The sequence below is a fragment of the Actinotignum sanguinis genome, from assembly GCF_030230305.1.
Taxonomy (GTDB): Bacteria; Actinomycetota; Actinomycetes; order Actinomycetales; family Actinomycetaceae; genus Actinotignum; species Actinotignum sanguinis.
Genome location: NZ_JASPCQ010000001.1, coordinates 115,344 through 230,686 on the forward strand (window position 1 = coordinate 115,344; position 115,343 = coordinate 230,686).

Annotated in this window: 93 protein-coding genes and 4 tRNA genes (2 of these 97 cut by a window edge); 39 read left to right on the forward strand and 58 right to left on the reverse strand. The window is 62.5% G+C overall.

Annotated elements, in window-relative coordinates:
* Positions 1 to 327 carry the 3' end of a pyridoxal phosphate-dependent aminotransferase gene (locus QP828_RS00555; RefSeq protein ID WP_375712910.1) on the forward strand. It extends 882 nt beyond the left edge of the window, so 327 of the gene's 1,209 nt are visible here — the last part of the coding sequence; the start codon falls outside the window, past its left edge; it ends in the stop codon at positions 325 to 327.
* Positions 328 to 417: 90 nt separating this feature from the next.
* On the opposite strand, the gene phoA is transcribed toward QP828_RS00555, so the two are convergent.
* Both phoA and QP828_RS00565 read right to left on the reverse strand, forming a co-directional pair.
* Positions 418 to 4,206 (reverse strand): alkaline phosphatase, encoded by a 3,789-nt coding sequence (phoA, locus tag QP828_RS00560; RefSeq protein ID WP_274732810.1) that lies wholly within the window; start codon positions 4,204 to 4,206, stop codon positions 418 to 420.
* A 208-nt stretch (positions 4,207 to 4,414) separates the two neighbouring features.
* Entirely contained in the window at positions 4,415 to 5,743 is a 1,329-nt protein-coding gene (locus QP828_RS00565; RefSeq protein WP_274732812.1) for a phosphotransferase, read from the reverse strand.
* A gap of 65 nt (positions 5,744 to 5,808) precedes the next feature.
* Here QP828_RS00565 and QP828_RS00570 point away from each other — a divergent pair, with 65 nt between their 5' ends.
* A complete protein-coding gene (locus QP828_RS00570; RefSeq protein ID WP_274732813.1) occupies positions 5,809 to 6,828 on the forward strand; it encodes an adenosine deaminase in 1,020 nt (339 codons plus the stop codon).
* Here QP828_RS00570 and QP828_RS00575 read toward each other — a convergent pair.
* The 13 genes from QP828_RS00575 to QP828_RS00635 all read right to left on the reverse strand — a co-directional run bounded on the left by QP828_RS00575 (position 6,825) and on the right by QP828_RS00635 (position 18,673).
* The gene (locus QP828_RS00575; protein WP_274732815.1) at positions 6,825 to 7,991 is read right to left on the reverse strand and encodes a UDP-N-acetylmuramate dehydrogenase; all 1,167 of its coding nucleotides are present in this window, start codon (positions 7,989 to 7,991) and stop codon (positions 6,825 to 6,827) included. The two genes, QP828_RS00570 and QP828_RS00575, sit on opposite strands and share 4 nt — an antisense overlap.
* A 208-nt stretch (positions 7,992 to 8,199) precedes the next feature.
* Positions 8,200 to 8,370: a 50S ribosomal protein L33 gene (rpmG, locus tag QP828_RS00580; protein WP_016443127.1), complete on the reverse strand. Its 171-nt coding sequence runs from the start codon at positions 8,368 to 8,370 to the stop codon at positions 8,200 to 8,202.
* A 39-nt stretch (positions 8,371 to 8,409) separates the two neighbouring features.
* A tRNA-Met gene (locus tag QP828_RS00585) sits at positions 8,410 to 8,483 on the reverse strand.
* A 27-nt stretch (positions 8,484 to 8,510) separates the two neighbouring features.
* A tRNA-Thr gene (locus QP828_RS00590) sits at positions 8,511 to 8,583 on the reverse strand.
* Positions 8,584 to 8,680: 97 nt separating this feature from the next.
* Positions 8,681 to 8,762 (reverse strand) — tRNA-Tyr (locus QP828_RS00595).
* 147 nt (positions 8,763 to 8,909) lie between these two features.
* Entirely contained in the window at positions 8,910 to 9,959 is a 1,050-nt protein-coding gene (locus QP828_RS00600) for a lipoate--protein ligase family protein (protein ID WP_274732817.1), read from the reverse strand.
* 45 nt (positions 9,960 to 10,004) lie between these two features.
* Positions 10,005 to 11,366, reverse strand: coding sequence for a ferredoxin--NADP reductase domain-containing protein (locus QP828_RS00605; protein ID WP_274732903.1), 1,362 nt, complete (start codon positions 11,364 to 11,366; stop codon positions 10,005 to 10,007).
* Between the two features lie 610 nt (positions 11,367 to 11,976).
* Complete coding sequence (gene hpf, locus QP828_RS00610) at positions 11,977 to 12,630, reverse strand: ribosome hibernation-promoting factor, HPF/YfiA family (protein WP_274732818.1); 654 nt, start codon at positions 12,628 to 12,630, stop codon at positions 11,977 to 11,979.
* Between the two features lie 187 nt (positions 12,631 to 12,817).
* Complete coding sequence (locus QP828_RS00615; RefSeq protein WP_274732820.1) at positions 12,818 to 13,690, reverse strand: ComF family protein; 873 nt, start codon at positions 13,688 to 13,690, stop codon at positions 12,818 to 12,820.
* Between the two features lie 168 nt (positions 13,691 to 13,858).
* Entirely contained in the window at positions 13,859 to 15,580 is a 1,722-nt protein-coding gene (locus QP828_RS00620; RefSeq protein ID WP_284891019.1) for an LpqB family beta-propeller domain-containing protein, read from the reverse strand.
* Complete coding sequence (gene mtrB / locus QP828_RS00625; RefSeq protein WP_274732822.1) at positions 15,577 to 17,469, reverse strand: MtrAB system histidine kinase MtrB; 1,893 nt, start codon at positions 17,467 to 17,469, stop codon at positions 15,577 to 15,579. The genes QP828_RS00620 and mtrB overlap by 4 nt, the downstream gene beginning before the upstream one ends.
* The gene (gene mtrA / locus QP828_RS00630) at positions 17,466 to 18,149 is read right to left on the reverse strand and encodes an MtrAB system response regulator MtrA (protein WP_126135025.1); all 684 of its coding nucleotides are present in this window, start codon (positions 18,147 to 18,149) and stop codon (positions 17,466 to 17,468) included. The genes mtrB and mtrA overlap by 4 nt, the downstream gene beginning before the upstream one ends.
* A 134-nt stretch (positions 18,150 to 18,283) precedes the next feature.
* Positions 18,284 to 18,673 carry a DUF3499 domain-containing protein gene (locus tag QP828_RS00635; RefSeq protein ID WP_126135026.1) on the reverse strand — a complete coding sequence of 130 codons (390 nt, stop codon included), beginning with the start codon at positions 18,671 to 18,673 and terminating at the stop codon, positions 18,284 to 18,286.
* A gap of 36 nt (positions 18,674 to 18,709) precedes the next feature.
* Here QP828_RS00635 and QP828_RS00640 point away from each other — a divergent pair, with 36 nt between their 5' ends.
* Entirely contained in the window at positions 18,710 to 19,147 is a 438-nt protein-coding gene (locus QP828_RS00640; protein ID WP_039898916.1) for a metallopeptidase family protein, read from the forward strand.
* On the opposite strand, the gene QP828_RS00645 is transcribed toward QP828_RS00640, so the two are convergent.
* From QP828_RS00645 to QP828_RS00655, 3 genes are read right to left on the reverse strand one after another with little or no spacing between them, the layout of a single operon-like run.
* Positions 19,144 to 20,523: a DUF5719 family protein gene (locus tag QP828_RS00645; protein ID WP_274732826.1), complete on the reverse strand. Its 1,380-nt coding sequence runs from the start codon at positions 20,521 to 20,523 to the stop codon at positions 19,144 to 19,146. The genes QP828_RS00640 and QP828_RS00645 overlap by 4 nt on opposite strands.
* Positions 20,523 to 23,522, reverse strand: coding sequence for a glycosyltransferase (locus QP828_RS00650; protein WP_284891020.1), 3,000 nt, complete (start codon positions 23,520 to 23,522; stop codon positions 20,523 to 20,525). Before QP828_RS00650 ends, QP828_RS00645 begins: the two co-directional genes overlap by 1 nt.
* 36 nt (positions 23,523 to 23,558) lie before the next feature.
* A complete protein-coding gene (locus QP828_RS00655; RefSeq protein WP_016443139.1) occupies positions 23,559 to 23,909 on the reverse strand; it encodes a WhiB family transcriptional regulator in 351 nt (116 codons plus the stop codon).
* A gap of 220 nt (positions 23,910 to 24,129) precedes the next feature.
* Between QP828_RS00655 and rfbA the strand changes: the two genes are divergently transcribed.
* Positions 24,130 to 25,020: a glucose-1-phosphate thymidylyltransferase RfbA gene (rfbA, locus tag QP828_RS00660; RefSeq protein WP_274732829.1), complete on the forward strand. Its 891-nt coding sequence runs from the start codon at positions 24,130 to 24,132 to the stop codon at positions 25,018 to 25,020.
* A gap of 122 nt (positions 25,021 to 25,142) precedes the next feature.
* On the opposite strand, the gene rfbD is transcribed toward rfbA, so the two are convergent.
* The gene (rfbD, locus tag QP828_RS00665; protein ID WP_274732831.1) at positions 25,143 to 26,000 is read right to left on the reverse strand and encodes a dTDP-4-dehydrorhamnose reductase; all 858 of its coding nucleotides are present in this window, start codon (positions 25,998 to 26,000) and stop codon (positions 25,143 to 25,145) included.
* A gap of 37 nt (positions 26,001 to 26,037) precedes the next feature.
* Positions 26,038 to 27,732: a DUF2142 domain-containing protein gene (locus QP828_RS00670; protein ID WP_274732833.1), complete on the reverse strand. Its 1,695-nt coding sequence runs from the start codon at positions 27,730 to 27,732 to the stop codon at positions 26,038 to 26,040.
* Positions 27,733 to 27,902: 170 nt separating this feature from the next.
* On the opposite strand from QP828_RS00670, the gene QP828_RS00675 reads away from it, so the two are divergent.
* From QP828_RS00675 to QP828_RS00690, 4 genes are read left to right on the forward strand one after another with little or no spacing between them, the layout of a single operon-like run.
* Positions 27,903 to 28,520 (forward strand): dTDP-4-dehydrorhamnose 3,5-epimerase family protein, encoded by a 618-nt coding sequence (locus tag QP828_RS00675; protein WP_126135032.1) that lies wholly within the window; start codon positions 27,903 to 27,905, stop codon positions 28,518 to 28,520.
* 3 nt (positions 28,521 to 28,523) lie between these two features.
* Complete coding sequence (locus tag QP828_RS00680; protein ID WP_274734840.1) at positions 28,524 to 29,456, forward strand: glycosyltransferase family 2 protein; 933 nt, start codon at positions 28,524 to 28,526, stop codon at positions 29,454 to 29,456.
* Entirely contained in the window at positions 29,453 to 30,991 is a 1,539-nt protein-coding gene (locus tag QP828_RS00685) for a DUF2142 domain-containing protein (RefSeq protein ID WP_274734838.1), read from the forward strand. The genes QP828_RS00680 and QP828_RS00685 overlap by 4 nt, the downstream gene beginning before the upstream one ends.
* Before the next feature lie 57 nt (positions 30,992 to 31,048).
* Positions 31,049 to 32,683 carry a glycosyltransferase family protein gene (locus QP828_RS00690; RefSeq protein WP_274734836.1) on the forward strand — a complete coding sequence of 545 codons (1,635 nt, stop codon included), beginning with the start codon at positions 31,049 to 31,051 and terminating at the stop codon, positions 32,681 to 32,683.
* Here QP828_RS00690 and QP828_RS00695 read toward each other — a convergent pair.
* Genes QP828_RS00695 through QP828_RS00705 form a run of 3 tightly spaced genes read right to left on the reverse strand, consistent with a single transcriptional unit; the run spans position 32,597 to position 35,753 of the window.
* The gene (locus QP828_RS00695; protein ID WP_274734834.1) at positions 32,597 to 33,520 is read right to left on the reverse strand and encodes a lysylphosphatidylglycerol synthase domain-containing protein; all 924 of its coding nucleotides are present in this window, start codon (positions 33,518 to 33,520) and stop codon (positions 32,597 to 32,599) included. The two genes, QP828_RS00690 and QP828_RS00695, sit on opposite strands and share 87 nt — an antisense overlap.
* Entirely contained in the window at positions 33,517 to 34,707 is a 1,191-nt protein-coding gene (locus QP828_RS00700) for a glycosyltransferase family 4 protein (protein WP_274734833.1), read from the reverse strand. Before QP828_RS00700 ends, QP828_RS00695 begins: the two co-directional genes overlap by 4 nt.
* Entirely contained in the window at positions 34,704 to 35,753 is a 1,050-nt protein-coding gene (locus QP828_RS00705; protein ID WP_126135037.1) for a glycosyltransferase family 2 protein, read from the reverse strand. Before QP828_RS00705 ends, QP828_RS00700 begins: the two co-directional genes overlap by 4 nt.
* A gap of 216 nt (positions 35,754 to 35,969) precedes the next feature.
* Between QP828_RS00705 and QP828_RS00710 the strand changes: the two genes are divergently transcribed.
* Positions 35,970 to 38,021 (forward strand): glycosyltransferase, encoded by a 2,052-nt coding sequence (locus QP828_RS00710; protein WP_274734830.1) that lies wholly within the window; start codon positions 35,970 to 35,972, stop codon positions 38,019 to 38,021.
* A gap of 110 nt (positions 38,022 to 38,131) precedes the next feature.
* On the opposite strand, the gene QP828_RS00715 is transcribed toward QP828_RS00710, so the two are convergent.
* From QP828_RS00715 to QP828_RS00725, 3 genes are read right to left on the reverse strand one after another with little or no spacing between them, the layout of a single operon-like run.
* Complete coding sequence (locus tag QP828_RS00715) at positions 38,132 to 39,970, reverse strand: glycosyltransferase family protein (RefSeq protein ID WP_279057932.1); 1,839 nt, start codon at positions 39,968 to 39,970, stop codon at positions 38,132 to 38,134.
* A gap of 44 nt (positions 39,971 to 40,014) precedes the next feature.
* The gene (locus QP828_RS00720; RefSeq protein WP_279057931.1) at positions 40,015 to 41,262 is read right to left on the reverse strand and encodes an ABC transporter ATP-binding protein; all 1,248 of its coding nucleotides are present in this window, start codon (positions 41,260 to 41,262) and stop codon (positions 40,015 to 40,017) included.
* A gap of 24 nt (positions 41,263 to 41,286) precedes the next feature.
* On the reverse strand, positions 41,287 to 42,213 hold the full coding sequence (locus QP828_RS00725) for an ABC transporter permease (RefSeq protein WP_279057930.1): 927 nt from the start codon (positions 42,211 to 42,213) through the stop codon (positions 41,287 to 41,289).
* Positions 42,214 to 42,431: 218 nt separating this feature from the next.
* Here QP828_RS00725 and QP828_RS00730 point away from each other — a divergent pair, with 218 nt between their 5' ends.
* Together QP828_RS00730 and QP828_RS00735 are read left to right on the forward strand one after the other, a co-directional pair.
* Positions 42,432 to 43,955: a hypothetical protein gene (locus QP828_RS00730; protein ID WP_284891021.1), complete on the forward strand. Its 1,524-nt coding sequence runs from the start codon at positions 42,432 to 42,434 to the stop codon at positions 43,953 to 43,955.
* A complete protein-coding gene (locus QP828_RS00735) occupies positions 43,952 to 46,399 on the forward strand; it encodes a glycosyltransferase (protein WP_284891022.1) in 2,448 nt (815 codons plus the stop codon). The genes QP828_RS00730 and QP828_RS00735 overlap by 4 nt, the downstream gene beginning before the upstream one ends.
* Before the next feature lie 142 nt (positions 46,400 to 46,541).
* On the opposite strand, the gene QP828_RS00740 is transcribed toward QP828_RS00735, so the two are convergent.
* Positions 46,542 to 47,819: a glycosyltransferase family protein gene (locus tag QP828_RS00740; protein ID WP_279057927.1), complete on the reverse strand. Its 1,278-nt coding sequence runs from the start codon at positions 47,817 to 47,819 to the stop codon at positions 46,542 to 46,544.
* Between the two features lie 267 nt (positions 47,820 to 48,086).
* Between QP828_RS00740 and QP828_RS00745 the strand changes: the two genes are divergently transcribed.
* The 4 genes from QP828_RS00745 to QP828_RS00760 all read left to right on the forward strand — a co-directional run bounded on the left by QP828_RS00745 (position 48,087) and on the right by QP828_RS00760 (position 51,456).
* The gene (locus QP828_RS00745; protein ID WP_126135045.1) at positions 48,087 to 48,842 is read left to right on the forward strand and encodes a glycosyltransferase family 2 protein; all 756 of its coding nucleotides are present in this window, start codon (positions 48,087 to 48,089) and stop codon (positions 48,840 to 48,842) included.
* A 1-nt stretch (position 48,843) separates the two neighbouring features.
* Positions 48,844 to 49,191, forward strand: a complete 348-nt coding sequence (locus tag QP828_RS00750; protein ID WP_126135046.1) for a DUF2304 domain-containing protein — start codon at positions 48,844 to 48,846, stop codon at positions 49,189 to 49,191.
* Between the two features lie 33 nt (positions 49,192 to 49,224).
* Positions 49,225 to 50,292, forward strand: coding sequence for an NAD-dependent epimerase/dehydratase family protein (locus tag QP828_RS00755; RefSeq protein ID WP_274778375.1), 1,068 nt, complete (start codon positions 49,225 to 49,227; stop codon positions 50,290 to 50,292).
* An 84-nt stretch (positions 50,293 to 50,376) separates the two neighbouring features.
* On the forward strand, positions 50,377 to 51,456 hold the full coding sequence (locus QP828_RS00760; protein ID WP_274732858.1) for an acyltransferase family protein: 1,080 nt from the start codon (positions 50,377 to 50,379) through the stop codon (positions 51,454 to 51,456).
* Positions 51,457 to 51,515: 59 nt separating this feature from the next.
* Here the strand turns inward: QP828_RS00760 and QP828_RS00765 are convergent, their stop codons facing one another.
* Positions 51,516 to 52,403: a glycosyltransferase family 2 protein gene (locus QP828_RS00765; RefSeq protein WP_279057924.1), complete on the reverse strand. Its 888-nt coding sequence runs from the start codon at positions 52,401 to 52,403 to the stop codon at positions 51,516 to 51,518.
* 177 nt (positions 52,404 to 52,580) lie between these two features.
* Here QP828_RS00765 and QP828_RS00770 point away from each other — a divergent pair, with 177 nt between their 5' ends.
* On the forward strand, positions 52,581 to 53,867 hold the full coding sequence (locus tag QP828_RS00770) for an MATE family efflux transporter (RefSeq protein ID WP_279057923.1): 1,287 nt from the start codon (positions 52,581 to 52,583) through the stop codon (positions 53,865 to 53,867).
* Between the two features lie 145 nt (positions 53,868 to 54,012).
* Positions 54,013 to 55,002 carry a glycosyltransferase family 2 protein gene (locus tag QP828_RS00775; RefSeq protein WP_279057922.1) on the forward strand — a complete coding sequence of 330 codons (990 nt, stop codon included), beginning with the start codon at positions 54,013 to 54,015 and terminating at the stop codon, positions 55,000 to 55,002.
* Positions 55,003 to 55,011: 9 nt separating this feature from the next.
* Here the strand turns inward: QP828_RS00775 and QP828_RS00780 are convergent, their stop codons facing one another.
* Positions 55,012 to 55,764: a hypothetical protein gene (locus QP828_RS00780; protein WP_274778380.1), complete on the reverse strand. Its 753-nt coding sequence runs from the start codon at positions 55,762 to 55,764 to the stop codon at positions 55,012 to 55,014.
* A gap of 33 nt (positions 55,765 to 55,797) precedes the next feature.
* Positions 55,798 to 57,069 carry a gamma-glutamylcyclotransferase family protein gene (locus QP828_RS00785; RefSeq protein ID WP_279057921.1) on the reverse strand — a complete coding sequence of 424 codons (1,272 nt, stop codon included), beginning with the start codon at positions 57,067 to 57,069 and terminating at the stop codon, positions 55,798 to 55,800.
* 204 nt (positions 57,070 to 57,273) lie between these two features.
* Here QP828_RS00785 and rfbB point away from each other — a divergent pair, with 204 nt between their 5' ends.
* Positions 57,274 to 58,266, forward strand: a complete 993-nt coding sequence (gene rfbB, locus QP828_RS00790; protein ID WP_016443166.1) for a dTDP-glucose 4,6-dehydratase — start codon at positions 57,274 to 57,276, stop codon at positions 58,264 to 58,266.
* 177 nt (positions 58,267 to 58,443) lie between these two features.
* The gene (locus tag QP828_RS00795) at positions 58,444 to 59,610 is read left to right on the forward strand and encodes a nucleotide sugar dehydrogenase (RefSeq protein WP_279057920.1); all 1,167 of its coding nucleotides are present in this window, start codon (positions 58,444 to 58,446) and stop codon (positions 59,608 to 59,610) included.
* Positions 59,611 to 59,724: 114 nt separating this feature from the next.
* Here the strand turns inward: QP828_RS00795 and QP828_RS00800 are convergent, their stop codons facing one another.
* The gene (locus tag QP828_RS00800; protein WP_284891023.1) at positions 59,725 to 62,070 is read right to left on the reverse strand and encodes an N-acetylmuramoyl-L-alanine amidase; all 2,346 of its coding nucleotides are present in this window, start codon (positions 62,068 to 62,070) and stop codon (positions 59,725 to 59,727) included.
* Between the two features lie 216 nt (positions 62,071 to 62,286).
* Positions 62,287 to 63,144, reverse strand: coding sequence for a glycosyltransferase family 2 protein (locus QP828_RS00805; RefSeq protein ID WP_284891024.1), 858 nt, complete (start codon positions 63,142 to 63,144; stop codon positions 62,287 to 62,289).
* Between the two features lie 109 nt (positions 63,145 to 63,253).
* On the opposite strand from QP828_RS00805, the gene QP828_RS00810 reads away from it, so the two are divergent.
* From QP828_RS00810 to QP828_RS00820, 3 genes are read left to right on the forward strand one after another with little or no spacing between them, the layout of a single operon-like run.
* The gene (locus tag QP828_RS00810; RefSeq protein ID WP_284891025.1) at positions 63,254 to 64,615 is read left to right on the forward strand and encodes an LCP family protein; all 1,362 of its coding nucleotides are present in this window, start codon (positions 63,254 to 63,256) and stop codon (positions 64,613 to 64,615) included.
* 2 nt (positions 64,616 to 64,617) lie between these two features.
* Positions 64,618 to 65,955, forward strand: coding sequence for an LCP family protein (locus tag QP828_RS00815; protein WP_284891026.1), 1,338 nt, complete (start codon positions 64,618 to 64,620; stop codon positions 65,953 to 65,955).
* A 20-nt stretch (positions 65,956 to 65,975) separates the two neighbouring features.
* Positions 65,976 to 66,494 carry a GtrA family protein gene (locus QP828_RS00820; protein WP_016443172.1) on the forward strand — a complete coding sequence of 173 codons (519 nt, stop codon included), beginning with the start codon at positions 65,976 to 65,978 and terminating at the stop codon, positions 66,492 to 66,494.
* Positions 66,495 to 66,551: 57 nt separating this feature from the next.
* Here the strand turns inward: QP828_RS00820 and QP828_RS00825 are convergent, their stop codons facing one another.
* From QP828_RS00825 to QP828_RS00835, 3 genes are all read right to left on the reverse strand, one after another.
* Positions 66,552 to 67,625, reverse strand: coding sequence for a sensor histidine kinase (locus QP828_RS00825; RefSeq protein WP_016443173.1), 1,074 nt, complete (start codon positions 67,623 to 67,625; stop codon positions 66,552 to 66,554).
* Positions 67,626 to 67,634: 9 nt separating this feature from the next.
* Positions 67,635 to 68,306 (reverse strand): response regulator transcription factor, encoded by a 672-nt coding sequence (locus QP828_RS00830; protein ID WP_284891027.1) that lies wholly within the window; start codon positions 68,304 to 68,306, stop codon positions 67,635 to 67,637.
* Between the two features lie 113 nt (positions 68,307 to 68,419).
* The gene (locus tag QP828_RS00835; RefSeq protein WP_284891028.1) at positions 68,420 to 69,886 is read right to left on the reverse strand and encodes a hypothetical protein; all 1,467 of its coding nucleotides are present in this window, start codon (positions 69,884 to 69,886) and stop codon (positions 68,420 to 68,422) included.
* Positions 69,887 to 70,084: 198 nt separating this feature from the next.
* On the opposite strand from QP828_RS00835, the gene QP828_RS00840 reads away from it, so the two are divergent.
* Both QP828_RS00840 and QP828_RS00845 read left to right on the forward strand, forming a co-directional pair.
* The gene (locus QP828_RS00840; protein WP_284891029.1) at positions 70,085 to 71,761 is read left to right on the forward strand and encodes a DUF885 domain-containing protein; all 1,677 of its coding nucleotides are present in this window, start codon (positions 70,085 to 70,087) and stop codon (positions 71,759 to 71,761) included.
* 19 nt (positions 71,762 to 71,780) lie between these two features.
* Positions 71,781 to 73,058: a Maf family nucleotide pyrophosphatase gene (locus QP828_RS00845; RefSeq protein WP_284891030.1), complete on the forward strand. Its 1,278-nt coding sequence runs from the start codon at positions 71,781 to 71,783 to the stop codon at positions 73,056 to 73,058.
* Between the two features lie 33 nt (positions 73,059 to 73,091).
* Here the strand turns inward: QP828_RS00845 and fdxA are convergent, their stop codons facing one another.
* The 4 genes from fdxA to typA are packed head-to-tail and all read right to left on the reverse strand — an operon-like array spanning position 73,092 to position 77,709.
* Complete coding sequence (fdxA, locus tag QP828_RS00850) at positions 73,092 to 73,421, reverse strand: ferredoxin (protein ID WP_016443178.1); 330 nt, start codon at positions 73,419 to 73,421, stop codon at positions 73,092 to 73,094.
* Positions 73,422 to 73,472: 51 nt separating this feature from the next.
* Entirely contained in the window at positions 73,473 to 75,287 is a 1,815-nt protein-coding gene (locus QP828_RS00855) for a VanW family protein (RefSeq protein WP_284891031.1), read from the reverse strand.
* On the reverse strand, positions 75,263 to 75,763 hold the full coding sequence (locus QP828_RS00860) for a hypothetical protein (protein WP_284891032.1): 501 nt from the start codon (positions 75,761 to 75,763) through the stop codon (positions 75,263 to 75,265). The genes QP828_RS00855 and QP828_RS00860 overlap by 25 nt, the downstream gene beginning before the upstream one ends.
* A 23-nt stretch (positions 75,764 to 75,786) precedes the next feature.
* Positions 75,787 to 77,709 (reverse strand): translational GTPase TypA, encoded by a 1,923-nt coding sequence (typA, locus tag QP828_RS00865; protein ID WP_284891033.1) that lies wholly within the window; start codon positions 77,707 to 77,709, stop codon positions 75,787 to 75,789.
* 171 nt (positions 77,710 to 77,880) lie between these two features.
* On the opposite strand from typA, the gene QP828_RS00870 reads away from it, so the two are divergent.
* A complete protein-coding gene (locus tag QP828_RS00870; RefSeq protein ID WP_284891034.1) occupies positions 77,881 to 78,459 on the forward strand; it encodes a PH domain-containing protein in 579 nt (192 codons plus the stop codon).
* The gene (locus tag QP828_RS00875; RefSeq protein WP_284891035.1) at positions 78,456 to 79,157 is read left to right on the forward strand and encodes a hypothetical protein; all 702 of its coding nucleotides are present in this window, start codon (positions 78,456 to 78,458) and stop codon (positions 79,155 to 79,157) included. Before QP828_RS00870 ends, QP828_RS00875 begins: the two co-directional genes overlap by 4 nt.
* 19 nt (positions 79,158 to 79,176) lie before the next feature.
* Here the strand turns inward: QP828_RS00875 and QP828_RS00880 are convergent, their stop codons facing one another.
* From QP828_RS00880 to QP828_RS00910, 7 genes are all read right to left on the reverse strand, one after another.
* Entirely contained in the window at positions 79,177 to 80,991 is a 1,815-nt protein-coding gene (locus QP828_RS00880; protein WP_284891036.1) for an ABC transporter ATP-binding protein, read from the reverse strand.
* On the reverse strand, positions 80,992 to 82,143 hold the full coding sequence (locus QP828_RS00885) for an ABC transporter permease (protein WP_284891037.1): 1,152 nt from the start codon (positions 82,141 to 82,143) through the stop codon (positions 80,992 to 80,994). It abuts the gene before it with no gap.
* Between the two features lie 51 nt (positions 82,144 to 82,194).
* On the reverse strand, positions 82,195 to 83,721 hold the full coding sequence (locus QP828_RS00890; protein WP_284891038.1) for an ABC transporter permease: 1,527 nt from the start codon (positions 83,719 to 83,721) through the stop codon (positions 82,195 to 82,197).
* Between the two features lie 208 nt (positions 83,722 to 83,929).
* Positions 83,930 to 85,714 (reverse strand): ABC transporter substrate-binding protein, encoded by a 1,785-nt coding sequence (locus tag QP828_RS00895; RefSeq protein ID WP_284891039.1) that lies wholly within the window; start codon positions 85,712 to 85,714, stop codon positions 83,930 to 83,932.
* A gap of 427 nt (positions 85,715 to 86,141) precedes the next feature.
* Positions 86,142 to 87,827 (reverse strand): class I adenylate-forming enzyme family protein, encoded by a 1,686-nt coding sequence (locus tag QP828_RS00900; protein WP_087070475.1) that lies wholly within the window; start codon positions 87,825 to 87,827, stop codon positions 86,142 to 86,144.
* A complete protein-coding gene (locus QP828_RS00905; protein ID WP_234984469.1) occupies positions 87,820 to 89,328 on the reverse strand; it encodes a M18 family aminopeptidase in 1,509 nt (502 codons plus the stop codon). The genes QP828_RS00900 and QP828_RS00905 overlap by 8 nt, the downstream gene beginning before the upstream one ends.
* 52 nt (positions 89,329 to 89,380) lie before the next feature.
* A complete protein-coding gene (locus tag QP828_RS00910) occupies positions 89,381 to 89,677 on the reverse strand; it encodes a hypothetical protein (RefSeq protein WP_087070473.1) in 297 nt (98 codons plus the stop codon).
* Between the two features lie 123 nt (positions 89,678 to 89,800).
* Here QP828_RS00910 and QP828_RS00915 point away from each other — a divergent pair, with 123 nt between their 5' ends.
* The 3 genes from QP828_RS00915 (at position 89,801) to QP828_RS00925 (ending at position 94,143) form a co-directional block, all read left to right on the forward strand.
* The gene (locus QP828_RS00915) at positions 89,801 to 91,801 is read left to right on the forward strand and encodes a potassium transporter Kup (protein ID WP_087070472.1); all 2,001 of its coding nucleotides are present in this window, start codon (positions 89,801 to 89,803) and stop codon (positions 91,799 to 91,801) included.
* 35 nt (positions 91,802 to 91,836) lie between these two features.
* The gene (locus QP828_RS00920; protein ID WP_087070471.1) at positions 91,837 to 93,090 is read left to right on the forward strand and encodes an alpha/beta fold hydrolase; all 1,254 of its coding nucleotides are present in this window, start codon (positions 91,837 to 91,839) and stop codon (positions 93,088 to 93,090) included.
* A 183-nt stretch (positions 93,091 to 93,273) separates the two neighbouring features.
* Entirely contained in the window at positions 93,274 to 94,143 is an 870-nt protein-coding gene (locus tag QP828_RS00925; RefSeq protein WP_087070470.1) for a DNA-methyltransferase, read from the forward strand.
* A 42-nt stretch (positions 94,144 to 94,185) separates the two neighbouring features.
* On the opposite strand, the gene QP828_RS00930 is transcribed toward QP828_RS00925, so the two are convergent.
* On the reverse strand, positions 94,186 to 95,439 hold the full coding sequence (locus tag QP828_RS00930) for an amidohydrolase (protein ID WP_087070469.1): 1,254 nt from the start codon (positions 95,437 to 95,439) through the stop codon (positions 94,186 to 94,188).
* Positions 95,440 to 95,671: 232 nt separating this feature from the next.
* Between QP828_RS00930 and QP828_RS00935 the strand changes: the two genes are divergently transcribed.
* Positions 95,672 to 96,286, forward strand: coding sequence for an HAD-IA family hydrolase (locus QP828_RS00935; RefSeq protein WP_087070468.1), 615 nt, complete (start codon positions 95,672 to 95,674; stop codon positions 96,284 to 96,286).
* 68 nt (positions 96,287 to 96,354) lie between these two features.
* On the opposite strand, the gene QP828_RS00940 is transcribed toward QP828_RS00935, so the two are convergent.
* The 6 genes from QP828_RS00940 to QP828_RS00965 form a co-directional block, all read right to left on the reverse strand.
* Entirely contained in the window at positions 96,355 to 96,891 is a 537-nt protein-coding gene (locus QP828_RS00940) for a methylated-DNA--[protein]-cysteine S-methyltransferase (protein WP_200807173.1), read from the reverse strand.
* Between the two features lie 11 nt (positions 96,892 to 96,902).
* Positions 96,903 to 97,454: an NADPH-dependent FMN reductase gene (locus tag QP828_RS00945; RefSeq protein ID WP_087070467.1), complete on the reverse strand. Its 552-nt coding sequence runs from the start codon at positions 97,452 to 97,454 to the stop codon at positions 96,903 to 96,905.
* 58 nt (positions 97,455 to 97,512) lie between these two features.
* Positions 97,513 to 98,142 (reverse strand): GNAT family N-acetyltransferase, encoded by a 630-nt coding sequence (locus tag QP828_RS00950; RefSeq protein ID WP_284891040.1) that lies wholly within the window; start codon positions 98,140 to 98,142, stop codon positions 97,513 to 97,515.
* A 52-nt stretch (positions 98,143 to 98,194) separates the two neighbouring features.
* The gene (locus tag QP828_RS00955; protein ID WP_087070465.1) at positions 98,195 to 98,737 is read right to left on the reverse strand and encodes a GNAT family N-acetyltransferase; all 543 of its coding nucleotides are present in this window, start codon (positions 98,735 to 98,737) and stop codon (positions 98,195 to 98,197) included.
* A gap of 19 nt (positions 98,738 to 98,756) precedes the next feature.
* On the reverse strand, positions 98,757 to 99,836 hold the full coding sequence (gene ychF / locus QP828_RS00960) for a redox-regulated ATPase YchF (RefSeq protein ID WP_284891041.1): 1,080 nt from the start codon (positions 99,834 to 99,836) through the stop codon (positions 98,757 to 98,759).
* An 84-nt stretch (positions 99,837 to 99,920) separates the two neighbouring features.
* Complete coding sequence (locus QP828_RS00965; RefSeq protein ID WP_284891042.1) at positions 99,921 to 100,730, reverse strand: SDR family oxidoreductase; 810 nt, start codon at positions 100,728 to 100,730, stop codon at positions 99,921 to 99,923.
* 194 nt (positions 100,731 to 100,924) lie between these two features.
* Between QP828_RS00965 and QP828_RS00970 the strand changes: the two genes are divergently transcribed.
* From QP828_RS00970 to QP828_RS00985, 4 genes are read left to right on the forward strand one after another with little or no spacing between them, the layout of a single operon-like run.
* Positions 100,925 to 102,190: a DNA recombination protein RmuC gene (locus QP828_RS00970; RefSeq protein ID WP_284891043.1), complete on the forward strand. Its 1,266-nt coding sequence runs from the start codon at positions 100,925 to 100,927 to the stop codon at positions 102,188 to 102,190.
* Between the two features lie 33 nt (positions 102,191 to 102,223).
* The gene (gene xseA / locus QP828_RS00975; RefSeq protein WP_284891044.1) at positions 102,224 to 103,477 is read left to right on the forward strand and encodes an exodeoxyribonuclease VII large subunit; all 1,254 of its coding nucleotides are present in this window, start codon (positions 102,224 to 102,226) and stop codon (positions 103,475 to 103,477) included.
* The gene (locus QP828_RS00980; protein ID WP_284891045.1) at positions 103,467 to 104,237 is read left to right on the forward strand and encodes an exodeoxyribonuclease VII small subunit; all 771 of its coding nucleotides are present in this window, start codon (positions 103,467 to 103,469) and stop codon (positions 104,235 to 104,237) included. The genes xseA and QP828_RS00980 overlap by 11 nt, the downstream gene beginning before the upstream one ends.
* Positions 104,234 to 105,238 (forward strand): carbohydrate kinase family protein, encoded by a 1,005-nt coding sequence (locus QP828_RS00985; RefSeq protein WP_284891046.1) that lies wholly within the window; start codon positions 104,234 to 104,236, stop codon positions 105,236 to 105,238. Before QP828_RS00980 ends, QP828_RS00985 begins: the two co-directional genes overlap by 4 nt.
* Before the next feature lie 60 nt (positions 105,239 to 105,298).
* Here the strand turns inward: QP828_RS00985 and QP828_RS00990 are convergent, their stop codons facing one another.
* Positions 105,299 to 106,054 carry an isoprenyl transferase gene (locus tag QP828_RS00990; protein WP_274734778.1) on the reverse strand — a complete coding sequence of 252 codons (756 nt, stop codon included), beginning with the start codon at positions 106,052 to 106,054 and terminating at the stop codon, positions 105,299 to 105,301.
* Between the two features lie 474 nt (positions 106,055 to 106,528).
* Between QP828_RS00990 and trhA the strand changes: the two genes are divergently transcribed.
* Positions 106,529 to 107,152, forward strand: coding sequence for a PAQR family membrane homeostasis protein TrhA (gene trhA / locus QP828_RS00995; RefSeq protein WP_349017789.1), 624 nt, complete (start codon positions 106,529 to 106,531; stop codon positions 107,150 to 107,152).
* A 158-nt stretch (positions 107,153 to 107,310) separates the two neighbouring features.
* Positions 107,311 to 108,345: a PPK2 family polyphosphate kinase gene (locus QP828_RS01000; protein ID WP_284891048.1), complete on the forward strand. Its 1,035-nt coding sequence runs from the start codon at positions 107,311 to 107,313 to the stop codon at positions 108,343 to 108,345.
* Here QP828_RS01000 and mca read toward each other — a convergent pair whose 3' ends face one another.
* Positions 108,346 to 109,248: a mycothiol conjugate amidase Mca gene (gene mca / locus QP828_RS01005; protein ID WP_284891049.1), complete on the reverse strand. Its 903-nt coding sequence runs from the start codon at positions 109,246 to 109,248 to the stop codon at positions 108,346 to 108,348.
* Between the two features lie 465 nt (positions 109,249 to 109,713).
* On the opposite strand from mca, the gene QP828_RS01010 reads away from it, so the two are divergent.
* Complete coding sequence (locus tag QP828_RS01010; RefSeq protein ID WP_016443212.1) at positions 109,714 to 110,199, forward strand: GreA/GreB family elongation factor; 486 nt, start codon at positions 109,714 to 109,716, stop codon at positions 110,197 to 110,199.
* A gap of 87 nt (positions 110,200 to 110,286) precedes the next feature.
* A complete protein-coding gene (msrA, locus tag QP828_RS01015) occupies positions 110,287 to 110,928 on the forward strand; it encodes a peptide-methionine (S)-S-oxide reductase MsrA (RefSeq protein WP_284891051.1) in 642 nt (213 codons plus the stop codon).
* Positions 110,929 to 111,004: 76 nt separating this feature from the next.
* Here the strand turns inward: msrA and QP828_RS01020 are convergent, their stop codons facing one another.
* Positions 111,005 to 111,955, reverse strand: a complete 951-nt coding sequence (locus QP828_RS01020) for a Bax inhibitor-1/YccA family protein (RefSeq protein ID WP_284891053.1) — start codon at positions 111,953 to 111,955, stop codon at positions 111,005 to 111,007.
* 302 nt (positions 111,956 to 112,257) lie between these two features.
* Positions 112,258 to 112,331 (reverse strand) — tRNA-Leu (locus QP828_RS01025).
* A 180-nt stretch (positions 112,332 to 112,511) separates the two neighbouring features.
* On the opposite strand from QP828_RS01025, the gene nhaA reads away from it, so the two are divergent.
* The gene (gene nhaA / locus QP828_RS01030; protein WP_284891054.1) at positions 112,512 to 113,894 is read left to right on the forward strand and encodes a Na+/H+ antiporter NhaA; all 1,383 of its coding nucleotides are present in this window, start codon (positions 112,512 to 112,514) and stop codon (positions 113,892 to 113,894) included.
* On the opposite strand, the gene QP828_RS01035 is transcribed toward nhaA, so the two are convergent.
* Positions 113,891 to 115,343 carry the 3' portion of a DUF501 domain-containing protein gene (locus tag QP828_RS01035; protein ID WP_394532162.1) on the reverse strand. 98 nt of this gene lie beyond the right edge of the window, so the window shows 1,453 of its 1,551 coding nt (coding positions 99-1,551); its start codon lies beyond the right edge, outside the window — the gene reads right to left on this strand; its stop codon occupies positions 113,891 to 113,893. The two genes, nhaA and QP828_RS01035, sit on opposite strands and share 4 nt — an antisense overlap.

Here is a 115,343-nt window from a genome sequence, read left to right on the forward strand (position 1 = left end):
CGCGACCGCATTGAGGAGATGCGCGCGGGCTTCGCGCGGCGCCGCAGCCGCATCGTCAGCGAACTGGCCAGTATCGACGGGGTGAACGTTGCGCCCCCGGATGGCGCTTTCTATGTTTTTGCCGACGTCGCAGGCCTGCTGGGCGGGACGGGCCCCCGCCGCGCCACGAGCTCCCTGGAACTGGCCGATCAGCTTCTCAGCGATATTAATGTGGCCGCGGTGCCCGGGGAGGCTTTCGGGGTAGGCGGCTTCCTGCGCTTCTCCTACGCGCTCTCCGATGTCGAGCTGGCCGAAGGCATGGCGCGACTGCGCGAGTACTTCGCCTAACAGCCTTCTTTTCAATACTGTGGGCCGCGACGTTTCCGCCGCGGCCCACAGTGTTGTTACCCGTTAGTCAGGCAAGTTTAGCGCTGGTATTTAGCGCCGCACCGCCGGAGTGTCGGTGCCGTTACCGTCCCAGTCACCGACGAAGAGTTCGTCAGCAACGCGCCCGTAATGGAGCGTGAGATCGGCCGGTCCTGCATTGAGGGAGTTCTTCACGAGCAGCGCGTTGCCGCGGCGCACCGCGAAGGTGTCCGTGCCATTACCGTCGAAATCTCCGGTGAAGACTTCATCGGCGGCTTTACCGTAGGAGAACTGGGTATCGGCGTTCCCCGAGACAATGGTGTTCTTGACGAAGATAACGTTGCCGCGGTGCACCGCGAAGCTATCCTTGCCATCCCCATCCCAGTCACCGACCAGCGGGGTGTCCCCGTAGCGGCCGTAGCTGATAACTTCATCCGCGTCCCCGCTCTTGAGCGAGTTCGCTACGTAGAAAGTATTGCCGCGCTGGACCGCGAAGGTATCCTTACCGTCGCCATTCCAGTCACCCACGAGCACGGTGTCCCCGGCCTTACCGTAGGAGAATTCAACGGGCGCCTTACCACCCTGGAGAGTATCGGAAACGTAGAAGGTATTGCCGCGGCGTACCGCGAAGCTATCCTTGCCATCCCCGTTCCAGTCACCCACGAATACGTCGTCGCCGGCGCGTCCGAAGCTGAACACAGCTTGGGCCACGGTGGCCGTCCAGTTGTTGGAGACGTAGAAGGTGTTTCCGTTATCGGAAGGCGTTACCGGAGCGCTGGGATCCGGGGTGGGATCCACGGTCGGATCCGGAGTCGGATTGACGGTCGGATCAACACTGGGATCAACGCTCGGCTCCACGCTCGGATCCGGCTTCGCACCTTCCTTAACGAACTGGTTGACAACCGGCTGCGATTCCTTATCCAGGCCGAGCGCATTCGCCACGGTGTAGTGGAGGTCGGTCTGGTCGGTACGCCCGATCACGTTTTCTGCGCCCGGACCCGAGGCCGCGATACGCAGCTGCGCGCCGGTGTGGCCCTGGCCGCCGCGCGCCACCTCATTGGAGGCCGCGGTGTTGTAGGACATCTGCATATAATCGCCATCCACCGTCTTGAGGATGGTGTTCACGCCCGAGGTGGTGCTTCCCACCCCCACGATCTGCGAGGTGTGAGCGTGATCGGCAGTCACGAGGATAAGGGTGGGCTCGCCATTCTCCTTGGCCCAGCGCTGCGCCACCGCAACGGCCTGATCCAAATCATCCAGCTCACCAATCTGACCGCAAGCATCCGCGCCGTGATCAGCCTTATCAATCGAGGCGGCTTCCACCTGGAGGAAGAATCCGGTGTCGTTCTTGAGCAGATCCATGGACTTTTGGGTCATGGCCGCCAGGGTGGGAACATCGGCGGTGCGCTTCGGGTTGATCGTGCAGGTCTCGTAGTTTTCCGGTTTACCCGGAGTCGGGACCGACTCGTTGAACATGCGCGGCATATTACCGGGGGTGAAGAGGCCAAGGACCGGCTTATCCTGGTTGGCTTCGGTCAGGGCAGCCATCTGCTCCGCCGTCGTCACAATCTGGAAATCGTTATCACGCGCGTTTTCCAGCACGGACTTACCGGCCGTCCACCGCGTCGTCTCACCCCAGGTACCGGACACCTGGACTTCGGCGTCGAAGTACTTCGCGCCACCGCCCATCGTCACGTCCGCGCGGGTATCCACGAGCTGTTCGGAAATCGAGCCCATTCCGCCATTTTCACGCAGATCCGAGCCCTTGGCGGGTTTCGCGTTCCCGGAGGGAGCGTAATGCGAGCGACTGGTCACGTGGGCACCCATCACCGCCGGGGTCGCATCCTGCACTTCGGAGGTGGTGATATTACCGGTCTTGAGCCCGGCCCGCTTCGCCTTCTCCAGGAGGTTCTCCTGGGGCTTTTGCGCCAGGTCCACGCCGATAGCGCCGTTGTACGTCTTCGTGCCGGTAGCCCAGGCGGTGCCCGAAGCGGCCGAATCGGTCACGTAGTTAATGGCGCCGTCGCGGTCAATGGAGAAGTGGGTGTAGGAACCGGTGTACTCGAGGTTATCGATACCGGGCAGGCGCCCGTTCGCACCGTAGAGGTAGTTGCGGGCAGAGGTGATTTCCGAATCACCCATCCCGTCACCGATGAAGAGCACCACGTTCTTAGCCTTGGCATCCGAACGCTGCTCGCCGTTCTTCCCGTACTGGGCGAAGTCACCGGGGGCCGGCACGGTCACCTTGCCGTTTTCGTCCACGGCGATGGCCATCTTAGCCCCGCCGGCGACCGGCTTGGCCAGTTCGGCATCGCTGGCAGCGGTGGAGGCTTCGGCGTTGAGCGACAGCGCATTACCGATGGTGTAGAAGAGGTCGGTTTGGTCGGTTTGGCCCAGCACGTTTTCTTCGCCGGGGCCGTAGGCCGCCACGCGCAGCTGCGCACCGGTGTGCTGCTGGGAACCGGCATTAGTGCCGTCCTCACGCACCGGAGTGGTGCCGTAGAGGATGGACATCGGGGAACCATCGGCGGTGGTCAGGCGGGTCACGGGGCCCACGTGGTCGTCGCCGTCGGACACAATCTGCGCGGTATGCGAGTGATCCGCGGTCACGATAACGAGGGTCTGACCGTCCTTCTTCGCGAAGTCCAGGGCGACCTTGGTGGCCTGGTCGAGGCGATCAGTTTCCCCGATCTGCCCGCAAGCATCCGAAGCGTGATCGCGCTTGTCAATGGAGGCGGATTCGACCTGGAGGAAGAAGCCCTTTTCCGCGCTCGGATCATCGAGGAGCTCGATGGCCTTGCGGGTCATATCCACTAGCTCGGGCTGGGTGCCAATATCCTGCTTTTCGCAGGTGAGCGGATCGGCCTTGGCCCCGCCCACCTTCGCCTGGGAGGACTTGTACGCGGTGGTCATATTCGAGGGAGCGAAGAGTCCGAGAACCGGGGACTCCTGGTTTGCCTTGGTGATTCCCGCGAGTTCATCCGCGGTGGTTGCCACCTGGAAACCGTTCGCGCGGGCGTTATCAACAACCGACTTATTGGCTTCCCACTGGGTGTTGTACTTGGCCGCGCCCTCGAGGAAGGGGTTGGTGTTTCCGGAGGCCGTGGTCACCGTGGCATCGAAGTACTTCGCACCGCCACCCAGGGTGACATCGGCGCGGGTGTCCACAATTTGCTCCGAAATGGAGCCGAGCCCGCCGTTTTCCCGCAGATCCGCGCCCTTGGCCGGCTTCGACTTCCCGGAGGGAGCGTAGTAGCTGCGGCTGGTGGAATGCGCACCCATCACGGCCGGGGTGGCATCTTGAATATCGGAGGTGGTCACGTTGCCGGTACGCATTCCGGCATTCTTGGCCTGCTCAATGAGGTTCTGCACCGGTTTGCCGGCCAGATCCACGCCGATAGCTCCGTTGTACGTCTTCGTACCGGTGGCCCAGGCGGTACCCGAGGCGGCCGAATCAGTCACGTAATTGAAAGAACCATCCTTATTGACCGAATGGTGCGTGTACATGCCTTCAGAGGTGAGCTCATCAATACCTTCAAAACGCCCCGAGGCGCCCTTGAGGTAGTTGCGGGCCGCGGTAATTTCCGACTGGCCCATGCCGTCACCAATAATGAGGATAACGTTGCGGGCCTTGGCGTTGGAACGCCCCTGGCCCGCCTTACCGAATTGCGCGCAATCACCGGGTTTGGGCGGAATAACGTTTCCTTGCGAATCGAAAATTACGCAGTTTTCCGGCCCGTTTGCGGTGCGGTAGGTGGTGTTTTCCGCCGAAGCGGCACCTCCCGCGAGCGCCGAGAAGCCGACCGCGGCAACAGCTGCTGCTGCCACCGCGCGCCGGGCAGTGAAATGTGAGGATCCCATTGTCCTTTTATCCCTTCTAACAGAACGTGGGCCCTCCTAGATTCACTTAATTCATTTACCAGAAAGCAATCAGAATGTAACGCGGAGGTTAACAGTGCGTGGGATATGCGGTGGGTGCGCGGTACGCGCGTGAATATTCAGGCACGCACTACGGACGGTCATAGCGACGACGCCGCCCGCCGGCCGGCGAGCGCATCGGGCGCGCATGCTATCCGCGCAAGTAGGCATTCCCCCCATATCCGGCCAGGTAACGAGCCCGGGAAAGCCAATGTTCGGCTTCGCGCAGCCTCCCGAGGGCATCGTGTTCCCAGCGGGTGCCGTCGGTGCGCGCGGCCCCAGCAACAAGGGAGAGGGTCACTCCGGCAGCCCGCGCGTATACGGGGGCGGCAGGTAAACGCTGTTCTAGTAGGGCGCACCACTGCCCCAGGATGGAACGCAGGTGCGGATAGGCGGTCGGAGCCAGGTGAGGCAGCACGCTCATATGCCCGAGCAAGCAGGCCCAGTCATCGGCGCGATACCCCGGGCCAAGGGAATCCACATCAATAACCCCCGCGATCCACCCGGTTGGCGCGGGGGCGGGGGTGGATGCGGGAGCGGGCGCGAATGCTGGAGCGGGCGCGAATGCTGGAGCGGACGGGCCGCGCTGCACGAAAATATTGGCTTCGTAGAAGTCTCCGTGCACGGGCACGATGGGTCCGGGATCGAGGCTAGCCATCATCTGCGTCACCCCGCTGGCTACCGCGTGGGCACGAGCTGCGATACCGGGGAGCGCAACCGCGGCAGCGTGCGCGTAGTGGCCTACCCGGTCCGCCCAAGCCGGCCGGTGGGTGAGGTGGACGGCCGCGGCCGGCAGGCTTTCTTGGAGATTCCAGAGGGTGTCGAAAAGCGCGATGCTGTGCTCCCCCAGCCCGCGTGCCAGCCAATTCGCCAGCGGTTCGCCCGGGAGGGTAGAGATAAGGACGAGGCCGCTCGGGTCTTCGCGCACCACCCGCGGGGCCAGCACCCCGGCTTCCCCGAGCATGCGATGGCGTTTGGCCAGGGATTGCGCGGCGGGCGGGCGCAGCACCTTCGCGAATACGCTTCCGCCACTGCGGGTGGTGACTTTGACGACGGCGCGCCTGGTAGGCCGGTAGCTCTTGAGCTCGACCGCAGCTTTTTCTCCCAAAAATGCCGATATCCGGCTCGGGGTGACGGCCAGCGGCAAGGCGGGTAGCTCTGGATCATTGGGGTATTCCCACACCCAGACGGCGGTGTCCCGGTGGGTGAGGCGAACGAGGGTCGGGGTGAAGGTTTGAGAGAGCTGCGCGGTGGAGGCGCAGAGGTATTTTTCCCGCGGGCTACCGGTGGGACGCCCGCCTTCTCCACGCGCGCGGGCGGTCACGGTGTAGCTGACCGTCACTCCGGCCCCGGGGCGGTGATTGACGCGGTGGACCGCCCAGGAACTGAGCTGCCAAGCGGGAAGCGCGGTGGCGAGCATCGACCCGGCGTCCGGGCCGGTGAGCAGCGCCAAATCAGCACTTTCCGAAGATGCAGCCATAGAACAATAGTGCCGCATCCACCCCGGTGGCACAATGCGGGCGCGCGGCGTGGGAAGATGGAGGGGTGCGTGACCTTGCAGCCCTCCCCAAAGCCCATGTGCATCTGCACTTCACCGGCTCGCTCAGCGTGCCCAGCCTCGTGGATATGGCCCGGAGCGCCGGCGTGCGCCTGCCCGAGAACCTGACCGATAACGTGGCGATGCAGGTGCCCGCGGACCAGCGGGGATGGTTCCGATTCCAACGTGCCTATGATGCTGCGCGCGCCGTCGTACGATCCGAAGAAGCAATGCGGCGTATCGTACGCGAAGCAGCTCGAGCCGACCGGGCGGAAGGATCACGCCGCCTGGAAATTCAAATCGACCCGACCTCCTACGCACCCTACGTTGGCGGTATTACCCCGGCCCTCGAAATTGTCCTAGACGAGGCGAAAGCGGCCACCCGGGATACCGGTGTTGATATCGGGGTCATCGTGGCGGCCTCGCGTACCCGCCATCCCCTTGATGCCCGCACCCTGGCCCGCCTGGCAGCCCGCTACGCCGGGGACGCCCCCGGTGAGGTCGTGGGTTTCGGGCTCTCCAACGATGAGCGGCGCGGGCGCACCGCGGAATTTGAGGCAGCTTTCCGCATCGCTAGGCGAGCCGGCCTGCGTTCGGTTCCCCACGGCGGGGAATTGCTCGGCCCTGAGCATCTGCGCGAAGTCATCACGCACCTGAATCCGGACCGGCTCGGGCACGGGGTACGGGCCGCCGAGGATCGCCGCCTCATTGCCGAAATTGTGGAGCGCGGGATCGCGCTGGAAGTCTGCCCTGCCTCGAATGTGTCGCTCGGAGTGTTCCGGGAAAATGAGGATGTTCCCCTGCGCACCCTCTTCGATGCCGGGGCGCTCATTGCCCTGGGTGCCGATGACCCGCTACTCTTCCTGGCCCGCCTCAACGACCAGTACGATATTGCGCGCCGGCAGGGTTTTTCCGATTCCGAACTGGCCGAATTGGCCCGGCGTTCCATCCGGGCCTCCTTCGCCTCGGCCTCCGCTAAGCGCACCTGGCTCGCGGAGGTTGATGCGTGGCTGGAGGCAGATAACTAAGCCTCGAGGCCGCCGAGCACCACCGGTTCGGGGTGGAGGACCACCCCGAAAGCTTCTTTCACACCCGCCTGGATTTCCCGGGCGAGGGCGCGTAACTGGGAACCGGTAGCTCCCCCGGCATTGGTGAGCGCCAGGGTGTGCTTGGAGGAGAGCCGCGCCGGGCCGTGCCCGTAGCCGCGGGTGAACCCGGCGTGCTCAATCAACCACGCGGCGGACGTTTTGACCAGCCCATCGACCACCGGAACACCGCCGCTCAGGGTTGCGTGCGCGGCGTCGTGCACCTCATACCGCGGGGCATCGTGCGGAAGTCGCTGCGCGTGCGCGGTAGTGAGCACCGGGTTGGTAAAGAAGGAACCGCAGGAGTAGGTATCGCGGTCGGCGTTATTGAGGACCATACCTTTGCCGGCGCGCAAGTCCAGCACCGCCTCGCGCACCCGGTCCGAAGGCACCCGCGCCCCGAGCTCCACCCCGAGGTGGCGAGCCAGCTGGGCGTAGCCGATGGGATCGGACACATTCGAAAGTTTCGTTTGGAAGGTTACCTCGAGGACGATATAGCGCGGGCTAGGCCCGTATTCCCCAATGGTTTCCTTGAGGATCGAGGTGCGATACCCCAGGCGCATATCCGCAAGAAACAGGGTGCGGATGCGTTCTTCGCGCCGGTCATAGACCTTGAGACGCGCGAGCGTAGCCGCTACTTCCTGCCCGTAGGCCCCGATATTCTGCACCGGCGCCGCCCCAACACTCCCGGGGATACCAGAAAGCGCCTCAAAACCGCCCCAGTCCTGGGAGATCGCGTGGACCACGAGGTCATCCCACGGAGTTCCGGGCAGCACGGAGAAATTCGCGCCTTCGCAGCTACCCAGCGAGTCCAGCACAATTCCAGAGCGCATATCGCGCAGCACAATCCCGTCGAAATGGCTATCGGCCGGGAGGATATTCGAGCCGCCCCCGATCATGAGGAGCGGGATGCCGCTCGCGTCCGCGCGGCGCACGGTATCCACCACCTCAGCTTCGGTGGTGGCTTCAACGAGTTCGGTGAACGTACCGCCCACGCCGATGGTGGTGAGTTCAGCGAGGGTGCTTGCGCCGCGGCGGGCTCGGGTGGAGAGAACCGGCGCGCTCACGTGATGCGGTTCGGGAGGTTCGGGAAGAGTACAGCTCATTGTTCTAGCCTACGGCTTTAGCGGCGACGGCGCAGCTGTGGCCCGCGCGCTGCCGGAACGACGGCGCAGCTGTGGCCCGCGCGCTATCGGAACGACGGCGCAGCCCGGGCCACCGGAAAAGCAAAAAGGGAAGCCATTGAGGCTTCCCTTGAGCTGTGCCATCCCAACCGGGCTAAGCCCGGTGAGAGACCATCACACCACCGCGCTTTTAGCGGGTTTCGCGATGGTTCGTGGAGGCATTGCACCGCGAGCAGTACTTCTTGAGCTGCAGACGATCCGGATCGTTGCGGCGGTTCTTCTTCGTGATGTAATTGCGTTCCTTGCACACCTCGCAGGCGAGGGTGATCTTGGGACGCACGTCAGCAGACTTGCTAGCCATTCCTTTTTCTCCTCAAGGTTGTGCCCTACTGGTAGTCAGTAGCGGGGGCGGGGATTGAACCCGCGACCTCACGATTATGAGTCGTGCGCTCTGACCATCTGAGCTACCCCGCCTCATGTCACCGCATGAGGCGGCAACGGAGCCCCGAAAGAGAATCGAACTCTTGACCTTCTCCTTACCATGGAGACGCTCTGCCGACTGAGCTATCGGGGCGATGCCGATTTCGCAACGAGTACCAAGCTTACTCGATTCACGCTGAAAAACCAACAGTGAGAGAAATGTGAAACAGATCAACCATTTCGACATTTCGTGGCGGGTGTAGGATTCGAACCTACGAAGCGTAACGCATCTGATTTACAGTCAGGTCCCTTTGGCCGCTCGGGAAACCCGCCAATATAACTTCCGAAGAAGTATTTATCACCCGCGGAAGAAAGGCTAACTCACCGCCCTTCCGTAAGGCACCAGATGAGATTACCCAGGGAGGAAAGTTACTGTCAACTTTTGAGGCGGGAACGTGGCCACCACCACTCTCCTCGCCTTTAAGGCAGCCGGTGAATCCATTCTGGGGTGGAGAATTTCTTGTCGTAACGCTCCTGGGCCACGCGCAGATCTTCCGCGGTGATCTCCCCCTGGCTCGCCCCGTATTTCTGGGTGAAAACTTCCTTGAACACCTCGATAATGGCATCGCGCGCCATCCCGGTCTGACTCTTCATGGGATCCACGCGCTTATTCGCGGAGCGGTGCCCGCGGTTCTTCTTGCCCGCGCTTCCCATATTGAGCACGTCCATCATCTTGTCCGCGTCGATGTCATATGCGAGGGTGACGTGGTGCACCATGTAGCCGGTCGCGAAGTGTTTCTGGGCCGCTCCGCCGATTTTGCCACGGTCGGAGGCGATGTCGTTGAGGGGGACGTAGTGGGCTTTTACCCCCACCCGCGCAAGGGCCTCAATCACCCAGGAATCGAGGAAAGGATAGGACTCCAGGAAAGACATCCCATCCACAAGCGCGGTGGGTACCACCAGCGAATAGGTGATGCAGTTGCCCGGCTCCATGAACATGGTGCCCCCGCCGGTGATACGCCGCCCCACGGTGATGCCGTGGCGATCCACCCCGTCCTGATTGATTTCATTGGAATAGGACTGGTAGGAGCCCATAACCACGAGCGGGCGATCCCATTCCCAGATGCGTAAGAACGGCTTGTGTTCCCCGCGCGCCACCGCTTCGGGGAGGGTTTCATCCATGGTCATATTGAGAACAGGGTGGATGACCGGGGTGTGAAGAACCTCAAAATCGATATCTTCCCAGGCCAGAGCGTGGCCCACCGCGCGCCGCACCGCTACCGCAACCCCGCGTGAGCTCAGCCCGAAAAGGTTATCGGTGGGCAGCACCGCCGCCTCCACCGCCTGGGTGATGGCCTCCGCGGAAGAATCCGCGTCCAGCCCGTCGATTGCTTCGGTGATGCGCCACAGCGCGCTATCCGGTTCGATGAAGAAATCGCCGGAGAGGCGAACATTCGCAAGTTTGTTATCGACCACATCGAGGTCAACAATCGCCATTTTCTGGCCGAGTTCCTTGTATTCGCCGTGCATGAGCGTTCTTCTTTCTGTCACGGATGGGGAGGGATAAGCGGATAGTTAGACAAGTGCGCCGTCGTGCGACTCCCCGCGAGAAATCGCGGTCATCGTGTCACGGTTGACCACCTTGACCCGGGCGCGCCCCTGCTGGGCTCCGAGGTTTTCTTCGAAAGCTTCCAGGAGCTCCCACCCTTCCCAGGTGGTCCATTTCACACCACGTTCGGTGAGGAGGTCGAGAAGCCCACGCCCGCCCGAGCCATCCCCGGTGGCGCGCGCGATCCCAGCTTGAGCGTCGGCAATAAGGTGGCGAATGGTTTGGCGCGCATCGGATTTCGTGGAGCCGATCAGGCCAACGGGGCCGCGTTTGATCCACCCTGTCACGTAGTAGCCGGGAATGGTCTCCCCCGTTTCGGTGACGATGCGACCCTCCGCATTCGGGATAACCCGATGGATCGGATCCCAGGGCAGCCCGTCCAGCGGCTCGGAAGCGTAGCCGATAGCGCTGTAGACCGCTTCTACCGGGTAGTCCACGGTTTCTCCGGTGCCGACCACGGTACCGTCCCCCCGCAGCTGGGTGCGTTCCATGCGGATCCCGGTCACGTGATCCGTGCCGAGGATTTCCACCGGGGCCTGCATGAGGTGAATATGAATTCGACGCGGGGAGGTCATCTCCTCCGGGTCGTTGAAAACCCAGTCGGTGAGGAGGTCCACCACTTGACGGGTCATCTTTGAGGAATCCAGAGCCTCTTGAGACCCGGCATCGTATTGGAAATCTTCGGGATACACCTGAATATCTACCCCGGCCACTTCGCTCAATTCGCGCAGCTCAAGCGGGGTGAACTTCACCTGGGCCGGGCCGCGCCGCCCAAAGATATGCACGTGTTCGACGGGGTTGGCGCGTAGCCCGCGCTCCACATTCTCGGGAATATCGGTGTGGGCGCGCAGGTCATCCACAGACCGCACGAGGATGCGGGAAATATCGAGGGCCACATTCCCCACTCCGATCACCGCGACATTGCGGGCGTTGAGGGGCCAGGTGCGCGGCACATCCGGGTGGCCGTCATACCAAGAAACGAAATCTGCGGCCCCGTAGACTTCCGGAAGATCGGCGCCCGGAATATCGAGGGGTACGGATTGATCAGCGCCGGTGGCGACGACGACGGCATCGTAAAACTCGTGAATTTCAGACATGTGGACGTCTTCCCCGATTTTTACGTTCCCGAGGAAGCGAATATCGCCACGCTTGAGGATGGCATGGAGGGCTTTGATAATCGAGCCGATGCGCGGGTGGTCCGGGGCAACCCCGTAGCGAACCAGACCGTAAGGGGTGGGGAGCTTATCGAAAAGGTCAATGCTGACCGGGATATCGGATTTACTGAGGATATCCGAGGCGTAAATCCCGGCCGGTCCCGCGCCGATCACCGCTACCCGATAGGGGCGTTCCCGTGTGGCCTGCTCAGGTGTGGCCTGTTTGGTTGCTGCCGGCGAATCCTGCTCCGATGCGGAATGCGAAGTGGCGTGCTCCGGGGCGGGGGATGTATGTGTCACGGCTAACTCTCCTTCTGCGTTCACCTCCCCTATCTTAGCGAGCCGCGCTCACTGCGGGCAGGGTGGTACTGGGGAACATCGAGCCGCCCAGAATGGTACTGCACGACAGAAAACCGGGTGGTGACTGTAGCTCCAGTACCATTTTGTGATCCGATCCGATGATAGGCAGTCAGTTCTGCCGAGGCTCTCAAAAAGCAACACCTCGACATCGCGGCTCGCAGGATGCAACCCGAGAACAGCGAATCCCACAGGATGCAACCTGACGACATGAAATCCTATTAATTATGTAGATAGCGTTGCACTCTGTTGTCGAAGGCGGCTGCGCATGGTCGGGTATGAGCCGGGCATAAGGCGAGGGACCGGGCATGACGCTCGATCCCTCGCCTTAGTGTGTATTCGTGGCTTCAGCCCGCTTATATTCCGCTAGTAGTATCCCGCTCTTCAGTGCGGGAAGCACGGCACGGGCCGCCGCCGGGTGCGGTGTTTAGTGCACCGTGGTGTCGAGACGAATAATCCCGTAGGTCCAGCCGTGGCGCAGGTAAACCGCGCACGGTTGCTTCGTTTCTTCGTCAATGAAGAGGTAGAAGGGATGCCCCACCATTTCCATTTCATAGAGAGCCTGATCCACGGACATGGGATTGGCTTCGTAGAGCTTATCGCGCACCACAACCGGGGAATCCCCCAGCTGGGTTTCTACCGCTTCCCCGGTAGTCTCGGGACGGGTGGGATGCGCTGCTTCCACTTCTACTTCGGGCCTTGACTCCGCCTGGGCTTCCGCCGCGAGATCCTCCGCGGTAAGCGTGAGCGGTTCGCCCACCTTCTCAACCACGCGCCGATGGGACTTGCGGCGATCACGCGAGCGGCGCAGCCGCTCAAAAAGCTTTCCGGATGCAAGATCGAGGGCGCTGTACTGATCAGCAGCTGAGGCCTCAGCCCGAATAACCGGGCCCTTGTCAATAACCGTGATTTCGATAACTTTCGAGTTATCCGCTTGGGCGGGGTTCTTTTCCTTCGACACCTCTACCTCAACGCGCTGAGCACGCGGAGCGAACTGTTCCACCTTCGCGATTTTTTCTTCAATGTGATTGCGGAAACGGTCCGAAACTTCAGTGTTCCTACCCTTGACGATAATCTCCACGGTGTCCTCCTTGGGATGTAGTGGCGGGCGCGCGGCCCGCTGAAAAAAATGCCCGCTTCTCACGCGGATAAGAGAGGCACCACCCCCTATCCTGGGTCACCCGGTGCGCGCCTGGATCAACGTTCGCCATTGCTCGTTTCACCCGCTAACGCGGCCGGCACCGTTATTTCTTGGCATTAAGTGTAGTTCAGTTCACAACATTCGGAAAGGGCTGGAGCAGCGATAACGCTGTGCGCGAGTTCGCTGGACGCGGATCCGGAGCCAGGGCTAGGACCAAGGCCGCGAGCACCTGCCCACCAGCCTGCGCGATGGCACGGGCACAACCAGCCAGGGTAGAACCGGTGGTCAGAACATCATCAACGAGGATAACCCGCCCGGGGATGGTGATACCCGGGCGCAACCGGATTCCGCGGCCTTTTGCGGCCCGCTCGCGCTGCCCGGCAAGGTGACGTTTTCCGGCCCGGGCCCGCTTTTCTTTCGCCGCGTGTAGTGCCCGGTCCCGCAACTGCGCCGGCAGCATGCTCAGCACACCGTTGCCAGCACCAAGCGGCGCACCACCCTGGGTTTCACCGCTCAGGAGCACCGGTGCGGCCCGCGCATCTACTCCCCCGGCACCCAGACCCCGCGCTGCGGCTTGCGCTAAATGCCCGGCGATGAAACGCCCGGACCGGTGGCGCGCCGGCCCGGAGGGCGCGGGAATAACGCTGAGCGCCGTGCCTTCCCACAGCGGGGCGAGTTGCCGGCAGCGCTGCGCGAAAAGAGTGGCGAAGCGGGCGGTGAGTGCGGCGTCGTTCCCGTGTTTCCAAGTGAGGAGTGCCTGCCGGCGTACCCCGATATATTCCCCCAGGGCGAAAACCGGGAAAAGGGCTTCTTCATCACCGTTGGGGAGGATCTGCATGAGGGCCGGGGCGCGGCCTTCCCCGCCGCGCCAGCTGCCGGCTACCTCCCGGGTGCAGACCGGGCACAGGGTGGTATCCCAGGCCCCGCATCCGGCGCACCAGCGCGGAAAGATAAGGTCACCGAGAGCAGTGGCCCAGGAGCGCAGCGTAGCAACAAACATGGCTCCAGCGTGCCGCATGTTTTCCGCGAACGCAGCCACGGGCCCGCGGGCTGTGGATACACGCAGCGTTCGGGAAGATTGTGGATAGCTACCCGATAAACCCGGCTACCCCGGCTACCCCGGCTACCCCGGCTACCCCGGCTACCCCGGCTACCCCGGCTACCCCGGCTACCCCGGCAGCACGATATCCGTGACGCCGGTGGCAACCGGGCGCCAGGCCCCGCCGTCGCGAGTGGCAACAACCTGCTGGTCGGTGAGGACCACGATCGATTGTTCCCCGCGCCCGGCGGTCAGCCGCACCGACCCCGGATAGGGGGTGACGTTGAGGCGTTCCATGGGCCCGCCCACCCGAACTGCGAATATCAGCGGATCGGTACCGGCCGTGGCGCGTCCGAGCACCGCGATATCCGTACTGGAAATCCAGGCCACCGAACTCACATCCGCCAGGCGCTGCCCCACCTCTAGCGGATCTCCGAGCGCCGTCGGCTCGTGGCGGGCATCGCGCTGAATAGGAGCAATAAGCATCTGCACGGTGTCCCCCACCTGCGCCACGATCAGCAGCCGCGCGCCTTCGCGGGAAGCCCGCACTTCCCGAATCCGCGTCCCCTTGAGGAAAGGCGCGGTCAATTCGCGCACTCGGCCGTCATCAGCCGCGGCCAGCACCACGCCCTTGTTATCAACCTCGGAAGTCCACACCCAGCCCCAGTAGTCGTAGGAGGGCTCCACCAAGTTTTCCCCGCGCACCATCGTAAAGGGCTGGAAACCGTCGGTACTTACCCGTACCAGGGCATCGCGCTGGGCGGTGAGCAGGGCGTAGGAGGCCACCGAATCGGAATAATTCCCGGCCATGCGAGCCACGTGAATATCGTCGAACACACCGCTGGTAAAGACCGGGCGGGTTTTGCCTTCTTCCACCTTGTAGGGCCGGTTATTCTCCAGCACCGTAAGGTCATACGCACCGTAAGGGTACGTGGGCAGGTCCGCGATGGCGATGGTATCCAGCGGCTCACCCGAAACCGTGATATTTACCGAATGCACCGGCACCACGCTCTGGCCGGTAAAGGAACGCTGGATTTGCTGCACGGCGCGGGCCTGGGATTCTCGGCTGAGGGTGGAGATTTCGGCCGTGACATCCAAAGTCAACACGCCGCTTTCCAGTTTCGGGCTGGAGGCCATGCGCAAGGTGGTCGGAATTTCCGAGTGCACCGCATCGGCAAGCCAGGGCGAAGGACCGGCCAGCAGCCCGGCAATCGTGGAGGAAATAAAGGTCATACGCGGGTAAAAGCGCAGGTCGGGAACCATGGTATCCGAGCCGGGCCCGATGAAGTAGAGCGGGGTACGCACGTACATCGAGGCGAAGAGGCTATCGGTCATCATGATGCCGTCTTCCAATTCGGCAATGCGCCATTCGCCGCTGGCATTACGATCCAGTTTGAACGTGGTGGAGTGGATGGCGTCCGTGGATGCCTCGGTGTAGCGCCCGCCGGTGTCCACGGTCCCCTGCGCGGTCACCGAAATAACATAGGTGCCGTCCTCCCGTTGGGTGGGGGAAATGTTTTGAGAATTCGGGTACACGCGCACCTGGGAGCGCGGGTTCCAGGTGCGGCCGGCTTCTTTGGTGAGGAATTGGCGGGCGGTGGCGTAATCATCGCCCGCCCCGCTGCTCCCGGCCAGCAGGAAACCGCGGATCACTTCTTCGGGTGAAGCGCCGGTAGCCGGGCCGGCCGGGGTGAGACCGAAAACAGCTTCTTCAGTGGGAGGCACGCTCGCCTCATTAACCGGCCCGGACCGCGGCAGTCGCCCACATCCGGCCAGCGCCAGGATCATCACGCTGAGCAGCGCCGCGAGGGCACGCCCCACCCCGGGTTTCTTCAGCACGTGCGCGTTCATGCCTCCTCCTTTCCCGCTGGCCCGGTGGGCGCTGCTGTTCCGGTAGGCGCCACTGGCCCGGTGGGCGCGCTCGCGCTTGGCGCCGTCGTACCGGACACACCCGTACCCGTTGCAGCGGATTGAGGCGACGACGCCGCAGCGGCCCCGGTGCTTGCGTCCGCGGCCGCTACCGCCCTCGCGCGGATCGCAGGAATCGTGCCGGTAGTTCCCACCGCGGTCAGGGACCCGGTGGTATCCGCACGCACGATTTCAATGGGAATATCCCCGCTATCGTCCCAATCTTCCGCGGCCGCCACCCGCAAAGGCAGCGGCGGGGTGAAGGCTGCTTTCTGGGTACGGGGCACGGTGAGGAGGAACGTCGATCCCACCCCCAGTTCGCCGGTGGCTTGCAGGCGACCCTCGTGGAGCAGAGCATCCTCGCGAGCGATGGTCAGGCCCAGGCCAGTTCCCCCGGATTTTCGCACCCGGGAAGTATCAGCACGCCAGAAACGATCAAAAACATGAGAGGCCTGCTCGGGGCTCAAGCCGATACCGCGGTCGGATACTTCCACCGCCACCGCGGTATCCGAACCCACCACCCGCACTTTGACGGGGCCTCCTTCGGCATGTTCCACCGCGTTGACCACCAGGTTGCGCACGATACGTTCGATACGGCGCGAATCCACGCTCGCCACCGTTTCCCCGCGCGCGGACAGCGTGACGGGCACCCCGTTCGCTTCGATGAGGGGTGCCTGGGAAATAATCACGCGCCGCACAATTTCTACAACGTCGATTTTGCTGGTTTCCAACACCATCGAACCCGCATCGAAACGGGAAATCTCCAGTAGGTCGGAGAGCATGGTGTCCAGGGAAATAAGTTGGGAATGCTGGAGCTCGGCCGAGCGGCGCAGGCTGGAGGGAAGTTCGGAGCGCTTATCGTAGATGAGCTGGCCGGCCATCCGGATGGTGGTAACCGGGGTGCGCAATTCATGGGACACCGCGGATACGAAATTCTGCTGCACCTGGGAGAGCCGCTCGAGGCGCGTGAATTGATCCTGGAGAGATTCTGCCATCTGGTTGAAAGCGGAGCCGAGCTGCGCTAATTCATCTTCCCCGCGATCATCCATCCGCACATCGAAAGCACCCCCGGCCAGCTGGCGGGCATTTTCCGCCGCGGCCCGCACCGGCTTCAAGACCACATTAACGAGCACACCGGTGGCCACCGCCACGATGGTAAGAAGCGCGACAGTGGCGAGCATAAGCACCCGAGACACCTGCGCCACCGTCACCTCTTCGTTTTCTAGAGAATAGAGCGTGTAAAACTCATACATTCCAGCATTGGGAAGGCGCACGGTCGCACCGATAAGAATCCCGGGCAGGGTGGCCTCCTCCCCCTTCGCAATAGCAACCGCCTGCCATTGCGGGCTGGAAGATTCCTGCACCGCCTCCCGTAATTCCGGGGTGAGCACATCCATGACGGTTGCGGGAGTGGGCGCTCCCACATCAGCTACCAGGTAGTTACCGGTATTCTGCCCCGGAGAGCGAATGAGGGCCGTGCCCACCACCCCGCGGATCGGCTCGAATTGGGAGCGCACCTGCGCGTTCGCGATTTCTTGGACCGCCCCGGAAGTTTGGGCATTAGCTGAGTCAAAAACATATTGGGCTTGGGAGCGGGCACCGTAGAATTGCTCGGTGGCAGCGCTGACGGCACGGTCATAAAGTTGCGAACGCGTTTGGTTGGCAACAATAACCGCGGTCACGATGCTCGTGAGCACGCCGATAGCCACAATCGCGGAAACCACCCGCGCGTTGAGGGAGGTGCGCCAGGATTGTGAAAATGAGGTGAGCGCGCCACGCCCCATGCTCCCGAGGCTGCGATGGATATAGCCGCGCCGCGAAAATTGACTCACTCCTGGGTTGCCCCCGCCCGGTACCCCACCCCGCGCACGGTAATAACCACCTCGGGGTTATCAGGATCCTTTTCCACCTTGGAACGCAGGCGCTGAATATGCACGTTCACGAGGCGGGTATCGGTGGACTCGTGGCGGTAGCCCCACACCTGTTCCAGGAGCTCTTCGCGGGAGAACACCTGGTAGGGCTTGCGCGCCAGGGTGGTGAGCAGCTCAAATTCGAGGGGCGTTAGGTGGAGATCTTCCCCGTTGCGCGTGACCTGGTGGGCGCGCGGGTCGATAACCAGATCGGCAACCCGCAGCGTTTCCACTTCCGGTTCGGTGCGCCGCAAGCGCGCCTTAATGCGCGCGAGGAGCACCGAGTTCTCAAAGGGCTTGGTGACGTAATCATCCGCCCCGGCTTCCAGGCCGGCCACCACGTCCACCGAATCGGTGAGCGCGCTCATCATAATGATGGGCACATCGCTTTCTTCGCGCAGCTGGCGGGCCACCTCCACCCCGCTCATTCCGGGCAGCATGACATCCAAAAGCACAATATCCGGTGTTTCTGCCCGGAAAATAGGCAGCGCATTGGTGCCGGTGGCACACACCGTCACGGCGTATCCCTCCGATTCCAGCAGGATCGCCACCATTTCAGAGATACCGGGATCGTCATCGACCACAAGAACGCGCATAGTCATAGCGCCATTTTCTCACGTTCGTGGCAATCGTGCAGAAAAATGCGCGAATAGCGTGCGGAAGGGGCGCGCGGCCGAAGATGCGCCGTCGTGCTCGAGTCTTGCTAGTTGGCAGCCGGCTCCCGTGCACACAACAGCTAGTCGGCTGCCGGCGTTTCCGGCTCCTCACCGCGTACCACGCTCAGGCGCGGGCGCACCGCCACATCGGAGGGGCGGCTCACCCGCCGGGTGGCGCGGGTGGGTTCGGGTGGCTGGCGGGTGGCGGTTTCCCGGATGGCATCCGCGAGGGCCATGAGGTCGGTATCCGAGGGCGGGGCCGGTTCAAATTCGGTGCGCAAGCGGATCATCTGCCAGCCGCGCGGGACCGTTACCGATTCCGCGTGCGCTTCGCACAGGTCAAAGGTGCCCGGGGCGGCCACCGGTGAGAGCGGCCCGATCACGGCGGTTGCTTCCGCGTACTGGTAGGTCAACGTGGCAACAGCCGGCTGCTGGCACGTGGTGCGGGAACACTTTCTCAACGGACTCACGCCTTAGACGTTAGCACGCCCGTGTAACCTTGGGGTATGGACACTTTTCCTTCCACGCCTCGCCCCCGCCGCCGTGATCGGCACGGACGGGGAATTCAAGGACCGGTGCTCCCCTATACCCTGCCCGCCTGGCGCACCCGCGCAGATAAATTCGACGACATCATCGCCTCTGAATTAGCGACGTATCGCGCCCATTTCGGTGAAGAAATGCGCGATCTTGATTTCGCGGTCATGGACGTTCCGGCTTCCGATCCCTCCCCCTGGGAGGATGGGGTGCCCCTCGCGCGTCTCCTTCCCTTCGAGCGCGGCGGCGCGGTGCGGGCCCGCCTGCTGTTTTACCGGATGCCAATGATGCGCACCGCGATGGCCAGCCCTTTCCCCCGTATCGTCATTCACGATATCGTCACCGAACAGCTTGCCGCGGCGATTTCCCGCCACCCCGAGGACATCGATTTTTTGCGGCGCGGTTTTTAGTTCTGGCGCACCGCGACGCGGGCGGAGAGCGCTTCACGCTGGTCCGCGACCGCGCTCACCCAATCAATTCCGCTCGCCCCGCCTGCTTCCCCGTTCGGGGCAAGGACAAGCACGGCGGCACTCACCGGGTTTTCCGCCTCGATGCGGTAGCCGCGCGCAGCTTCGGGTAGTTCCACCGCGGTGTACCCCGAAACTTGGGCATCTACGGGGTCGAGGTCCACGCCGTCGGCTCCCACCGGGGTGATTTCCACGTGGCCGCGCCCGGCAAGGGCCAGGCGGGCCGGGCCGGGCCCGAAACTTCCCGCGGTGCGGGCGGCCGGGGCAACCGGGCTGGCCCAGGCCACATCTCCGCCGCCGCTCAGCGCCACACCCGCGGCGAGGGCCTGCGCCCCGCGCACCTGCACCGCGTAAGTGCCCGGGTCGATACCGGCCAGGGTGAGGTCCATAACCGAATTTGCGGCAATCTCCACGTCCTCCCCACCGGGAAGGGTGCGGGTGGTGCCGTTTTCTCCGGTCAGTTGCACCGTGAACGTAGTGGCTTCGCCCGGGTTGGCAATACGCAGGGTGGAACCCTCCGGGATCCCTGGGATGGTGAGCTCCGTGGCGGCGGGGGCCCCGGTGGTGAAATCAACCCCGGCACCGCTGGTGCCGGAAATACGCTGATTTTGCAGGGTCGCCCCGAAAGTGCCGGCCGGGGTGCTCAGGTGGAGGGCGAGGCGGGAGTCCTCAGCGAGCAGCCCGTCCAGGGTGTGACGTACGGTGGAGCGCCCGGGAACGGCCACCCGCACCGTGCCGAGCGGCCCGGCACCGCCCAGGCCGTCGACCCGCACGGTGATAGGCGCGGCGCCCGGATTGGTGAGCAGAAGCTGGTTGGAGTACCCCACGCTGGTGGCCGAAGCGGTGATCCACAGGTCCCCCGCCCCGCTCACGCAGGGATTAGCGGCCAGGCCGCGCCCGTTACCGCCCTGGGCACTGTAGGCCACCGCGCCGGAGAGGACCTCACCGGGATCGGCACTCAGGATCGTTCCGGTGGGAAGCGCGGCGCGCGCCTCCTTATCCGCGGTGCCGAAAAGCAGCACCTGGGTGGCGATGTTGTCCGCGTTTGCCCCGGGCGTGCCCTCCACGGTCATACCCGCGGAAATGGTTTGTTCAAATCCACCCCCGCACAGCAGCTGGGTGGGGGCTTCTCCCGCGCTGGCCACCTCCGCTTCTACCGCGCGGGGTGCGGCGGTAGGAAGAACGACGGCGACCGCCGCTACCGCGGCGCCGATTCCCACCACCCCGAGTGCGCTACCGGCCCGCACCGTCAAGTGCCGCCAGCGCGCCCCGCGCCCGCTGGCGCGCCCCGCTTCGGCTGCATCACGAATCTGATCCATTACTCGACCACCTTCCGCCGCACGGGGATGGCGACCACGAGCGCTGCGGCCACGGCAAGGATCCGCGCTGCGGCCACCAGCCCGTCCCCGGTGTGGTTATAGGAGATTGTCAGGCGCCCGGAGCTCCCGGGTGGAATCTCGAAAGCCTGGGCCCATCCCGCGTTATAGGTGGGGAGGAGCTGGCCGTCCAGGCGAGCCTCCCAGAGCGGATCATGCCGTTCGGCCAGGCGCACAATCCCGCCGCTGCGCCCCGCCCGCTCGGAGAGTTCGGTATCCGCGCGGTAGCGCCCGGCGGGTAGTGCGCTGCCGTCCAGGGTGAGGCGCGCGGCGTCCACGGCGCTCGCCTCGCTGCGGGTGAGCCGCCAGGAAAGCTGCTGCTCATTGGAGCTGATCATATCGAAACGCCCGGTTGCGCCCAGGGCGCGGGCCAGCTCTCCGGCGCGCGGGGCCTGGGCGGGGATGACCACGTAGGAGATGGCGTGTTCGGCTAGAGTCTCTGCGGCGCGCGGGTTTCCGGCGTTCATATCAGCGACGGCGCTCGCTAAGTCCGCTGCGGCGGCATCATTCGCGAAGCTTCCTTCCAGGGCCGCGAGCGCGCCGACCATGGTGCTATCGGTGAGTTGGCGGCCCGGCCCGCGCCAGATTTCGGCGCGGATGCCATCCTCAGCCGGGTAGAGCGCCAGGACCCGCACCCGGTCCGGGGAGGATGCTTCGAGGGTGGCGGCGGCCGGCACCGGCCGGCCGGTTTCTAGGTGCAGCTCGGTGGTGCCGGTGAGCGCGCGGCTGAGGTAAAGACCCGACCCAGCCAGAGCACTGAGAACGAGGACCGCGACGGATCCGAGCCCCAGGAGCTGGAAAAGCCCGAAGGAGCGTCCGCTCATATCGGTACGCAGGCCGTCCCCGGCACTCACCAGGGCAATCCACAACCCGCCGAAGGCCACGCTCAAGCCGATACCGCTCCAGGCCGGCGCGCTGAGTGCGGTGGCGCCGTCGTACACCCGGGCCACGGAAACGTGAGTGGAGGCAACCGCCCAGGCGAAACCGGCCGCGGCAATAAGCCAGCCGGCGCGGATGCGCTGCCAGTTGCGGGCACGCCCCAGGGCCAGCACCGCGATGACCACGAGGCAAGCCGCGCAGATCATGGCAATCTCCCCGAGCCACGGGAGGGAGTCCGGCTGGGTGAGCGGGAAGAAGGAAAGGAGATCGAGCGGGACCGGGCGGGCGGCGAAGGGCTCTCCCGGAGTGGCGAAAAGCAGCCGCCAGTTTGCCTCCAGCCCGGGAATGACCACAACGGCCGCCGGGATCACCACCCACAGCCAGCGGGCACGCCGCCAGCGCAGTGCCCCCACCAGCGCAATGAGAAGAAGAACGGCGAGCATCACCGGAGCGGCCGCGGCCAGGTAGATACCGGCCAGCGCCGCGGTGCCCAGGCCCGCGGTGGATTCGATACGGTCGCGGGTGCGGGGTAGGCGCCACACGGATAGCACCGAGGCGGCCAGCACCGGCAAGAGAATATGGACGAGCGCTCCGGCCACATGGCCCGCGCTCAGTGCCCCCACCAGGGGCCCGGCTCCGGCCCACACCAGGCCGGCCACCGCGCGCACGTGCGGGGAGAAGGTGAGGGTGCGAGCCGCCCAGAAAGCCGTCATGCCGGCCAGCACGGGCGCGCCGAGGAGCACGAGCACCGCCGCGTCCCCCAGGGTGCCCCCGAAGGGTTGCAGTACCAGGGCCAGCGGGGAAAGGAGGGTCCACAGCGCGTCGATGCGCCCCGGGGTGCCATCCCCTACCGCGAGCCAGCCGGGCAGGCTGGCGCGCAGCAGTTCCGTGCCGCTAAGGGCATCGGGGCGCAGCGCCCCGCCCATCAGGTATCCGCCGCGCAACAGCGGGAAGGCAGCCACACCCGCCACGAGGGCGGTCAGGAGGAGGACGGTGCGCCGGGCGTGTGCGGTGGACCGGCGCCAGCGCCGTCGTTCTGCTTCTTCAAGCGGATTCGGACGCGCCACCAAACGGATTTTCTCCCGTTCGCTGCGTGTCATTTCGCGCCGGGCCGCACGCACATCGCGCCCGCGCGCTTCGAGAGCCGCGAGCCCGGCGCGGCTTTTTTCGGTACGACGGCGCCGCCGGCGCGCCCGCACCAGCGCGGGAAGGCTCGCGATCAGGCGGGCGGCCCCGCGCACTTCACCGTCCGCAAGCCGTGCCTCTTTACCGAGGAGGCGCACCAGCGCCCGCACCGGGGCGAGCAGCACGTAACCGAGGAAAAGGACAGGCGCGAGCAGCGCGGGCGCGGCGAGCAGCGCGTTATAGAGTTGCGCGCCGCGGCGGGCCGCGAAAGAATCACGGCCGTCGTTTCCGAGGGACACACGCGCGTGGCGCACGGTGGCGGCAGGTTCGACGACGACGCGCCAGCCCGCTCCGCGCAAACGCCGCGAAAGTTCGAGTCCGTCCCCGAAAGGCCCCAGCCAGGTATCGAAACCGCCTACGTCGCGCAGGGCGCTGGCGCGCACGAGCATGCCGGCGCTTCCCACCGCGAGAACATCAGAACGCCCATCCAGCTGCCCGCCGTCGCGGTCGTCCAGGGCCACTTCGGGAACCCGCCGCGCGCTGCGGGTGGCGCGGATTCCGACTTCCAGAAGCGCACCCGGATCGGACCAGTCCACCTGTTTGCAGCCCACCGCGCCAATATTCGCGGCGTTTTCCAGGGTGCGGGCGAGATTCGCGAGGGCATCCGGGGCGGGGGCGCTATCGTCGTGGAGGATCCAGTAGGCGTCGTAGCCGGTGGTGGATTCTGCTCTGCTGGATTCTTCGGTATCGCGCGGTTCACCGCCCGTTGCGTTACGACTATCCGCGGCAAGCGCCTCATTGACCGCCAGCCCGAGTTTTCCGGTGAGCACGCTGATGGCATCGGGTTTCCGGGTGGAGGATTCCAGCGCGGCGAGGGTGTCCTCCAGGTAGGCGGAGCCCGGCCGGGTAATAACGAGAGCGCGAATTCTGAACTGCATTGCTGTTGATGCTACGCCAGCGCGGGCGCTGGGCGGTTATGCCTCGCCGACGCGGCGGCGTTGCCGACTCAGGCGCCGGCGGTCATTATCCGACATGCCGCCCCAGATACCGTGACGAATATCATGTTGGAGGGCGTATTCCAGGCATTCCTCCCGCACCGGGCATTCGTGGCAGATCGAGGTGGCGGGGGCGGTGGAGCCGCCTTTTTCCGGGAAGAAAATATCGGGATCGGTTTGGGCACACAGCGCGGATTCACGCCAGTGCAGGGATGCCGAATCGGCCTTCTCATAACCGAGGTCGAAGATATCGAGCATGGCGTCCTGGGCGTCCTGCGGCGTCAATCCGCCGTTCCCCGCGACGCGCAAGCCGGGATTAATCCTCCGCACATGTCCTCCTCTAACCAAGGTGTCTTTATAAATTACAAGCGTGTCATACCCCAAAAGTCAAGCGAAAGCGGTATATTGCCCACCCGAACTTTCGTTCGAGTCCGGCGTGTTGCCGCGTCCGGGCGCGCCTTGTGCCGCTTGGGCGATTTGCTCACAATCACCGCGGGCGTAACCGGCCCGGTCGGTGGCGCCCGGCCTGCAAATAGGCAAAAATGACCCTATGCGTGGAATCATTCTGGCCGGAGGCTCCGGCACTCGACTTCATCCCGTTACGCTGGGCACCTCCAAGCAGCTGGTACCCGTGTATGACAAACCGATGATCTACTATCCGCTGAGCACCCTGATGCTCGCCGGGATTCGTGACGTCATGGTCATTACAACACCCGAAGATGCCCCGGCCTTCCACCGGCTCCTCGGGGACGGCAGCCAATTCGGCATCAGCATTTCTTTCGCGGTGCAGGAAGTGCCCAACGGCCTGGCTACCGCTTTCACCATCGCCGCGGATTTCATCGGTAACGAACCGGCCGGGCTGGTGCTCGGAGATAATGTTTTCTACGGCCCCACGATGGGCCGCCGCTTGGAACGCAATACCAATCCGGATGGTGGCGCTATTTTTGCTTACCATGTCTCGGATGCACGCGCCTACGGCGTCGTCGAATTTGACGAGAATTTCAAGGCGATCTCCATTGAGGAAAAGCCCGCCCACCCGAAATCCAATTTCGCGGTGCCGGGTCTGTACTTCTACGACAACGACGTTATCGAGATCGCCCGCAACCTCGAGCCGTCCGCACGCGGGGAATACGAAATTACCGATGTCAATCGCAAGTACCTGGAAGCTGGCAAACTCAAGGTTGAGGTGCTCGACCGCGGTACCGCGTGGCTAGATACCGGCACCTTCGATTCCCTCGCGGATGCCACCAGCTTCGTGCGCACCATCCAGGCCCGCCAGGGGCTTTCGGTGGGCTGCCCGGAGGAAGTGGCCTGGCGGCGCGGATTCCTCACCGATGCGGAACTGCGAGAACGCGGGGAGAAACTGCGTAAATCCGGTTACGGGGACTACCTGCTCGGGATCCTGGAAGCCCAGCACGATATTCCTTCGGCAAGCTACTAAAGCGCTACTCGAGCGAGCCCGCCGGGCGCGTGACTCGGGTCTGCTCAAGCAATCGGGGCGGCTGACATGGTGTCGGCCGCCCCGTTCGTCTACCGAGCTAGTTCACTAGCCCGGGTACTCGACTAGCCCAGGTACTCCGCGAGCACGCTCGGGGCCGCGGCTTCCCAGCGGTCCTTCCAATCCCCGATCGGCTCGATACCGGCCCGGCGCAGGGCACCGTGCGAGAGCACCGAGAAATGCGGGCGCGGGGCGGGGCGGTTGAAAGCAGCCGCTGTCGTCTCCCCCACCATCGCCGGGTCTTTGCCCAGCGTCGAAACGATCTCGCGGGTGAAATTCCACCAGTTCGTCTTTCCCGAGGATGTTCCGTGGTAGGTCCCGGAGGGAATATTCGCCTCGACCATGCGGTAAATCAGATCCGCGAGGTCCACGGTCCAGGTGGGCTGGCCCACCTCATCGGTCACGACGGACAGCGCATCGCGTTCGGAGGCCAGGCGTGCCATCGTCTTCGGGAAACAATTACCCTGCGCGCCGTAGAGCCACGCGGTCCGCACGATGTAGTAGTCGTCCGTTTCGGCACGCACCGCCCACTCGCCTGCGGCTTTGGTGCGCCCGTAGGCACCCTTGGGGTTCATGACGTCATTTTCTTCGTAAGGGTCCACGGCGTCGCCGGAAAATACATAATCGGTGGACACCTGCACCAGTTTCGCGCCGATGCGGGCGGTGCGCCGGGCCAGGATCTGCGGGCCGGTTGCGTTGATGGTGAAGGCCGCAGCCTCCTCGCTTTCGGCTTTATCTACGGCTGTGTGCGCAGCAACATTAACGACGACGTCGACCTTATCGACCAGGTGCGCTACCGCGGCCGGATCGGTAATATCCAGCTCGCTCTTATCCACGGCGAGCACGTTCTGCCCGCGCTGTGCGAGCAAAGCAACGAGATCCTGGCCGAGCATTCCCCGACTTCCGGTAACCATCCAGCGCATGGGTGTCCTTTCCTTGTCTATACCCGCGTTATTGTACTCATTGGACCGAAGCCGCGGCAGGGTGAGATGAGCTGGCACTCTGATGCGCCGGCCTCACGGGGCGAAACTGGGGCAGCAGCTGGGCGCGGGTAAGCCGATAACACACTACTCCGGCCGCCAGGAGCGCGGCATACCCGAGCGCCGCGGCGCTCACGAGCAACGGTGCCGGCAGTCCAGCCGCACGTGCCCAGCGTTCTACACCTATGCCCAAGAAAGCCCCCGGGTAGCACGAGCGCAACCACAGCAGCATCGCGTACGCGGAGAGGAGCATGCTTCCGGCCACCAGCGCGGGGAGGAGGAAACTGCGCCACCCTGCTTCTTCACGGTAGCGGGGCCGGCTCGCGGTTCCGGGCAGTGGCGGATCCCAGTGGTGCCCGGCTGCGCCCATCGTGATGACCACGAGCAAGCCCACAACTCCGGCAAAAAGATAGCGGCCCTGCACTCCGCCGATAATTCCCAATCCCCGGTACTGGCTATAGGCCTGCACGATAAGCATTCCTAGGACCAGCACAATATTCGAGGTGAAAATGAGGAAGCGCCATAGCTTATCCGGGTGGGTACGGAGGGCGCGAACAAGAAGAATAAGTGCGAGAAGAGTAAGAAGAATGAGGAGGGGCGGGGCAAAAGTGACATCTAGCCACCCGAAGTCCGACCAGAAGGAGTCCACAAAGGACGTGGTCACCCGCTCGGCAAAGAAGCCGATGTCACTGCCCGGCGCTTTGGCTTCGGCCTGGAAACCATCCGGTTGGATAACGCCGTAGCGCAGGATATTGCGCAACCACCAATACCCGCCCGTCACGACACCGATGAGTCCCGCACTCAGTCCCTGGGCCAGGCGCCGCCCCCATGTTCCTACGCGCGGATTGGCAAGGAAGGCGAGAAAGACCACCAAGCCCATGGGAATGAAAATCCCCTTGCTCCACAAGCCGAGCCCCAGGGCAAGCCCCGCCCCGAGTACGGTACGCCACCGCCCGGCTCCAAACATGGCCGCGCTCACCGCTGCCATGGTGAGGGCTCCGGCACCGATGAAGAGCGCGTCATTGGTAACCGAAGCGGAGATAAAGGCGAGCATAGGGATCGCGTACACGGTGCCGGAGGCCAGCAGAGCGCCACGTCGGCTGAGGCCGGCGCGGCGGGCCGCGAAAATAAGGCAGGGCACTAGGGGCGACGTCAGCACAATGGAATAGAGCCGCAGGGTGAGGATCTGGCGATCCCAGGGGGCATCCGTCAGCCCGGTGGCGCGGAGCACCAGTGCCCCGCCGGCGTAATAGAGCGGGGGATGCTGGGTCATCTGATCCAAAATCGGAACTGTCCCCTCGGCCCGTAGGGAACTGCGCTGCTCATGCGGGAGAATTTTCTGGCTGGGATAAGAATCCGGATCCGCACCTATCCAGGCATCTCGCCCCAGGCGAGTGCGGTAATGCAAGGAGTAGCTGGGGGCACCCTCCACGAGCAGACCACTAGCCCGCGACGCCTCAAAAATATCGCGGTAGAGCCAGCTTGTTCCCGGGTCGGGCCACTGCCCCGTCTGCTCGAATCGAATAATGGAATTGAGGTGATGGGGTTCATCCGGGGTACGCAGCGGCGGGCTGCCAAGGGCCCAGAGCATTTGCCACAGAAGGAAGAGAACCGTGAGGAAGCCCGCGCACGTGAAGAAACGGCGTGAGCTCATGGTGGTATCGGTGCTTCTCATACGGTCCTTCGGGGAATTGACAGGGCGCCTGGCGGCCTGCCCTCCTCACCGGCTAAATGAGGCCGGGACCAAGGAAAGGCGCTAGCTCTTCCAGTCTAGCTTCCGCATCACCGGCGCGGAGACGGTATCGTAGTTCCCGTACATCGAGTAGCCGACATAAGGATAACGTCATGGAGATTCGGGAATTAGCGATTGCGGGCGCATGGGAAATCACCACCAAACATTTCCCCGACGAACGCGGTATTTTCTTGGAAGCCTACAAATCCTCCGTTTTTGAAGAAACAATCGGTCATCGTTTGGATGTGCGCCAGGTAAATACCTCCGTGTCGAAGGCCGGCACCGTCCGCGGTATCCACTTCGCTGATGTGCCGCCCAGCCAGGCAAAGTACGTGATGTGCCCGCGCGGTGCGGTTCTCGATTTTGTTATCGATATTCGGGTGGGATCCCCCACCTACGGAAAATGGGATTCCGTTCTTCTCGATGATGACACCCGGAAAGCCATTTATATTTCGGAGGGCCTGGGTCACTGCTTCGTAGCTTTGGAAGATGATTCCACCGTGGTCTACCTGTGCTCGGCGCAATACGCGCCCGGGCGGGAACACGGGGTGAATCCACTGTGCTCGCAGGTGGGGTTGGTCTTCCCGGAAACTGATCGGCAGGGCAAAAAGCTCGAGCTGCTGCTCTCCCCGAAGGATACCGAGGCCCCCGGTCTTGACGAGGCTGAACGCAGCGGGCTCCTCCCCCGCTACGAGGATGTCCAGGCATTCCTTGGCACTCTGCGGAGCTAAATTATGAAGCGGGCTGAGCTATCTGCCCTTGCCAACCAGGTCACCGCGGTCGTTATCACCTATAACCCGGACGGGAATTGCGCCGCTCGTCTCACCGCGCTGGCCATGCAGGTCGGGCACGTGGTGGTTATTGATAACGGTTCGGAAGAATCGCGCCGGGCAGCCGTAGCGGAAAGCGCCCGCGCGGTGGATGCCCAGTTCATTTCACTCACCCAGAATCTCGGGATTGCGGCGGCCACGAATATCGGCATTGAGCAGGCTCGCGCCCGCGGCGCTCGTTTCGTACTGCTCATGGATCAGGATTCCCTGGTCGGCTCGGATATGGTGGCCCGCCTGCTCGAGGTACTGGCCGGTGATCCTCAGATCGGTGCCGCCGGCCCCCTCCCCAGCGAAGAACGCGAAGGGGAGGACCAATTGGTCTACGTTGCCCGCGAGTGGGCCCCCAAGCGCGCCACCGCGGCCGAACTGGAACGCCCGGTCCTCGACGTTGCTTTCCTTATCGCCTCCGGCTGCCTCATTCGGATGGAGACGCTCGATGACGTGGGCGGGATGGGCACCGCCCTCTTTATCGACCACGTGGACCTGGAGTGGGGCGTGCGGGCCCGCAGCCAGGGGTGGCGCCTGGTGTGCGTGACGGCCGCCCGGCTCTACCACTCCCTAGGTGACGCCGTCGTTCTTCTTCCCGGGCGCACGCAACCGGTCCACGTCCATGCCCCGATCCGCAATTACTATCTGGTGCGCAATACCGCCCGGGTGATTGGCAGTTCGCTATTCCCGGGCAAGTGGCGGGTACGCTATGCCTGGTGGCTGGCGAAATACCTGGCTTTTAACGGGCTGCTCCTCGACCGCGGGGCCGAGCGGCGCCAGCTCATGCGCCAGGGATTACGTGATGCGCGGCGGCGGCGCGGCGGACGCATCGGTGATGCGGCAGTATGACACCTCGTCCGCACCGCCCCGCTCCTCCGGCTGCTCCGGCTGCCCCGCCCGCTCCGACCGACCCGCCCGCTCCCACCGCCCGCGGCCTGTGGTCCCCTCGGATTTTCCTTTTTTCTTTTCTCGCTTTTCTCTGCTACACCACAGGCTTGAGCCTGCTCACCCCGCTGCAGGGCTCCCCGGATGAACCCGTGCACGAAATTTACGGGTACCAGGTGGTCACGGGTAATATCCCGCTCGAATCGGAACGGGTACTCGCCCCGCGCTACCTGCGTTCGGGTGCCCCCGATTGCTGGCGCACCACCCGCGCCCAAACGGCGTGGTGTTCACCCCCGCTCAGCTCCGATGCCACCCTGCGGGAAATGGGAACAAGCGCGGTCAATTACCCGCCCCTCTACTACGCCCTCACCCACCAGCCCCTGCGTTTCCTCAGCGGTGCGGCGGCGCTCTGGGCCGTGCGAATATGTTCCGCGCTGCTCTTTTCGTTACTGGCAGCTTTCGGGGTTTCCGCCTTCGTGGCCGGCTTACCCCATCGCCTCGAAGCCTGCATCGCCCTCACCGTCCTCACCCCGGCTTTTTTCACCTTCGCGGGTTTTTCCAATCCCCAAAGTCTGGAAATCGGGGCGGCCCTCGCCATGGCCGGGTGCCTCATCCCGCTTGTTCAGTCCCTTTCCCCGCGGGAAACGGCGAGGCGGTGGATCGCGGGAGGCTGCGCGGCAGTCCTGCTCATTCTGGCACGCCCGGTAGGTCCGTACTGGGCTATTGCCATGTGCCTGCTGCTGGCCGGGGTATTAGGGCGCGAGCGGGTGCGCACCTATATTCGTACCCGCGCTTTCGGGATATTTATGGCACTCTGCGCGGCCGGGTGCCTGGGCTGGCTGACCTGGACCCGCATCTCCACAATCTACGGCCCCACACCCACCGAAGTTATCAACGACGGCTGGGGTGCTCTCACCTTGCGCCTGCTCGGGAACTTCCGCTACTACATGCACGAAACCATCGGAACGGCCGGCTGGCGCTCGGTCACCACCTCGGTACCGGTCACGGTGCTCTACTGGGTGGTCATCTTCGCCGTTGTGGCGGCCGCGTGGCATGGGGGGAAGGCGCGGCACCGGGTGTCTATCGCCCTGGCTTTTATATCGCTACCGCTCAGCGCCGTCCTCATGAATACCCTGGTGCTCAGCCGCACCACCTTCCCTATCTGGCAGGGCCGCTACGGCTTCCCCTTCCTCTTCCCGCTCTTCTGGGTGTGCGTGATGCTCATAGCGACCTCCGGGCGCCGTCGTTCCACGGTGAGCGGGGCACTCGCTCGCGCGACCTCCGCTCTTTTCTTCCTGGCCACCGTTGATATCACGGTGCGGATGGCCTGGCGTTTTTACGCGGGCATCACCACGGCGCCACTGGGGCGGGTCCTCACCGATACCCCGCCGCACGCCCTCATCGGCGCCGCGCTCGCCATCACGGTAGCGGGAACGTACCTGGTGTTCACGTGGCGCTACGCGCGCAGATGTGCCGATTCTCCCGCGCCCGTCATATAATTCCTTGGGCTTACTTGTTATGAGATGTACGTAAATCAATGACTAATCGAGGTGATCATGGGCGGCGATGCTGCTGAGGCGCGTTCCATCGATTTTTCGCGGGACCGCCGGCGGGTAGTGCACGGAAAAGTGTTCCTCCTCGCCTTCGTGGGTTTCTTTATCTATGCGATGGGACTCAGTTTGCTCACCCCGCTCAACGGCGGCCCCGATGAAACCCAGCACGAAATTTACGGCTATGCCGTGGTCACCGGGCAAATCCCCCAAAAGAGTATCCGCGTGGATGCCCCCGCTTTTTTGCGGCGCGGTGCCCCCGATTGCTGGCGCCACGACCCGGCCGCCACCGCTTTCTGCTCCCGTATTTTCACCACAAATGACGAACTCATCTCCCAGGGCACCTCGGCGGTTAACTATCCGCCGCTCTACTACTACCTCACCCACTGGCCCCTGCTGCTGGCCTCCGGGAAATATGTGCTCTGGGGTATCCGGGTGCTCTCCGCCGGGCTTTTCGCCGGGCTGGCCGCGCTCGGCTTCTCTTCTCTTTACGCGGGGCTGCGCAGCGCGGCGCTCCCCTATCTCACCATCGGCCTGCTCGCTCCGGGTTTCTATTCCCTCAGCGGTTTTTCTAATCCGCAATCGATGGAAATCGGGGCGGCCCTGGCCCTCACCGGTTTCCTCCTCCCCCTCCTCAACCACGTTCCCGCCCGCGAAGAGCTGTGGCGCTGGATCGGCGGGGGTCTAGCCGCTATCCCCCTCATTTGCGCGCGCCCGGTGGGTCCCTACTGGGCGATACTGCTGTGTCTACTTTTCGCAATTATTTTTGGGCGCGTGGCGGTACAGCGCTACCTGCGCACCCCCGGATTCTGGATTTTCCTCGCGCTATGTGCCCTGGGGTGCCTCGCCTGGTTCGGATGGAATTACCTGTCCTCCACCTACGGGAAAGCACCCGATCCGGTGGCGAATAAGGGTGCTTTCCGCATGGGTCTACAAATCCTGGGGACCATGCCCTATTACATCCACGAAACAATAGGTACCGCGGGCTGGCGAAACGTGGAGCCGAGCAGCCCGGTCTCCCTGTGCTACGTAATTTTCTTCGCCTGCCTGCTTATCGCGGTCTACCGGGCCGGGGCACGCCACCACCGCCGCGCGGTTATTTTCGGGGTGGTGGTTCTCCCCTTCAGCGCCCTGCTCCTCAATACTGCGGTGGCGGATCGTATCCCGCTGGTTATGTGGCAGGGACGCTATTGGTTCCCCTTCGTTTTCCCGTTCTTGGTGACATGCGCGGCGGCCCTCCTCCAGCATCACGACCTGCGTAAACAGACGGATCCCGCGCGTGCCTCCCGCCTCCTTCCGGTTCTTTCCCTGGCCGGGGCACTGCTCTTCGCCGTCACCACCATTGATTTCACGGTGCGGATGGCCTGGCGTTTTTACGTGGGCTTGCGTACCCCGGTGTTCGCGGTCGCCTGGACGACGCCGCCCCGCGCGCTCCTGGGTCTCCTGTTGTGCGTGGGACTTTCCTGCGCGGTTGCGTACGTTGTTGTGCGCCGCTACCGCCCGCATCTGAGCGCGCTACGTGCCGCGTGGCGCGAGTATCTGCATCCGCAGACTTTAGCGGCGGGCCGCACGGCGCGCGGCGAAACCGGCGAGGAGCCCGAGGCTCACGTCCGCGAGAGTCGTGAAAACGCGCGAGAGTAGTACGACGACGACAACCGGCCCGCTCCCAACCGCGGTAGAAAGTACTGCGGCAAGAGCCAGTTCCCGCACCCCCACCCCGGCCGGGACGAAGAAAACAAGAAAACCGACGGTCCAGCCTAGCGCGTAACCGCCGGTGGCGAGCAGGAAGGTGGGGATCGAGGCGGCCATGCCCTGGTATATGAGCATGAGCCAGAGCTGGGCGCCCATGAGGAGCCATCCGGCCGCGGCCCACAATGCCGCCAGGCCGGTGCCGCGCCAACTCAGCTGTGCTTCCAGTTGCCCGCGCCGCAGAATTTTTAGGCCCAGGCTAATGATTTTATTGAGAACCGGTGGAATCAGGGCCACCACGCCCACCGGGATGGCCAGGGCAAGCCAGCCGTAATCCGCCATGAGGCCGGCCGGGCCGAGGAGCAGCGCGAGGACCGCGAGCACCAGGCCGGTAACGATGGAAACTACCATGGAGACGAGCAACGCCACGAAGGAGCGCCGCCGGGCGATGGAATGCGCCGCGCCCATTTCCGCGGCCGCCACGAAATTCCACACTCCGCCGGGCAGGTATTTCGCCACTTGGGAGCTATAAAAAATACGCCGGGCTACCCGCGCAGGGACGGGCTGGCCCACGTCATTGAGAAGGTAGCGCCAGGAAACCATCGTGCAAGCCACGTAGAGGAGAGATAGCGCGATTCCGGCCAAACTCACCCACCAGGGCAGTGCGGCTAGCGCCTCTCCCACGGCCTCCCGGTTGGCCACGATGGCCCAGATCGCGGCAATGACCGCGAGGATCATAAACCCGGCCCGCATGGGAGGTGCTTGCAGGACGCTAAGAATTTTCTTCACCGGGTGCTCTTTTCGCCGCTCTGGTGGATATTTGCACCAAAATCTGGGACTTTGCTGCGGCTCGTGCCGCGCCGGCCCGGGACTCGGTCGAGGGCGGCGAGGAGGGGGCGCACCACCTGGGCGGGGTGGAAAGCTAGATCCGCGCGCGCGGCGGCGCGGGTGCGTGCCGCGGTAACAACTTCCGGCTCCGCGGCAAGGCGGACGAGCATATCGGCTAGCGCCCTGGCATCCCCCGCGGGAACGTAGCAGGCGGCTTCTTTGAGCATCTCGCGTTGCGGGGCGGTATCCGAGGTGATGAGGGCCAGGCCGGCGGCCATGCCCTGATAGGCCTTATTCGGAACCACACGCTGGGCCTTATCCGAAGTTCCGAAGATTCCCAGGCAGAGGTCATGGGTGGCGATATCGCGCGGCAGCGCGGCGGCGTCGACCCAATCCCGCCACGTCACCCGGACGTGCGCGCCCTCGCCCGCCAGAATCTCGCGCACTTCGGCATAATCTTGACCGGTACCGATGAGGGTAACCTCGAGGTCCACGCCGCGTTCCTCGACGAGGCGCAGGGCACGCGCAATCGTGACAGTGCCCTGCAGCGGCGTGAAGAGGCCGTAAAAAACCACGCGGGGTGGGGTGTGGACCGGATGCGCGCTGCGGGCCGCGAAGAAGCTTTCCGGCGAGCCCACGGGAACAACAACGCCGCGAGCGCGCAGGGCTTCGGGCATATGTGCCAGGTGCGCGGGGGTATCCAGGACCGTGATGGTGGAGGCGCGAATAGCGGCGCTATCCAGGGTGCGCAGCAGGCGGTCTTTGATGCCGGTGTTCAGGCCGCGGTCAGTGGCGGTGGTGGAGGCGAAAATAAGGTGGTCGAGCACAATGGGGGTGCGTGGGAAAAGGAGACGGGCGAGGAGCACATCAAAGTGGCCGAGGTAGCCCACCACGATAACGTCCGGGGCGTGCGGGCCGCGAAAGCGCCGGGCTCCGCGCACCAGGCGCCACCAGTGCCGGGCAATATCCGCACCGAAAGAAAGTGCCCCGCGGGCGCTGGCGAGCGCAGCTACCCGCCCGGCGGTGCCGGTATCGAGGGGGTAGTTGAGTTCACGCACGGTATGCCCGTGGTCAGCCAATCCGCGCAGCAGCACCCCTACCCGGGGGTGGTTCGCGGTGTTGTAGGTACCAAAGCCCAGGATTCTCACGCGCGGGCCTCCCCCGCCTCGCCCACCTGGCGGGATTCCAGCTCATCGGGCACCTCGAGCGCATGGGGGGCTTGCTCGATGCTCGCGGTGGCAGCCAGCGGGCGCGGCGGGCCGAAGCGCAGGGCTTTAATGCCCTCCAGTTGCTGTTCGAGGAGCACGCGATTGGTTTTCAGCAGGTCCGCGATGATGAGGATGGTGATGGAAATAATCGAAGCCACGATCATGGCCGAACCGAAAATAAGAGATTGGATATGGCCTGCGCCCTGCCCCATGAAGTAGAAGATGAGGAAGCGGATAAAAGGAATGGCACCGAGGATCCCGGTAATCGCTGCCGTCCAGCCGAGGGGCACATGGGGTTTAAACATGAGGTAGGAACGCACAATCGCGGTTCCCGATTTGAACATGTGCTGGAAAATATTGGAAAACAGGCGCGATTCGCGAGTTTTCGGGTTGGTGGTAATGGGTACGGAGTCGATACGCAAGCGCTTATTACCGGCCTGAATAATAGTCTCCATGCAGTAGGAGAATTGGGTGACCACATTGAGGCGGTAGAGCGCGCCCTTGGAGTAGGCGCGGAAACCGGAGGCAGCGTCCGGGAGTTTGGTGCCGGCCGCCCGATTGACCACCCGGGAACCCACATTCTGCATGAGCTTCTTGAAACGGGAGAAGTGCGCGATTTTGGAGGTTTGCCGGTCCGCGATCACAATATCGGCCCGCCCGGCCACAATGGGGGCCACCAGTTCCGGGATAGCTTCCTGGGGGTACTGGTTATCACCGTCGGTATTCACCACGATATCCGCGCCGTTCGCGAGCGCGTATTCCACGCCGTCCCGGAAGGAGCGTGCCAGGCCCTGGTTGCGGGCGTGGCGTACAAAGTGTGTGACCCCGTAGGATTTAGCGACCTCCACGGTCGCGTCCGTCGATCCGTCGTCGATAATAAGGATCTCTATGCTATCGATGCCCGGAATTTCCTTGGGAATGGACTCCAGTACCAGGGGCAAGGTTTTTTCCTCGTTCAAACACGGAACCTGCACAAATAGTTTCATATCCCTCTCCGCCATATCAGCGATTATCCAGCACCTAGCCTAACAAGCTACGCGGGCTCGCACGGGGAGATACGCAGGTGCACGCTGGGAGGGCGCCGGCATCCCAACAGTATCCCGCGCCGCGAGGTCCGTGCTTCCCGCGCCGCGGCGCGCCGCTACAGTACAATTCAAAGAACAGAACAGCCGATGCCGCCTCTTCAACCAAAGGATTCCGCCGTGACGAATGTTTCTTCTTCCTCGGCCATGACTGCCCTCCGTTCCGCGCTGCGCCGCGTTCCGGGAGCGGAAACTGCCGGGCGCAAGGTACTCCAGAAGCTTCTCTACCAGGTGCCCTGCTCGGAGCGGCCGCTGGTGTCCATCATTATTCCTGTCTACGGGCACTGGAAGGAAACTTTTGCCTGCCTGAAAGCGGTGGCGGAAACGGCAGGGAATATTCCTTATGAAATCATCGCGGTAGATGATTGTTCCCCGGATTCCACCGGCAAGAAGCTGGATCGCATTATCGGCTTGCGCGTTGTTCATATGCCGAAAAACGGCGGTTTTATTCGGGCCTGCAATACCGGACTCCAGTATGCGCGCGGTGAGATTGTTATCTATCTCAATAATGACACCGAAGTGAATCCCGGCTGGCTCCTGCCCATTGTGGAACGCCTGAAGGATCCCACCATTGGGCTGGTGGGAGCGCGCTTGGTGTACGCAGATGGTACGTTGCAGGAAGCTGGCGGCGTGGTATTTTCTGACGGTAGCGCCTGGAATTACGGGAAGGGAGATAATCCCGAAAATCACTCCTATACCTATTTCCGGGATGTTGATTACTGTTCCGGAGCGTGCTTGGCGGTACGCAAGTCCATTCTTGATGAACTGGGCGGCTTTGATGAACGCTATATTCCCGCCTACTACGAAGATACCGATCTGGCTTTTGAAGTACGGCGCTTGGGCTACCGCACCGTTTATGAACCGCGCTCCCTCGTTATTCACCACGAAGGCGTATCGAACGGGACCGAAACCTCGTCTGGAACGAAACGTTACCAGGTCATCAATCGGGACAAGTTCCGGCAAAAATGGGCGGCTGAGCTGGCCGCGCAGCCGTTAAGTCCAGAAGAGGATCCCGATTTTGAGATCGAAAGAGCCGTTCATACGAAAAATGTTGTTATTGTATGCGACGGCGCTGTTATCACCCCGGATCTGGACTCGGGTTCGGTGCGAATGGAACAGATTTTGCTGGAACTGCTCCGGCTCGGATACCAACCCATCTTCATTCCGCAAAACAAAACCCGCCACGAACCCTATGTCGGCAATTTGACCGCGTACGGGATCCAGGTTGTCTACGATACATATAACGATATGGGCCGCGCGAATATTAGCGGGCAAGCCCTCACCATCCTGCTGCGCGGGAATGTGCGCGGGGTGATACTCTCCCGAGTCGGGGTAGCCGCCGCAAGCCTCTTCCCCATTACCCACGCACTTCCGGGTGTCCCCGTTATTTTTGACACGGTGGATCTGCACGGTACCCGCGAATTACGCGAAGCGAAACTTGCCGATGACGCTGCTCTTATCACCGCCGCGCATCAAACTAAGGAATTGGAGCTCGGGGTTATGCGAGCGAGCACCGCCACCCTGGTTGTGTCCTCCGCAGAGGCCAAGATGCTGCATGCGGACCACCCCGAACTTCCGGTCTTTGTAGTGGGGAATGTGCACGTCCCGGTAGAGCACCCCGCCGGTTTGACGGGCCGGCGCAGCATCAGTTTTATTGGCTCCTTCGCCCATCCCCCGAACGCGGATGGCCTGAAATGGTATTTCACCGAGGTGCACCCGCTGGTGCGTAAAGAGCTCGGTGATGTCGAGGTCAATGTGTACGGGAAGAACCCGCCGGAATCCCTGCGCGTTTTTGAGGGGAACGGTGTGAAGCTACGCGGCTACGCCGCTGATTTAGCCGATGTTTATAATCCGGCCCGGCTCTCCATCGCGCCGCTACGCTACGGTGCTGGCGTGAAGGGCAAGGTCGGAGAATCTCTCTCCTGGGGCGTGCCTATTGTGACCACCGATATCGGCGCAGAGGGTATGGGCTTGGAGGACCGCCACACCGCGCTGATCGCCAATAGCCCGGAGGAATTCGCCCGGGCCATCGTGGACGGCATGCGTGATGATGAGTTGTGGGAGCGCCTCGCTACCGCGGGTGAGCGCCATATTCAGGAGATTATGGGCGTGCCGCGCCTCCACCAGGATCTCGCGGCCGCCTTTGATTTCGCGGGGATTACGCGCGTCTGAGCACCGAGGGCATCGGGGGCGAAGCGTGCGCGTTGCCGCTCATCCGGGTAACGCGCACGCCGATCATGCGCTGGCGCATTGGCGCACTTGCCTGCTAGTACGCCAATGCGCTATTCCGCGAGCGTCACGATGGTGAAATCCTTATGGGGTTCCACCCGCAGGCGCGGATCGGACGCAATTTGTTCACGCAACGCTTGCGCCTCCGCGGCAAAAGTATCCGTGGACCCCTGTTCAATTCCCCACCGTAAATCAAAATTCGGGATGATAACCGCTTGCACCTGCCCGGTGTAGAGCACCTGCCACACCGAATGCCCAAAGTTCACGTGCGAACCGATGACATCCTGCATTTCCGGGGTCCAGTTTTCGCGGGCCCGGGCCACATCTTTATCTCCGAAGGTGTTGTAGAGGACCAGGTCAGACTCGCTCGCGAGCACCCCGGCTAGGAAATCATTACCGCCTGATACCGGGGAACTGAAAGCCACCACGGCATCGTCCGGCAGAGCCGCATCAAGTTTTTCCGGAATCTCACCGATAAGTGCCTCAAGATGGGTGGCACGGTAGCTGGCCCCTACCGCTAGGCCGGCGAAGTTCGGGGCGGAGCCCACCACAGCCAGCGTGGCTAAAACTCCGCAGGCTACCCGCCTCCAGCTGCCGCGCGCTTCGCTGCGCACCAATGCGCTGATACCGCTCGCGAGCGCCGCGAGAAGAGCCAGGCGGACCACCAGCATCCAGCGGTAGATCGCCCGCATGAGATCGAGCCCCGGGAGCTCCTCATACAGCGGTGCCCACGGGAAAGTCCACACGGCCTCCGAGCGGGGCATCAGGTAGTCGCTCACCTGGATCGGCGGGGTCAGCGGACCGCGGATCTCCCACCATTTCAGCGAGGGCCCCAGGGCGATAACAAAGGCCACCAGCGCCACGCAAGCCCAGAGCAGCACGTAGCGGCGTGGCCCGCGCGCCCAGACCAGCACACAAACGAGCAGCACCAAGGCCGCGATACCGATGTAATTCCAGCGGACGTTGGTGCCGTCTCCCCACAGCACATCCGCATCCAGCCCGATTCCGAGGAGGTCGGCCCACCATACGCTCGAGGTGGGGATAATCGTGGTAGCGACATCCACTCCCATGGAGCGGAAGAAATCTTCGCTGGTACCCATGCCGGCCAGGGCACCACCGGCGCTGCGGTAATAGACCACTAGCGCAACTGCGCTGGCAACCGACATATAGACAAAGCCCAGACCGGCATCCCGCAGACCGCTACGCCCGCGCAGCAGCGGTAGCACAATAACCACCACCCCAGCGGTGAAGCCGAGCATGACGAAAGAATAACCGTCAAGGAAAACAGCCCAGGTGAGAACCCCGCACCAGCCAACCAAAGCGAGAAGCCGGCGCCACCAGGGCGGCTGCAGCCAGAAACGCAGCAGCACCGTGCCCACGTAGATGGTGGCGGGTAGAAGGAGAGCGCCCCAGAAGGTGGTACCAAAATTCCCCATTCCGATAAGGGAAGGGTTGATCATCCATACCGCGGCAGCCACTGCCGCGATCAGGCGGTGCGCCGTGAGCCAGAAGAACAGCCCGTAGGCGCCCACCAGTGCCAGGACGATCCAGATGAGGTACCACGCAGAGAGCGTTGCGGCGACGTCGCCGGGAAATATTAATGAAAAGAAGGTGGCCGCGCGGCTAAAAATACCGCCGTTGACCGTGGCTGTCCCTTCCGGAAAACCGATGGTGGGGCAGCGCCCTTCTTGCAGGTACAGGCGCGGAAACTCAGTTCCGCATTGCAGGCGCCCAAGGTCAGCCACCCAGGCGTGCACCGGGCCGATGGCCCACGCGTTCACACCGTAGATAAACGACAGGGCGAGGGAATAGAGGAGAGCGCCCAGGCCCGCGAAGCCACGGGTGCGCCACCGCAGCGGAGCGCTGCGCGCTTGGGCATCGATAACTGGCACGTGGTTCCCCTCTGTTCGCGGGAGCGTGGTGGCCGCGAACGCGGTTAGTGGCTCGTTGCGCTCCCCGCCTCGATCTTAACATTATGAACATAGACTTCGGGAAAGGTTTTGAGGAATCCCGTGGTCATGCCATCGGATTTGGTGGTGAAGAGCGCAACGCTATTACGCCGCTCGATTTCAATATCCGCACTGTTGAGAATCGCAAGATTAACAATGTAATCGCCCTCCCCAATCGGCAGGTCGGGAAGAACAACCATGATAGTTTCCCGGTCCGTGATGGGTGGCAGAGGAAGTTGGAGGCGGCGGCTCGACATCCCGAAAACCGGGGTGCCCTCGTTCATCGTGGCGATTTCCACCACCACGCCATAATCATGCAAAGGCTCATGGGCCACCAGATCAAAGGCGATGCGCATAGTGTCACCGCTAATATGCACGAAGAGCCCATCATCGGAGGTGCGCACCCCGTCCACAATCGCGGCGTTCTCAATACTGCACGGGTGGGTATCCACCGCGGTGAGCACCCCGCCGTTCTTCGCGGCCAGTTCAGCCAGCATTTGGGCCTGGTAGCCCTGATGGAGGCGAGACATCGCGTCGCGCACGTCCCCCACCATGACCATGGCGCCTTTATCCAGAACGACGGCGCGATCACACACCTCGATGACCTGCGCCGCGGAATGTGAAACCAGAATAATGGAGCGCCCCTCGCGCTGGAATTGGCGAATCTTCTCCATGCACTTCTTCTGGAAAGGCTCATCGCCCACCGCGAGCACTTCGTCCACGAGGAGGATATCGGGATCCGAATGCACCGCCACCGCAAAAGCCAAGCGCACGTACATCCCGGAGGAATAGAACTTCACCTGGGTGTGGATGAAATCCCGGATCCCCGAAAACTCAATAATTGAATCGAGCTGGGCATCGATCTCCGCTTCAGAAAGCCCCAGGATAGAAGCGTTGAGATAAATGTTTTCCATACCGGTCAGGTCGGGGTGGAAACCGGCACCCAGTTCTAGGAGCGCCGCCATGCGCCCCCGGGTGCGCACCTGCCCGGCATCGGGAGTGAGGATCCCGCCGATCACTTTGAGAAGGGTGGATTTACCCGAACCGTTCGCACCCACCAGGCCCACCGATTCTCCGGCGGCCACGCTGAAGGAGACATTCTTGAGCGCCCAGTATTCTTCCGCGTGGGTGCGTGAACGTGCAGCGTTAACCAGGCGTTCCTTGAGGGATTTATCTTTGTGGACGATAAATTTCTTCGAAACTCCATCAACTTGAATGACGTCGGGACGTGACATGAGAATCCTTGCCTCGCCTTTCTTTTAGAGTTCCTGCGCGAAATTACGTTGCATGCGGGCGAAGTAGCGCTGTGCGAGCCAGAGCAGCACCAGCCCAATAATAAGGAAGATTCCCAGGCGGCTGAGGAGATGGGAGGGCAGCAGAGCGCCCTGCCCGGCCGCCCAGAAGGAATGCTGGAAGCCCATAACCGCCACCGAGGTGGGGTTGAGGAGATAGAGGTTGATCATCCAAGCGGGGGCTGCTCCGGCAATCATCGCGAAGGAGTACACCGAAGGGGTCAGCCAGAAACCGATGAGGAGAATAACTTCCACGAGGTATTGCACATCCCGCAGGTACACATTCGCGGCGGAGAGGAAAAGCCCGAAGGCCACCGCCCACACCACCACCACGGCCAGGGAGATCGGGAAGTAGATGAGGGTACTCCCCCACGGCACCCCGCGGATAATAAGGGCCCCGCACACCAAAATGGCCAGCTGAGAGAGGAAGTCCACGAAGGCGGCACCGGCCGCGGAGAGCGGGAAGATTTCGCGCGGGAGATACACCTTTTTGACGATCCCGGAATTACTCACGATCGCACCGGTGGAGGCCGCCACGATCTGCGAAAAAAGCCCCCAGGCGGTGAGCCCGGCGAAAACATAGATGGCGAAATCGGGGATGGCACGTTCGGCGCCCAATACCTTGCCGATGGCGAAGTAGTAGATGAGCAGGTTGATAAGTGGGCGTACCAGGGTCCACACGTAGCCGAGCACCGAATCCTTGTAGCGTGCCTTGAGCTCCCGCCGGGTAAGCAGGCCGAGAAGGTGGCGATGCGCGAGAATATCGCGGATGGAAGCCCGCCACCCGCTAAAGAACCCGGTGTCAATAGCCACGCGCGTGAGATCCTGGCCGGCGAGTTTTTCGAAGCGTGCCTGCGCCTCGGGACCCACCTCGCGTTCGCGCCCTGTTGCCATACCCGACCTTTCCTACCGGCATTCGCGCTTCTCACTACCCACCCGGGCTAGCCGCGCGCATGCACCTATCTGTCTCATACTACCCAGCTGCAGGCCCTGCGGCGTGATGTCAGCGCTAGCTCGCGTCGCCTTGTACGATAGAGAAAGTAAGTTTCACCCGCGAGCCGCCGCGGCTACGTGAGCCGCGCTTGCCGCCCCGCGGAGGATGATAGGCAGTCATGAGTGTTTGTGTTCTTGTTCCCGCCGGAGCCGGGCCGGCTTTAGCGCGCGCCCTCCCCTACCGTGTTGCGGAGCTCATTGCGGGCCAGCCCGCCCCGCGCGCGGATCTCACAGCAGGGGAAACGGTGACCGCGGTGGTGACCGATCCCGGTGCTGTGACGAAAACAGCTCTCGCGCAGCTCCTTGCCACCCCGGGGCGCAATACCGCGTGGGGTGCCCCGCGTTCCGAAGAGCCGAACGCATCCGAGTCCCGCGGTGTCCTCGCGGTTCCCGCCCCGGTCTACACCTTCGACTCCCGAGCGCTGCACCTGTGCGGCGGCCTCGATACCGCTTTTACGCTTCCGGCCCTGGCCGTGGATGCCCAGTGGCGCCTGAGCGCCGCCGGGGTGCCCGGTGAGCAGCGTGCTACCCCGCTCCTCGAAGCCGGTATCCCCGCTCTGGATACCGTGGACTACCTGCGTATCCTCACGAAGAATCTTTCTCCGGCCTACCAGCTGGAATTCCTCGCCCCGCTTTTCCTCGCACTCATCGATCACCCGATCCGCAGCTCCGGGGTAGATACCGCGGCCCTTGATCTTGCCCGCCGCCCCGGGAACGACGACGTACCAACGCTCCAGATTCCCTCCACCACTTTCGGCGGGGCCCAGGTGGTGCGGGACTGGGCTGCCTCCCTAGCCGGCTTGGAAAGCCGCAATGAAGCGGCTCTTGGCGCTGCCCGTATCCCGGACCGCCGCCTGCCCCATGTGGCTGATTTCCTTGACCTGGTGTGGGCCAGCGCCGGCATTCCCGCCTCCGAACGGGAGTTCCTGGACATGGCTTTCGCGGATGTGCGCCGCGATCATGAGCCGAGCATCGCTTTCGCGGTGGCCGGTTCCGATACCGCGGCCCGTGCCCGTTTCGCCCGGATCGCCGCTGAAATTCCCGAGCCGCTTTACCTGTGGGATCCGGAAAGCAGAGAGCTGAGCGAGCGGAGTGTCGACCCCACCGCACCGTTCCAACCGGCCCGCCGCGATATTGGCAGCGCCGTCGCCACAATTGCGGTGACCTATATTCTCAACCTGCCGGCCCGTGCCGTCCCGTGGAGCGGGAACCACGGGGTGATCATCGCTGATGTCACCACCGCGAACCTCACGGCGATGGTCCGCACCGATTGGGTGGGGGTGACCGGCACGGAGAGCCTGGGGGCGAACGCCAGCGTTCTCAACGAAACGCTCAGTATTGCGGACCGCTTGATCACCGCGGATACCGCCCAGCGTGATTTTGTGCTCGGGGCCCTGTCCGGGAACTATCGCCTCGATCAAAATACGTACGACGACGATCACTCTCTCACCAGCCTCGTCGCCCAAGAAAACGGCGGTATTGCGGCGGCCCTCGCCGCACTGCGCTCCCCGATTCACGCCTATGAACGGGTGGGCACCACCCAGCTCTACGAGGAGCCCGGTAAGTCCGGCGCCCGCAAGCATCCCCATCTGCGCCGCGTGCTGCGCGGCCTGGCAACCACTCTCAAGGGAGAACGCAAGTGACCTCTGTTTCCGTTATTCTTGTCAATTTCCGCGGGGCGGAGGATACGATTGCCGCCGCGCGCTACCTGCGTGAATGTGACTGGCCCGCGCAGGATCTGGAGATCGTCGTCGTCGATAATAATTCCGGGGATGGTTCTTTCGAGCGCCTGCGCGCGCAGTTGCCCGACTGCCAGGTCCTGCAATCGGGTGCCAACCTGGGCTTTACCGGGGGCTGTAACTTTGGGGTGGAGCATTCGCGCGGGGAGATCGTGGCCTTCCTCAATAATGATGCCCGGCCCGGTAAGAAGTGGATTCGCGCCGCGGTGGAGGCCATCGAGGCGGATCCGAAGGTCGGGTGCGTGGCATCGAAGGTGCTCACCTGGGAGGGTGACAAGATCGATTTCGTGGATTCCTCGATGACGTGGTTCGGCATGGGCTACAAGCGCGAGGCGGAACGCGAGGATACCGGCGCCTGGGATACCCCGAAGAATGTGCTCTTCCCCACCGGGGCCGCCATGTTTGTGCCGCGCCACGTTTTCGAGGAACTGGGCGGTTTCGATGACCGTTACTTCATGTTCTACGAGGATGCTGATTTCGGGTGGCGTGCCAATCTGGCCGGATACGATGTGCGTTATGTGCCCGAGTCGGTGGCCTACCACCGCCACCACGTCACCATGAAAAAGTTTGGGAATTTCCGCGAAACGTATTTCCTGGAACGCAATGCGCTGGCCTGCTTGTATAAGAATCTCGGGGATGATCTGCTGCGCACGGTTTTCGCCCCGGCCCTCGCTTTTGCACTCGAACGCAGCGCCGAACGCAGTGAGGTGGAGGCGCGCCGCGGCCCGGATTCTTACCGCGCCGCGGAGGGCACCATCACGAAGATGGCGGCCACCTCGCCCTACGCGGTGTCGTATTTCCGCGATATTCTGCCTTCTCTGGTCGAATCGCGCCGGGAAATCCAGGCCGGGCGTAAAAAGTCAGACGCGGAAATCATCACTCTCATGCGTAATGCTATGGAGCCGGCCTACCCGCTCCCCCGCTACCTGGACCTCCACGAGGCGCTAGCGCGTTTCTTCGGGATTGCCAAGCGTTTCTCCGGGCAGGCGAAGGTGCTGGTGGTGACTGGCGAACCCATCGGGGAGAAAATGGCCGGGCCGGCTATCCGCGCCTGGGAAATGTGTACCCGCCTGGCGCTCGAACACCCGGTACGGCTGTGCTCCACAGCCGGCGTAGGGAAGGTGGTACCCCAGGCTTTCGAGATCCACAATGGCGATACCGATACCCTGCGCGCCTGCACCGACTGGGCGGACGTCATTATTTTCCAGGGGTTCCTGCTGGAAAGCGCCCCGTGGCTCATGAGCTCGGAAAAGATCATCGTGGCCGATATTTACGATCCCATGCACCTCGAGCAGCTCGAACAGGCCCGCGACCAGGGGCCGGAGGGCCGCGAACGTTCCATCACCGGGGTGACCGGCGTGCTCAACCGGCAGCTGGCTCGCGCCGATAAATTCCTGTGCGCCTCGGATAAACAGCGCAATTTCTGGCTGGGGCAGCTGGCGAGTATGGGCCGCATCAACCGCAATGTCCTTCCCGACAACGCGGATGTGCGCAGCCTTATCGATATTGCGCCTTTCGGGCTGGGCGAAGAAGCCCCCCGGCAAACCGAGCACGCCATCCGCGGGAAGGTTCCCGGCATCGGTATGGATGACAAGGTGATTCTCTGGGGCGGCGGGGTCTATAACTGGTTCGACCCACTCTCCCTCATTCGCGCGGTGGCGCAACTTTCCCACACCCATAGCGATGTGCGCCTCTACTTCCTGGGGATGAAACACCCGAATCCGGGGGTGCCGGCCATGCGGGTTGCCTCCGAAGCGGTGGCCCTGGCCGATGAGCTGGGCCTGACGAACCGGCACGTGTTCTTCAACCACGACTGGGTTCCCTACCACGAACGCCAGAACTACCTGCTTGATGCGAACGTGGGAGTCTCCACCCATTTCGAGCACGTGGAAACCCAATTCTCTTTCCGTACCCGTATCCTCGACTACCTGTGGGCCGGGCTGCCGATCGTGGCGACCAGCGGGGATTCTTTCGGGAATGCCCTCGATAGCGAAGGCATCGGTATCTCGGTACCCCCGCGCGACGTGGAGGCCCTCGCCGCCGCGCTCGAAACACTGCTATACGACGACGCCGCAGCGGCTCGCGCGCGTGCGAATATTGCCGGTTTCGCCCAGCAGTTCCACTGGGATCGGGCGCTGGCTCCGCTGCTGGAGTTCTGCCGGCATCCACGCCGGGCTGCGGATGTGGCTTTCCGCGCCGGGGACGATGTGCCGGGAACCATGCTCGGCTTTATCGACCCCGGTTTCAACCCGGTGCGTGATCTCAAACTCGTGGTGGATTACCTGCGTACCGGCGGCCCGAAGGTGCTGGCCTCGAAGGTGAAGTCCCGGCTGCGCAAGTACATCTAGTTCACCTAGTCCGCCTCCTAGTCCACCTAGTCGCCCCTCGTGCGTCTGAGGAAGGTGCACAGATGCCCGCGGATCGCTCGGTGCGTTCCGCGGGCATCCCTCATGCCGCCGGCATGATCAGCTGCTGCGTTGCGGCAATGTGCTACGTTGCCGAGGGAATAATGAGGGCGTATCCATATACGCAGGCGGTGAGGAGCGCCAAACCCCAGGTCACGGAGTGGCGCAGCTTGATCCAGGCGGCAGCGGCGCAGAAGAGCGGGATAAGAACCATCCCGTAGCGGTGCTGCATAAAGGTGAGTGAGCCGGAAAGAATATTGAACCCGAGCACCACCGCCGGAGCGATGCCGAGGAAAGAAACCGCGGCTGCCTGGCAGAAACGCTGCGCCAAAGTGGAGTGACGTTCCAAGATCCAGGCCACGCTTACAATGGCGGTAATTCCCAGCCAGAGCACCACACTCGCGAAGGGTGATTTCGGATATTGCTCGGCAGTCCCGCCAATGCCAGCGAAAATAATTTGAAGCGCATCATCGGTCATATAGGGCAACTGACGAAGATCAAGCGCCCCGGTAGGATCCACCACAATATCCGGGCGTGCCACCGGAATGAACGTGCGAATAACCAGCCACGCACCGCCTGCTATCGCAGAGACCAACCCGAGGGCACCAATTTCCCACCAGCGCGGCAGCTTAGCGGGATCAGCAGCGGCTTTCTTACCCCAGCCGTGGCCGGGCCGTATCCGGTACCACACCAGGAAAATGAGGGCTGCCACCACCGCGAAAATATTTTGCATTTTCACCACGCAGGCCACCGCGGAGATGAGGATGAGCCAGCCGATTGACCACTGCCGGCGCGCGTAGAAAATACTCCCGAAGATAATAAGAGTACCAACAAGGAGGTTGAGCGCGTCCGGGGTGATATAGCAATTCGTGGTGCGGAACGTGGGCATGGACGTGATAAGGAGCGGCACCGTGAGCGCCATCGCCCAGGTGGCACCAACACGGCGCATCCCCCACGCCAGTACCGTCATACCCACCACCAACCAGAGCACGCTGGTGAGGCGAGCGCTACCCAGCAAGCCCATTCCCAGCACGGTGAAGGGCTTGGCTAGCCAGGCGGTCAGGAAGTAATAGACCGGCGAATGCACCCCGGCGGTGGTATAACCCGCGAAGGGAAGCTTCTCATCCGGGAAATCTCCCCCGCACACCCCGATGGTTGCCGAGCTGACCGGATTGGAACCGAAACCGAGGCAGGCCAGCACCTCACGGGCATAAGAGTCCGTGGTCATCCCGTCACGTACCACGATCCCGCGCCCGGCCTTATCTACCGCGTCGAGGTACACGTATTCATCGAAGGGAGACAGGTGCGGATTGGTCGTGATGAAGTGAAGGTTGAGCGCCCCGCCCAGAATTCCGAAGAACACTAGGACGGCTAACCACACCACCCAGGGGCGCCCGGCGCTGATTCTACGGAACCGCGACAAGAGAGCCGCCCGATGCTGAGAGTGTTGCGGAGACGACTCGGCCCGAGGTGCCCGAGCATCCGCGTGTGTGGCTGCAACCATGGATTTCCTTGAGATGGACAACGTTTCACTTGCCGCGTTATCTTATCGCGAAGTACCACCCCTCATATAGGGCACACAGCACGAGCGTTCGTTCAAGCCCGGGCTTAAATGGCCTAAAATCAAAGAATGACTTCTGAGCAAGACAGACACCCACGTCTCGTCGTCCTCATTCCGGCCTGGAATGAAGAAGAGGCACTGCCGGCGGTTCTCACCGAATTACGCCAGGCAGTTCCGCACGCATCCCTCGTGGTCATTAACGATTGCTCCCGGGATGCCACCGCGCAGGTGGCCGCGGCCGGCGGGGCTACTGTCCTCAATTTGCCCATTAACCTCGGGGTGGGCGGGGCTATGCGCACCGGCTACCTGTACGCCTGGCGGCACGGATTTGACCGCGCCGTGCAGGTAGATGCCGATGGCCAGCACCGCCCCGAAGATATTGCTCGCCTGGCGGCCCGCATGGATGAGACCGGTGCCGATATTGTGATCGGGGCGCGTTTTGCCGAACGGGGCTCCTATCGGGTGCGCGGCCCGCGCGCCTGGGCTATGCGATTCCTTTCCAAGGTACTCTCCCGCGTGCATCACACCCGGCTCACGGATACCACCTCGGGTTTCAAGCTAACGAACCGGAGGGCCATCGGGGTCCTCGCTGATGAGCTCCCGGCTGAATACCTGGGCGATACCATCGAAGCGCTTATTATCGCCAGCAAAGCTGGGCTGCGCGTCACCCAGGTAGGGGTGGAGATGCGCGAACGGCAGGGTGGCACTCCCTCTCATAACCCGCTCAAAGCCGCACGTCTGTTGCTGCGCGGTATTATCGCCATGGCGGTAGCTTCCACCCGCCCCGGCCAAAAAGATCTCGACGGAACCGAAGGAAGGCAATAACGTGCTGTACCGCCTCTTGCCCATCGCCGCGAGCATCCTCTTCCTTATATATCTGTTTATCTTGCTGCGCTCCCGGCGGATGAAACAAACCTACGTGTATATCTGGTTCCTTATCGGTATCGGCCTGCTCGTTATTTCAATCTGGCCCCAGGTTGTTTTCCTCGTTTCCCAAGCCCTCGGTTTCAAACGCGCCTCCAATATGATTTTGGTGATCGCGTGCGTGGTGCTGCTCATGGTGACGATCCAGCTCTCTACCGCAGTCTCCCGGTTGGAAGAAGACCGGCGGCGTTTGGCTGAAGAAATAGCTTTGCTACGCGCGGAACGCGCGGCGCCCCTACCTGAGGCGTAAACTTCATGTGCATCAAATAAAGGAAGGACTTCCATGCGCATTCTTGTCACCGGTGGTGCCGGTTTTATCGGAGCGGCGATGTCAACGTACCTTGCCGACCATCACGACCAGGTTATCGCTTTCGATAACCTGCATCCGCAGATCCACCCGGATCATCAGCCCACGGCCGGCTTCGATAAGCGCGTGGAGCTCTACGAAGCCGATGTGACCGATCCGGCCGCCTGGGATGCCCTGCTGGAGCGCTTCACCCCGGATGTCGTTGTCCATTTGGCGGCAGAAACCGGAACCGGGCAGTCCCTGACCGAATCCACCCGGCACGCCTCCGTGAACGTGGTGGGCACCACCACGATGCTCGATGCTTTTGCGCGCCACCAGGTGATCCCGCAGCGCATCGTCCTCGCCTCCTCACGCGCGGTCTACGGTGAGGGTGCCTGGCGGCACACCTCCGGGGAACACGCCGGTGAGCTGTTCTACCCCGGTTCGCGCACGGTGGCCATGTTTGAAAAAGAAGAATGGGATTTCCCGGAGGCGGAGCCGGTGGCCATGAATGCCAGCCTGGTGGAGCCCCATCCTTCTTCGGTGTACGCGGTGACCAAGATCGCCCAGGAACAGCTCCTGCGCATGTGGGGCGATGCTTTCGGCTGCGAGATCGGGATTGTACGCCTGCAAAACGTGTACGGCCCCGGCCAAACGCCCTCCAATCCCTACACCGGGATCATGTCCCTCTTCTGCCGCGTTGCCTACAATAAGCAACAGATTTCCGTGTATGAGGACGGCCTCATCCGCCGCGATTTCATCATTATTGATGATGTGGCCCGCGCCCTCATTAAAATGATCGAAATTGAGAAGTGCCCCGCCGTTTCCGTGGATATCGGAGCGGGTCACTACACCACCATCCTCGAAGCCGCCCAAATTATCGCGAAGATTTACGGGGCTCCCGAACCGAAGATCACCGGCCAGTGGCGCCACGGGGATGTGCGCCACGCCTGGGCGGATCCGCAGCCGGCCCGCGAGCTCCTCGGTTTCGAAGCCGAGGTAGACGTGGAAGAAGGCTTCACGCGCCTTGCTTCCTGGATTAACACCCAGACCCAGTATCTCTAAACCTGAAACAATAGCGCGGTGTGCGGCGACGACCCGGTAACGGCGTCGTCGCCCCCACCGTGCTGGGACCACACGAAGGAACGTATGCGCACCTGGCTTGACCCCCGCAATAACTCGCTGAATTTGATTCGGCTGGTTTTTGCGCTCATGGTACTTTTCCACCACGTGGGGCCGGTGACCCAGCTCGTCGGGGAATTCGAAATCACGCCCGGTGAATCGGTAGGCGCCTGGGCTGTTTTCGGTTTCTTCATGATTTCCGGGTATCTCATTACCGCGGCCCGACTGCGTTCGGATGTGGGGCGCTACCTCAAGAATCGCGTGGTGCGCATTTTCCCGGCGTTCCTATTCATCAATGTGGTAACCGCTTTCCTCCTCGCGCCCTTCGTCTATCTGCTCGACCACGGTACCCTGGACGGCTATCTCACCACCGGTCCCACTCCCATCAGCTATATCCTGGGCAATTTCTTCCTCTACATGAACCAGTGGGGCATCGCGGATACCCTCCACAATGTTCCCTACCCCATCGCCTGGAACGGCTCGCTGTGGTCGCTCTACTACGAGTTCGTGTGCTATCTCATTGTGGGCGCGCTGCTCACCATCCCCTTCTTCAAGCGGCACATCTGGCCCACCGCCGCAATTTTCCTGGGCACCTGCGCGCTGCGGGTCTTCCTCCCCACCGCCACGGTGTACCTGGGCACGATGAACGGCACACTTGACCAGCTTTCACGCCTGCTCCCCTTCTTCTTCGGTGGCTCACTCCTCTTCCTGGCCAAAGACCGCCTGAGCCTGACCACCTGGGGAGCCCTGGGCGCCGCCGTTGCGGCCGTCGCCATCATGGTGGTGGCCCCGCATTCCGGGCCGCAGATTTCCGCGCCACTGCTCACTTACGTGCTGCTGTGGATCGGGCAGACGCTTCCCTCCCCACGTCTCTTCCAGGTCCACGATTTCAGCTACGGCATCTACATCTGGGGATTCCCGCTCACCCAGCTCCTCACCCGCCTCGGCCTTGCGGACGCGGCCCCCTACCTCGTTTTCTGCGCTGTTCTTTTTGTGCTTACCGCATTGGGCGCGGCATTCTCCTGGTTCCTGGTGGAACGACCCGCCATGCGAGCCTCGCGCGGTAAGAAAAATCCCTTCGGAGAGTTGCGCGCGCCGGCACGCTAGGGCGTGCGAAGAGGCGCGCTGCGGGGCGTGCGTCGTCGTAAAAACGACGACGCCGGGGCCTACCTGCCCAGCAGGTGACGCAGCAGCGTACGCACCCCGGTGGAGCTGCGCTCCTTGAGAGCCCGCGGCAGCAAGGTAGCGGCGTAGAGGCGCGAGGTGGCGTGCACGTGGGCTGCCCGCTGGGCCTTCCTCCAACCGCGCTTTTTCATCTCCGCGGCCGCGAGCGCGAAATAGCGCCGCTCCCCAGCAAAGCGGGTACCGTCCAGAAGCTTGGAAGCAGAAGCGGAAGAATCGTGGCGGCGGTAGCGGAAGCAGACCGTAGGTTCCACGAGCAGAGAGGCACCGGCAGCCAGCATATCGACGACAATGGCGAGATCCTGGATCAGGGGGAAACCAGCGCGGAAGGGGGTGGCGCGAATCGTCTCGGTGCGGAAAACCAGGGAGGGCCAGTAGAGCCAGTCCCCGGTGAGAAGGACCGCCGCTGCTCCCTCCCCGGAAATAACATTGCCCATCCGGGTGGAGCGCTTGCGCAGAGAGGTTTTGATGCGATCCCCGAGCGGCGAAATAACCGTGCCCTGCGCGTCAATGGGGCGCACGCCGGGCTGAATAATATCGATGGTGGGGTGAGCGGCAATAGCGGCCTGGATGGTCGAAACGAAATTCGGTTCCATCAGGTCATCGCAGCCCATGAACATCATGTATTCCGAGGTGGCCAGCTTGAGGCAGGTCTCGTAGTTTTCGGTAATGCCCCGATTCGTTTCATTACGAATATAGGTGACGCGCTCATCATGAAGGTTGGCGAAATACTCGGGCACGCTCTCATCGGGATAGCAATCATCCACCACGGTGAGCTTCCACTCATCGCTATCCTGGGCCAGGACCGATTCCACGGTTTGGAAGAGGTAGTCCGGGTTACCCCAGAAGGGCAGCATGATATCGAGGCGCATCGGGCATATCCTTTCCGTGGCGAAGCCGCTTGCTGTTTCGCCGCCATCTGTACTAGCGCCTATTATGGCACGGGTGCGCTCAGGGTGCGGGTCCGCACGGGCCGGACGTGCATAGCCGGCCGCCCGGAGTGTGCCGCGCCCTATACTTAAGAGATCCTGCAAAGAGAAAGGCCATCCGTGATGTCCACCGCCGCTGGCCAGAGCTCAGAAACTGCCGGAGCTGCCCTGCCCGTTGCCCTGGGTGGTGCCTCCGGGGCGCTCTCCGGTTTCTTTATTACGGTGGTGAGTGCGCGTTCGCTCTCCCCTACCGATAACACCCTGTTTTTGACGTTCTGGGCTGCCCTGTTCGCCATTATTGCGATTGTGGCGGGGCTCCAAAATGAGGTGACGCGGGCGGTGCGCCGCGACCGGGTGGAAGGCCGCGAGCGGGTGGAAGGTAGCGCGGGCGTGGCATCCGGGGCCGCGGGGCCGCGCTACCGTACCTCACCGGTCCTCATCTGCGCGGGGGTGGGCGTATGTGCCGCGCTGCTGGTGCTGGCCGCCACGCCGCTGTGGCTGCGGGTATTTCACGGGTTTTCCGGGCGTGCCCTTCTTATTGGTTTTATTGCACTAGGGGTACTCCTCAACAGCGTGCATTTGGGACTCCTCGGAGTTTTCGCGGGGCGCGGGAACTGGAAAGTTTTCGGTACTCTCACCTCGCTGGAACCGGCCCTGCGTTTCCTCTTCATTGCGATAGCTGGATATCTCAGCCTTGCGCTCCACCTCTACGCCCTCGCCTGCGTGCTGGCCTGCGGTACCTGGCTGCTGCTCAGCGCCGCGCCGGGAGTGCGGGCTGTGGCGCGCACCCGCATCAATATTGCGCCGCGGGGCTTGGTGCGCCGCCTCCTGCTGGCCATGGCCGCCACCGGGGCCAGCGCGCTCCTCATTAACGGTTTCCCCCTCCTGATGAGCCTAACTACCGAGCCGGAGGTGTTCTCCCAGGCCGCTCCGCTCATTCAAGCGGTATCTGTAACCCGCGCGCCCCTCATGCTTCCCCTGGTGGCTTTCCAGTCCATGGTGATCACGGTCTTCGTCCAGCACCCCGAGCGCACCCGCGGTCATTTGCTACGGCTGGCCGTTATTGTGGGAGGAATTGGCGGGATTGGCGCCCTGGCCGCCGCCGCGTGCGGCCCGTGGCTCATGGCGGTTATCTTCGGATCGGCTTATGCGAATACTCCCCTGACGCTGGGATTATTGGTTCTTGCCGCAGCCTGCCTGGCTCTTCTTACGCTCACCGGGGCGGTGGCGCTGGCCGCCGATCACCACCGCCTCAATATTCTGGGGTGGTGCGTGGCCCTGCTGGTCTGCGTCGCCTTGATGCTCCTCCCCATTTCTTTGGACATACGCACGGTTGTTTCCCTGGTCGTGGGCCCGCTGCTGGGCAGCATCTGCCATATCCTCGGTCTGGTGCGCCGCACTCGATAACACTGCACGGCACCCGCTAACACTGCATGGCGCCCGATAGAGCCCGATAGCACGCCAGAAGCTTGGGGACCTTCGGGGCCGGGCGGGATGCACCGGGACCGCGCGCGGGTACCATGGAGACTACTGAGCTGACCTAGGAGGAATCATGGCACGGGTATCCGTTATCACTCCCGCCTACCGCGGTGAGGACACCATTCGGCGCGCGGTTGTATCGGTCCTGGGCCAAACAATGCCCGATGTGGAGCTCATCGTTGTGGATGATCACTCCCCCGATAACACCGCCGGCGTGCTGCACGACCTGGAAAAAGAACTGGCCGATACCCGCCTCACCGTGATCTACCACGAGAACAATACCGGGGTATCCGGGGCGCGAAACTCCGCCCTCGACCGCGCTTCCGGTGACTATATTGCCTTCCTCGACGGGGATGATTATTGGGAACCCACCTATCTGGAACGGATGCTACGTGAAGTGGAAAGCGCGCCCGGTACCGATGTGGTGTGCTGCGGGCGCACCATTCATCTCTCCAATGGCCACACGCGCACCGAGCACTCCCGTTTCCTCGGTACCCTGGCGGGCCCGGAGGCGGTGCGAGCTTTCCTCACCGATAACCTCACCCCGTTCCTCTGGGATAAGCTTTTCGCCGCCGCCACGTTCGAGGGTTTGCGTTTCCCCGAGCATATTCACCGCGGGGAAGATCAAGTTGTTGCCGCGATAGCGCTTTCCCGGGCCCGGCAGGTCACCTCCATTCCCGATGCCCTAGCCAATTACGTGGTGGGGACCCAGTCCCTCACCTGGGGCCGTGTTCCCGATCCGCAAGAATATGAGGATGCCGCACGTTTCCTAGCCGAAAAGCTCGGGCCGGAATGGATGGCAGAACCGAAAAACCTTTCCGCTTTTTTGGTGTACCGTACCCTCGCCATGATGATTTTGGCGCAATCCGCCATGCGTTCGGAGAAGGACACCGCGGATATTGTGCGCTCGGCACGGCGTGCTCTTAGCTTGCCCATGCTGCGCGCCACCGCGCAGGCCCGCCCGCAGCTAGCGGCCGGAGCCGCCCTGCTGCGTACGTGCCCGGCACTCTATCGCAAGATCTACCTGCGTTACGTGCGCAGCACCTACGCCATCGCGGATTAGGAGCGGCGCTTAGAAAGCCCAGCGCCACCCCGAACCCGGAACACCCCAGGGGTTGTAGACCAGATAGCCGTGCTCCAGGGAGGTTTCCAGGACCACCTTGCCGGCCGCGCTTTCTCCCGGATTGATAAAGGGGGTTACCCGTTCCGCGGCGGGATAGCACGCGTACGATGCCACCGAGTGGCTATCTTCCTGGATATTTCCATCCCGGTCCGTGAGGTGGAAAGCATCCCGATCCAGGGTGAGGAAGGGAGCATCCGGGTCGTACGCGGCATAATCGGCTGCCATCTGCGCATTGAGATCAACCACGAGGAAAGTGCCGTTCTCGGCAGTGACCACCGCTGGTTCCGCGATGCGTGAGGGGCACTCCTGCGCCCGTGCGATATCCGTGACAGTCAGGGTGAACGCAGCCCGAGTGGCGCCGTCGACCGAAAGACCTACCGGCACCCCAAGCTGAGCTTCCACGTCCCCGCTCGGAGCAATCGCAACCGGGCGGCCCCCTTCCGCCCCATCATTAACCGCGGCGCGTTCCTGCGCAGTCCCGGAGCCGTTCCCGCTGGTCGCAGCGCCGCCGGGCGCCGCGCTCGCCACCGGAATGGGGGTGACCGGATCGGGATCACCCACCGCGGTGCTCGCGCAGCCACTCAGACCCGTGAGCGCGGCTAGGCTCAGCCCCACGAGCGCATGCCCGATGGTCCACCGGTTCGCGCGCCTGTCACGCCCGGACGAAAGTGCGGGTTGTGCGGTGTGAATACTGTGCGTCATCTCGTTATCTTTCCTTTTCCTCGCCACGCGTTCTTAGAAGCGGTGGAAATCGCCGTGGGGTACCACGTAGCCCCAGCGCCGCGCGAAATCCTGCCGCCATGTGGTTGCCACGTACATCCACGCCGGCCCGTCTACGGTGGTAACAAGGTCACGGGTGTAATTCATGTGGTTGGGGTTCCCGCCCGGAACATAACCTTCCCAATCATCCATTTGCGCCATTTTTGCGTCATAATTCCACGGTCCATACGTGAGGAGATCCCCGCGCAGCCCGTGCGGGCCGGGCAGGGCCCACGGCCACGGATTCCACCGCGGACCGGTGATCCACAGTTCATAACCCGGCACGGAGCTTTCTTTGATCCCGGAGTAGTTATTAACAACGTAGGCAGCTTCTTCGCCCTGACGTAATGTTCCGTAGACCAGAATGGGGTATCCGCCGGAATTGGGACCAAGGTTGGGCGGGCGCTGACTATTGGGGGCCGGCGGTACGTAATCGCGGCGCACCGCCAGGGTGTCTACACCATCGCGGTCCCAGTCACCCACCAGCACGTTATCTCCGTGGCGCCCGTAGGAGAATTCCGTGGAGGCATCCCCACCGGAAACAGTGGAATTATTGACGTAGTACATATTGCCGCGGCGCACCGCGAAACTATCGATACCATCGCCATCCCAGTCACCGACCAGAACGGTATCCCCGTGGCGCCCGAAAGAGAAAACCGTGAAATTCTCGTCATCATCAAGAACATTGCTGACGTAGAACATATTGCCGCGCCGAATAGCGAGGGTATCGGTGCCGTCCCCGTTCCAATCCCCCGCGATCACTTCATCATCGGGCTCACCGAAGGTGAAGGTATGTTCCCCGCCCCCGGTGGTGAGCTCATTGCGCACGAAATACGTATTGCCGCGGCGAATAAGAACGGTATCGCCCACCACCGCATCCCAATTACCGATGAGGAATTGGTCGGTGGGCAGCCCGAATTTAAAGTGGATATCAGCATCTCCGGACAAGAAGTTGTTTTTCATATAGAAATCAGAGCCACGGTTCACGCCGAGGGTATCGCGGCCATCGCCGTTCCAATCCCCGGAAAATACCACATCGGTATGCCGCCCGTAGGACATCTCCACGTCGGCTTTACCCGAGGTAAGAGAGTTTTTGAAGAAATAGTAGTTCCCTGCGCCCTCGTCCAGCGCGGGAGCGCCCTGCGCTGCCGGCATGAGCCCCAGCGAGCTCACGATAAGCGCCAGCACTGCGATGATGCCAAGCATCAACCCTGCGATGCGGTTACGCGCGTGTGAATACCTCTCCAAGAGAACCTCCTCGGGTTGTTCGCGCCCCGGCATGGTGGATGGGCCCAGGCCGCGATGCGTGGACGATAGTTCCAGCCTAAACCCTACAGGGGGCACAATAGTGGAGATCGCCTCTGACGTACTCCAATTAAGAAGGGTGTGCTCACTCTTTACCCTGTAGTTCCGGGTAGAATTAGCCACGAACTGACCCACGAAAGGAATAATATGCGTGTCCTGGTTACCGGCGGTGCCGGATTTATTGGCGCGAATTTCGTTCACCAAACCGTTGAGGATTATCCGGATGCCGAAGTTGTCGTCCTGGATAAACTCACGTACGCGGGTAATCCCAAGTCCATTGAGGGCCTGGACCGCGTCACCCTGGTCCAGGGCGATATTGCGGATATGGATACCGTTGATCCCCTGGTCAAGGACTGCGATCTGGTGGTGAATTTCGCGGCGGAATCCCACAACGATAATTCTCTCGTTGATCCCTCCCCCTTCATCCGCTCCAACCTGGTGGGCACCTACACGATTCTGGAAGCAGTACGGCGCCACGGCGTGCGCCTCCACCATATTTCTACCGACGAAGTGTACGGGGACCTGGAGATTGACGAACCGCGCCGCTTCCAGGATGGCGATCCCTATATCGCTTCCTCCCCGTATTCGGCTTCCAAGGCCGGCTCAGATCTGCTGGTGCGTGCCTGGGTGCGTTCCTTCGGGGTGGAAGCCACCATTTCCAATTGCTCGAATAACTACGGCCCCTACCAGCACGTGGAGAAATTCATTCCGCGTACCGTCACCAACCTTCTGGATGGTATCCGCCCGCGTATCTACGGCACCGGCCTCCAGGTGCGCGATTGGATCCACGTGCGCGATCACAATGTGGCCGTGTGGGAGATCATCAACAAGGGCCGGATCGGGGAAACCTACCTCATCGGCGCGGATGGCGAAAAGAATAACCTCGAGGTCGTCAAGATGATTCTCCAGGAATTCGGTCGCGAACCCGATGATTTCGATCATGTGAATGACCGCCCCGGTCACGATCAGCGCTACGCCATCGATAACTCCAAGCTGGTGGAAGAAACCGGCTGGCAGCCGAAGTTCAAGGACTTCGCCGCGGGTCTGCATGACACCGTGGAATGGTACAAGGCCAATGAAGAGTGGTGGCGCCCGCAGAAGGAAGCCGTGGAGGCTAAGTACGCCAAGACCGGCCACTAAAGCGCCGTCTGTGCCGCTGCCCCGCTCGCATCATTCTCCGCTTGGCACCGTGAGTGCCCCGGAGCGCGAGCGGGGCAGCGCTATTCGTGGAAGCCTACCCGCGCGTTTCTCCGTGTCCCACCGGCCCGGGCGCGGCAGGCCGGCTATACTGTACGCAACCCAAGAGCTAGGAGCATCATGCAGATTGCTGTGATCGGGCTGGGCTACGTGGGCTTGGCCAACGCCGTCCTTCTTGCCCAACACCACGATGTTGTCGGATCGGATCTGAATCCCGCGAAAGTGGATGCGATTAACGCCCGCACCTCCCCGATCCAGGATGCCAGAATCGAAGAGTTCCTCGCTACCAAGCCTCTTTCGCTGCGTGCTACCACCTCAAATATTGCGGCCCTGGCGGGTGCTGACTACGCCGTTATCGCCACCCCCACCGATTACGATACGGAGACCAATGCCTTCGATACGGCCTCGGTGGAGAGTGCAATCGCGCAGGTAGCTGAGGCGAATCCCAGCGCCGTCGTCGTTATTAAATCCACTATCCCCATCGGTTTTACCGCGCGGATGCAAGAAACCTTCCCGCAACTCCGCATCGTCTTTTCCCCGGAGTTTTTGCGCGAAGGTAAAGCGCTGCAAGATAATCTCAACCCGTCCCGCATTGTTGTTTCGGGCGACGACGCCGCAGCCGCCCACTTTGCCCAGTTGCTAAGCGAGGGAGCCGAGGCGCGCGACGTCCCGATTATCCAGGTGGGAACCCGGGAAGCCGAAGCGATCAAGCTCTTCTCCAATACCTATCTGGCTATGCGGGTCGCATATTTCAATGAGCTTGATTCTTTCGCGCTGGCGCGCGGCCTCAACGCCGCGGAGATTATCCGCGGAGTGGGTCTGGATCCGCGCATCGGGGATCATTACAATAATCCCTCTTTCGGTTACGGCGGCTACTGCCTGCCCAAGGACACCAAGGAATTACGCGCGGACTTCCAGGGCGTGCCCGAAAATCTCATGTCCGCGATCGTGGAATCCAATGACACCCGAATTGAATTCCTCGCTAGCCGCCTCGCCTCGGCCGGCTACACCACGGTGGGCATCTATAAGGTCGCGATGAAATCAGGTTCGGATAATCACCGGGCTTCGGCCGCTCTGAGCCTCGCGGCGCAGTTGCACGCGCGCGGTGTGGGAGTGCTCGTTTACGATCCGGCACTGGTGCCGGGCGCCCTCGGGGATATTCCGGTTCTGGATTCCTGGGAGGAATTCCAGGATCGCGCGGACGTGATCATCACGAATCGCCTGGACGGCACCATGCCGGAAACCTCCACGCCGGTGCTCACCCGCGATATTTTCGGGCGGGACTAGCGCGCTCGGGCACAGCGCGCACTGCATCTACGTACTTATACGTAACGGGCCGGGGATACTCGCGTCGCAGCGAAGTTTCCCCGGCCCGTACCTTGTAAGGCTGGTGCTCTCGCTTTACCGCGAGCGCACCACCCCGAGGGTCTGGCCCCCCTGGCCATCCCAATCACCGAAAATGACCATATCGCTGTGGCGCCCGTACGTAACATCTTCTACTACTTCCGGGCCGCTGAGCGGACCGCGCACCACGTATACATTCCCGCGGCGCACCACGAGGGTGGAGCGTTGGGGCTCAATCTTCGCGGCGAGCACCTCGTCACCCGGGTTCCCGTAGGCCATTTCCGCGGAAACTGCGCTGGTGGCAAGGTTATCCGTAAAGACAAAGACATTGCCGCGCCGCACCGCCAGGGTGTCCACGCCATCCCCGTTCCAATCGCCCACCAGCCAGGTATCCCCCGGGTTACCGAAGCAGTAAACCGCATCGGCCGGGCCGGACGTGAGGGAATTGCGCACGAGGAGCAGGTTGCCGCGCCGCACCGCGAAGGTGTCCACGCCGTCCCCGTTCCAATCGCCCACATAGACTTCATCGCCGGCGCGCCCGAAGCTAAAGACCCGGGTGGCAACCCCGGAGGTGAGGTTATCGCGCACGTGGAAAATATTGGAGCGGCGAATCGCCAGGGTATCGCGCCCGTCGCCGTTCCAGTCGCCGGTGAGGATTTCATCGCCGCGCAGGCCGTAGTCCATCACAATATCGGCGGTGCGTCCCCAGCCATTAGCGAGGAAGAAGCGCGGCGGGAAAGGCGCCACGCGGGAGGAGGGCCGCGGGTTGCTCGGCGCGGGAGCTGGCGGGGCGGGCGGGCGCGGTGCCGGTGGCTGGGTGGGGCGCGGCGCGGGCTGCGTCGTCGTACCACCACCGGAACGCAATTGCGTATAGATACGGTAGGCGTTCTCACGAATGGAACCGATGGAATCGTAGATCGTGCCCGGGCAGGAAGTGTTGCCCACATCGCGGTGCCCCACAATACGCGGCATAGCTTCACCGGAACGGTAACGCGCCGAATTATTGCGCTGCGGGATGGTCAGCGAGGTGGTGCCGCGCGGATCCAGGCCCGCGAGCGCGAATTTCCAGCCGGCCACATCCGCGAGGGTGTTGAGAATAGTTTGCGAGGGGCGGTGATCCGCGGTAAATGTGCCGAGCACGGAGACGCCCATCGTGCCGGTATTACGCCCGGCGGCGTGCGCACCAATGGCCATGGTGCCGTCCTGGGATTGCAGCGTGCCGTAGCGACCTTCCCACTTCCCGCCGTATTTATCGACGATCACGTTATAACCAATATCGCCCCAATCGCGGGTGACGGCATGGAAAGCGTAAATTCCGCGGATAACGTTCGGCACCCCGGCCTGGCTGTAATTATTCGAGCCGGCGGTGTGATGGATAACCATCCCCTGGAAGGGTGCGTATTCCACCGGCCAGGTCATGAGGGAACGATCCGCACCCCAATCGGCCCGGGTATGGATCCCGCGGGTGCCGATGCGGTTGGTCCAATCGCGGGAGGTGGGCAGCAGGCCGTTCGCAACCACGCTGCCCTGCTCGAGGGTGCCCCCGGCGCGTGCGGCGGAAAGCGACGCACCCACGGCCGGAATTTCTTCTTCGCCCTCTTCGGGATTGACCACCGGATCGGTTTCGGTGCCGCGTTCGGGCAGAATCGGCGCAGTTTCGGCCTCCTCCACCTCGACGGTATCACCCTCAGCGGTATAGGCAATATCGATGCGCAGGCCGGCCGGCAGCGGGCCCTCGCCCTGGGTGATACGCACCTGAATCCCGGTGGACTCCCCTGAAACGTTGTATTCCGTTCCGGGCCGTTCGCGCTCGGTTTGGGATTCCTCACCCACTTCGTACCAGTCTGACCACTGTTCTCCGTCCAGGGTGCGCATTTCGATGGAGGCACCCTCGGGGAGGCTCTCCCCGCGGTTCCAGGTCAGCCCCGCTACCGCGAAGGGTTCGTCCACCCGCACCGGGCTGGTGAAGACGGCGTAGTTATCGGCCAGTTCACCACCGGTTACGGTGTTTCCCGCCTCCGTGCCCGCCGTGGCTCCCTTTTCTGCGTCCGCGTTTTCTGCATCTCTATTTTCTGCGCGCAGCACGTTGGTGCGTACCGCATGCGATACGACGCCGCCCGCGCGCGCGGCACTCGCTTCCGGGGTAGCTTCGGCTTCCTCGGTGGGTTGCGCCGCTTCGCGCGGCTCGGCTTCCTTGCCAGAACCGAGTGCGCTCTCCACGGTTTCCTCCAGCTGCGCGGTGGCGGTAGTGGTCAAGGCTCCCGCTTCCGTGGTGAGCGGAATAACAATACTACCCTGTGCATCATCGTTCTCAGCGAAAGCGTAGCCCACAATCGGGACGGCAAGGCCCGCACTCGCGAGCGCCAGCACGGTTCCTAGAACAAGACCGCGACGTTTGGTCATTTTTCCCTCCGGTTCACGCTGTCCGCCACGATGGGGACTCATACGGGCAGCTTCCAGACTTACCTTACGGCAAAAGTCCCAACTTTCACACCCTTAACTCCGATTTACTTTAACCTCATAAAAATACATCGGTGTAATTCACTTGAGGCCACCGGGCACGGTGCGGAGCCGCCTCGCGGACACTCGTAGCTCCGGCTTGATTTTAATACGTTTTAGTTAGTGAGAGCGACGACGCGCCGCGCGCGCTGCCCGCACGTGCAGCTGCGCCCGCAGCGCGAGCCCACCCCGGATTGCCCAGCGCAGCGGCGCCTGCCAGGGGCGCGCGTAGACGCTATCAATATAGTGCGCTGCGCTGCGGTGATGTTCGCGCAGCATGGCGGCCGGCTGGTCTTTCCAGGAGGCCCCCTGGGAGTGGATAACTTCCGCTTCGGGCAGGAAAATCGATTGCCAGCTCGCCCGGGCCAGGGCCTCCCCCAGGGCCACATCCTCGAAGAACATGAAATAGGAATCATCGAAACCACCCACGGCTTCGAAGGCCTCCCGCCGCAGCAGCAGGCAGGCGCCGGAAAGCCAGTCCACCGGGTGAGCCCGGGTGACGTCCGCATTGGAGCGGTAGGAACGGGAGAAGGGATTATTCGGCCACATATTCCCGAGTAGCGCGTGCCCCACCCCGGAAACGATCCGCGGAAATTGACGGGCCGAGGGGTAAATCTCCCCTTCGGGAGTACGGATAAGCGGGCCGAGCGCGCCGGCCCGCGGGAAGCTTTCCGCCCCGCGCACCAGCGCATCGAGGGAGCCGGGGGTGAAGACCACATCGGGATTGGCCACCGCCAGCCATTCGCCGGTGAAACCCTGGGCTCCGCGGTTGGCGGCCCGCCCGTAACCGATATTTTCCCCGGTGCGCACCACCCGGGCCCCGTGGGCGCGGGCCACCCGATCCACTTCGGCGTGCTCCGAACCGTTATCCACAATGACGCATTCGTAGGCCTCATGCAGGGCCGCCGGGAGGGAGGCGAGAAAAGCTTCCAGTTCCGCCCCGGGATTGAAAGCCACGGTGATGACACGAATGCGCATGGTCCTAGCCTAGCCGAGCCACGCGCCTCCCGCCCGCGCCACCGTGCTTAACACCGCAGTGCGGCGCTTCTTCCAGCGGGCGACGCACCCGAACCCCTATGATGAGGTAGTGGCAAAAAACTCACGCGCCGCGGCGCATCTGATCGGGGGCCGCCGCACCTCTTCGTGGTGGCGGGTCGTGCTGCTTGTGCTGCTCGCGCTCCTCCTGACTTTCGGGACGGCACTGTGGTCCGCGTGGGCGCGCTACCAGGGGAATATCACCCGGGCCGATATTGATGATCTGGTTCCCTCCGCCGCCGCGGCGGAGCCGGTGGATCCTTCCGCGGGCCGCCCGCTCAATATCCTCATTCTTGGTTCGGATGTACGCAGCGGGGATTCCGATATTGATAACGCCGGAGAGTCTGGCGAAGTCGGGGGGATGCGCGCGGATACCACCATGATCATGCATATCAGCGCGGATCGCAGCCGCGTGGATATTGTGTCCGTGCCCCGCGACACCCTCGTGGATATTCCTTCCTGCACGATCCGCACTTCTTCCGGTGGTTCGGAAACGGTTACCACCCGCCCCGCTCCCGAAACCATGTTCAACTCCGCTTTCGCCATTGGCGGCCAGTACGGGGACGTGGCCAGCGCGGCGGCCTGCACCATGACCACTCTCCACAAGATGACCGGCATTACTTTCAACGGTTATATCGTGGTGGATTTTGCTTCCTTTATTTCCACCGTGGATGCCCTGGGCGGGGTTCCCATGTACTTCGCGGATGATCTGTACGACGAGCGCGCCGGCCTCGATATTACTTCCGGCTGCCGCCTCCTCAACGGCACGCAGGCCCTGGCCCTGGCTCGGGCCCGCTACAGCGTGGGAGACGGCTCGGATATTTCCCGTATCGGCCGCCAGCACGAATTGGTGAGCGCGGTGGCAGCCGAGGCCCTGCGCTCCAATCTCCTCACCGATTTCGGCCGCCTCATGCGCCTGCTCGACGCCGCGACCCAGTCCCTGCAAACCTCCCAGGAGATCGGCTCCATCAGCAATATTGTGGGCCTGGCAAATTCGCTGCGCTCCCTCGATCCGGCCAATATCCGCTTCTGGACCATGCCTTTCGCCTGGGCTGGTAACCGCGTGGTCGCCACCGATTCCGCCGATTACGTGTGGGAGGCACTACGCCGCGACGTTCCAGTACGTGCGGAGAAGAATGCCGACGGCGTTTTCGTTGGCTTGCCACCGGAAGGCAGCCCGGATGCTCTTCCCAGTACCGCCGCTAGCGGCATACCCAGCACCGGCAGTGACGCTGAGGGAGCTTCGAGCGCCGCGGAATCCACCACCACTGGTGATACCGAAGCCGCCACCTCATCCGAAAGCACACCCGCAGCACCGGAGCCGGATAGCGACACGCCGGCCTCTCAGGCTCCCACAACCGCCCGAACCGCCGAATCAGCGCCCGTATGCACCCGAGAGAATGCGATTCCCTGAGTATGAACCGTTTCCATGGGGCTACCCCACCACCGTCGTTCCCACCCAAGCGCAGGCTTCCGCGCCCCTCCTCGCAGGGCGCGCAGCCGGTGGGACGGGGCCGCGCTACGCCACCCGAAGCGCGCGAACAATTCGCTGATATTCCCGGCTCTACCCGCGCCGCCGGGGCTCCGCGCCGGCCCGCACCCGTGCAGCCCCCGAGCTTTGCTCCGCAACGCCAGGTGGCATCCGCTCCTCCGGCAAAATCCTTCGAGCAGGCACCTTCCTACCCGCCCGCAGCGTCCTACCCGGCCGTCCGCCCCGCCGCGCAGGCCGCGCCGGCTGCCCCCTACCCGCATAGCGGGGCTGATCGTCATCCGGTACCGGATATGCCCGGGATGGGTGCACCTGCCGGGCGCACCCGGCGCCGCCATCCGTGGCGCTGGGTTGCTGGCGTCGTCGTTCTTCTTCTTATTCTTGCGGTGGCCTGGCCCACCTATCTGTTCTTTTACGGCAATTCCAAGCTGACCCGAATGGATGCGCTGAGCGGGGCCGCGGCAACAAGCGGCACCACGTACCTGATTGTGGGTTCGGATGTGCGCGAAGCGGACGGGATTGATGACCCGACCGAGGGTGAGCGCGCGGATACCATTATGTTGCTCCACGTTCCCGAATCCGGGGCACCCGCGCTGGTCTCCCTCCCGCGTGATTCCTACGTGAATGTTCCAGGGGAGGGCGAACAGAAGCTCAATTCTTCCTTCGCTTTGGGCGGGCCGCGGCTCCTGGTAGAAACGGTGGAGGAACTTTCCGGGATGACCGTGGATCACTATATCCAGATTTCCATGGCCGGGGTGCAGCAGATTGTGGACGCGGCCGGCGGGGTGCGCCTGTGTTACGACGACGACGTAGACGACGCGGACTCGGGCATGGTCTGGGAAGCTGGCTGCCACGAAACGAATGGCGCTCAGGCCCTCGCTTTCGCGCGAATGCGCAAATCTGATCCGCTGGGTGATCTCGGGCGTACCAACCGGCAGCGCCAGGTGGTGTCGTCCCTGATCGGCAAGCTCAAGACCCCGGCAACGCTGGTGGATTTCCCGCTGCAGCGGCGCATGGTCGGCACCGCCGGCTCCATCCTCACGGTAGATCGCGATACGTCGCTGTACAACGTGGGACGGGCCGGGCTGGCGCTCGGGAGCGTGCTGGGCGAAGGAGGTCTGGCCGGAGTTCCCCCCATCGCCGATCTTGATTACCGTGCCAATGGGCAGTCTAATGTGCTCCTCGATCCGCAGCGTACCCCGGAATTCTTCCGGAAAATGCGCGAGGGGAACCTGACTCCGGCTGATATGCTTCCCAGTTTCTAAAGCGTGATAGTCTCAGCGCGATGACTGCCCCAGTACCAGAACCAACACCAGAACCTCGTTCCTCCAGCCGCGCCCGGGTGGAGAAATTGCTGCGCCGTTTACTCAAAGGGCAGAGCTTCCGGCAGTGGCTCGTGGAATTCCTGCAGTTCTGCACGGTGGGGCTGGGTGCCTATATCGTCAATGTGGGTATTTTTAATCTGCTGGCTCACACCGGACTGGTGCGGCTGCCGGGGGACCAATCCATGACGGCGAAAGTCATATCCGTCACGCTGTCCGTGATTTTCTCCTGGGTGGCTAACCGCTTGTGGACGTTCCGCAGCCAACGCTCCGCGGAGAAAATGCGAGAGTTTCTGCAATTCGTGGCGGTGAATCTGTGTGGCATGGCGATTGAGCTGGGCTGCTTGTGGTTCTCCCGCTACGTGCTGGATATGCGTTCCCAGCTGGCCGATAATATTTCTTCCAATGTGGTGGGGTTGATTTTGGGCACCGCCTGCCGCTACGTGCTCTACCGCTACGTGGTGTTCCGGGTGCGCGAATAGCGCCGTTATCCGGCGGCCGAGGAGCCCGGTGGCGTTTTCCTCCGCAGCACGCCTTTGTTAGAAGCGCCGTCTGCGGGCACCCACCGAAATTTCGCCACCCGCGGGGAAAACCTTCGCCGGGTCAAGAGCAGCCGGGAGCGCGGCAAGGACCACCGAAAAAACAGGAGGCCGCGCCTGGGATAATTCCAGCCGCCCGCCATTGCGTTCGGCTAGTTGGCGGGCGAGCGGCAGGCCGAATCCGGTGGACCCGCCCAGGGAAAATCCCTGGGTGAAAATAGCTTCCACGAATTCGGGAGCGACTCCCTCTCCCTCGTCACTAATATCGATAATGACGCCCCGGCCGGCTGGGCGCGAGGTAACCGCCGTCGTCCCTGCCCCGTATTTCAGCGAGTTTTCCACGCACGTGGCAATGATTTGGGAGAGCGCCCCGGGATCAGAGAGCACCGGGCCGTGCTCGCCCACCGTGAAGACCACTTTCCGGCCTGCCGCCGCGAAAGCCCGCTCCCACTCCACACCCTGCTGGGCAAAAATGGGTTGCAACGCCACCGCCTCCGTGGCACTTTCCTGAGCACGCGAGGCGTGAAGCAGATCGGTCACCACCCCGGTCAGGCGTTCCACCTGTTCCAGGCAACGCGTAGCTTCTTCTTTAACGTCCGGATCCTTGCTGAGGTACTGGATTTCCTCCAGACGCATGGATAGCGAGGTGAGCGGAGTGCGTAGCTGGTGGGAGGCATCGGCCGCGAATTGTCGTTCAGCGGAAAGCCTGCCGGCCATGCGATCCGCGGCGCGCGCGATCTCCTCAAAAACCAGGTCAATTTCTTCAATTCCCGAGGGCGCCATTTGCGGGCGGGTGGTTCCCGCTCCCAGCTGTTCGGCAGCGGCAGCCAGGTAGATAAGCGGCGCGGAAATGCGGCGCGAGACCCGCATGGCGATCCCCACCGCCACCAAAATAGCTACGATAATCGCCAGGATTTCCGCCCCTAAGAAGAGCACCATATCCCGCCGGGCCCGCCCCTCATCAAGGGCATTGCGCGGGATCGTCACCCCGCCCATCACCAGCGCGGGAATCCCGACCAGTAAAATAGCCGCCAGCGCGGTGCGGATCGTCATCCGCAAAGAACGTGCGCGCATCGGTTCTTCTTAGTGAGTCTCGAAACGGAAGCCCAGTCCCCGCACCGTGGAGATATAGCGAGGACTGTCAACGTCGTCGCCCAATTTACGGCGCAACCACGAAATATGCATATCAAGTTTCTTCGAGGAGGAACCGTTTTCATCCCCCCACACTTCACTGAGCAGCAGCTCACGTGACACGGCATCCCCCGCCCTGCGAATCAGCGCGGTAAGCAAATCAAATTCTTTAGCGGTGAGTGGCAGCTCCACTCCCTCGCGTAGCGCCCGGCGCGCCCCGGTATCCACCGAAATATCTTGGGCATTGAGATGGTCATTGCCCTGCTCGGTACGCCGCAGCAACGCCCGCACCCGAGCCAGCAGCTCCGCGAGCCGGAAAGGCTTCGTGACGTAATCATCCGCCCCGCTATCCAAGCCCACCACCATATCCACTTCTTCGGTGCGTGCGGTAAGAATGAGAATGGGGAAAGTATAGCCCTCCCCGCGAGCCTGCCGCGCTACCTCGAGGCCATCCATATCCGGCAGACCGAGGTCCAGGACCATAATATCGACCCCGTTGGTGAGCTGGTCCAGCGCATCCCGCCCGGTAGCAACCAGGTTCACGGTGTACCCTTCCCGCCCGAGCGCGCGGGCCAGCGGTCCGGAAATAGCGGCATCATCCTCAACAAGAAGCAAAGTAGTCACACTGAAAGTCTAAGCTATTTTCTTTTTTCACTCAGGGCCTGTGCCCCGGGGCGTGAAACGGGCGTAGGCCAGCCCCGGAGCGGCTTTCTCGATACACGCGAAAGCACCCGTTCTTAATGCGCACGGATGCGACGCAGCTCCAGCACCTCGGTGGCACCTAGTCCCTGGAGGGTAGGGGTTCCCACTGAGATCGTGGTGAAGCGATTCTCCCCTACCGCTTTGAGCGCGGTCGCCACCGGACGCGAGGTAAGAACCGTACCCGGGGAGGCCACATCTGCCAGCCGGGAGGCCATATTCACCGATGGCCCGAAAACATCACCGAAACGCCCCAGTACCGGCCCCCAGGTGAGGGAGGCCCGCACCGCCGGAATCTCCGGGGTATCGCGCAGGGCTTGGGTCACATCGCACACAATATCCGCACCCGTAACGATATCGTCCGCAATAAAGAGGAAAGCATCGCCCATGGATTTAACCACGCGCCCACCCCCACCGGTAATAACGGCGCGACAGGTGTAATCAAAACGCTCAATAAATTCCATGAACTGACGCGAGGTCATCCGCTCGGTCCGGTTCGTGAAGGACACAATATCGATAAAACCCACCGCGCGCGGAATCTGCGGGATGGCGTCATCCTCATTAATATGGGCGATTTCCGCCTCGGTATGGCGCAGCAGCGCGGCGGCCTGCCGCGACCAGGTATACGCTGCGGTACGCCGCAAAAACTCTTCGATATCCGCGAAATGATCAAGCACCCAGCGCCGCGCATCCACCGGCCCGAGCCCACCCGTAGTTTCGGCCAGTTCAAGCAAGGTTTCCACATGCCATTGCAGCATGCGATCCACATTGTGGGCACTGGCGCGCAGCAGCGATGTAAGGGCCGATTCCGTCAGCGGGGATTCCCCGAGCGATTCCGCCATCGCCCGCATCGCGGTAATATCCCCGTCCGTAAAAACGCGTTCATTATCTTCATCCACGATGGTGGGGAAACCGAGCGCCAGCCAAAAACGCCGCACGCCTTCCGTGTCCATATTGGTAAGCTCCGCGGCCTGGCGCAAGGTATAGCGCGGTAGCCCGCCTTCAAGATGCTCCATATAGGCAGAGAAAGTGGTAGGTTCTGTATCCGCCGAAGCCTGCGGCTGACGCGGGGGTGCGTAGTGGTACGACGCCGGTACCGCTGGCGCGGCAGATTCTGGCGCCTGAGCGCTGCCCGGCCGCCGGCTATCAGGCGCGGGGCTGCAGGCCCGCGAGCGCTGCGAGGTGCGGGCCGCTGTTTCCCGGCTAGGCACGAAATTACGATCTACCGGGGCTTCCATACGTGCGGCATGCCCGGGCCGGGGCACTCCGGATTCCGGGCCAAGAGGCAAATCCGCAGCGGTGTTACGCCGCAACTGGGCCATATCATCCGCGCTGAGCTCCGCGCTTTCAGCGGGCTGGACGCCACCCCCGAGGAGGTAAGCGATGAGATCCGGGCTCATGGCCGGGCCGATACCGGAATGTTTACGCGCACCACCATCGCCCACTTCGCGCAATTTTTCGGGATAGGGTGAGGGGCGCGGCGCGCTAGCGAATTGCTCAGCCACACTAGCCCCTTCCCTTAGCTGTTCACCACCGGCGCGGCGCCGCCTCAGGTGAGGAGAACAGGGAGCGCCAACCGCCGGCCATAAATAAAGTGCCTTCCATCACAGTATACTAGTCATCCTTGACACTCACGTCCATGTTTTCATCCAGGGATTTTGCTGGGAGTGGAGTGGAGGGTAGCCGCGGGCTATTCTGGAGCAGTGGAGAATAAACGAGAACACACAGATATTGATGCCCTCGCGGACCGCTATTTCCAGCGCGTCCTCGACACCTCACCCGAAACGGTGACGTTCACCGGCCTGCCCGGTGCCCCAGAAACCAAGCTTGATGATTACTCCCCCGCCGGGATTGCCGCGCATATCGATAACGTGCGGGAAACCTTGGCCGCCCTGGATCACCTTGAAGAGCAGGACGCCACGGATCGGGTGACCGCCGCCGGCCTGCGCGATCGCCTCGGCCTGGAAATTGAGCTGTATGAAGCCGGCGAAGAAGTCGGCAAGCTCAATGTTATTGAATCCCCGCTCCAGGGGATTCGCGATGTTTTTGACGTGATGCCCCAGGACAGCACTTCCGATTGGGAAACCATCGCGGCGCGCCTGAACGATGTGCCGCGGGCCCTGGCCGGCTATCGGGAATCCCTGGCGCAGCGGGCCGCGTCCGGCCCCGTTTTCGCGGCCCGGCAGGTGGAGCGCTGCCTGGAGCAGGCCCTCGGTGCCGCCTCTGATTCTGGTAGTTTCGCCGGGCTGGCCCAGCGCGGGGCGGCCACAGCCCCGGAACTTGCCGATGCTTTGGAGAAGGGCGCTGCCCGGGCCCGCGCGGCCTACGGGGAGCTGGCCGAAACACTGCGGGGTCTCCTCCCGGGGGCTACCGAAAATGATGCGGTGGGCCGGGATCGTTACGCGCTGCATTCGCGCGAATTCCTGGGCGCCGTCGTCGATCTGGATGAAACATACGAGTGGGGTATCCACGAACTGGAGCGAATCGACGCGGAACAGCAAGCCATTGCACGCGAGCTGTACGGGGAGGGCGTGAGCGTGAACGAGGCCCTCACCCGCCTCGATCAGGAAGAACGCTACACCCTGCACGGCGTGGAGGAATTGCGCTCCTGGATGCAGCACACCGCCGATGATGCCATGGCCGCTGCTACGCAGTATTTCGATATTCCCGAGGCGATGCGCACCATCGAATGCATGATCGCGCCCTCGAATTCGGGCGGTATCTACTACACCGGCCCGTCCGATGATTTTTCCCGGCCGGGCCGCATGTGGTGGTCCGTGCCGGAAGGCGTCACGGAATTCCACACCTGGCAGGAAAAGACCACGGTCTACCACGAAGGGGTGCCGGGTCATCATCTCCAGCTGGGCTTGGCCGTCTACCTCAAGGATCAGCTCAATGCGTGGCGCCGCCAGGCTTATTGGGTTTCCGGGCACGGGGAAGGCTGGGCGCTCTACGCCGAAGCCCTCATGGCCGAGCTCGGTTTCCACGAGGATCCGGGTGACCGCATGGGCGTGCTCGATTCCGAGCGGCTGCGCGCGGCCCGCATCGTGGTGGATATGGGCGTGCATCTGGGTAAGGATGCCGGGAAGGTGGCCGGCGGGCAGTTCGGCACCGGCGCCTGGGATCACGATGCCGCCTGGCGTTTCCTGCGCGCAAATGTGGCCATGGAACAGTCCTTCCTTTCCTACGAGCTGGACCGCTACCTCGGCTGGCCCGGGCAGGCCAGCGCCTATAAGGTGGGTGCGCGGATCTGGAAGGAACTGCGTGAAGAAGCCCGGTCCCGCGCGGGTGCCGGCTTCGACCTCAAGGCCTGGCATATGAAGGCCCTGCGCCTGGGCGGGGTGGGCCTGGACGTGCTGCGCAGCGAGCTTTCGCGCTAGGCCGGTCCTTCCTATGCCGATGACTCATGATGGGGGCGGCGCGGCGCATACGCCCGCGGCTGGGCGCACGCCCGCGGGGCACACCTCCGCCGGGCACACACCTGCAACGCATACGCCCGCGCTGCCCTCCCTGACCTTGGCTCTTGCCAGCCAGTCTCCGGCCCGCCTGGCCACCTTGCGGGCCGCGGGCGTGGATCCGCTGGTGCAGGTCTCGCACGTGGATGAAGATGCGCTGCTCGCGCGGGTGCACGGGGGTCCCTCCCAGGGGGTGCTCGCGCTGGCCGCGGCCAAAGCCCGCGATGTGGCCGCCACTCCCGGGCCGGCTCAGGGGGCCGATTTTGTGGTGGGCTGCGATTCCATGTTCGAATTCGAGGGCGAGGTTTACGGGAAGCCGCATTCTCCGGAAGTGGCCCGCGAACGCCTGGCCCGCATGTCCGGCAATTCCGGAATTCTCCACACCGGGCACTGCCTGGTTCACGCACCTTCCGGGCGTTCCCTGGCCGGGATTTCCCGGGCCACGGTCACTTTCGCGCACCTGAGCGCGGCGGAGATCGAGGCGTATATCGCCACCGGGGAGCCCCTGGAAGTGGCCGGTTCCTTTACCGCGGACGGCCTGGGTGGCCCCTTTATTGACCGCCTCGAGGGTGATTACCACGGGGTGGTGGGGATTTCCCTGCCGCTGCTGCGTTCCCTGGTGGAGCACCTGGGCCTGTCCTTCACCCAATTCTGGGCGAAACCTGCCCGCCCTGCCCTCGGGGTGCTTCCGGAAGCCGCGCAGCGTTTCTTGGCCGATAGCCACCACGGCACGGTCCATCACGGTGCGGATGGTTTCCTCCTGTGCGGTTGCGGCAAACGCCATTGGGGGATGAACGGGGCGGCCGGGATCGCGGCTTTCCGGCGCCACGCCGGGCATATCCAGATCCTGCTCCAACATCGCTCCCCCTGGAGCCACGGCGGTGCCACCTGGGCTTTCCCGGGTGGCGCACGCGAATGGGACGAGGAACCCTGGGAGGGTGCACTGCGAGAATTCACCGAGGAGACCGCGCTGGCGCCCACGGATCTACGCCGCGGCGGGGAGCTCGTCACCATGCACGTGGATTGGTCCTATACCAGTTTCGTGGCGCGCTGCCGCGACGGTATCGAGGCGGTGGCCGACGGCGAATCCATGGAGTTGCGCTGGGTGAACGTGGAGGATGTTGCCTCCTACCCGCTGCTTCCTTCCTTCGCGGCCACCTGGCCGCAGGTGCGCGAGCTGGCCCGCACCACCCTTGATTGGAGCGACGGCGCTTCCAATTAGATGGGGGCACCTAGAGCGGAACGACGGCGCGCGCTAGGACTCATCATTGACGTTCGCCGGCAGGCCGGCCACATAGGGGTGGTCGGTGCCGGTGGGCCCCAGGCTTTGCGCCCCGCCCGGGGAACCCAATTCAGAGAAGAATTCCGCATTGACGGCGGTGAACACTGACCATTCTTCGGGAACATCATCCTCGTAATAGATGGCTTCCACCGGGCAGGCCGGTTCACAGGCCCCGCAATCCACACATTCGTCCGGGTGAATGTAGAGGGTACGGTCCCCTTCGTAAATGCAATCCACCGGGCATTCGTCCACGCACGCCCGATCTTTCGTATCGACGCACGGCAAAGTAATGACATAAGCCACCGGTGTCACCTCCTCCTCTACCGTAATCCGAGCTCACGCCCAGCACCAAATCTAGTGACCGGGTGCGGGGGCTGGAGCTGGTGCGGGAGCGCCTTCGGGCTGCGGAGCGGGTGCGGGCGGGGTGGCCGGCTCCGGCTTCGGGCAGGTGCGGCCATGATCGGGCTGGTAGGTCCAGTCGTAGGAGGAATCCTCAACGACCTTATCTCCCAATTTCACGGTGCGAGATACGGTCACGGTAAATCCGGGATCTCCCAAGCCCTGGGGTTCACAATCCGGCCCTTTACCTTCCGTCATAACAGGCTGGCGGTAATTGCGCGGTTCCGAGGTCCAGGTTTCGACATCGTAATACTTCGTGGACCAGAGCTTCGTGACCACGTAGCCACCCTCCAGGTAGGTGTCGATGACCGCACCGTAGGGGGTGGTGTTCTTCCACTTCACGTCAATGGAGCCAGACCACAGGGTGGATTCGCGGCCCATGGGATAGCGGGAAAAATGCTTGGTGTGGGGGCGGTGCTCCACATCTTCGTAGCCGGCCAGGTAGCCGATATTAAAAACATTCGTCGCCAGCTGGGAGAGCCCCCCACCCAGGGCCTCATTATTGAAACCGTTCATGACCACCCCGGAAGAAACAAAGCCTTCCGAGTACTCAATAGGACCGAGCGCCGCTTCCAGGGAGAACGTCTCATTCGGTTTGACCAGGGTATCGGTGACTTTCCGGGTTCCCACCCGCAAATTGGTGGTACGCACCGAATCGCTGGTAAGCGGGGTGGAAATTTCGGAAACCACTTCCTTGACCCCGAGCTTTTCCGCGTCCGCGGTGCTGAAAGCGGCCGGAATTGGTGCCGGGCTCAGTTCCACGAGACGCTCAGCGGCAGCGGTACGCAGCGCGGCAACCTGAGCGCCGGTGGCGAGCGCGGCGTCGTCAATACCCACGCCGTCCTGGGAGGGGATAATCGTGGGCGTGGTGTGGTCCACGATCTCAATACGAGCATCCACCCCCGGTTTGAGCAGATCCGGGGCGGCGGCCCGCACCGCATCGCCCAGCACCTTACCCTCCAGCTTGAGCTGGAGCGCCGCGCCTTCGGGCACGAAAGATGCCGCCTGCGCCAGAGTTTGCGGACTGAGGTTCACGACCCGGTCCCCCACCTTCGCGGTGAGGTCGCCGGACACCAGCGGGCCGGCCAGTTCCGTGCGTGCCTTTTCGGCGGCTTCGGTGCTAATGGCGGGTTCGGAAGGCACCGCTTCCAGTTCGATACGTTCCTGGCCGCGCAACGGCTGTTCAATCAGAGCTGCGCGGGTGGCCTCCGCATCGACGGCGCGCCCGGCTTGCGCCGGGCTGAGCTGCGCCGTCGTACCTTCCATCACGAGGGTAGCGTTACGCGCTTCCGCGCCGGTGGCGTTACGAATCGTATCCACCTGGGCGGATAGTGCGGCGTCGTCTACGGTGACCTTCGGGGCGACCTCGCCCTTGCCGGTGAGGCGATGGAAAATCTCCACGGGGTTGAGGGTGAAACCGGTCAGGCTCTCCACCGTGGCCGCCGCGTCCACGCCCAGGGAGTAATCGCCCGGGTTCACGGTCACACTGGCGCCCTCCACAACCACCTCAACCGGGCGAGCCACCCGCGCGGCAACCTCACCACCGAGGTGTTCGGTAGCGGTGGCGGTATTCATCCCGCCGATCTCAATGCCGGCCACCGTGGTGCCCCGCGCCACGCGGTCGGCGCTGTACCAGGCATAACCCACGTAGGCGAGAAGAAGGATCGCGATAACCGCGGAAACAATCCAGGGCCAACGCAGCTTGCGGGTAGCTTCCACCTGCCGGAATTCGCCGGTATCGAAGCTTAGCGGCGTGTGCTCAGGTCGCATGCATCCTCCTGTGGTTGATCCTGGTCAGTTTCCGGGTGTGGGCCCGGGGGCGCGGAATGCCGGCGGCGCGCCAGGGCGCCGAGAAGCGGGAATGCCCCGGCGAGCGGAGCGAGAACAAGCCAGAGATTCGCGGCCACCCCGTGGAAAGCCACGATGTCCCCGTAGCCGGGAGCGGCAAAAGCCCAGAAGGTGAGGGCCACTTCACCCAGCCAGAATCCAGCCCAGCACCATGATCCTAGCCAATCGCGAGCAAAAGATGCACCACTGGCAACGAGCAGCGTGGCGAGGAGCGGGCCGACCCACACAATATCGGTGGCCAGACCGGGAATCCCCGCCATCCCCGCGTGGGTAACCGCGGCCAGTGCCCCGGCGAAAGCCCCGAGCAGCAGGCCGGTGGCGAGCTTTGCGACCCTCCGCAGCGCGACCCTCGGCACGACCGGACGCCCGCTTGGGCGCGGGGTGCGGTTCCTCCTCATCTCACTCCTTGTCTGGGCGGGCGCTACTTCTTTGCGCGCTTCTTCCGCCCGGCGATCTTGCCGCGTTCCACCGCGCTCAGCACAACTTTGCGCACCCGCACGGATTCCGGGGTCACTTCCAGGCATTCGTCATCAGCAGCGAATTCCATAGCTTCTTCTAGGGTAAGGCGTCGCGGCGCTTGCAGGGTCTCAAACACGTCGGCGGTGGCCGAGCGCATATTTGTCATTTCCTTGGCGCGCACCACATTGACGTCCATGTCCTCATCGCGCGGGTTTTCGCCCACGACCTGGCCCTCGTATACTTCCTGGCCCGGGGTGACGAAGAACGTTCCGCGATCTTCCAGACGCTGGAGAGCGTAGGCGGTGACCTGCCCGGCCCGGTCGGAGACCAGGGAGCCGGTGGCCCGCGAGGAAATCTCCCCCATCCAGGGAGCGTAACCTTCCGAAATCGAGGCGGCAATACCGGTACCGCGAGTTTGAGTGAGGAACGCGGAGCGGAATCCAATCATGCCGCGTGCCGGCACCACAAATTCCATGCGCACCCAACCGGTACCGTGATTCGCCATCGTTTCCATGAGACCCTTGCGGGCAGCCATAAGCTGGGTGACCGCGCCGAGGTATTCTTCCGGAACATCAATGGTGGTGCGCTGCATCGGCTCGCATACCGTCCCGTCAATGGTGCGGGTAACCACCTGGGGTTTACCCACCGTCAGCTCGAAACCTTCACGGCGCATCTGCTCCACCAGAATGGCCAGAGCCAATTCCCCGCGATCCTGCACTTCCCAGGCATCGGGACGCCCGGTGGGGAGCACCCGGATGGACACATTGCCCACGAGCTCCTGATCGAGGCGGTCCTTGACCTGCCGCGCGGTGAGCTTATGGCCCTTGCCTTCGGTGCCGGCCAGCGGCGAGGTATTAATTCCGATGGTCATGGAAATGGCCGGGTCATCCACGTGGATAGGCGGCAGCGGGCGCGGATCCTCCGGATCCACCAGGGAATCACCAATGGTAATTTCGGGAATACCCGCGATGGCCACAATATCGCCAGCCCGGGCAGAGGTGGCCGGTTTACGTTCCAGACCTTCGGTAAGAAGCAGTTCGGAGATATGGGCCGACGACGTCGTACCATCAGCGCGTACCCACGCAACCGTCGCGCCCTTCTTAATAGTGCCCGAATAAATCCGCAGCAGGGCGATACGCCCGAGGAAAGGCGAGGCATCCAGGTTGGTAACCTGGGCGGCCAGCGGCGCATCCGCCTCAAAATGCGGGGCGGGAATATAGTTGACGATCGCCTCGAATAGCGGCTCCAGATCGCTGCTTTCAGGTAGCTGGCCATCCGCGGGACGGGTGAGGCTGGCGCGCCCGGCTTTCGCCGAGGCGTAAATAACCGGGGTTTCCAGCAGGGAATCAAGCATATCCGGGTCGGGATGATCCAGGTCGGAGGCGAGGGAAAGGAGGAGATCCTGAGTTTCGGATTCCACCTCGGCGATGCGCGCATCCGGGCGATCCACCTTATTAATAACAATAATGACAGGCAGCGAGGCCTCGAGGGCTTTACGCAGCACGAAACGAGTTTGCGGAAGCGGGCCTTCGGAAGCATCGACAAGCAAAATAACACCGTCCACCATGGACAGTCCGCGTTCAACTTCCCCGCCGAAATCGGCGTGGCCGGGGGTATCGATCACATTAATAGTGATGCCTTCAGGCGCACCGGCTGTGGCCGCGGCCGGCCCGCGGTAATGGATCGCGGTGTTCTTCGCGAGGATGGTAATACCTTTTTCGCGTTCCAGTTCTCCCGAATCCATAACGCGCTCCCCGGTTTTTTCCACGGTGGCGCGCTCTCCGAAAGCCCCGGCCTGCCACATGAGCGCGTCCACGAGCGTAGTTTTCCCGTGATCAACGTGCGCCACAATGGCAACGTTGCGAAGATCGTTGCGACTATCCATAACCTACTTCCCTGCCGGCCCGCGCCGGCGTTGTGATATGAGGGATGCGCGAGCGCAAACCCCTGGCAATGTTACTCGCCTGGCCCGCACTGTATATGCCACCATGTCAAGAATCACCACCGCCGCCCGCAGCTTTCGGCAATCAGGCCGTGAACGTGGGAAAATATACTTATGTCTGCACGTTATCGTCTTCGCGGCGCCTCGGCCGCCCCCACCGCCGGGCTGTGCGGCGCTATCGGAATCATTGCTCTGGTCATGCAGGTGTGGCAGGGCGGGTGGGGCTATCTGCCTCCCGCGGCTGTATTTGCGGCAGGCATGTGCCTGGCCGGCTACGCCCTCTTTTATTTGCCCAGCGTGGACGTAGATGGTTCCGGGGTGACGATACGCAATACTTTCCGCGATCTGCGGGTTCCGTTCCCGCGGCTGCGCGGGGTCGAATCCGGGTACGGTCTTGTTATAACGACGACGGACGGAGCGGCCATCCACGCCCGGGCTTTCGGTACCGTCGGGCGCCCTACCCCGGATACCCGCCGCGTCATTCCGGTCCACGAATCGGGTGACCACACGGTCACCACGGCAACACTCCCGGTGCGAAAGTTCATTGAGTCGGTAGCCTCTCGTTATGCTCCCACCGGTGCTCCCAGCGAGCACCCCCGGGTGGAACGGCACTGGGCCTGGGATCGGCTCGCCTTCGCGGTGGCCGGGGTGCTCGGGGTGTTCGGCGGTATTGCCTGGTCGGTGGCACTGTGAGCGCGAGCGAGGCAGGCCGCGGGGCCGAAACGTCCCGGTCCGGCGAGGTGGCCGGGCCCGGCGGTGTCAAGCGTCAAGGAGGCGAGGTAACCCTGCGTTCGCGCGGCCAGATCGTCAAGGGCGGCTTTCTCATCGCCCTCGGGCTCGCGCCTCTCATCTTTATTGCGGCCGGGGTTGCTATGCCCTTCTCCGCCCCCGTTGCCTTCTTCCTTGCCGCCGGGATAACCGGAGCTGCTTGGTCGTTCTTTTTCCTCCCCGAGCTGCGCTATAACGCGGAAGGTCTGAGCATTATTAACCCGCTGCGTACCATCCGGCTACCTTGGGGTGCGGTAGCTCGCTTCACCACCCGCTTTTATCTCACAACCCATGCTCAGGGTGGCGAACACTGGGATGCGGCGGCGTTCCCGGCGGGCGGAGCGCTCGCAGCCGGGCGCCGCCTCCTCCCCGCGCGTCACCCAGCCGCAGCCCGCCACGTTGATCTTCCCGTACCTGCCGGGCGTGGCACCGCTACCCGGTGGGTGACCCTCTCCCGAGCTGCGGAACAATTGCGGGCAGCGCAGGAAAGAGCGCGGGAATGTGCACCATCACCCGTACCTAGCACAAACCGCCCGGTTCGATCCGTGGATCTGGGCCGAGCGGTTTTGTGTGTGGCGTGGGTGGCCTGCCTAGCCGCCGCCTGCGGCCTGGCTTTCACCTGAGCGCCGGAGTAGCTCTCGTCTAGATAGCGGCGTCGTCGTTCTCATTCAAACGCAAACGCGAGACTTCACGGCCCTGCTTACGTAGCAGCGCGTGGCGTTCTTCGCGGCGGCGGCGCTGCTCAATCGGTTCGGGAACCGGAGCGGCCGCAAGAAGCCGCTGAGTGTAGGCTTCTTGCGGGTTGTGGAGGACGTCCTCGCGCCGGCCCGCTTCCACAACCTTGCCGTTTTGCAGCACGACCACGCGGTGCGAGAGCATATCGACCACCGCAAGATCGTGCGAAATGAACAGGCAAGCAAAGCCCATGTCATCCTGGAGCTCGGAGAGCATGGTAAGAACCTGGGCCTGGACGGATACGTCCAGCGCGGAGGTCGGTTCGTCCGCGATGAGGAGCTTGGGGCGTAGGGCCAGGGCACGGGCGATGCACACGCGCTGGCGCTGCCCACCGGAAAGCTCATGGGGGTAGCGGTTGAAGGAAGAACGCGGCAAGCGCACCGCATCCAGCAGATCGTACACACGCTGGCGGCGTTCGGCCTTGGTACCGACCTTATGAACGTCGAGCGGTTCCATAATGCAATCACCGACCGGGAAGCGCGGATCGAGGGACGCGGCCGGATCCTGGAAGACCACGCCCACGTGCTGGCGCAGTTCCTGGGCGTGCTTACGCGAAGCGCCCACCAGGTCCTCACCAAAAATCTTCACCTCACCGGAGGCGGCCGGAATCAGCCCGAGCACGCACTTGCCGATGGTGGATTTACCGGAACCGGATTCGCCCACGAGGCCCACAATTTCACGTTCCGCAACATCTAGGGACACATGGTCCACAGCGCGGAAAGGCTCCTTACCGGGAATCTCGTATTCAATCACGAGATCTTTGGCTTCCAGCACCTTCTTATTGAGGTCAATAGAAGCTTCCTTTTCCAGGGAGAAGCCAAATTGCTCACGGCCCTGGCCCAGATGCGGCACTGCTTCCAACAGTCGGCGGGTATACGGATGCTTGGGGTGATTGAGAACCTGGACGACGTCGCCCGATTCCACAATCTCACCCTTGAACATCACATGAACCCGGTCGGCCATATCCGCGATGACGCCCATGGAGTGGGTGATGAGGAGGATGCCGGTATTGAGCTGGTCCTTGAGGGAACGCAGCAGGTCGAGAATATCAGCCTGGACCGTAACGTCCAGGGCGGTAGTCGGTTCGTCCGCAATAATGACGGAGGGGTTGGCGATAAGCGCAATCGCGATGACCACGCGCTGGCGCTGCCCACCGGACAGCTGATGCGGGTACTGATTCATACGCTCTTCGGCATCGGGCAGCCCGACGGCCTTGAGCATGGCCACCGCCCGATTACGGGCATCTTCCCCGAAGGCGAGTCCGTGGGTTTCCAAGCCTTCCGTCATCTGGCGGCCGATAGTGAGAACCGGGTTAAGCGCGGTCATGGGTTCCTGGAACACCATACCCACTTCGGCACCGCGCAACGCGCGCATGCCACGCGAGGTCATCCCGCGCACTTCACGCCCGGCTACCTGCACGCTTCCGCTAATAACGGCATTGGAGGGGAGCAGGCCGAGGGCCGTGGTGGAGGTGACGGATTTACCGGAACCGGACTCTCCGACCAGACCCACCACTTCACCCGGGCGCACATCGATACTCACGCCACGCACAGCATGAACCGCGCCGAATTCGGTCGCGAATTTGACATCCAGTTCACCGAAGCCGAGCACCGGCTTATCGGTTTTCGGGTGCGGGGTGACGACGGGCTGGTCAGCCTTGAGCGTGGCCGCTGTCGCGGCAGCTTTATCCTGCGTTGTTGCAGCGCGTTTTCCAAGACGCATTTATTCGCCCTTCCTTTCGGTGGCGTCGGATGCGGGAGCGGCGTGCTCGCCACCCGTCGCGGTGGTGGCCGCGGTGGTCACCGGCATGAGATCAGCTTCGACGTCGTTCTCAATATGTCCTTCGGCAAGGGCCTTCATCTTGCGGCGCGATACCGCTGAACGCTGGCGCGGATCGAAGGCATCACGCAATCCGTCACCAATGAAGTTAATGGAGAGCGCGATGATGAGGATCAGGCCGGCCGGGGCGAAGAAGAGCCAGGGGCGCGTCGAGAACGTGGTCTGGTAGGTAGAAATAAGCAAACCGAGCGACGTAGCAGGCGGGCGCACCCCGAAGCCGAGGAAGGACAGCGACGTTTCTAGCAGAATTGCCGAAGAAATCGACAGGGTTGCCGAGACGATAATCGTGCCCAAGCAGTTCGGGAGAATGTGGCGGAAAATAATACGCCACGGTGAAGCTCCCAGCGCGCGAGCCGAGGCTACGAATTCGCGTTCGCGCAAGGAGAGCACTTCACCACGCACCAGGCGGGCCAGGCCCGTCCAGGAGAGCACGCCCAGCATCACCGCGAGGAACAGGATCCCCTGGCTTCCCACCATCTTGCCGATAACCGCCGCGAGAATGAGGAGCGGGATCACGATGAAGAGGTCGGTGATGCGCATGAGAATCGCTTCGGTCCAACCGCGGAAATAACCCGCAGCCGCGCCGATAATCGTGCCGATAATGGTGGACACCAGCCCGACAACGAAAGCGATAATAATTGAAATCTGGGTGCCCTTCATGGTCAGGGCGAAGTAGTCCTTACCGATATTGTCCTGCCCGAAGGGGTGTTCACCCAGCGAAATCCAGGTCATGGTCGGTTTGCCGTTATTGACGACATCCAGCACGTCCGTGTAGCTGTGCCGCCACAGACCGGAGAAATGCCAGTGCAGGCCGAAGAAGCTCATATTCCAGCCAATGGACAGGAAAGCCACCAGCGTCACAAGAATAAGAACGACGGCGGACACCATCGCGGGCTTATGCCGCAGGAAACGGCGCAGCACCAGGCGCCCCTGCGAATAGGAGGGGCTGGAGGAAGCGAGCTGAGCGTCGTCTACCTCAACAACGTGTTCCGGGTCGAGCGACGCGACGGTTGTTTTCGAACGATTCTCACTCATCGGATTCTCCTCGGGCTTCGTGACGATTCATGGGGGTTGTCAGGCTCATGGTTACCGCCTAATCCGAGGATCGACGTAGGCGTACATGATGTCCGCGACCATATTCATAAGCACCGCGGCTCCGCCGGTGACCAGGAAGAAAGCCATAACCGGGGCCGGATCCACCTGGGCAAGCCCGGTTCGGAAGAGTTCACCCATGCCCTTCCAGCCGAAGACCGTTTCGGTAATAACGGCGCCGCCGATCAGGCCCGCAAAATCGAAAGCGATAATGGTCAGCAGCGGCAGCATGGCATTACGGAAAGCGTGCCGGGTAATAACCGTGTGTTCGGGCAGGCCCTTGGCCCGTGCGGTACGGATGTAATCCTGACCGAGCACTTCCAGCATCGACGAACGCGTATAGCGCGTATAGGACGCAATAGACATAAGCGTCAGCGAGATCGTCGGCAGCAGGAGGTGGGTGAAGGAATCCAGGAAGCTCAGCCAGAATACGTGGCTACCCTGGAAATTCGGGGTCATCGAACCGATAGTAGAAATCGGGCGGTTCTGGGTGAGCGGCAGGTAGGTTGACCAGTAGCGGGCGGCGAAATCGAAAATAATCGCGATCCACACCGAGAAGACGGCCCAGATCGATGCCCAGGTCACCGAGCGGCGCGCGTAGCCACCGAAGAAGTAGGACACGCCCACAGAAGCGGCCATCCCGAGAACCAGAATCAAGATGAGGAAGCCCCAGGTCGGCTCCCAGAGCATATTCGAGCAGGCCGCCACGATGACGAACATAATTGCAGCATTGATTCCCACCACGGCAAAGCCGCGCTTATTGGAGAATCCGAGGAAGAGGCCGGTGAAGAGCACCGTGCCGGCCAGGCCCATAAGAGCTTCAATCCACAGCCCGCCAGTAGGTTCAAGGAAGGCACGGGTCACGGAAATGTATTCCATAACACCGAAAGCCACGGCGAAGCTGATGCCCGCGGCCATGGCGCGCCGCTTCGGACCGCCGGCCACGAGGGCCTGTACAAAGAGTGCGAAGATGCCGGCAAATATCACGATAGTGACCAGTGAGATTGTTGGATCTGCCAGCCAGTCGTTAAAGCGAATAGCGCCGTATTCCTTCAGGAGCACCGCGAAGACGAAGGCGGGCAGTGAGTAGAAGGTGAAGGCGAGGAAGGTCACGATGTAATCGAAACCGGTGTAGCGGCGGATTGCGCTCATCACACCGAAGAAGATTCCGAAGAAAATCGCGAGGAAGGTGGCCGCCAGCACGAGGCGCAAGGTGGCGGAAGCGGCCTGACCGAGCATGTCATTAACAGACTGTCCGGAACGGTTAATCCCCAGGTCGCACTGACCGATGAAGCATTTCGCAGCTCCGGTCAGCCAAGCCCAATAGCGCTCATACCAGGGCAGGTCGAGGCCCATGAAGGAGGAGCGCTGCTGCATGAGGTTTTCGCGATTCGGGTTATTGGATTCGCGAAGGTCCTCGAGGGGGTCGCCAGAATTGATCGTAAGAACAAAAATAAGGAGCGACGCGGCCCAGAGGATGAGTACTGAGATGCCAATTCGTTTGGCGATGAATTTATACACCGCGAGACTTCTTTCCGTTCTGTGTGCCGATGGGCGCCGGTTCGGACAATTTTACTCGGTGACTATAGTACATAAGCATTTCCAGACGAAATGGGACGTGGGATGTAACACAGGAAGGCCGCATGAGACTGCACGCCCGGAGGGGCCGCAAGCGCGGCCCCTCCGGTGCAGCTAGAAAATAACTATTACTTCCTATGCATAGAGCTGATTACTCAGCCTTGGCGGGAGCGGAGCCCCAGCCCCACTTTTCGGCGTTCCAACCAATACCGGACTGGGTGACGTTGCGCTCAACGTTCTCCATACCCGTGGTGTAGGCCGCAATACCCGGGTGGGTGAAGAGCGGGATACCGAAGAGGTCGTTCCACAGTTCCTTCTCAATCACCTTCTTGGCTTCCTTCTGGACCTTCGGATCCAGGCTGGAGGAAACCTTGTCCCATTCGGTATCAACAGTGGCGTTAGCATACGAGGTGTTGTTCTGGCCACCGTTGGACTTGTAGATATTCGCACCGGAAACAATCTGGCCGGAGCCGGACCAGGCGAAGAGCACCATGTCGAAGTCGCCGCTCTCATAGCCACCACCCGGGGCCATGAAGCCCTGGGCTCCGACGTCCTGGACGGTGATACCGGCCTGGGCGCAGGAGGAGGTCACGAGGGCAACCTCATCAGAACGGCGCTGGTTGGGCTGGTTGTATCCAATGCGGACCACCGGGTTGGCGATACCGGATTCAGCAACCTTGGCCTTGGCCTTTTCGATATCCACGGTGTCGTATTCACCGTTGTAGGAGGCCGCCACAACTTCCTTGTACTCGGGGTTATCCGGGAAGTATTCGCGCGAGTTGAGGACTTCAGCATTAGCGTTGAGCGGCTTGATGAGCGAATCAACAATCTGCTGACGCGGGATGCAGTAGGCCATGGCCTGGCGCAGCGCGAGGCCACCCTTGTCATTAGCGAAGACGGAGCCGGGGCCGAAGTTGAAGTCGAAGTGCTCCCAAATCATGGTGTTGCCTTCGAGGACGGTCACGCCCTGGGTGCCGTTGAGTGCATCGAGCGTGTCCTTGGTGGCCTGCGGTTCAATAACATTGACGTTCTGGTTGGCGAGGGCCTGAACCTGGCCTTCCGGCGGGATGAAGCGGATTACCAGTTCATCAAGACCGGGCTTCTCACCCCACCAATCCGGATTGGGAACCATGGTGATGTACTGACCGGCTTCCCAACCACCTTCCTTGAGGGTGTAAGGGCCGAAGGACGGCGCATCTTCCGCGGCGGGCAGCTGGCCCGGGGTGGGCGAATTCCAGTTATTCCAGAATTCAGCGGCCTTCTTGGCGGTCGCAAAGTCCTTGTTCTTGAGGGCCTCGAAGAGCTCCTTCTTGGAGATACCGATCTTCTTGGCTACCACGTGCGAAGGAAGCGGACCGGAAACAACCAGCTGCCAATCCGGATTCGGAGCGGCGTAGGTGATGGTGAAGGAACGGTCACCCGCATTGCACTGGGGGCCTTCCGGAACACCGTCCGCGTAGGTATCCGGGCTGGATACGTGGTTGAACAGCGGTTCATCGGAGCCTGCAGCGGCCTGGCCATCCATAATCCACTTCGGGTTCTGGCTAACCCAGTCCATGTAGGCATCTTCACAGGTGATGGGTTCGCCGCCCTGGTACTTAGCATCATCGTTGAAAGTGTACTTCACGGTGAGCGGGTTCTCGGAAACCATTTCATAGTCACCGAGCGGGGTGCCATGCTTCCACTCGCCATTGGCGGAGTAGTAGCCGAATCCGGGCATCATGCGATCAACAACAAGCGAGTTGGCCGAGCTGTAGGTAGTGGGCGTCAAGCCATTGTAGCCCAGGAATTCATCGGCACCGATGGTAACCGAAGCGGTCCGGTTGACATTTCCTTCGACCTGGGTGGGGCCACCCTTGCCGTTGGAGGAACAACCAGTCATGACCAGAGCAAGCGCGGCTGCTCCGGCCACCAAGGGATAAGCGGTCTTCTTCACGAAGGAACCTCCTCATTGACTGTTTCCGTGCCGCGGGGGCAGTCCCCCGGTACGGAGTGATCATGTTCGCGCCGTGAGCGCGTGGAATATGCAAAAGCGGTGCCGGATTCTCAGGAATCCGGTGCGTTGACGATCTCCACAGGATGGAACACGCATTGACATCCTGTGCGGATAGCCAGCGCCACCGCTCTAACCATGGAAAAAGCCTACACGAGTCTTGACGATTTCTTTACGTTTAGGCTCAGTGTTTTTTCATGTGCAAATGTTCACGCTTGCAAAAATTGGAGAAAATCGCAGCATAGAGCCGTTTACGGGCGAGGATCCCGATAGAACCACCCCCGGAAGGAGTCACGTCTCACGCCAGGTATATCTCATATGGTGAGATAGTTTTTCTCAAAATCATTCCAGCAATGAGATAAGCACTGTTTTAGGGCGCCGCGGGGGCGGGCGCGGCAGTACCGTGCCCGAAGAGATCGCGCAGCCGCGCCCGGGACACCTTCCCGTCATCGCCCACCGGAAGCTCATCAAGCACCACCAGGAGGCGCGGGAGTTTGAAGGAGGCGAGCGCCTGGGCAGCAAAAGCCCTGAGCTGATCGAGGCTGGGCACGGGTAGGCTCTGGGGCACCACCGCGAAACCGCCGGTTACCGGATCCGGGGTAGCGAAATCTTCGGGACGGGCTTCGTGGGAATCCATCACAATGGCGGCGCCCACCACCTGGCCCCACACCGGATCTGGCACACCTGTGACCAGGGCGGAACGCACTCCCGGGTACTGGTGGAGTACCCGCTCAATTTCTTCGGGGTGAACGGTATCTCCCCCAGTTTTGATGGTATCGGTGACCCGGGCAACCAGAGTGATATATCCATCCGCATCTACCCGCGCGTGGTCTTGAGAGCAGAACCATTCCCCCGCGAAGGAGGAGCGCTGGTAATTCTCCCCGTGCCAGTATCCGGCCGAAATGCTCGGTCCGCGTAATTGCATTTCTCCGCTTTCCCCGGGCGCCACCGGGGTATCGGTACCCGGCTCCACCAAGCGAATCTCCACGTGGGGCATGGCACGCCCCACCGTTTCAGCCTTGTGCGCCACGCGCGCGGTGGGAAGATACGGGCCGACGCCGCCTGTTTCCACAGACCCCCATATATTCAGCGGATGTAGACCCGCGGCATCCAGGCGCCCCATAAGAGCGGGCGGTACCGCTGCTCCGCCCACGAAGGCGTAGCGAAGACTGGAAAGATCCCGGGCGACGAAGGTGTCGTCGTCGAGCATAAAAGAATAGGTGGTGGGGGTGCCGAACATGGTGGTGACCCGGCGTTCTTCAATAAGGTGCAGCAGGCCGGCCGGAGAGGGAGTACGCGCAATAACAATGCGGCCCCCGCGCGCGAAGTGGAAGAGCGTGCCGCCGTTGAACCCGGCGATAGAGGAACATCGAGCGCTGTGTAAGAAAATGTCATCACGCCCGTAGCCCAGAGCATCATGGAAAATACGATCCGCCCACCACAAATTGTCATGGGTAAGTTCGAGGGCTCGGGGCGCTTCCGGGGGCGCGGGCCGGAACATCATAACGGCAACCCCACTCGGGTATCCCTCGGTATTAAAAGCGGGATGACCGGCGGTGCCATCGGCAACGAAATCAGCGGTGAAACTCCCGGTTGCCGCGCTCAGAGCAATATAGCCGTTGGTGAGGGCGGGAGTGAAAGGTGGGGCGAGGACGTCGTCGTCGATAACAAAATGAATAAGAGTTCCCGTGGAGGTGAAGGCGCCGGCGGTGCCTATCTCCGCGCATGCGATAAGAACGCGCGGGGCCGCAAAATCGACGAGGCGTTGAATCTCCACCGGGTGAAGGCGGGCGTCCACCGGAACGTAAACCGCACCGATGCGGGCGCAGGCCACCGCAACCAGATAGTGATAGGGAGAATTATGGGCCACGATCATAACGCGGTCCCCGTGTGAGACACCGGCCTGGACGAAAAGTTGGGCGAGGCGGGAGGTGATATCGCGGGCCTCACCGACCGTCAGGGCGGTGGCGTCATAGAAGAGACAGGGGCGATCCGGGTTGGCGAAAGCGGTGCGATCAAGCAGATAGGCAACGTTCGTGACGGGGACGCTACTCATTGCTCTCACTTTCTGAGCCCGACCCCGCTCCCCCGCCGGTATCCGCGAGATCCGCATCCGGCATATCAGCTGCGTGCTCCCCGAAAAGGAAACCGCGAATGAGGCGACGCAGCTGGTAGAGATCATCCACGTGGGAGAGCTCGCGCGCCGAGTGCATGGACAGGAGGGGTACGCCCACATCCACCGTGGTGATACCCAGGCGAGTAGCCGTCAGCGGGCCGATGGTGGTGCCGCAGGGAATGGAATTCCGGGAAATGAAGAACTGGTAAGCAGCGCCGGCATCACTAGCCGCCCGGAGAGCGAGCGTGACGGATTCGGCATCGGAGGCGTAACGCTGCTGGGCGTTCATTTTGATAAGCGGGCCGGCACCGGCGCGCGGGGCGGAATCCGGGTCGTAATACTCCGCGTAATTAGGGTTGAGAGCGTGCCCGGCATCGGCAGACATGCAGGCCGAACGCGCCAGTAGCCGGTACCAGCTATCCCCGCGCACCCCGAAGCTTTCCGCGATGCGGGTCAGCACGGTTTCCAGGAAGGGCCCGCTGGCTCCGCTGGTGGTTCCCGAACCGACTTCTTCGTGGTCGAAAGCGGCGAAAACTGGGAAGTAGGGAAGAGTCGCGTCATTCCCCACGCCCGCAGCCACCCCATCGAGGAGCGCACGAAGGCCGGCATATACAGAGGATAAATTATCCTGACGCCCGGCGGATAGGTACGTCCCATTGCGCCGCGGCGGCTCAACATCATATGCGTAGATATCATGCCAGCCGATCCATTCGGCACCGGGCGTTTCCCGGCCCTCCGGGCCCGGCTCCGCATAGCGCGCCAGGGTTTCAAAAAGATCGCTATCGGTATCGGCGCCGAGCTCCGATTCCACCCCGGCATCCCCGCACGCCCCGGTAACAATCGGATGGAGATGCTGCTGGCGATCCAAGGTGAGGCTATCGCGGTTACCCGAAATAAGGTGCGGGGCGAGCTGCGGGATCACCATGCAGGCGGGGGTACGAACCAAGTATTCCCGACCGTCCATATCCGTGATACGCCCGGCCAGGCCAAGGTCACGGTTAAGCCAGGAATTGAGTAGTGGCCCGCCGTACACTTCCATATCGACCTGGGTGTAGCCCCCGTGACGAGAAATGCCGGCCGGCTTGAGTTTGAGGCTGGGTGAATCGGTATGTGCACCCAGGATTCGGAACGGCGCTAGTTCACCGGAACCCGCACCTCGCGGGCTCACCCAGGCAATCAATGCCCCACCGCGCCGCACATAGCGCGCCCCGCGCGCCTCCCAGGCATCCGTTTCGCGCTGCTCGGTGAAACCGTGTGCTTCCAGAATGCGCGCGAGCTGCGCAGCTGCGTGGTAGGAGGACGGAGATTCCGCGATGAACTGCGCGTATCCGCGGGCGTGGTGATCAGCGGCGGTACCTTCCCGGACCCGCATTGGATCCACCGGCGCGGTATCCGCCTGCGCGGTATCAGGCGTGGACTCGGCAAACTCAGACATACTCATGGCCTCCCAGTCTAGTGACCGCCGGGGCACCCCGGCCTCGTTATTTCAGCGGTTAGGGGCGCGAATTACCCTCCGGGGAATCCCAGAAATCCCCCGCGGGATCGGTTCCGGTGGTGCCAGGCCCGCCGGCGGCCTCAGTTGCGCCGTCGTTCCCCGCACCGTCATTTTCCACGACGGCACCGGCCGCAACCTCTGCCGGCGTGACTTCCATGGTGCCGCGCGCCGCGTGGCGGCGTGCCAAGAAAAGCAAAAGCATTCCCAGGGCCAGCACCAAAACGCTAATAACCACCCAGGCAAGGACCTGCGCCCCGCTCGTGGCGAGCTGGGTGCCGCCGTTCACCGTTTCCATTGTTATTGAACTCCTCACCGCAACGATTAGCTTCCTGGGACGATGGTACACCGGGTGACTAGAACATCACACCGGACCTTTTCCATGCTTTTTCGTCAGCGAAGGTAGCTAGGATTCCCGCTCATGACAAAAATTTTTCGCGCTGCGTCGTTGCGGCGTGACGGTGGAGAACACGGTGCCGACAGTGGCGGGGCTCTGGCCCGGGCCGGTCTTGGTTTGGCCGCTCTCGGCGTCGTTTTCGGCGATATCGGGACCAGTCCGCTCTACGTTGTGCGCGCGGTTTTCACCGTGCATGGCGGCGCCGTTCCGCTCACGGACGCCTCGATTTACGGAGTGATCTCCCTGGTGGTGTGGATGCTCCTTCTTATCGTGTCCTTCAAGTACGTCATTCTTGTATTGCGTGCGGATAACGACGGCGAAGGCGGCATTATTGCCCTCGCCACCCTGCTGCGCACTCTCAGCGGTGGGCGGCCGCGGGCTGCCGCGCTCTTCACGGTAGCGGGCATGTTCGGAGCGGCGCTCTTTTTCGGCGACGCCGTTATCACCCCGGCCATTTCAGTGCTTTCCGCTATCGAAGGTATCCGGGTGGCGCTCCCGACCTTCCCCGCCACCCTCATTGTGCCCATCGCACTGGTGATTCTTCTCACCCTGGGTTGGATGCAGCGCTACGGTACCGGGCGGGTTGGCGTTATTTTCGGGCCCTTCATGCTGCTGTGGTTCACGGGCCTGGCTCTCATCGCCCTCCCGCATATTGCCGCGCATCCGGAAATTTTCGCGGCACTTTCCCCGCATGAGGCCCTCACTTTTGTGGCTCGCCACCCGGCCATCGGTTTTTTCGCCATGGGCGCGGTCGTGCTTGCGGTGACGGGTGCCGAAGCGCTCTACGCCGATATCGCCCATTTCGGGCGGCGCCCCATTTCCGCGGTGTGGTTCGCGGTGGTGCTGCCCGCACTGGTGTGTAACTACCTGGGGCAGGGTGCACTGCTGCTCGAGCATCCGGAGGCCATTGCCGATCCGTTCTTCCATCTGGTTTCTTCCCAGTGGGCCCTGGTACTCACGCTGCTGGCCACCGGCGCCACGGTGATCGCCTCGCAATCGGTGATCGCGGGGACCTATTCCATTGCCCGCCAGGCTTCCCGGTTGGGATACCTGCCGCACCTGCGGATTCGCTATACCTCCGCGAGTGGGGCGGGGCAGATTTACCTGCCGGATATTACCGGGCTGCTGGTGGCCGCAGTAGCGACCGTCGTGGTGATTTTCCGCGATTCGGAGCGGCTTTCATCCGCCTATGGGCTGGCGGTCTCCACCGATTTCCTTCTTACCACCGCCATGCTCTTAGCCCTCACGGTGATCGGCTGGCACTGGCGCTGGTGGCAAAGCGCTGCGCTGGCTGTGGTGCTCGGAGTGGTGGAAGTTCCGCTTTTCGCCGCTAATGCCGCAAAGCTGGTAACCGGCGGCTGGCTCCCCCTGCTCATCGCCCTCGTTCTTATGGTCGTTATGCTCACCTGGCGGCGCGGGGAGGCAGTGGTAGCAGCTACCCGGGCCCGAACCGAAGGTACCCTCGCGGAGTTCGCGGCGCAGCTGCAGAAAAATCCGCTGCGGCGTGTTCCGGGTACCGTGATCTATCCGCATTCCCTCGCTACCACGGTTCCGGCGGCTTTGCGGGCTACCACCGCGCTACATCGCAGTCTGCGCGACCACGTTATTATTCTCTCCATTAAAACGGCCCCGCAGGCCCATATCGAGCGCGCCGAACGCATTACCCGCACGCAGGTGAGCCCGCGCGTGGAAGGCGTTGTACACCTCACGATGCGTTACGGCTTCATGGATATCCGCAATATTCCGGCTGATCTGGAATGGGCGCAACACGAATACGGGTGGGGTTCCTGGAAGCTGAGCGAGGCCCAGTGGGTGCTCAGCCACCTGGGGGTACGCTCGCGTGGGAAGAACGACGACGCAGCTCCGGGCACCACGAGCTCTGCCGCCACCGGTGATTTTCCGCAATTGGCTCGCTGGCAAGCCTGGCTTTTTGCGCGGATCGCGCGCCATTCCGCATCGCCGGCCTGGGTGAGGAGTCTCCCGGCGGATCGCACCGTGGAGATTTCCCGCGAGGTCATCGTGTAGCTACTAATGTCGAAGCGCCTGGTAGCGTTCCTAGTATGACGACAACAACGCACTACCTCGAGCAGCTTCGCCTCGATGAACTCAGCCTCACGGTGCCGCTCACCGCGGATCGGGAAGATGCGCGCACCATTGATATATTTGCTCGCATCGCCACCCGCCCGGGCGGGGAATCCCTCCCTTATCTCTTCTACCTGCAGGGCGGGCCCGGTTATGAAGCCTGGCGGCCCAGCCTGTCCCCGCTGGAACCCTCCTGGCTAAATGTGGCCCTGGAACGCTACCGGGTTGTTTTTGTGGATGAACGCGGTACAGGGCGCTCCACACCCGTTGGGGAAGATATCCTGAGCACGGGAAGCGCCGCGGAAGTGGCCGAATATCTCAGCCACCTGCGCGCTGACGGCATTGTGCGCGATTGCGAAGCGCTGCGCCGCGAGCTCGGCGTGGAGAAAATCAACCTGCTCGGGCAGTCCTTCGGTGGTTTCACTACCGTGCATTACCTCTCGGTCGCGCCCGAACATATCGATCAGGCTTTCCTCACCGGCGGGCTCACCGCGGTGCGCCACAGCGCTGATGATGTCTATTCCCTCACGTGGGAAAAGATGCGGGAGCACAGTGCAGAGTACTACCGGCGCTTCCCCGCGCATCGGGATCGGGTACGGGAGCTGGTGGATCTGGCCGGTAGCGGCTCCATCGAATTACCCACCGGGGAAATTGTCTCACCTTCGCGGCTGCGTTCCCTCGGGCACCTTCTCGGTTCGGATAACGGGTGGCGGGAACTGTACTACCTGCTGGAAAAGGATCCGGCTTCCACCGCTTTCCGTTATGACCTGGCCGCGGCCATGCCGTTTGATGGGCGTAACCCGCTCTACTATGTGCTGCACGAATCCTCCTACGCGGACGGCGTGGTCACCGATTGGAGCGCGGAGCGTACCCAACCGGAGGATTTCCGCACCGATACTTCGCTTCTCTACGGTGAACATGTGTGGGCGGAATGGGCGGATACCGTGCCGGCATTCCAACCGTGGAAGGATGTAGTTGAGAAGCTGGCCACCTGGGAGTGGCCTCAACTCTACTTCCCGGATGCTTTGCGGGAATCAGGCGCGCGCGGTGCGGCTGCTGTGTACGTGAATGATGCCTATGTGCCCCTGGAGTTCTCGTTGGAAACGGGGGCACTGCTTCCTGGGATCCACCGGTACGTAACTTCCACTCATGAGCACAGCGGTTTGCGTTCCAGTAACGGGGCGGTGCTGCGCACGCTCTTTGAATTGGCGGATGGAACGCGGCTGCGCTAACTATGCGCGCCAGGAACGCCCCGCGGCGGGGTTAGCCGGGCGTGCTGAGCTGCACTAACCGAACACCCCGCACGGTGCCCAGTTGTCCGGAAATTCCAGATAACTGGGCGCGGGACGTGCGCTCCAGGAATAGTGGCCGGCCCGCGCGCGGGCGGCCGGCGGTAAGAAAGTGAGGATACGCAGATGTGGAATAATGCGGATACGGATGCTGTGGTGTTCGGAGATAACCTACCGGTTCTCCGGAGCTTACCGGCTGAATCATTCCAGCTTATTTACCTCGATCCGCCTTTTAATACCGGCCGCACCCAACGCCGCTCCACGGTGGTGACCCGGCGTTCCAGCACCGGGAATCGTATCGGTTTCAAGGGCCAGCGTTACGAAACGATCGTGGAGCGGGTACTCGGCTACGATGATAGCTTCGCCGAATATTGGGGTTTTCTTGAACCACGCCTGGAAGAAGCCTGGCGGCTCCTCACCGATTCGGGAACGCTCTATCTCCATCTTGATTACCGGGAGGCACATTACGCGAAAGTGCTTCTCGATGCGCTTTTCGGGCGGGAATGTTTCCTCAACGAGATTATTTGGGCCTACGATTACGGCGCTCGCACGAAAAAACGCTGGCCCGCCAAACACGACACTATTTTGGTGTACGTGAAAAACCCGGCCAGCTACTACTTCAATTCGGAAGATGTAGATCGAGAACCGTATATGGCTCCCGGATTAGTCACCAAGGAAAAGGCAGCACGCGGCAAACTTCCTACAGACGTGTGGTGGCATACCATCGTCTCCCCCACCGGAAAAGAAAAAACCGGCTACCCCACCCAAAAACCACTGGGGATTCTGCGCCGGATTATCACCGCATCTTCTCGCCCGGGGGACCGCGTCCTTGATTTCTTTGCCGGATCAGGTACCACCGGAGCCGCGGCGCATGAATTGGACCGCCAGTTCCTGCTCATTGACGCCAATCCGGAAGCAATCGCGGTGATGCGCACCCGCTTCCCCGATGAGGTACAGTTCGGGGAATGGGATGGCGAGGCGGTCAGCTGGAAGTAGCGCGCATCCGAAACTACCTCCGGATATTGCCGTAGAGGCAGTTCAGGAATCGACACGCACCTGGGAATAGAGGGCGCAGGCACCTACCCGATAAGCAGGCTCCAGGGCAAGCTCCGGATCCGCGTAGAAATCCGGGGAGTGATTCGAGGCGGGCTCCCCGTGCGCCGGGTCGAGCTGCGCGGGCGAAAAACCACCGAAAAGCCAGAATACCGAAGGCGCACCGGCGCTCTGCCCGAGGACCGCAAAATCCTCACTGAAACCGAAAGTTTCGCTGGCCACATTCTCCTCCCCCAGTTCCGCACCGATCACCTCACGCAAGGCCGCAACAGCTGCGTCGTCGTTCACGGTGGCATCTACCTGGCGGATCTGGCGGATCAGAGGTTCGGGGGCGCCGGCCGCGAGCGCTTCGGCCCGGATAATCCGCTCGATACCGGTATTGATTATTGCGCGGGTTTCCTCATCCCGGAACCGAGTATTGATGCACAGACGCGCGGTGTCCGGAATGATATTGTCCTGGCTGCCGGCCTGGAAAACGCCGACGCTCACCACCGCGTTGCGGTCCGGATCCGTCATGCGGGAACGGATTGTTTGCAGGCGGGTAACAATGGCCGAACCAATCACAATAGGGTCGACGGCGCGATGGGGCTGCGAGCCGTGCCCGCCCACCCCGTGCACAATAACTTCGAAACCGTCCGAGCCGGGCAGCACTCCACCCGGATGAAGATTGACCCAGCCGGCCGGGCGTGGCACCACGTGCCCGCCGTACATGACCTGCGGGCGCGGAGCTTTCTCCCACAGACCGGCCTCCACCAGGGCGCGTGCCCCCAGACCGTTTTCTTCCGAAGGCTGGAAAACAAAAACGATGGTACCGCGCCACAGCTGCGCATGGGCCGCAAAGGCCCGGGCCAAGGCGAGCGCGATCGACATGTGGGAATCGTGCCCGCAGGCGTGCATAACCGGAACATTTTTCCCGGACGCATCAATTCCGGTGGCCCGCGAGGCATAGCTCAGGCCGGTACGTTCGGCAACGGGCAGGCCGTCCATATCAGCGCGATAGCCCACCACCGGGCCGGAACCGTTGCGCAGCACGCAGGCAAAACCGGTATCGGTCACGGGGATAATCTCACGGGTGATCGCACCGGAAAGTTCGAGGTTTTCCAGGCGTCCCCGGAGAGCCCGCGAGGTCTCCACTTCCTGGAAAGAGAGCTCGGGATTGGCGTGGAAATACTGGAAATCACCGATCATGGTGGCCCGGTCCGAAGCGCTGAGGCGAAATTCCTCCGGAAGATACTGCACGGCGTTCCCTCTCATCCGATGCTAGCGGTGCGGGCGCCTCCGTGGCGCAGAGTGCGCAAGCGTCCGCTCACCTCGTTTATTTTAGCGCCGGGATCGACAGCCGCGCCGAACGTCCGTGGCAGGTCGGGGCGGTGACTGGCTAGGCTGGAGGGAGTGTGCAGGCGAGGTGTACCGGTAAGCGGAGCCAAAAGGTGCCGGTACACGCGGCGGCAGCGCCCGGGCGAGGAGGATTATGTTCCACAACATCATTTGGGATATGGGCGGAACCATGGTGGATACCTATCCGCATGTGGATGCCACCTTGCAGGCGGTTGTTCTTGATTCCGGTCAGGAGGTTTCCCTCCTGGAAGTTGCCCGCCTGACCCGGCACTCCACCAACCTAGCCATCACCGAGCTTTCACGCCGTTTCGGGATTCCGGAAGCCGAGTTTCGGGCGCGCGAACAGGAATTGAAAGACTCGTGGAAAATCACACCGCCGCCCGCGATGGCCCATGTGCGTGATGTTCTTGCCGCGGTTCCCGGGATCAATGTGGTGGTCACGCACCGGGATCGCGCGAGCGCCCGCACCCTCCTGGAGGGCTTGGGACTCCAAGTTACCGATATGGTTTGCCCCGAGGACGGTTTCCCACGCAAACCCGACCCGGCGATGTTCACCCATATGCTCAGCAAGCACCACCTAGATCCGGCCCGCACCCTCGCTATTGGGGATCGGCCGATTGATATCACGACCGCACATAAAGTTGGAGTGGCCGGTGCTCTCCTGGAAACTCCCGGTATTGAGCTGGAGGCGGATGCTGATTATCGCATCACTGATCTTGCGGAGGTTCTCCCGCTCCTCGGCTCATGAGCTAGCGGCATAGTTTGTACCCGATAGTTTGTACCGGCGCGGGAGTTTTTCTGGCATAACCAGACTTGTCAGGACGTAAGGCCAGTTTCAGCCACAACAGAATTTTCTAGCCGTAGCAACGCTTTTTTCATATCAAGCCCACCCGCGCACCCGCCCGGGGCGCCACGCGCGGCAAGAACCCGGTGACAGGGCAGCACAATGGGTATCGGATTGCGCGCGCATGCCGATCCCACCGCACGAACCGCCCGCGGGTTGCCCACCATTGCAGCAAGCTGGCCATAGGAGCGGGTCTCCCCGTAGGGAATTTCCTCAAGGGCACGCTGCACCCGGGCCGCGAAGGGGCCGCGGGTGAGAAGCAGATCGGTAGGGAGCCGGAAATGGGTGCGTTCGCCCGCGAAATACTCGGTGAGCTGGGCACATGCCCGGGCGGCAAGCTCCTCCGCCCGGCGCCGCTCGGCCTCATTCTCAATCTCGATAACCGCCTGCGGGCCCGGGCACCCGGGAAGCACCACCGCGATCACCGCATGCGCCTGCGCCGCAACGGCGAACTGCCCCAGTGGGGAATCGCACGTCCGCCATACCGCTGCGGCGCAGGCACGTGTCACGGGAGGTTTCTTTACTTCGCGACCTGGGCGGTGCGGTGTTCGAGGCCGCTCAGCACGGCTTCCACCTCACTCGCACGGCGTTCCAGCGGAGTGAATTCGCCGTCCGTCCAGTCCTCAAACATCATGAAATTCACTTCGGAACGGATAGCTGGCATATTGAAATTAGCCGTAATCTGGCGCCATTGCTCGATAGCGCGTACGCCCCCGATGGAGCCGTGCCCCACGAAAGCAACCGGCTTATTCATCCATTCAACGCCCAGCGCGTCCACCGCGTTCTTGAAGGCCCCGGGCACCCCGTGGTTGTATTCCGGGGTCACGAAAATAAAGGCGTCGAATTCGCTGATTTTATCGGCCCAGCGCTGGATGGCCGGATTATCGTAGCGACCGTTGGCCGCAGCCGGAACCACGGGGCTGGTGAGGAGCGGAATATCGAAATCCTTGATATTGACGAGTTCGTAAGCGACCTCCCCCGCCCGCTGGGCTGCGAGCTGGGCGACGTACCGGGCCACACCCTCGGTGGCCTGGCCCTCGCGAATTGATCCGGAAATAATGGCGATCTTCATAAACGTGTCCTTTCGTTTAGGTGAGCGACACCCAGATTACCAATCTCTCATTTACCATTCAATCGGACGTGGGGTGCTCCCCTTTTAGCTCGGTGCGAACACCCTCCGCTTCGGCTTCGGCATCGCCACCACCTTCACGCAGATCACTGGCGAGCACCGCGTAGACGATGGTGTCGGTCCACTCCCCCTTGAGCCAGAAGTCCTGGCGCATATGCGCTTCTTTACGCATTCCCGCATGCTGGAGCATAAGCTCACAGACCCGATCCCGCGCATCCATTTGTGCAGCAACGCGATGCACTCCGCACCGGGTGCAGGCGTAGCGAATCATGGCCCGCATAGCCTCCGATGCGTAGCCGTGACCGCGGAAATCCGGGTGGAGCACGGTGGCAATCTCCGCGACGCCGTGCTGCGGATCGGTCATCCACAGGCGCACGTCCCCGATGGGTTGCGCATCGAGTTCGATGACGACGGCGAGCGCGGCCTGCGGGCCGCGCAAATCCCGCGCCTGGGCGCGCTGGGCAGCTTCGTTGACCGCCCGTTCGGGATTCCAGGCATCGGTCATGAGGTATCTGGTGACATCTTCACGGCTGTAAATACTATGCAGCCACGGCGCATCATCGGGCCGGTGCAGCCTCAATCGCAGCCGCGTGGTTGTCACCGAAAATTCTTCAGGTGTCGTGGTATCCATAACTCTTTAAGTGTAACGAAAAACACTTTTAGGGGAAGAGGTTCTGAGCTGGTTATCCACGATACGGAACGGGGCGGTAATGAGGCAGCGGATCGCTCGCCAACCTTCCGTACAAATCAACATCGATACGCCACCCATTAATCAGAAATTTCCCGCGTTCGGTTCCTTCCTTGAGGAATCCCGCCGCGCGGGCCACCCCTCCCGAAGCCGGGTTATTCACCCGGTGTCCGAGTTCCAAGCGTTCCAGCCCGCGCTCGCACAGCGCCCAATCCGCGACGGTTGCCGCCGCTCTAGACATGATTCCACGGCCCCAGTAATCGCGGTGCAACCAGTAGGACAACCACCCGCTTTTCTCATCACCATCCGCGTGAATACGAACCATACCGATGAGTTCATCGCTATCTTCCCGGGCGATGACCCAGGCCAGCTGCGAATCGGGATTTTCCAAGATCTGCGCGATATAGCGGCGAGCACCGGCCATATCCGTGATATTGCCCTGCCGGATCATATCGGGATGGGAGGCGAAGGCCGCCACAATAGCTGCGGCGTCGCCCTCACGCACCGCGCGCAGCACAGTATCAACCTTCGTTCCCACGCTCGTTACCAAGAGCTACCTATACATTAAAACGGAATTCGACCACGTCGCCGTCTTGCATCACGTAGTCTTTGCCTTCTTGGCGCAGCTTCCCGTGTTCACGAGCGGCGGCCACAGAGCCGTATTCCACCAGGTCATCGAAAGACACCACCTCGGCTTTAATAAAGCCGCGCTGGAAATCGGTATGGATGACACCGGCGGCCTGCGGGGCGGTATCGCCCTTGTGGATGGTCCAGGCGCGGGCCTCTTTGGGGCCGGCCGTGAGGTAGGTTTGCAGGCCGAGGGTATCGAAGCCCACCCGAGCCAGCTGGTCCAGGCCGGATTCTTCTTGACCGGTGGCCTCCAGCATTTCCCGGGCTTCTTCTTCGCTGAGTTCCACCAGTTCCGCTTCGAATTTGGCATCGAGGAAAATGGCTTGGGCAGGTTTCACAAAGTCACGTAGTTCCTGCTGCATGGCGGTGTCAGCGAGGCCGTCGTCGTCGGTATTAAAAACGTAGATGAAGGGCTTCGAGGTCATGAGTTGGAAGGAACGCAGGATATCCGCGTCAAATTCGGCGGCGTGGTTGGAGAGCACTTCGCCCGCCTCAAGGAGCGCGTAGGCCCGCTGCGCCGCATCGAGCGTTTCCTTCGGGGTTTTCTTCCCCGTCACTTCCTTGGCGAGGCGCGGGATAGCCTTCTCCAGAGTTTGCATATCAGCGAGGATGAGTTCGGTGGTGACCGTTTCGATATCATCTTTCGGGTCCACGCGGCCCTCCACGTGCACGACGTCCGGGTCGGCGAAAGCGCGGGTGACCAGGCAAATTGCATCCGCTTCGCGAATATTGGCGAGGAATTGGTTGCCCAGGCCCTCCCCCTTGGATGCCCCGCGCACGATTCCGGCGATGTCCACAAAATCGACCGTCGCCGGCAGGATTTTCTGAGATCCGAAAATTTCGGCGAGCTTAGTCAGCCGCGCATCCGGGAGCGGCACCACACCCACATTCGGCTCAATCGTCGCGAAGGGGTAGTTCGCCGCGAGCACCGTTGCGCGCGTGAGCGCATTAAAAAGGGTCGATTTTCCGACGTTGGGAAGTCCTGCAATACCAATTGTTAAAGCCACGCCCTCCATTCTAGCTAAGAGAAAGGAGGGCGGGCTGCTATCCGGACGTACGCTAGTGGCGCGGAGCGCTACCGAGGTGCTGCACTACTGCGCGGGCGCGTCCATGGATTTCGGGGCGTGCCAAATATCTTCGCCGCGCAAAATTGCGTCCGCACCGCCGTCGATATACAGGATCTGCCCCGTGATGGTCCGCGAGAGTCCGGTCACGAAGAAGACGAGCGCATCGGCAATATCGCGAGCTTCCGAAGCGCCGTGGTACGGGGCGGGCAGCGCACCGAAAGCCTGCTTGCGCCCTTCCTCGGTAGAGAGGAGTTCTTTCGTCATGGGGGTGGCAACCACCCCCGGGCCCACCGCATTGAGCCCGACGCCGCGCCCGGCGAATTCCTCGCTCACGGCCGCGCGGCGCACCCACGTGGCAATAGCGCGCTTGGAGCACGCGTAATTCGCGTAGCCCTGCATCGGGCCCTGCGCGGCGAGTTCCTTGCCGTAAGCGAGAGCTTCTTCGCGCTGATCATCAAGAAGCAGCTGTACAAGCTTGGGATCGCTGGGTTGCAAACTGGCGCAGGAGGCAGTAATTACCGCGCGCCCGTTTTCCGCTTTTTCCAGGTAGGGAAGGAAAGCGCGGACGGTGTCGCGCGCACCGAAGAAATTCACTTTGAGATCGAGAGGTGAATTGCTCTGGGTTCCCGCATTCGCGATCACACCGTCAATCTGCGGGTACTTTTCCACCACCCGAGCGACCGCATCCGCGATCCCCTCCGGGCTGGATAGATCCGCGTCAAATTCCGCCCCGCGCAAATCAACACCGACGGGCGTATGCCCGCGTTCTTCCAGGATCTTCCCGCAGGCAGCGCCGATACCCGAGCCCATTCCGGTCACAACGATAGTAGACATGGTGTTCCTTTCTTCCCGGTGCCGCTTCTTCACGGCACCACCAGCGGTGACGTTAGCCCTAATTTTTTGTGATGAGATGTGCTGTGTTCCGCTACCTTGAAAGCTATCAAAGTCTGTCACGTGGAACAAGGGGCGACGACGCCAGCGCGCTTCCCTCCCATTTTTCTGTCGTAGGCGGGTGTTTGAATACCGCTATGGATATCTCGATTGTTATAGGTGCTCTTATCGCGGTGGGATGCGCGTGTTTCGCCTTGGGTTTCTTGAGCGCGCGAGTGCGCTTGGGTGGCGCAGTTTCGGCGCGGGAGCTAGCGCGGGTGCGCCACCAACTAGAGGAGGCGCAGCGCGATGCCGGGGCGGTGCGGGCGCACTTGGCGGCCGCCCAGGCCCGCTCGGATCGTTTAGAGGAGGAAAATAACGGGCTCATCGCCAGGGCTAAAACAGATAACAACATTTTGCGTTCCCTGGCACCTATTACCCAACAGCTCACGGTGATGGAGCAGCGGGTCCGTGATGTGCAGGTCCTCCAAGGTGAACAGCGCACCGAAATCCGCACCCAGCTCACCGCGGCGGCCCGCACCCAGGAAGATCTCGCGCGGGCCACCCAGGCGCTGCGCGGGGCGCTGAGCTCCACCTCGGCGCGAGGAATGTGGGGTGAAGTGGAATTACGCCGGGTGGTGGAAGCCGCCGGGATGCTCCCCCACGTTGATTTTTCCGAGCAGGTTGCTTCACGTGCAGGCAGCGGGCACGGTAGCGGTGCCGGGCTTGCGCGCCCGGATATGGTTATCCACTTGCCCGGCGGCGCACATCTCCCTCTCGATGCCAAGGTTCCCCTCACCGCTATGCTCCAGGCACAGGCCGCCCCGGCTACCACGGCGGAGGAAATCGCGCGGCGCCACGATCTCCTCAAACAGCACGCCAAGGCGGTGCGTTCCCACGTAAACGCGCTGGCTAAAAGGGATTACCCCGCACTTTTCCCAGGGTCACCTCGGCTCACGATTATGTTCCTTCCGGGAGAATCACTGCTCGCGGAGGCGCTGCGGGAAGATCCCCCGCTCCTGGAAGATGCCTTGGCCCTCGGGGTGGTCCCCGCTTCCCCAGCCTCGCTCCTGGCGCTGCTGCGCACCGTGGCAACACTGTGGGCCTCCAGCAAGATCAGTGAAGAAGCCGGACATATTATTACGCTCGGGCGGGAAATGACGGATCGGCTCCGGGTGGTGGCCGGCCACTTGGAAAAGCTCGGGAACTCTCTCACCTCAGCGGTCAAAAACTACAATTCCGCGCTCTCCTCTTTCGATTCGCGCGTATTGGTCACCGCGCGCCGCCTGGAAAGCCTAGATGCCGATTTTTCTACCCCACCAACCATTGCTGCGGAAGAAGGTCAGGTCAAACGCTTCCACGATGCTGGGCTGCGCGAAGCACTCGACGGCGAAGATGATCACGAAACACGGATTGTCCCGTAGCAGTGCGGGGCAAAACATGGCACGATAACTGATATGGCTTCAACAACTCCGGTACCCGCAACCCTGCCGCAACGGGCTGCGCAGACAACACCGGATCGCCCGTGGCCGCTACGCCTGCTCTCGGTAAAAATCCGGGAATATGTGGCGAAAATGTCGCGGTTATGGGTGGAAGGCGAAGTCATTACCCTCCAGCGCCGCCCCGGAGCAAAAGTCCAGTTCCTCACCTTGCGGGATTTGGAAGAAAACGTCTCTATGACGGTTAAAATACTCAGCCACCTACTTCCCGCAACCGTCACTTCCGGAAGTCGGGTGGTGGTGTGGGCCGTTCCCGATTTTTATACCGGCAATGGCTCGCTATCCCTGTGGGCACAGGAAATCCGCCCCGTTGGGGTGGGTGATATTCTCGCGCGTTTGGAGGCTCTGAAAGCCAAACTCGCTTCCGAAGGACTGTTTGCACCGGAACGTAAAAAGCCCCTCCCCTTCCTACCCCGCACGGTGGGTCTTATCGTGGGGCGCAATACCAAAGCGAAAGAGGATGTCATTATTAATGCCTCGCTGCGCTGGCCCGGGGTACGTTTCGAGGTGCGCGAAGTAGCAGTACAGGGCCGGGATGCCGTGGCCCAGATGATTCCGGCCCTGCGCGAGCTAGATGCCCACCCGGGAGTGGATGTGATTGTGCTAGCGCGCGGGGGCGGGTCCGTGGAAGACCTCCTCCCCTTCTCCGATGAGCACCTCGTGCGTGCTATTGCGGCTACCCACACTCCGGTGGTCTCCGCTATCGGGCATGAAGGCGATAATCCCATCAGTGACTACGTGGCAGATCTACGAGCTTCCACGCCCACGGATGCCGCCAAGCGCATCGTTCCGGATCGGGAAGCTGAACGTGAAGGGGTACAGGCAGCCGTGCGCCGCTTGCGCCAGGGTATGCGCCATCGACTCGACCGTGCCACCAAAGAACTCGAAGCATTACGCGCCCGACCCGTCCTGGCCCGCCCCCGAACTATGGTGGAAGTGCGCGAACAGGATATCCAGTCGTTGCGCTCCTGGCTGCGGGCCCATATCCGGCGCGATATGGCTTCCAGCTCCCAAGATATCTCCTCACTTCTTTCCCAGCTGCGGGCCCTCTCACCCCAGGCAACACTGCAACGCGGGTATTCGGTTATCCTAAGCGGGGACAACAGAGTAGTCTCACAAGAAAACGACGTCCAAATCGGAGAACACCTGCGTGCCATTTTGGCCGCCGGGGCCCTCCATCTCGAAGTGAAAGGGAGCGCGCATGGTAGCTAAGGGAACCACTCCTGAGGGATTCGCACCCCCGGCACCAGCGCCAGACTCACCCCACGCATCAGGCGCATCCGTACCCCGCCCGCGCGAAGATATTGAGGCGCGCGTGGCTACCCTCAACTACGAAGAAGCCCGGGCCCGACTTGTCGATATTGTTTCCCGCCTGGAGCAGGGCTCCATTCCTCTCGAAGAATCCCTGCGACTGTGGGAGGTAGGGGAATCTCTGGCCCGCCACTGCCAGAGCTGGCTTGATGGCGCTGCGGCCCGTATTGATGCAGCCGAACGCGGCGAAAGCCTCGCGGATCTCTCCGACTCGACTAGCTCGGTTACCGCTCCAGCCCAGGCCGCGGGGCCGGCAAGAAGCACAGGAACCCCTGCTCTGCCTACCGCTCCCACTCATCAAGCCCCGTCGGCCGCGGTACAAGCAGGCGGCTATCAGGCACCCGCGCCCGCTATCCCACCGCAGGCATCTAAAGAAGACCGGGTGGCTGCCCTACGGGAAGCGGTGCGCGAAGTACGCGCCGAAGATGTACCGGCTATTCAGGCAGCTCCTCAACCCGTACCCGAGGCCGCATCAGCCCCCGCTACCCAACGCGGTGCGGTAGCTCCCGCCGGCGCACCCGATGGCGCCACCGCTCCCCAGCAGCCTTCCGTTGCGAACCCGCCGGCCGGCGATGATGACGATTTCGACCCGGAAGAATTCGCGGACGGAACGGGTCTTGATACCACCCCACTCACCCGCCACCCCGAGGATTTCGCATGACAGTTCTTGTCATTGGCGATGCCATCGCCAACCAGCGCGAACAGGAAACCCCTTTTCGTGCCGGTACCATGTTCAAGGTGGCGGTTAATCTAGCCCACCTGGCGCGCGAAGTGCGGATGGTCACCGATATCTCCGAAGCCTCCGATCCGCAGGTCGTGCGTGATTACGCCGCCGAGCACGGCGTGGAGCTCCTCTTGCGCCCCGCTTCACCTCCGGCCAGCGCCGCTCTCACCTCCGGCTTGACCACCCCACCCCCGGCTGCTTTCACCGAAGCTCATTACGGGGAGGGACACGGGGATCCGGAAGAAAGCTGGGATATTTTGCCGGCTCCGGAACGTGGCGCCCGCAAACTAGATTTTGATCTCTTCAGCCCCTCGGCCACTACTTTCGGTGGAGACGCCTGCCATGCCATGCCCGCAGCCCACACCGTCCGCGAATGGCTGCGGGTGTGCCGATCCACCTCCACCATCATCTACTCGCCGGCACTGCGCCACCCCCGGGCCCGCAACCTGGATCGGGTCCGTATCCAAGCCGAAAGTTTCTTGCAGCTGAGTGACGTCGTCGTCGCAACCTCAAAAGACATCCGGCTTCTCTACGGTATCAGCGGCCCCGAAAATGAGTTCGCCGCGGTGGCCGAACACTGGTTCAGTTTCGGGCCGCGGCTCGTAGCTATTCTTCTTGAGGACGGTGCCGCGCTCATGATCACCGCCTCGGGTGACCGCCTCCACGTAGCTTCCCTCCCGCGCCCCTTTGTGGATGTTGCGGGAGCTCGGAGCGCTTTTATAGCCACCACCATCGATACCCTGGACCGGGTGAGTCTGCTCGGGCGGGAAGCCAGCCCCGGACTCGCCACCATGTCCATGTCCCACCTGTACACCGTGGGTGCTTTCGCCACCACCGCGCGCAGCCTCATGACCGCACATGCAGGCTGGGAACCGCTCACCCGCAATGAACTCAGCGAAGGCTTCTTCGAATACCAGAGCCGCGAAGGTCTAATTTAGCGCGCTTCAACGGGCATAGGCGCCACGGTGTTATAAGAGCTTGATTTTGTAGCGCCCGGCCTAGCGCCCGCGGCGTCGATCACGCTGCGTATAGTCACGCAGGGCCCGCAAGAAATCCACGCGCCGGAAATCCGGCCAGTAGGTTTCACAGAAATAGAGTTCGGTGTGCACGGACTGCCAGAGCATAAAACCGCTCATGCGCTGCTCCCCGCTCGTGCGAATCACCAGGTCAGGATCCGGTTGGCCACGGGTATAAAGATGATCGGTAATATCCGCGAGGGAAAAATCTTCGGCAACCTCCGCGAGGCTACGCCCGGCTGCTGCTTGGTCGCGCAGGTAGGAACGCACCGCGTCGGTAATTTCTTGACGCCCGCCGTAGCCCACCGCAATATTCACATGTAAACCGGTACAGGCTTCGGTACTCGCGGCCGCGGCACGCAGGCGCTGGGCATATTCCTCACTAAGAAGATCGAGATTCCCCACCGCCACCAGGCGGAAACGGCTAGAGCGCGCCAGATTTTCGACAGTTTCACAGATGATGCTCAGTAGCGGACCCACTTCTTCGGCTGCCCGGGAAAGATTATCCGTGGAGAGCAACCACAGGGTCACCACCTCAATACCAGCGTCTTCACACCAACCGAGGACTTCAGCGATACGCTCAGCCCCCGCCCGGTGACCGAAGGTAGCAGATTCGCCCAGTTCCCGCGCCCAACGGCGGTTTCCGTCCAGCATAATTGCCACATGCTGCGGCATACGCTTCCCGGAAAGCTCACGCACCAAGCGGCGCTCATAGGCTGCGTAGAGCCATGATGACATTCCCACGCTGTTCCCCTCCCTCGTTCTAGCCACTGTGGCACGAGCCGCGCCCGGCAAGGCTGCACTCGAGCCGCACCCCGTCAAAACCGGAGCCGAGCCGCGCAACCAGATGCCTAACCGTTTAACTGTAGCCCGCCCATCCTGGGGGAACAGGAAAAGATACCCGGAAAATATTCAGGGAAGGGGCGTACACTTGCGCCAGCGACTCAAAGCGGTGCGGCGAACCGGAGCCACACCTCCCGCCTTGCCCACCGCCGCGTTTGTTGATCTTCGGACATCCCGGAGGTATTCACCGACCACGTGGGGAGCACCATGACCCGTCCTTGTCACGCCACTAGCGAACGCCACGCGGATACCCTCTCTCAGCCACCACGTGGCGAAAAGAAAGACCGGAACTCTCGTACCGCAGCAGGGCGGCCTCGGGCAGCGCACAATTTACCTTCGCTACCCGCATCCGTACTCCCGAAACCGGCTCTGCGCGGCTGGCAGCACGCCATTATTGCCCCACTCGCGCTGGCAAATATGATCGTGCAAATAGTTTTCGCGCCCACTGCCGCCCTCACCATCGGAGTCATCGTGTTCGGGCTGAGCGCCGTCGTGCTATTCGGGCACTCTGCGGTATATCACCTGGGTTCGTGGGGGCCGAAAGTGCACGCTATTTTGCGGCGCCTGGATCACTCGAATATTTTCTTGCTCATCGCCGGAACCTACACCCCGCTCTCCCTTGCCCTGCTACCGGGCGGCACCGCCGCGCTGGTACTGGCCATTGTGTGGAGCGGGGCGCTCGGCGGGATTGCGCTTTCCAATTTCTGGCCGGCGGCACCGCGCTGGCTGTACGTTCCCCTCTATATTGCGCTCGGGTGGGTGGCCATCTGGTTCCTCCCCGATATGTGGGAAGCCGGTGGCCCGGCTATCGTCTGGCTCATCATTGCCGGCGGGATCTGCTACACAGTAGGTGCGCTCGCCTACGCTTTCCGCTGGCCCAATCCCTGGCCGCGCACCTGGGGATTCCACGAATTCTTCCATTCCGGAACAGTGGCGGGTTACGCCTGCCACGCGGTGGCGGTCTGGCTTACCCTCTTTGCTGTCGCCTCATAAATCCGGGCAGCGCAGTGGGGCCGGCCGTCTCGGCACCAACGGCCAGCCAAGCCTGCCGCCCGCCTACTCCCCGCGGCCCGCAGGGGCGCAGGCGACGTCGTACCCCCGCTAGAATGGTGCGCAGCACCACACGAAACCTCTCAGGCACAGGAGCGAAAATGAGCACAAAGAAAAACGCAAAGGCGCGAGACCGGGAAAGTAGCTGGACCACGGCACCCGGTATTGCGCTGCAAATCCGGGCTGGTTTTCAGATCGCCTCCGTTGCTACCGGATCCACACCTGGCTGGCACGGGAATAAAAAGGCCGGGAAAGCCGCCATGAAGGAGCGCGGGAAGCTCCTTGCGGAGCTGCAAGAACGGCTCTATGCCGAAGCGCGTCAGGGCGGCGAGCGGCGAGTGCTGCTCATCGTGCAGGGGATGGATACCGCAGGTAAAGGCGGTATTTGCCGGCATGTGCTCGGGATGGTCGATCCGCAGGGCGTGCATCTCCGGTCTTTCGGGGTACCCACCGCGGAGGAACTCTCCCACGATTTCCTGTGGCGGATTCGGCGTGCGCTACCGCCGGCCGGGATGATCGGGGTTTTTGATCGCTCGCATTATGAAGATGTGCTGGTCGGGAAGGTAGATGAGCTGGCCACTCCCGCGGAAATTGAGGAGCGGTACGAAAAAATCAATGAGTTCGAACGTGAACTCGTGGATGCTGGATATACGCTCGTCAAGGTGGCCCTGCTTATCGGCTATGAGGAACAGGGTTTCCGGCTGCTGCGCCGGCTGGCGCGCCGCGATAAACACTGGAAGTATTCGCCTTCTGATGTGGCCGCGCGCGCCCAGTGGCCCGCCTATATGGATGCCTACCAAGCGATGTTCGAGCGTACCTCCACGGAATATGCCCCGTGGTATGCGGTGCCGGCAGATCGTAAATGGTTCGCGCGGCTCGCGGTAACCGAGCTCCTCGCCCAGGCGCTGGCCCGGCTGGCTCCGCGCTGGCCGGAGGTCCGCTGGGATCCGCGTACCCAGGCCGCGCAGGTGCTCGCCACCATGCCCCGCCACACCGCGCAGCTCTCCGTGGAAGAACTCCGTGCGGAGGTTGAGGATGTCGCCGCTGAATCCGAGGATTACCGCAACGGCGTGGAAAAGCTCATCACGCAAGACGCCCGCAAAGATGCCGGGGAACGGGTGGGGAACGGGCAGTAACTAACGGTAACGCGCCGCCGCCTGCTCTTCGCTCTCCAGTCCGGGTACCCGCGCGAAGAGGTCCGTTTCACCCTCCGTTGGGGCCGGACCCACGGTGGAGGCCGCCAGGTAGAAATCCTCGTGCGGCCACACCTGCGCCTCCAGATCCCGCGGCGCAGCGAAGAAAAGCCCGTTCGGGTCGATTTGGGAAGCATGGGCACGCATGGCCGCATCACGTAGTGGGAAATATGCGACGACGCCGACCCGGGTGCTTGCGGCATGCCGCGGGCGCGGGAATTGCGCGGCCTCCTGGAGCCACTCCGTAAATGGGCTGACCTGGCCGGCTGCGAGAATCGCTTCGTGCAAAGCGCTCAGCCGGGTGAAGGAAAGATTGGCGTCGTAATAAAGTTTGGAGACCTTCCAGGGCTCACCCAGCTCCGGCCAGCACGGCTCTCCCGCCAGCCGCACCGCCGCGAGGGTCGCGGTATGGGTGCGCACATGATCGGGATGCGGATAGCCGCCGTTTTCGTCATAGGTGGTCACCACCTGGGGCCGGAATTCGCGGATTTGGGCCACGAGGGCACGGTGTACATCCGTATCCGCGGCCCGAGCGAAACTATCGGCGGGCAGCTCAACATCCGGGTATCCCTCGGGAAGTCCGGAATCCACAAAGCCGAGGAAAACGTGCTCAATACCGAGAATGCGGGCTGCTGCCGCCATTTCTTCCCGGCGTAGCTGCGCCATGGTGCGCCCGGCCAGAGCTGCGGCGTCGAATAAAGGATTGAGGATATCTCCGCGTTCGCCACCCGTGCAGGTGACCACCCGGACTCGGCCGAGGCGGGCGTATTTAGCCAGCGTAGCTGCGCCTTTTGATGATTCATCGTCCGGGTGGGCGTGGACGCTAAGGAGGCGGCGTTCGTCCATTATCCTTCTCCTTCCGCAGCTGGCTTTTGGGCTTAGCTCGTGGGTTTTGTGCTAGTGATACGGGCCTGTGGACGTGCGCTCATGGGCGCGGCTGCCACCGGGCCGATTCACCGCGCTACTCTACCAAGATGCTCCGGGCACTGCCGCGGGGTGGTAACGGAGTGGAACACGGCTGGGTGCCGGGAGGGAATCGTGGGATCGTGACATGGTGGAATCTTGGAATACGCACGGGAATGTTGCAAGCCGCGGAAGGCTGGTATGCTTAGCCGGAGAAACATGCCTGTCAGGGCATGAATTTTTTTATCCGAGTGGGGCGTCCCACCCGCGCCCAGCGCTCGGGCCCCCGCAACCGCATCGCCGCACGAGGGCGTGCCGAGCTGCGCCGCGCGAGCGCGGACTCATAACCGAATGACCAACCGGGTAGGTGCATATCTCGCACCCACCCCGTGACGAGAAAGAGAAGAGATGTCTGAAAACACCAAGGGAGCGTGGCTCTCCCCCGAAACGTATGAGCACCTCAAGGCCGAACTCAATGACATGATTACCGTCCAGCGCGCGGAGATCGCCAAGAAGATCGAAGCGGCCCGCTCGGAAGGTGACCTGCGGGAGAACGGTGGCTATCAGGCGGCTCGCGAAGAGCAGTCGAAACTGGAGGGGCGGATCGTAGAGCTGACCGCTCTGCTGGAAAACGCCCATGTATCCGAGCCTCCCTCGGGTGATGAGGTGGCCTCCGGCACGGTTGTGACAGCCACCATTGGCGGCATGGAAGAAACCTTCCTCCTCGGTTCGCGGGAGGCCGCGGATATTGTGGGGATGGAAGTGTATCCGGAAAGCGCGCCGCTCGGGCAAGCAATCCTGGGCCTGAAGAAGGGGGAGAAAACCACCTTCAAGAACCGCCTGGGCCGCCCCGTCAAGGTGGAAATCCTTGATATCAAGCCCTACGAAGGCTAGGAAGCTAGAAGGCTAAGGTGCCACGCGAAGGCACCAAGGAAAGCGGAAAGCAAGGCGAACATTTAGGTAAGAGCTAAGGAGCTGATCGTGAATCTGTCTGCTACCCCCGCACTGCCCGGCCGACCCGATCCGATTAATCCGAATCCGGCGCCGCACGTGGTTCTGGGTACGCCCGTGCTTGCCGAACCCGGTCCGGGTGAGGAGCTTATCTACCTGGCCTCCGGGTGTTTTTGGGGTGCGGAAAAGCTGGCTTGGGAAGCCGGCACGCTGAGCACCGCGGTTGGCTATATGGGCGGCACCACGCCGAATCCCACCTACGCGGAGGTGTGCACGGGCCGCACCGGGCACGCGGAAACGGTGCGAGTGGTTTTTGATCCGCGTGTGCTTCCGCTGGAGAAGTTACTTCAGCTTTTCTTCGAGTCCCATGATCCGACCTCGCTTAATCGGCAGGGAAACGATGTGGGCACCCAGTATCGCAGCGCTATTTTTACGACGACGGACATCCAGGAGCGCACCGCTCGGGCCATGATTGCCGGTTATGAGGGTGTTCTTCGGGCGGCCGGGCGGGGAGCTATCGTGACGGAAGTGGTACCGGCGCTGGCCGCCGGGCCCTTCTACCTGGCCGAAGAGGAGCACCAGGGTTATCTTCATAAGGTTCCGCACGGCTACCAATGCCATGCACGCACCGGGATCGCCTGCCCGCTCCCGGGCGCTGGCCCGCTCGGCTAGCCCCGGACCATTACCAGAAACCACCGAAGGCCGGGACGGATTTTTTCCGTCCCGGCCTTCGTTTGAGCTATCAGCCTTAGTTCCGCGAGGATGCGGCCAGGTAGGCCACGACGCGCAGCACTTCGAGGTAAATCCACAGGACCGTCATAACGATGCCGAAAGCTGCCGTCCACGCGAATTCTTTCGGGGCGTGGCGTTCCACCGCGAGCTTGGCGGTTTCCAGATCTGAGATGAGCACGTAGCCCGCCACCGCGATCATAACCAGACCGAGGATGATTCCCAGGTGGAAGCCACCCACCGTAATATTACGCAGCGAGTTGGTCACGCCGGTCAGCATCAGAATGAGGTTGACGAAACCGAAGATAATGTAGGCGATCATGATGGTGAGGACCACCCGACGGCCCTTGGCCGTGGTGCGGACCTTGCCGGACATGTGGAGGAACACCGCTACACCCACCACAATCGCGGTACCCAGAATCGCTTGGAAAGCGACCCCCGGATAGAGAGTGTCAAAAGCATTGGTGATCGCGCCGAGAGCCACGCCCTGGAAAAGGGAGTAGGCAATCGAGATACCCGGGCCGACCATCGGGCGCCAAGCCCCGAACATGCCCACCGCGAAAGCGATGAGGGAGGCCGGGATAGCGAGCATCATCGCGTAGTCCAGCGGCACGAAAAGCATGGTGGCCGCGCCGGCAACGATGGAGACCGCCAGCAGAATCGCGGTTTTCACCATGGCATCGTCATAGGTCATGGTGGCGGTTGCCGGAGCCCCGAAAGCACCGGGCTGGCCGTAGCCGCCCGCGTACTGGTCATAGTCCTGCTGCGGATAAGCCTGACCGTAGTCCGGATGCGCAAAGTTGTACTGGTTGTGCCAGCCGGACTGCTCCGCACCGTAGCCGCCACCCGGCTGTTCATAAACACCCGGGCCGGCCTGGTACCCCTGGCGCGGTTCCGTTGCAATATTGCCACCGCGGAACTGCTGGTTCGGTGTGGCAGCACCCTTGCGGAAATACGGGTTGTTACTCATCACGGGATTCGACAAAATACCCTCCTGTATTGTGGTGGACCGCCGGATAGGCGGCCCGCCTACTGTCAGACGCGACCATCGTCCGGTTAGCATCCAGGTTACGTAGAAACTTGGTTATAACTCGTCCACTATCGTCTCCAGGGTTATTCTCAAGCCCGTGCCTGAATTTTTCCTGAAAGACTTCTTGGTTTTCCTCAATCAGCCTAAGATCACTGTTTACGGGAATAAACCGGAATAAACCCGGACACACCTCCGCGATTACCCCCGAGCATCAGCTCCCGAAACATGGCATATCCAATCAGTACCCCCGGACGGACTCGAACCGACACTGAACCGATTTTAAGTCGGGTGCCTCTGCCAATTGGGCTACGGGGGCTGAACATGCGAGCACGCCGGCCCGTATGAACATCCCTAGAATACTACCTTGTTGCGCCACCCTGTAGAGTAGGGGGGATCCTAAGCGCGTCGCTTCACCGGCTTGTACCTGAGTAGGGGCCGCCGGCCGCTAGCTGCGCCGTCGTACCACCAAAACCTAGGCACATAGAATCGAGAGGGAATGACACAGCGCGAGAACCGCGACACCACTCACGAATCCGCCATCGCACCTGAATCCGCCACCGCAGCGGAAAGCGCCGCGCCCCCGGAAAGCGCTTCGGAAACCGGGCAGCGCAAGCTCCGCTCGGGCCTGCGCCGGGTGGGGAAACTCGCAGCGCCGGTCACACGCTACAGCGAGGCACTGCGTAATGAATCTTTTGCCGGTCTGGTCTTGGTCATTTCGGCGGTCGTGGCGCTCATCTGGGCCAATTCCCCGGGCCGCGATACTTATTTCGCGCTGGCAGCCACGAAAATCGGGCCGGAAAGCTTAGGGCTCCACCTGGATCTGGCGCACTGGGCCGCGGATTTCGTGCTCGCGCTTTTCTTCTTCGTGGTGGGCATGGAACTCAAGCAGGAATTCACCATCGGTTCCCTCAACGACCCGCGTAAGGCGGCCCTGCCGGTGCTGGCTGCGGTGACCGGTATGCTCGGACCTATTGGGGTGTATTGCGCTACCCAGGCTATTTCCGGCGCCCATATTTATGACGGCTGGGCTATTCCTGTTGCCACCGATATCGCTTTCGCGCTCGGGGTGCTGGCGCTGGTGGGTAAGGGGCTACCGAAAGCCGCCGGTATTTTCCTCATGACGCTCGCGGTGGCCGACGACCTGGGCGGCATTATCGTCATCGCGATCTTCTTCTCGGAGGGGGTCAATATCCTTTTCCTGGCCGGCGGCTTGCTGGTGGCGGTCGTGTTCGGGCTGCTGTGCTGGAAAGGTTGGAACCGCTGGTGGCTGCTGTGGCCGCTGGCGCTGGTGTGCTGGTACTGTTTCTTCCGCGCCGGAGTCCACGCCACCATTTCCGCGGTAGTCCTTGGTTTTATGATCCCCACGTCCACCACCGACGCGGATGACACCCCGCTCACGGAACGCTATAGCGAACGGCTTATTTTCTGGTCGGCCGGGATTGCACTGCCGATTTTCGCCTTCTTCGCCGCGGGCGTGAATATTACCGATGCCGGCGGAATCACCGCGCTGCTCACCGACCCGGTTGCCATCGGCATCTACCTGGGTCTCCCGCTGGGCAAATGCCTCGGCATTTTCTGCGGCACCTGGCTTTTCGTGAAAGTTTTCCGCCTCAAATTGGGCGAGGGCCTGCACCTGGGCGATATTTTCCCCATGTCAATCCTGGCCGGTATCGGCTTCACGGTCTCGCTGCTTATCGCGCAGCTTTCCTTCGCGCCCACCGACCCGCACGAAGCTCACGCGCGCGTGGGCGTACTCCTCGGCACACTACTCTCTGTGGTTCTCGGGGCGCTCGCTACCCGGGTGCGGGTGCGGCATCACCGCGCTTCCGGTACCTTGCACGACGACGCCGCCAGTAGCAGCCCGGACTCTGCCTCCTAAGCGGCGGGCCGGGCGGGAGGCTGGGCTTCCCGGGCAGCCCACAGGGCCAGGCCGTCGAGGATGTCGTGTTCCGAGGTGGTGATGGTGGCGAGTGGACGGCCCGCGGCGCTGCAACGCTCGGCAATGCGACGCACCACTTCTTGCCATACCAGCGCCCCGGCTCCGATCACGGGGGCCCGCCCCGGGTGCATAAAGCCGAGCGCGGCGCGCTCCTCTAGGGGCGCGTGGATAAACCAGTCGGTGACCTTATCGATATCGGCCAAGGGCATCGCGGTGCCGTGCACGGCCGCCGAATCGTAGGTGTCCAGGCCCAGCCAGGTGGCGGTTACCGAGGTGACGGTACCGGCCACCCCGACCACCTGTTCAGCCTGCCCGAGGGGAACGTGCTTTTCTGCTTCGTCTAAGGCCGTGCGGATATCGGCGCGGGCATTTTCCAGTTCGGTCGGGGTGGGTGGATCGTGACGCAGGTGGCGTTCGCGCATCCGCACCGAGCCAATATCCATGGAATGGCTGGCTATCACGCTGCCGTCCGCGCGCCCGAGCACGAGTTCGGTGGAGCCACCACCCAGGTCAATAAGGAGCACCGGGGAGGTGGGCGAACTCAGCGCGGAAATTGCGCCGGAGAAAGAGGTCTGGGCTTCTTGAGCGCCGGTGAGCACCTGGGGGCGCACCCCGAGCCGGGCCACCACCCCATCGAGGAAGTCCGCCCGGTTGGAGGCATCACGCGTAGCGGAGGTGGCAGCAAAGCGAATGGAGGTCACTCCCGCTTCCCGGCAGAGGCGCGCGTATATATCGACCTGGTTGAGGGTGCGTTCGAGGGCTTCGGGGGCGAAGTGCCCGGTGGCATCCACACCCTGGCCCAGGTACACAATTTCCATCTGGCGGGTGATATCACTCAGGGCGCTGCCGTCCGTTCCGGGAACATCGGCAATGAGGAGGCGAATGGAATTGGTGCCGCAGTCAATACCGGCAACCCGCTGCGAGGGCGCGGCGGGTGCATCCTCGCAGTGGCAGGTGGTGGCGTCCCAGCCAACGAGCTCAAGGGCACGGTCCCCCAGCGGGCATACTCCCCGCCCCGCGCTCAGCGCGTAGCCGGCCAGCGCGTGCAGGCATTTGACCCGCTCGGGCATGCCACCGGCCGACACCCCGGCAATTTCCGGGACCTCACCGAGCAGGGAGCGGCGCGCTATATAGGATTCGTGGGCGGCCAGGTGAGCGGCGCGCAATGCGGCGTCGTCGGATAAAGCAGCGGTCATGGTGGCCATTTCCCCGCGCGCTTCCAGGCGAGAAATCTCTTTGACCAGGTAGGGCAGGCACAGGTAGAAGAGGGTCGGGAAGGGTTCGCCGTGGCCAAGGCGCGGCAGGGTGATGGTGACCGCGGGGCGGCCGCAGGCGCAGCGTGCCCCGATGCCGACGAGGCCGCGCGGGACGCGCCCGAGCTGGGCGGCT

What these genes read in the sequence shown, in the direction of transcription:
- QP828_RS00705 (WP_126135037.1), bottom strand. Translation starts at nt 35,753, where the DNA reads ATGAAACTATTTGTGCAGGTTCCGTGTTTGAACGAGGAAAAAACCTTG.
- QP828_RS00990 (WP_274734778.1), bottom strand. Translation starts at nt 106,054, where the DNA reads ATGTCATCATGGCTCTACGCAGCCTATGAGCGCCGCTTGGTGCGTGAG.
- QP828_RS00640 (WP_039898916.1), top strand. Translation starts at nt 18,710, where the DNA reads ATGGACACTTTTCCTTCCACGCCTCGCCCCCGCCGCCGTGATCGGCAC.
- nhaA (WP_284891054.1), top strand. Translation starts at nt 112,512, where the DNA reads ATGACACAGCGCGAGAACCGCGACACCACTCACGAATCCGCCATCGCA.
- mtrA (WP_126135025.1), bottom strand. Translation starts at nt 18,149, where the DNA reads ATGACTATGCGCGTTCTTGTGGTCGATGACGATCCCGGTATCTCTGAA.
- QP828_RS00720 (WP_279057931.1), bottom strand. Translation starts at nt 41,262, where the DNA reads ATGTCACGTCCCGACGTCATTCAAGTTGATGGAGTTTCGAAGAAATTT.
- QP828_RS00600 (WP_274732817.1), bottom strand. Translation starts at nt 9,959, where the DNA reads ATGCACGGCGAATACAAGGAACTCGGCCAGAAAATGGCGATTGTTGAC.
- QP828_RS00755 (WP_274778375.1), top strand. Translation starts at nt 49,225, where the DNA reads ATGCGCATTCTTGTCACCGGTGGTGCCGGTTTTATCGGAGCGGCGATG.
- QP828_RS00985 (WP_284891046.1), top strand. Translation starts at nt 104,234, where the DNA reads ATGACAGTTCTTGTCATTGGCGATGCCATCGCCAACCAGCGCGAACAG.
- mca (WP_284891049.1), bottom strand. Translation starts at nt 109,248, where the DNA reads ATGGACGAACGCCGCCTCCTTAGCGTCCACGCCCACCCGGACGATGAA.
- QP828_RS00765 (WP_279057924.1), bottom strand. Translation starts at nt 52,403, where the DNA reads ATGCGCCTCGATATCATGCTGCCCTTCTGGGGTAACCCGGACTACCTC.
- xseA (WP_284891044.1), top strand. Translation starts at nt 102,224, where the DNA reads ATGGCTTCAACAACTCCGGTACCCGCAACCCTGCCGCAACGGGCTGCG.
- QP828_RS01020 (WP_284891053.1), bottom strand. Translation starts at nt 111,955, where the DNA reads ATGAGTAACAACCCGTATTTCCGCAAGGGTGCTGCCACACCGAACCAG.
- QP828_RS00670 (WP_274732833.1), bottom strand. Translation starts at nt 27,732, where the DNA reads ATGAGAAGCACCGATACCACCATGAGCTCACGCCGTTTCTTCACGTGC.
- QP828_RS00680 (WP_274734840.1), top strand. Translation starts at nt 28,524, where the DNA reads ATGAAGCGGGCTGAGCTATCTGCCCTTGCCAACCAGGTCACCGCGGTC.
- QP828_RS00780 (WP_274778380.1), bottom strand. Translation starts at nt 55,764, where the DNA reads ATGACGCACAGTATTCACACCGCACAACCCGCACTTTCGTCCGGGCGT.
- QP828_RS00565 (WP_274732812.1), bottom strand. Translation starts at nt 5,743, where the DNA reads ATGGCTGCATCTTCGGAAAGTGCTGATTTGGCGCTGCTCACCGGCCCG.
- QP828_RS00820 (WP_016443172.1), top strand. Translation starts at nt 65,976, where the DNA reads ATGACTGCCCCAGTACCAGAACCAACACCAGAACCTCGTTCCTCCAGC.
- QP828_RS00645 (WP_274732826.1), bottom strand. Translation starts at nt 20,523, where the DNA reads ATGGATCAGATTCGTGATGCAGCCGAAGCGGGGCGCGCCAGCGGGCGC.
- QP828_RS00905 (WP_234984469.1), bottom strand. Translation starts at nt 89,328, where the DNA reads ATGAGTATGTCTGAGTTTGCCGAGTCCACGCCTGATACCGCGCAGGCG.
- rfbD (WP_274732831.1), bottom strand. Translation starts at nt 26,000, where the DNA reads ATGCGCTGGATGGTTACCGGAAGTCGGGGAATGCTCGGCCAGGATCTC.
- QP828_RS00760 (WP_274732858.1), top strand. Translation starts at nt 50,377, where the DNA reads ATGCGCACCTGGCTTGACCCCCGCAATAACTCGCTGAATTTGATTCGG.
- QP828_RS00935 (WP_087070468.1), top strand. Translation starts at nt 95,672, where the DNA reads ATGTTCCACAACATCATTTGGGATATGGGCGGAACCATGGTGGATACC.
- QP828_RS00825 (WP_016443173.1), bottom strand. Translation starts at nt 67,625, where the DNA reads ATGCGCGCACGTTCTTTGCGGATGACGATCCGCACCGCGCTGGCGGCT.
- rpmG (WP_016443127.1), bottom strand. Translation starts at nt 8,370, where the DNA reads ATGGCTAGCAAGTCTGCTGACGTGCGTCCCAAGATCACCCTCGCCTGC.
- rfbB (WP_016443166.1), top strand. Translation starts at nt 57,274, where the DNA reads ATGCGTGTCCTGGTTACCGGCGGTGCCGGATTTATTGGCGCGAATTTC.
- QP828_RS00730 (WP_284891021.1), top strand. Translation starts at nt 42,432, where the DNA reads ATGAGTGTTTGTGTTCTTGTTCCCGCCGGAGCCGGGCCGGCTTTAGCG.
- QP828_RS00900 (WP_087070475.1), bottom strand. Translation starts at nt 87,827, where the DNA reads ATGAGTAGCGTCCCCGTCACGAACGTTGCCTATCTGCTTGATCGCACC.
- QP828_RS00920 (WP_087070471.1), top strand. Translation starts at nt 91,837, where the DNA reads ATGACGACAACAACGCACTACCTCGAGCAGCTTCGCCTCGATGAACTC.
- QP828_RS00805 (WP_284891024.1), bottom strand. Translation starts at nt 63,144, where the DNA reads ATGCGCATTCGTGTCATCACCGTGGCTTTCAATCCCGGGGCGGAACTG.
- QP828_RS00970 (WP_284891043.1), top strand. Translation starts at nt 100,925, where the DNA reads ATGGATATCTCGATTGTTATAGGTGCTCTTATCGCGGTGGGATGCGCG.
- rfbA (WP_274732829.1), top strand. Translation starts at nt 24,130, where the DNA reads ATGCGTGGAATCATTCTGGCCGGAGGCTCCGGCACTCGACTTCATCCC.
- QP828_RS00965 (WP_284891042.1), bottom strand. Translation starts at nt 100,730, where the DNA reads ATGTCTACTATCGTTGTGACCGGAATGGGCTCGGGTATCGGCGCTGCC.
- QP828_RS00980 (WP_284891045.1), top strand. Translation starts at nt 103,467, where the DNA reads ATGGTAGCTAAGGGAACCACTCCTGAGGGATTCGCACCCCCGGCACCA.
- QP828_RS00620 (WP_284891019.1), bottom strand. Translation starts at nt 15,580, where the DNA reads ATGAACGCGCACGTGCTGAAGAAACCCGGGGTGGGGCGTGCCCTCGCG.
- QP828_RS00685 (WP_274734838.1), top strand. Translation starts at nt 29,453, where the DNA reads ATGACACCTCGTCCGCACCGCCCCGCTCCTCCGGCTGCTCCGGCTGCC.
- typA (WP_284891033.1), bottom strand. Translation starts at nt 77,709, where the DNA reads ATGGATAGTCGCAACGATCTTCGCAACGTTGCCATTGTGGCGCACGTT.
- QP828_RS00845 (WP_284891030.1), top strand. Translation starts at nt 71,781, where the DNA reads ATGACTCATGATGGGGGCGGCGCGGCGCATACGCCCGCGGCTGGGCGC.
- QP828_RS00690 (WP_274734836.1), top strand. Translation starts at nt 31,049, where the DNA reads ATGGGCGGCGATGCTGCTGAGGCGCGTTCCATCGATTTTTCGCGGGAC.
- QP828_RS00615 (WP_274732820.1), bottom strand. Translation starts at nt 13,690, where the DNA reads ATGTTTGTTGCTACGCTGCGCTCCTGGGCCACTGCTCTCGGTGACCTT.
- QP828_RS00725 (WP_279057930.1), bottom strand. Translation starts at nt 42,213, where the DNA reads ATGGCAACAGGGCGCGAACGCGAGGTGGGTCCCGAGGCGCAGGCACGC.
- QP828_RS00815 (WP_284891026.1), top strand. Translation starts at nt 64,618, where the DNA reads ATGAACCGTTTCCATGGGGCTACCCCACCACCGTCGTTCCCACCCAAG.
- phoA (WP_274732810.1), bottom strand. Translation starts at nt 4,206, where the DNA reads ATGGGATCCTCACATTTCACTGCCCGGCGCGCGGTGGCAGCAGCAGCT.
- QP828_RS00775 (WP_279057922.1), top strand. Translation starts at nt 54,013, where the DNA reads ATGGCACGGGTATCCGTTATCACTCCCGCCTACCGCGGTGAGGACACC.
- QP828_RS00870 (WP_284891034.1), top strand. Translation starts at nt 77,881, where the DNA reads ATGTCTGCACGTTATCGTCTTCGCGGCGCCTCGGCCGCCCCCACCGCC.
- QP828_RS00885 (WP_284891037.1), bottom strand. Translation starts at nt 82,143, where the DNA reads ATGAGTGAGAATCGTTCGAAAACAACCGTCGCGTCGCTCGACCCGGAA.
- QP828_RS01010 (WP_016443212.1), top strand. Translation starts at nt 109,714, where the DNA reads ATGTCTGAAAACACCAAGGGAGCGTGGCTCTCCCCCGAAACGTATGAG.
- QP828_RS00575 (WP_274732815.1), bottom strand. Translation starts at nt 7,991, where the DNA reads ATGAGCTGTACTCTTCCCGAACCTCCCGAACCGCATCACGTGAGCGCG.
- QP828_RS00675 (WP_126135032.1), top strand. Translation starts at nt 27,903, where the DNA reads ATGGAGATTCGGGAATTAGCGATTGCGGGCGCATGGGAAATCACCACC.
- QP828_RS00945 (WP_087070467.1), bottom strand. Translation starts at nt 97,454, where the DNA reads ATGAAGATCGCCATTATTTCCGGATCAATTCGCGAGGGCCAGGCCACC.
- QP828_RS00745 (WP_126135045.1), top strand. Translation starts at nt 48,087, where the DNA reads ATGACTTCTGAGCAAGACAGACACCCACGTCTCGTCGTCCTCATTCCG.
- QP828_RS00800 (WP_284891023.1), bottom strand. Translation starts at nt 62,070, where the DNA reads ATGACCAAACGTCGCGGTCTTGTTCTAGGAACCGTGCTGGCGCTCGCG.
- QP828_RS01000 (WP_284891048.1), top strand. Translation starts at nt 107,311, where the DNA reads ATGAGCACAAAGAAAAACGCAAAGGCGCGAGACCGGGAAAGTAGCTGG.
- QP828_RS00925 (WP_087070470.1), top strand. Translation starts at nt 93,274, where the DNA reads ATGTGGAATAATGCGGATACGGATGCTGTGGTGTTCGGAGATAACCTA.
- QP828_RS00880 (WP_284891036.1), bottom strand. Translation starts at nt 80,991, where the DNA reads ATGCGTCTTGGAAAACGCGCTGCAACAACGCAGGATAAAGCTGCCGCG.
- QP828_RS00650 (WP_284891020.1), bottom strand. Translation starts at nt 23,522, where the DNA reads ATGCAGTTCAGAATTCGCGCTCTCGTTATTACCCGGCCGGGCTCCGCC.
- QP828_RS00795 (WP_279057920.1), top strand. Translation starts at nt 58,444, where the DNA reads ATGCAGATTGCTGTGATCGGGCTGGGCTACGTGGGCTTGGCCAACGCC.
- QP828_RS00860 (WP_284891032.1), bottom strand. Translation starts at nt 75,763, where the DNA reads ATGAGGAGGAACCGCACCCCGCGCCCAAGCGGGCGTCCGGTCGTGCCG.
- QP828_RS00950 (WP_284891040.1), bottom strand. Translation starts at nt 98,142, where the DNA reads ATGGATACCACGACACCTGAAGAATTTTCGGTGACAACCACGCGGCTG.
- QP828_RS00910 (WP_087070473.1), bottom strand. Translation starts at nt 89,677, where the DNA reads ATGGAAACGGTGAACGGCGGCACCCAGCTCGCCACGAGCGGGGCGCAG.
- QP828_RS00915 (WP_087070472.1), top strand. Translation starts at nt 89,801, where the DNA reads ATGACAAAAATTTTTCGCGCTGCGTCGTTGCGGCGTGACGGTGGAGAA.
- QP828_RS00855 (WP_284891031.1), bottom strand. Translation starts at nt 75,287, where the DNA reads ATGCGACCTGAGCACACGCCGCTAAGCTTCGATACCGGCGAATTCCGG.